Source organism: Paenibacillus sp. FJAT-27812, from assembly GCF_001273905.1.
Lineage (GTDB): Bacteria > Bacillota > Bacilli > Paenibacillales > Paenibacillaceae > Pristimantibacillus.
The window spans coordinates 4,365,376-4,480,718 of record NZ_LIGH01000001.1 but is presented as its reverse complement, the minus strand read 5'-3'; the positions used below and the strand labels follow the sequence as shown (position 1 = coordinate 4,480,718).

The 115,343-nt window shown below is 49.5% G+C and carries 55 protein-coding genes (1 of these 55 running past the window's edge); 5 read left to right on the top strand and 50 right to left on the bottom strand.

What is annotated here, in order from left to right:
* The 7 genes from ADU23_RS18590 to ectB form a co-directional block, all read right to left on the bottom strand.
* Positions 1-409: the 5' end (the start) of an alkaline phosphatase family protein gene (locus ADU23_RS18590; RefSeq protein ID WP_053375094.1), read on the bottom strand. Its footprint begins 410 nt before the window's first position; 409 of the gene's 819 nt are visible here — the first part of the coding sequence; the start codon lies at positions 407-409; the stop codon falls past the left edge of the window.
* Positions 410-435: 26 nt separating this feature from the next.
* Positions 436-1,101 (bottom strand): DMT family transporter, encoded by a 666-nt coding sequence (locus ADU23_RS18585; protein ID WP_231637484.1) that lies wholly within the window; start codon positions 1,099-1,101, stop codon positions 436-438.
* Between the two features lie 417 nt (positions 1,102-1,518).
* Positions 1,519-4,689, bottom strand: a complete 3,171-nt coding sequence (locus ADU23_RS18580) for an ATP-binding cassette domain-containing protein (RefSeq protein WP_053375092.1) — start codon at positions 4,687-4,689, stop codon at positions 1,519-1,521.
* A 163-nt stretch (positions 4,690-4,852) separates the two neighbouring features.
* The gene (locus ADU23_RS18575; protein ID WP_053375091.1) at positions 4,853-5,269 is read right to left on the bottom strand and encodes an SRPBCC family protein; all 417 of its coding nucleotides are present in this window, start codon (positions 5,267-5,269) and stop codon (positions 4,853-4,855) included.
* Entirely contained in the window at positions 5,266-5,592 is a 327-nt protein-coding gene (locus ADU23_RS18570; RefSeq protein WP_053375090.1) for an ArsR/SmtB family transcription factor, read from the bottom strand. Before ADU23_RS18570 ends, ADU23_RS18575 begins: the two co-directional genes overlap by 4 nt.
* A gap of 161 nt (positions 5,593-5,753) precedes the next feature.
* Entirely contained in the window at positions 5,754-6,536 is a 783-nt protein-coding gene (locus ADU23_RS18565; protein ID WP_053375089.1) for an alpha/beta fold hydrolase, read from the bottom strand.
* Between the two features lie 163 nt (positions 6,537-6,699).
* Positions 6,700-7,983: a diaminobutyrate--2-oxoglutarate transaminase gene (ectB, locus tag ADU23_RS18560; protein WP_053375088.1), complete on the bottom strand. Its 1,284-nt coding sequence runs from the start codon at positions 7,981-7,983 to the stop codon at positions 6,700-6,702.
* A 236-nt stretch (positions 7,984-8,219) separates the two neighbouring features.
* Between ectB and ADU23_RS18555 the strand changes: the two genes are divergently transcribed.
* A complete protein-coding gene (locus ADU23_RS18555) occupies positions 8,220-9,698 on the top strand; it encodes an alpha/beta hydrolase family protein (RefSeq protein ID WP_053375087.1) in 1,479 nt (492 codons plus the stop codon).
* Between the two features lie 57 nt (positions 9,699-9,755).
* Here ADU23_RS18555 and ADU23_RS18550 read toward each other — a convergent pair whose 3' ends face one another.
* The 29 genes from ADU23_RS18550 to ADU23_RS18415 form a co-directional block, all read right to left on the bottom strand.
* Positions 9,756-11,537 (bottom strand): ABC transporter ATP-binding protein, encoded by a 1,782-nt coding sequence (locus ADU23_RS18550; RefSeq protein ID WP_063846053.1) that lies wholly within the window; start codon positions 11,535-11,537, stop codon positions 9,756-9,758.
* Entirely contained in the window at positions 11,534-13,327 is a 1,794-nt protein-coding gene (locus ADU23_RS18545; protein ID WP_053375086.1) for an ABC transporter ATP-binding protein, read from the bottom strand. Before ADU23_RS18545 ends, ADU23_RS18550 begins: the two co-directional genes overlap by 4 nt.
* Positions 13,328-13,346: 19 nt before the next feature.
* Complete coding sequence (locus tag ADU23_RS18540) at positions 13,347-26,042, bottom strand: non-ribosomal peptide synthetase (RefSeq protein ID WP_053375085.1); 12,696 nt, start codon at positions 26,040-26,042, stop codon at positions 13,347-13,349.
* 21 nt (positions 26,043-26,063) lie between these two features.
* Entirely contained in the window at positions 26,064-33,752 is a 7,689-nt protein-coding gene (locus ADU23_RS18535; protein ID WP_053375084.1) for a non-ribosomal peptide synthetase, read from the bottom strand.
* 50 nt (positions 33,753-33,802) lie between these two features.
* On the bottom strand, positions 33,803-41,509 hold the full coding sequence (locus tag ADU23_RS18530) for a non-ribosomal peptide synthetase (RefSeq protein WP_063846051.1): 7,707 nt from the start codon (positions 41,507-41,509) through the stop codon (positions 33,803-33,805).
* Between the two features lie 119 nt (positions 41,510-41,628).
* Positions 41,629-61,884, bottom strand: coding sequence for a non-ribosomal peptide synthase/polyketide synthase (locus tag ADU23_RS18525; protein ID WP_053375082.1), 20,256 nt, complete (start codon positions 61,882-61,884; stop codon positions 41,629-41,631).
* Between the two features lie 22 nt (positions 61,885-61,906).
* Positions 61,907-62,683 (bottom strand): thioesterase II family protein, encoded by a 777-nt coding sequence (locus tag ADU23_RS18520; protein WP_053375081.1) that lies wholly within the window; start codon positions 62,681-62,683, stop codon positions 61,907-61,909.
* 254 nt (positions 62,684-62,937) lie between these two features.
* The gene (locus tag ADU23_RS18515) at positions 62,938-63,624 is read right to left on the bottom strand and encodes a 4'-phosphopantetheinyl transferase family protein (RefSeq protein ID WP_053375080.1); all 687 of its coding nucleotides are present in this window, start codon (positions 63,622-63,624) and stop codon (positions 62,938-62,940) included.
* Between the two features lie 4 nt (positions 63,625-63,628).
* Positions 63,629-64,210, bottom strand: coding sequence for an RNA polymerase sigma factor (locus ADU23_RS18510; protein ID WP_053375079.1), 582 nt, complete (start codon positions 64,208-64,210; stop codon positions 63,629-63,631).
* Between the two features lie 46 nt (positions 64,211-64,256).
* Positions 64,257-65,444 (bottom strand): ABC transporter permease, encoded by a 1,188-nt coding sequence (locus ADU23_RS18505; protein WP_053375078.1) that lies wholly within the window; start codon positions 65,442-65,444, stop codon positions 64,257-64,259.
* Entirely contained in the window at positions 65,441-66,130 is a 690-nt protein-coding gene (locus ADU23_RS18500; RefSeq protein WP_053375077.1) for an ABC transporter ATP-binding protein, read from the bottom strand. Before ADU23_RS18500 ends, ADU23_RS18505 begins: the two co-directional genes overlap by 4 nt.
* Positions 66,127-67,182 (bottom strand): efflux RND transporter periplasmic adaptor subunit, encoded by a 1,056-nt coding sequence (locus ADU23_RS18495; RefSeq protein WP_053375076.1) that lies wholly within the window; start codon positions 67,180-67,182, stop codon positions 66,127-66,129. Before ADU23_RS18495 ends, ADU23_RS18500 begins: the two co-directional genes overlap by 4 nt.
* Before the next feature lie 626 nt (positions 67,183-67,808).
* A complete protein-coding gene (locus ADU23_RS32850; protein WP_157265854.1) occupies positions 67,809-67,964 on the bottom strand; it encodes a hypothetical protein in 156 nt (51 codons plus the stop codon).
* Positions 67,927-68,622, bottom strand: coding sequence for an acyltransferase domain-containing protein (locus tag ADU23_RS18490; protein ID WP_053375075.1), 696 nt, complete (start codon positions 68,620-68,622; stop codon positions 67,927-67,929). Before ADU23_RS18490 ends, ADU23_RS32850 begins: the two co-directional genes overlap by 38 nt.
* Positions 68,623-68,785: 163 nt before the next feature.
* Positions 68,786-70,195, bottom strand: coding sequence for an alpha-L-fucosidase (locus tag ADU23_RS18485; RefSeq protein WP_053375074.1), 1,410 nt, complete (start codon positions 70,193-70,195; stop codon positions 68,786-68,788).
* A gap of 84 nt (positions 70,196-70,279) precedes the next feature.
* Complete coding sequence (locus tag ADU23_RS18480; RefSeq protein ID WP_053375073.1) at positions 70,280-71,986, bottom strand: ABC transporter substrate-binding protein; 1,707 nt, start codon at positions 71,984-71,986, stop codon at positions 70,280-70,282.
* Positions 71,987-72,102: 116 nt separating this feature from the next.
* The gene (locus ADU23_RS18475) at positions 72,103-73,002 is read right to left on the bottom strand and encodes a carbohydrate ABC transporter permease (protein WP_053375072.1); all 900 of its coding nucleotides are present in this window, start codon (positions 73,000-73,002) and stop codon (positions 72,103-72,105) included.
* 56 nt (positions 73,003-73,058) lie between these two features.
* Complete coding sequence (locus ADU23_RS18470) at positions 73,059-73,943, bottom strand: ABC transporter permease (protein ID WP_082311307.1); 885 nt, start codon at positions 73,941-73,943, stop codon at positions 73,059-73,061.
* A gap of 273 nt (positions 73,944-74,216) precedes the next feature.
* Positions 74,217-76,484, bottom strand: a complete 2,268-nt coding sequence (locus tag ADU23_RS18465) for a helix-turn-helix domain-containing protein (RefSeq protein WP_231637483.1) — start codon at positions 76,482-76,484, stop codon at positions 74,217-74,219.
* 360 nt (positions 76,485-76,844) lie between these two features.
* Positions 76,845-77,759, bottom strand: coding sequence for a metallophosphoesterase family protein (locus ADU23_RS18460; RefSeq protein WP_053377710.1), 915 nt, complete (start codon positions 77,757-77,759; stop codon positions 76,845-76,847).
* Complete coding sequence (locus tag ADU23_RS18455) at positions 77,752-79,017, bottom strand: alpha-L-fucosidase (RefSeq protein WP_053375069.1); 1,266 nt, start codon at positions 79,015-79,017, stop codon at positions 77,752-77,754. Before ADU23_RS18455 ends, ADU23_RS18460 begins: the two co-directional genes overlap by 8 nt.
* Before the next feature lie 54 nt (positions 79,018-79,071).
* Positions 79,072-80,661 carry a response regulator gene (locus ADU23_RS18450; protein WP_053375068.1) on the bottom strand — a complete coding sequence of 530 codons (1,590 nt, stop codon included), beginning with the start codon at positions 80,659-80,661 and terminating at the stop codon, positions 79,072-79,074.
* Between the two features lie 20 nt (positions 80,662-80,681).
* A complete protein-coding gene (locus ADU23_RS18445; RefSeq protein WP_053375067.1) occupies positions 80,682-82,451 on the bottom strand; it encodes a cache domain-containing sensor histidine kinase in 1,770 nt (589 codons plus the stop codon).
* Positions 82,452-82,533: 82 nt separating this feature from the next.
* The gene (locus tag ADU23_RS18440) at positions 82,534-84,609 is read right to left on the bottom strand and encodes a hypothetical protein (protein ID WP_053375066.1); all 2,076 of its coding nucleotides are present in this window, start codon (positions 84,607-84,609) and stop codon (positions 82,534-82,536) included.
* Positions 84,610-84,639: 30 nt separating this feature from the next.
* Positions 84,640-86,295: an extracellular solute-binding protein gene (locus ADU23_RS18435; RefSeq protein WP_053375065.1), complete on the bottom strand. Its 1,656-nt coding sequence runs from the start codon at positions 86,293-86,295 to the stop codon at positions 84,640-84,642.
* A gap of 61 nt (positions 86,296-86,356) precedes the next feature.
* Positions 86,357-87,241: a carbohydrate ABC transporter permease gene (locus ADU23_RS18430; protein ID WP_231637482.1), complete on the bottom strand. Its 885-nt coding sequence runs from the start codon at positions 87,239-87,241 to the stop codon at positions 86,357-86,359.
* 11 nt (positions 87,242-87,252) lie between these two features.
* Positions 87,253-88,218 carry an ABC transporter permease gene (locus ADU23_RS18425; protein ID WP_231637478.1) on the bottom strand — a complete coding sequence of 322 codons (966 nt, stop codon included), beginning with the start codon at positions 88,216-88,218 and terminating at the stop codon, positions 87,253-87,255.
* 203 nt (positions 88,219-88,421) lie between these two features.
* Positions 88,422-90,083 carry a DUF4091 domain-containing protein gene (locus tag ADU23_RS18420; protein ID WP_053375063.1) on the bottom strand — a complete coding sequence of 554 codons (1,662 nt, stop codon included), beginning with the start codon at positions 90,081-90,083 and terminating at the stop codon, positions 88,422-88,424.
* Between the two features lie 185 nt (positions 90,084-90,268).
* Positions 90,269-90,991, bottom strand: coding sequence for a ThuA domain-containing protein (locus tag ADU23_RS18415; protein ID WP_053375062.1), 723 nt, complete (start codon positions 90,989-90,991; stop codon positions 90,269-90,271).
* 206 nt (positions 90,992-91,197) lie between these two features.
* On the opposite strand from ADU23_RS18415, the gene ADU23_RS18410 reads away from it, so the two are divergent.
* The gene (locus ADU23_RS18410; protein WP_053377708.1) at positions 91,198-92,136 is read left to right on the top strand and encodes a helix-turn-helix domain-containing protein; all 939 of its coding nucleotides are present in this window, start codon (positions 91,198-91,200) and stop codon (positions 92,134-92,136) included.
* Between the two features lie 97 nt (positions 92,137-92,233).
* Here ADU23_RS18410 and ADU23_RS18405 read toward each other — a convergent pair whose 3' ends face one another.
* On the bottom strand, positions 92,234-93,079 hold the full coding sequence (locus ADU23_RS18405; protein WP_053375061.1) for an SDR family NAD(P)-dependent oxidoreductase: 846 nt from the start codon (positions 93,077-93,079) through the stop codon (positions 92,234-92,236).
* 210 nt (positions 93,080-93,289) lie between these two features.
* On the opposite strand from ADU23_RS18405, the gene ADU23_RS18400 reads away from it, so the two are divergent.
* Entirely contained in the window at positions 93,290-93,946 is a 657-nt protein-coding gene (locus ADU23_RS18400) for a TetR/AcrR family transcriptional regulator (RefSeq protein ID WP_053375060.1), read from the top strand.
* A gap of 58 nt (positions 93,947-94,004) precedes the next feature.
* Here the strand turns inward: ADU23_RS18400 and ADU23_RS18395 are convergent, their stop codons facing one another.
* Complete coding sequence (locus tag ADU23_RS18395; RefSeq protein ID WP_053375059.1) at positions 94,005-94,841, bottom strand: phytanoyl-CoA dioxygenase family protein; 837 nt, start codon at positions 94,839-94,841, stop codon at positions 94,005-94,007.
* A gap of 128 nt (positions 94,842-94,969) precedes the next feature.
* Between ADU23_RS18395 and ADU23_RS18390 the strand changes: the two genes are divergently transcribed.
* Entirely contained in the window at positions 94,970-95,902 is a 933-nt protein-coding gene (locus tag ADU23_RS18390) for a helix-turn-helix domain-containing protein (RefSeq protein WP_053375058.1), read from the top strand.
* A 55-nt stretch (positions 95,903-95,957) separates the two neighbouring features.
* Here the strand turns inward: ADU23_RS18390 and ADU23_RS18385 are convergent, their stop codons facing one another.
* From ADU23_RS18385 to ADU23_RS18350, 8 genes are all read right to left on the bottom strand, one after another.
* Positions 95,958-96,836 (bottom strand): carbohydrate ABC transporter permease, encoded by an 879-nt coding sequence (locus ADU23_RS18385; RefSeq protein WP_053375057.1) that lies wholly within the window; start codon positions 96,834-96,836, stop codon positions 95,958-95,960.
* Between the two features lie 13 nt (positions 96,837-96,849).
* Complete coding sequence (locus tag ADU23_RS18380) at positions 96,850-97,800, bottom strand: ABC transporter permease (RefSeq protein WP_053375056.1); 951 nt, start codon at positions 97,798-97,800, stop codon at positions 96,850-96,852.
* A gap of 77 nt (positions 97,801-97,877) precedes the next feature.
* Positions 97,878-99,503: an extracellular solute-binding protein gene (locus ADU23_RS18375; protein ID WP_053375055.1), complete on the bottom strand. Its 1,626-nt coding sequence runs from the start codon at positions 99,501-99,503 to the stop codon at positions 97,878-97,880.
* A gap of 205 nt (positions 99,504-99,708) precedes the next feature.
* Positions 99,709-102,006 (bottom strand): helix-turn-helix domain-containing protein, encoded by a 2,298-nt coding sequence (locus tag ADU23_RS18370; protein ID WP_053375054.1) that lies wholly within the window; start codon positions 102,004-102,006, stop codon positions 99,709-99,711.
* Between the two features lie 468 nt (positions 102,007-102,474).
* Positions 102,475-103,584 carry an alginate lyase family protein gene (locus ADU23_RS18365; RefSeq protein ID WP_157266153.1) on the bottom strand — a complete coding sequence of 370 codons (1,110 nt, stop codon included), beginning with the start codon at positions 103,582-103,584 and terminating at the stop codon, positions 102,475-102,477.
* Between the two features lie 36 nt (positions 103,585-103,620).
* Positions 103,621-105,900: a glycosyl hydrolase family 95 catalytic domain-containing protein gene (locus ADU23_RS18360; protein WP_053375052.1), complete on the bottom strand. Its 2,280-nt coding sequence runs from the start codon at positions 105,898-105,900 to the stop codon at positions 103,621-103,623.
* Positions 105,901-105,945: 45 nt separating this feature from the next.
* A complete protein-coding gene (locus tag ADU23_RS18355; RefSeq protein ID WP_053375051.1) occupies positions 105,946-108,333 on the bottom strand; it encodes a glycoside hydrolase family 2 TIM barrel-domain containing protein in 2,388 nt (795 codons plus the stop codon).
* A gap of 37 nt (positions 108,334-108,370) precedes the next feature.
* Positions 108,371-109,516, bottom strand: coding sequence for a glycoside hydrolase family 88 protein (locus ADU23_RS18350; RefSeq protein ID WP_053375050.1), 1,146 nt, complete (start codon positions 109,514-109,516; stop codon positions 108,371-108,373).
* 184 nt (positions 109,517-109,700) lie between these two features.
* On the opposite strand from ADU23_RS18350, the gene ADU23_RS18345 reads away from it, so the two are divergent.
* Positions 109,701-110,564 (top strand): AraC family transcriptional regulator, encoded by an 864-nt coding sequence (locus ADU23_RS18345; RefSeq protein WP_053375049.1) that lies wholly within the window; start codon positions 109,701-109,703, stop codon positions 110,562-110,564.
* A gap of 25 nt (positions 110,565-110,589) precedes the next feature.
* Here ADU23_RS18345 and ADU23_RS18340 read toward each other — a convergent pair whose 3' ends face one another.
* The 4 genes from ADU23_RS18340 to ADU23_RS18325 form a co-directional block, all read right to left on the bottom strand.
* A complete protein-coding gene (locus ADU23_RS18340; RefSeq protein WP_053375048.1) occupies positions 110,590-111,405 on the bottom strand; it encodes an ABC transporter permease in 816 nt (271 codons plus the stop codon).
* Positions 111,402-112,433 (bottom strand): ATP-binding cassette domain-containing protein, encoded by a 1,032-nt coding sequence (locus ADU23_RS18335; RefSeq protein ID WP_053375047.1) that lies wholly within the window; start codon positions 112,431-112,433, stop codon positions 111,402-111,404. Before ADU23_RS18335 ends, ADU23_RS18340 begins: the two co-directional genes overlap by 4 nt.
* Before the next feature lie 222 nt (positions 112,434-112,655).
* Positions 112,656-114,356 (bottom strand): S-layer homology domain-containing protein, encoded by a 1,701-nt coding sequence (locus ADU23_RS18330; protein WP_053375046.1) that lies wholly within the window; start codon positions 114,354-114,356, stop codon positions 112,656-112,658.
* Positions 114,357-114,431: 75 nt separating this feature from the next.
* On the bottom strand, positions 114,432-115,343 hold a 912-nt coding region (locus ADU23_RS18325; RefSeq protein WP_331459265.1), incomplete at its 5' end, for an immunoglobulin-like domain-containing protein.

Below are 115,343 nucleotides of genomic sequence, written 5' to 3'. Positions count from 1 at the left end.
GAATGTAAGCCGCTGCCGCCAGCGGAAGCTCGCGGTCGTTCATGGCTACCTTATGCACCCCGATAGACGATTCAATAATGCCATGATTAATCGGATTCCAAACGCTAAACGCTGCCATTTTGGCATCAGGAATGCCATTGTGGACGATTCTGAAGATAGAAGGATACATGGAATCGTCAGGGTACGTAAATTCACTTGCTCTTTCATTCGTTAAACCATGTTTATCCGGACCTACACCGTGCAGAAGCGCTCCCCAGCACTGTGCGCTAATCGTTGGCGATACGGTTTGCGCATTGAAAGCGAAAGTCCCGCTGCTTATTAATCGATCCAAATTTGGCGTATGGGCAGCACGAACAAAGTTTCCCGCGCCGTCCCAGCCAATAATAAACACTCTTTCTATTTTCCCCATTATCCATCTCTCCTCTTATGCAAGCTTTAAGGGCTTCCCCACATTCCAATCATAATGACGCCCATCGTAATGACCGCTGACAGCAAAATCCGTTTCAAGCCATTCGACTCCTTCAGCAGAAAAATGCCGAGCATCGTTCCGAACACCGTGCCAATCTCGCGAATGGGAGCCAGATGTGACAACGGCGCAAGATTCATCGCATAGAGAAACAGCAAGTAGGAACCGGGCGATAGGATCGTCCCCCATAAAATGGCTTGTTTATTAACCTGCCATTCCTGTTTAATCTGCTTGGAGCGAAGCACGGCAGGACTTAACACGATGACATAGGCGATGTTGCTAAGCTCAATGATAGACAGCGGAGACAATGATTGAAGCACCATTTTATCTGTCATGACGTAACCCGTAATACATAAACCGACCATGAGTGCGGGAAAAATATTTCGCAAACTTATCGCTGACCCATGCTGCTTCTTCAAAAATCCGCTTATAGCAAACAATCCTAGCACGATGCAGCCTACGCCGATCCATCCGAGAGCCGATAACGATTCGTTATAGATCCATACGCTGAAAAGTGGGACAAGCAGAGCTCCCGTGCCGCGCATAATCGGGTACATTTGCGACATCTCGCCTTTGCGGTAAACGATCGGCAGCAGAAAAAAGTAACCCATTTGAAATCCCATTGTCAGAAGCATGAATAAATTACTGCTTAACGAAATAGAGCTGCTCGTGACATCAACAATGAAATAAGGAAGAAGCAAAACAAAAGCTGTAATATGAATTAACCACAGAAAAACACTTTTATTTCTGCTCGTCTTCGTAAATAAATTCCAAATGGCGTGTGTAAGCCCCGAGCATAAAACAAGTATGATAGCAAAGGAAATAGCGTATCCCTCCTCCTGACGGAATCATTATTTTCATTATTCATCTTACTTAGCCGCCTTTACAATGTCAACACAAAAACAATTAAAAACAACAAAACACACAAACTTGAGATAAGCATCTCAGAATAGCAAAAAAACTCATCTGCAATTCATTATTGCAAATGAGTTTTCTTCACTGACTGATAGCTAGCTTTGTATTCAAATATGGCTTGTATTTGTCATTCTAAATTAATTATTATGCTCGAGGAATTGGTAAACCGCCATCATATCTCGTTTATTCAACTCGCGAAGACGATTGAAAATTGGAATATCGGCAACAGCCTCAAGCTTAAAGCTATCAGCAACAACATCGCTTACTTTGCCAGTTAGCCATCTTTGCACGTCTATGCCATCGACGATTTCCTTGCGCCCTTCATCATTGATGCCGCTTGCATAGCAGCTAACGCATGGCACCGATAATTTATACACCCCATCATGGAGCCCGTCCTCCGAAATGACTTTCTTCCCTTTACAGAACGGACAGGGATGACTTGCTTTGATCTTATTGATTAAAGTAACAATTTTTTTGTAGCCAAAAGCTTCATAGACATAGGTCAGCTTTTTGTACTTACCATTGGTGAAATACTTATCAATGATCGTTTCTCTCGTTTCGGTGATATTGGCAAAATCACAGACGGTGATCCGATTGTTAATGCTGATGGCTTCGATACTGCTGCTAATACTTCCCCAGAATGGCTGTACGTTTTGTAAAACCATTTCATAGTTCGCAAAGCTCGCCAGCTCTAGTTCGAGCATTTTCAGTGCGGCTTGCGTTTCCCTTGGCAATAGAGAGACATCTTCCGCCAATACCATATCGCCGCCGACAATGGCTTTCATTTTTTCTAGCACCAGTAAATTTCCGACATTGTTCATGGCTTGATCAACAGACTGCCCAATAATCTCACGAATATCCGTGTCGCCAAATTTAAGCTTTTTACGATGGTTTAGTACGGTTCCATGACAGATTGGGCAGGTAATCATTACTTTGGATTGTTTGATATGCTCTTTAATAATCGATTTCGATATGACCATATAGTTCCCAATGATGTAATTGAAGCCTTCCCAAGTTCTCGAGGCTTTGGCTGCTTTATCGTAGAATGACTTTTCCCAATACCCGTATAAAAAGGTATGCTTCTCTGCTTCTGTCATCTCGTTATAACTTTTGCTTATATCCTGACCGAGCTCATTCTTAATCTCATCAAAGATGAACTTTATTTTTGAAAATTGATAAAACTTTAAAATATCCATCGCATCAGGATGCAATAAGCCATCCCAGAATGGCACGGTTTTGTCCTGAACAACGATATCAAAATCAAATTTTTCAATTACCCGGCGGCCCGAGCAGCATGGACAATGGTTTTCTTGATTGTAGAAATCGAAGCTATTCGTATCTTTATTGGTCGGATGCGCCGCCACGATATGGTTGATCAAGCCACCGATTTCATAGAGAAAACTATATTGACTATACAGATGCCGTTCCAGATCAATGGCGATGACCGGTGCAATGGTTTCCGATTCGTATTCACCATAAATCAGACGGGCCATGGATGATAAGCTTTTTAAGATGCCGCCCTTATAGACGTTTTCCGCATTTTTAAAATAGGCAATATGATTCTCTTTTAAGTAGTTGATTCCATTTTGTTGATTGATTTTTGAAGAAATTCGCAAGGGAGCCGCACGGTCTGCAATGTCGTTTTTTTGATAATAATCTTCATGGCTGACTACATCAAGATGCTCCACGGGCGCAAGCTGTCTTTTGCCAAAATCAACGATATAATCAGAGTTTTCCAGCATGTAAGCATTATGTTCAATCAAAATCATGGATACGGATTCATCCTCTAGAATGACCCTAACGCTATCAATGAATTGATTTAAAATATTTTGTGATAAACCTTTGGAAGGCTCGTCAAAAATAAAAAGCGTTCGTGGGTTTCTTGAGCCCGCAAACAGCTCGGAAACTAAATGGACGCATTGAAATTCACCTGTTGATAAGGACTGTGTTTTCCTTTCCAGCGTCAAATAGCCAAGACCAAGTTTGATCAATAAGCTGAGGCGTTTATGAGCGATGTCTTCATTTGGCAGTTCTTCAATAATATCTTCAATCGAGCGCTGAAAAATATCATCGATATCCTCACTATATTTTGTGAGCTTCTTTTTGATATCAAGAAAAGTCGCAACGGTTGAGCGGCTGGTAATCGATTGGTTTCGGTCTTGCCCAACCATTACCAGCTTATCTTTGGGATATCGCTTCAAAAAATCTTTGGACATGCACTCATTGACAAGCGTAGATTTGCCGCATCCAGACTCGCCCGTAAACGTTACAAGTCTATTTTTTGGAATCTGAATTTCAGCCATTTGAATATTGCGGCAGTAAAGGTCATGAAATGCGTAATATTCTGTTGGTGTTTCCTGATTTCGTTCCCAAAGGATTGGCTTAGGGCGTGGTGATTCCTCAACGATTTTCCCGCCGTATTTGCCGCTGCCTGGCCCAAAGAACAATTGCTCGTCCGTTGTGCCCAGCACCGTGTCCGAATGGTCAATGAGCCAAATTTGATTCTTATACCCTAATTGCTTGATCTGCTCTAAAATTTTCAACAGTGTTTGGTGATCAAGGCCGACGGAGATTTCATCGATGATAATAACCGTATTTTCACTTGTTGCCATAAATTCCGCCAAGTAAAGCCGCGTTAATTCTCCGCCTGACAATGTGCCCATAATGCGATTTAATGTTAAGTAACCAATATTCATATGGATTATATTTTTTAGAATATTTTGTTTGCCTTCACTAATCTTTAAAACTTCTGCTAATGAAAAAATAGTTTCAATGCTTAAGTCGTTGATGTCGGAAATATGGTGTGCTCGATCAAATAATTCAATTTTATATTGCTCAACCTCTTCATTATAGCGCTTCCCGTTACACTTTTTGCATTCGACATTTTTAGTCGTTCCGCGACCTTTGCAATCGGGACACCAGCCTAATTCATTATTAAATGAAAAAACTTCCGGAGAAAGATTGTATTTTTCGGCAAGCGCAACACGAATCTCCGTGAACACGCCAGTATGTGTGCCAATTGTTGAACGCGGATTGGAAGAAATAGATGATCTGCCTAGAAAAAGGACAAGCGGCATTTCTTCCATATGGATGGCACTGAAGTTGGTTTCCATAATATTAGGAAATAAATACTGATATTCAGCCTTTGGCAATAAGGAAACGAGACGCTTCTTGGATTCTTCGCCGATGGTTTGACTAAACGTTGTTTTACCGGAGCCAGACAAGCCAGCTATTCCTAACGATTTATCTACTGGCAGTACTGCGTCTAATTTGTTAATATTGTTCGCAATCAATTGATTCACTTTCATCGCGGTATCCTCTCCATTCCATCGTCGATTCTATTAAAAATGACGCTTTCCGTTTTCAGAGAAGCGCCCTTATCATAAAGAAAGAGCACAATTCGTGCTACGGAATTGCGCCCTATTGTTGAAGAATGGTTTATTTGTATAAAATCATTACGACTACTATTTTTTACAGCTCCGCCAACACTTTTTCGAGCTGGCCGCCCATTTTGATCCAAGCATGTTTAGCTCCCTCAATGGCTCCCTGGCGGGCTTTTGTTTCTTCGCTAAATCCGGTTTGATCGAAATGCAGATGGACAGTTCCATCTGAATCTTTTTTCAAATTCCATGTAATAGTCGTGCTTTCTCCGGCGCTTGCCCAAGTGTAAGATAATGTATGAGGCTCATCCACTACAAGCACCTCACAATCTACAATTCCGTTCCACCACTCGGAAGGCTCTGTCCGGAATTGAAATTTATGTCCAACGACTGGTTTAAAATCATTATCCCAAATCCATTTCGCTAGAGTATCCGAATCCGTTAAAGCGTTCCATACCTGCTCGATCGAGCTTGTAAATTGATAATCTAATGATACATCCGATTTCATTCGTTTTCCTCCAATAATAGATTTAATTTATGAATTCTATCTTTCCAAAATCCTTCGTAAAAGGATACCCAATTTTGAATTTCTTTCAACGGAGCGGCATTCAACCGGTACCTCGTTTCTCTACCAACCTTTCGGGTCGTTACGAGACCTGCATCTTTAAGAATAGCCAAATGCTTGGAAACTGCCGTACGACCCATTTGAAAATGAACCGTTATCTCATGCAGGGGTAATTCTTCAACATCCGCCAGCATTTGAAGTAATTTTCGCCTTGTCGGATCGGCAACAGCGTCATAAACATCCCTAACTTGACCGTTATCGTTCAAAATCACCCCCACCTTCTCATTATTATTTCCTGTTCTGTCATTGATTAAACTACAAAACAAGCTAATAGGACACCTTTTATTGTCCTTTTGATTATAGGACACCAAAAAGTGACGTGTCAAGTTCCTTTGCCATTCATTATCTTGCCTTTTAAATGTGCCGCTTACTCCCCGCTTACTTCCATAACATCATCGGGAAGACTGCCATTTTCGAGCCATGTTTCAAGCAGCTTGTTAAAATATTCAGGTCTCGCCATCGAAACGCCATGCCCTATATTAGGAATGATGATGCCTTTGCCATTCGAATGGCTTTTAACGATATCCTGCAATGATTTTTTCATGACGCTTTTTTCTTTTTCGCCAACGGTGACTAATATTTTTGTTCCCGCTTGTTTAAAACCGTTCGGTATTTCAAATGACATATTTTCAGCCATGATTCTCATGAAGCTCTCTTTATTTAACAGGCAGCTTTCTTGATAATAGGTGTCAAAATGGCTTTCATCTACATACATAGACTTTGCTTGAATTTTTGAGAATGTTTTATTTTTTACGAGGGGGTATGTAATCGACAATAACGGAATCATCATATTCGATAAGGAAATGGGTCTAACTAATGCACTATTAATAATAGCGTAGTCTATTAAATGAGGCTTTTTACTAAGTATTGAAATTAAAACCTGGGCGCCTAACGAGAAACCAACCGCAATTATCGGTTTATCTTTTCCTTTTTGCTCCAGTAATTCAATGATTTTCTCAGCGCTGAGGCCTATCGCAAACAAATGCCCGCTGCCGCTTTTGCCATGCCCGGGCAGATCCGGAACTAAACAATGATAGCTGGAAAAATAGTTTACTTGTTTATCCCACATCCACCCGCTAACGCCTCCTCCATGTATAAAAACAATAAGCGGAGCGTTCACATCGCCGTACTCTTTGTAATGTAGATTCAACCGTTTCACCCCCACCTATAAGATTACCATAGTTGAAATATGTTGAGAAACCGCTCCTCCTTGGCACACAAATAAACGATGCCCCATGAGGGCGCTCAATTAAGAGTCCATCATTCAGGCATCGTTCATTCCACATCTTCGCAACCGATTTATTTAACCGCCGTTATGCCAAAAGATATTCAGAAGCTTTGTACTTTTCATAGCATTCCTCTACCGCTTGCTTCACGATCGCACAGCCCTCTTCCAGCTCTTCCATAGAGATCGTTAGCGGCGGCATGAGCTTGATGACCTTGTCGTCACGTCCTACCCGTTCAAGGATGAGACCCAGCTCGTAGCAGCGCGACGCAATTTCCTTCGACAGACTGTCATGCTTGCTCGCTGAAACGTCTATTCCCCATATCAATCCCATGCCCCGGATCACGATGGAATGATGGATTGGCGCAATAACCTCGTTCAAAAACTGACGGACATTCTCCCCTTTGCGGTACACATCTGCTTCGAGGCTAATAGACGCACTATATTCTAATGCAGCAGTCGCTCCAACAAAAGCAAGCTGGTTGCCGCGGAATGTGCCCGTATGCTCGCCCGGATTCCAAATATCCAGCTCCGGCTTCATAAGAACGATGGACATCGGGAGGCCATAACCGCTGATTGATTTCGATAAGACAACGATATCCGGAACGATATCTGCTCTCTCAAACGAGAAAAACGGGCCTGTACGGCCGCAGCCGACTTGGACTTCATCGCAAATGAGCAGGATGCCATGACGGTCGCAAAGCTCCCGCAGCTTTTTCATCCATTCGATCGGCGCTTCATTAATTCCGCCTTCCGCCTGCAGCGTTTCAAAAATAATCGCGGCAGGCTTTTCGATGCCCGAGTGCCCATCCGTAAGGACCTCTTCCAAATATTGAATCGTGTCGAAGGAATTCATAAAGCCTTGCGGAAACGGCATAAAATGGACGCGATCCAAATCCGTGCCTGCTGCGCCGCGATGATACAAATTGCTGGTTGCGGCTAAGCTTCCAAGCGACATGCCGTGAAAGGCTCCCATAAACGAGAAAATGCCGGTTCTTCCTTTGACCCTGCGTGCAAGCTTCAAAGCCGCTTCAACCGCATTCGTGCCTGTCGGTCCGCAAAATTGAACTTTATAGGACAAATTTCTAGGCTGCAAAATAAGCTCCGAAAACCGGCTCAGAAAGACTTCCTTCGCCGATGTATGCATATCAAGGCCGTGCGACATGCCGTCCGATTCCAAATAGGCTACGATTTTCGCCTTAATGAAGTCGTTATTGTGACCGTAATTCAAAGCTCCGGCGCCTGCAAAAAAATCCAGGAACGATTTTCCGGTTTCCGCGTATATTCTAGAGCCCTTTGCTTTTACGAATACATCAGGGAAAGACCTGCAATAAGACCGTACATTCGATTCCATCGTTTCAAAAACGTTCATTATTCCCACTCTCCTAATATGTTTTCAATAAAATACCATACAATATTTAACATAATATCATCATTTGATTAATTAATTATGAATTACTCGCTGCATCAATTTGTTAATAAAATGTTAATTTATTTCATTAAAACAAAAACTTGTAACTCTATCAGCGCGAGTATACAATATGGTTGGGCTTCTGCAACAAACGCAAGAAGACTGAAAAAGGTATGTCCCTATTAAGGAGGTTTGAAGTGAAAATCTTTGAAGTTCTGGTCTTGCTTATTAGCATCTTTCTGATCATTCGAACACGATTCGGCAAAAGCATGTCACGCGGAGCGATTATCGCTTTGACATTACTTGCGCTCTTATCGGCTGCTCTTCACCTGTCGATAAACGGGTACCGCTGGCAAATGATTCCTGCATACGGCTTGACCCTTTACGGCATCTTCCGCATGCTGCGGCAAAGAAGGCAAGCTGGCCCATCATTTGGAAGCACGAAGCCTCGGCCAGTAAAGCGGGCTATCATGACCGCCCTGCTTGCCGTACTTGTCATTGTCGCAGCCGCACTACCTACGCTGCTTCCGGTATTCGGCTTTGATCCTCCAACCGGTCCTTACGCTGTCGGAACTGTAGAATATGCGATGGTTGATCCAAATCGGCAAGAAACCTACACGGAAGATCCTAACGACCATCGGGAAGTGCTGGTCCAGATTTGGTATCCCGCCGATCCTGCGAAGCCGCTTCCAGGCAAAGCCCCCTATGTCAAAAATGTTCCCGTCATAGCAACAGAAGTGAAAACCAAGCTTCAAATCCCTAAGTTTCTGTTCCAATACCTAGAGCTCGTCAAGACCAATGCCTATCCGAATGTTGCCTTAGCAAGTAAACAGCCATCATACCCGCTCATCCTGTTCTCACATGGACTTCCCGGAGCAAGATTCTCCAATACGTTCCAATTTGAAGAGCTGGCCAGTCAAGGATTTATCGTAGCCAGCATCGAGCATACGTATAACGCCCTTGCTACCGTTTTGCCTGACGGGAAATTCGTTACGATTGCGAGCCTGCCGGGCATGACCGATATTGACGCATGGGATAACCTTATTTCTGACATATGGGTCAAGGATTCTACCTTCGTGCTTGATAAGCTGGAGGAGCTGAACGGCAAAGACTCTAATAATCTCTTCAGCGGCAAAATCGATTTGGACCATGTCGGGATGTTCGGCCATTCCTTCGGAGGCGCAAACGCTGCTCAAGTGTTGTACACGGACCCCAGATTCAAGGCGGCAATCAATATGGACGGCACCATGTTTGGCAATACGCACAAAGCCGAAGGTACGGGCAAGCCGTTTATGCTGATGGACACCAAACCCTTCGTCATGGAGACCGATCCAGTCGCGCCTACCGAATCGCAATTGCAAGAATTGAGCATGACTCGCAAGCAATTCGACCGTATGTCCATTGAGCTCCCTATGCGTATGAAGGAGGCCCTTTCGCCCGGTGCCTATGAATTGACTTTGCAGCGTACGCGTCACATGAGCTTCAGCGATTACTATTTTTGGTCACCGGCTCTTCCCATTATGGAGAAGATGCCGCTTTCTCCAAGGCGGGCACATAAAGTAATCAATGCTTATACGGTCGCCTTTTTCCAAAAATATTTGCAAGGCATAGACTCGCCTTTGCTGAACGAAAACCAATCAGCAGACTATCCGGAAGCAGCTTTGAAACGTTATTAAGGCGTTGGGAGCCAGAGCATACCTTGTTCTGGCTCCCTTCCCTATCCCACCGCTTGCTCACACTGCTGCGTACTCCGTTTCTTTGTCGTATTGATGCTTATACAGACCCGCGTACAAGCCGCGTTGGTTGATGAGCTCCTCATGGGTTCCTTTCTCGAACACCTCCCCCTGCTCCATCACATAGATGACGCTCGCCTCTTGTATCGTGGACAATCGGTGTGCAATGACAAGCACTGTGCGGTTTTTCATAAGCTTCTCTAAAGCCTGCTGCACCCAATATTCGGACTCGTTATCGAGAGCCGAGGTCGCTTCGTCCAGCAGCAGAATCGGCGAATCCCTCAGCAATGCCCTTGCAATGGCAATTCGCTGGCGCTGACCGCCGGATAGCTTGGCTCCCCGCTCGCCAACCATCGTTGCATAACCTTCCTGCTGCGCTTCGATAAACTCATGGGCATAAGCTGCCTGTGCGGCGGCAATCATTTGTTCACGTGAAGCTTCCGGCCTGCCGAGCATAATATTTTGTTCAATCGTGCCCTCGAACAAGTAAGCGTCCTGAGGCACATAGGCGATCATTCCTCGTATTTCGGCTAAGGTATACGCTGAGAAAGGCTTGCCCCCAAGGCCGATCGCGCCGTGATCAAGGGGATAAAAGCCGAGCAGCAGCTTGAATAAGGTGCTTTTTCCGCTGCCGCTCGCCCCTACGATCGCCGCGACTTGCCCTTGCCGGACTGTCAATTGAAACCCGGACAGCACCCGGACTCCCGGCTCATAGCTGAAGCTTACATCCTTAAACTCGAGCAGCGGCTCCGTGCTTAGCGATATTTCCTCAGAGCGAGCCGCAAAGCGATCATGCTCCGGCGCATGGTCGATGACCTCAAACACGCGTGCCGCTCCTGCAAGCGAGCTTTGCATCATCGAAATGACGCTGCCCAGCTGCAGGAAAATCATCGTAACGCCCATCTCCAGCTGTACGATAGCAGCCATCGTGCCGAGCGCCAGGATACCATTGGCGAACATATATATGCCAACCACCAAAATGCCGCCGAAGCTTATGAAATTGATTAAGAAGTTAACGGCTTCAAGCAAGCCATTACGGTGCCCCTGCTCCATGGAAGAAGCCGTTACGCGCTCATTTGCTTCCTTGTATTTGCCGGTCATGATATCCTGCAGCCTAAACATCTTCATCATGTGGAGGCCAGCCAGTATGTCGGTTAATCGTTCCGTCAATTTGCCGAGACGCTCCTGCAGCCGGTTGCCCGTACCGCGGAGCGGACTTGCAAAGGCCAGGTTAACGGCGATGCCTGCTGCTCCAAATACCGTTAAGGCGAGCGCAAATCGCCAATCGAGTATGTACATGGAAATAATCGAGCCGAGCAGCGTAAACGCATCCGTCAAAATCGATTTCAGATGCTCGACATAAATATTTTCCATCGTCTGGACATCGCTGGTCGAGCGGGAGATGAGATCTCCCGAATGCCTTGTCTCAAAGTAGCTGGGAGGCAGCTCCCCGAGATGATCATAGAGCCGTCTCCGCGTGCTCACCATCGTCCGCTTAACAACCTTCATATAAAGAAAGGAGAACACGGGCGACAATAGCGCAATAGCCAGAAAAGCGGCGCTTACGAAAATGATCGAATTGTAGAAGAGCTGCCGATCGCCCTGCACCGAGAAGTCGAGCAAATTTTTAAAAACGAATGCCATCATGATCGTAATGCTGCCGTTAACCATGCTGTCGCCAATTAAGCCGGCAAAATACAGCCTTCGGCCGGAACCAAGCAATTCGATCATTCGGCTGAGCTCTGCCATGCTATTTTTCAACAGCAGCTTTTTTCCAATCATCCCCGCACTCCCTCCCCATACGCTATTGACTTCGCTTCATGGCTTTCGAGAGCGGCGAATTGCTTGTAATACAGCTTCATATAAAGTCCTCTTTGTTCCAGCAGGGAAGCATGAGTCCCCTGTTCAACGATTCGGCCCTGGTCAAGCACCAGAACGAGATCCGCTTCGATGATCGTCGACAAGCTATGCGCGACTACCAGCACCGTTCTATCGTTCATGATGCGCTCCAGCGCCTCTTGCACGATGGACTCCGACTGCGTATCCAGCGCAGAGGTCGCCTCATCAAGCAGCAGTATGGGCGCATCCTTCAGCATTGCGCGCGCAATGGCAAGCCGCTGCCGCTCTCCGCCGGAGAGCCTCGCTCCGCGCTCCCCCAGCACCGTCTCATAACCTTCCGGAAGCAAATCGATAAATGCATGGGCCCCCGCTTCTTTGGCCGCTTCGATAATGGCCTCACGGCTTGCTCCCGGCCTGCCGTAGCCGATATTTTCCGCGACGCTGACCGGGAATAGGTAAGGGTCTTGGGAAACGAGCGCAAGCTGATCGCGCAGGTCAACAGGATTCCAAGATTGAAGCGGATGGCCCATAATTCGAATCCCTCCGGATAACCGCACGCCGCTTTTATTCGCGTCCACGTCCTCCTCCATGCCATAAAAACCGCATATCAGCTTTAAAATCGTGCTTTTCCCGCTGCCGCTAGGACCCACTAACGCTACGACTTGCTTCTTATTCGCCTTAAACGTAATGTCTGCAAGCACCACCGGCTTGCCTTCATAAGCAAACGATAGGCTGTCAAACGCAATCGGCAAGGCAGTCTCTTCAATGGAATGCTTGTCCCGGTTAGTTGGCTCAAGCGGCAGCTCCAGCAGCTCGAACAAACGGTTCGAGGCTCCCTTCACCTCTTGGATTTGAGCGGATAACACCGGAGCCATCGAGAGCGGCTGCATCAGGAAATTAAGCATGTAGAGAAAAAGAACCATGCTGCCTGCGGATAATTCCCCCTCCCCGATCAAATAACCGCCGTACGAGACGCTAAATATAATCGGGCTAGACATTAACAGCAGGCTGATTGGCGCGATGAGCGCCCGTCTTTTCTCGACCTGCAAGCTTTTCGCCAGTACAAGCTCCATTGCGTCTTTATATTTGACCGACATCGCCTTGAACATATTGAACGCCTTCAGCATCGGGATGCCGCCGATTGTATCTTGGGCAATGGCATTGGCTGAACCCAAGTGATGCTGCAGCTGCTCCGACATTTTGTTCATGGGAAAGATAAGCACACTCGTAATTAATATAGCAACGGGCACAAACAAGAGACTAAACAAAACGAGCTTCCAGCTTGTTAGGAGCAGCACCGTCAGCGCACCGACAAAGACGACCGGCATATAGAACAAATTGGCAAAATGCAGCATAAAAAATTGTTGGATCACCGCTGTGTCATTCGTAAGCCGCGATACCAAGTCCCCCGAATGCCTGCTCTCCAGCGAAGCAACCGTCGAGCGCTCCAAGTGGCTGACAAGCTCAGCCCGTATATCGCGCAAGGCGTATGAGCTGAACCGCGTCAGTGCGTACTTGATCGCATAGCTGGCGGCAGCGCCCACTGCCGTTAGCGCCGCCAGCAAAGCGAGAGTCGAGCCAAAGCTGCTCGTTAAGCTTCCTTTCTTGTCCTCAACAAGCCTTTCGATAAATAGCCCCAGCCATATATCGATAGACGCAACCGTAAGCGATGCCGCAATGCATAGAACAATCCAGAAGCTGTAAGGCTTCATGTATTTGAATAGCTTAAGCAAGGTGCAGCTCCTTTCCCGATCAGCAGAGCAGCTGTCTGATCAATTCCGCGTTAGCCTTTATATGTGCTGGCTCTAGCATATCCTCGTGCGTTCCGGCTCCCTTATATTTGAGATGCCTGCCTCGCGTATGCTTGCTCCAGTTAAGCTGGCGCTGAAGCAGGCTCTGCTCCTTGCCTTCGGACTCGATGAAATGGATATCGGCGGCGAGCTTGCCCTTATTGTCAAGCTTGTTCAAAAAGGACATATAAGCCACGATATGACTGTAAATCGTATCGCGGATCATATCGTTTTGCAGATAAGCGCCGTATTGCGAGCCTCCGGCTTCCTGCTCGATCATTTTCCAGACCTCTTCTTCCGTTTGCCGTGAAGACTGCTTGATCGCCTTCTTTTTAGGTTCGGCATCGAGCATAATCAGATCAGATACGACGCTTCCTTCGGCTTCGAGCTTCTGGGCTACGTTAAACGCTAGGTTTCCTCCGGCCGAGTAGCCAAGTAACAGATACGGACCTTCCGGCTGTACGCCTCGAATGTATTTGACGTACTGCTCGATTCGGTCATCCTCATGAATGAAATCGAAGCCGTAAACGGCAATTCCAGCCTCCTCCAGCAATCCGCCAAGCTCCTGATAGACGAAGCCGTAGCCGGCTATCGGCGGGAAGCAAAATAAATGGCGATCTGCAGGGCTGTTAAGCGGCGTAATCGGCTGTCCACCGCTTCGCTCGATGCGTATGCGGGCTATAAAGCCCGATAGCTCCGCTATCGTCGGGTGCTGGAAGACGGCGATAAACGGAAGCTCGATGCGCAATCGTTCATACACGTTTGCCGTCAGCATAGCCGCCTTTAGGGAATTCCCGCCAACCTCAAAGAAGTTATCATGTATGCCAGCTTGTACGACCCCGAGCAGCTCCTTCCAGATTTGCGCCAGCTTCTGCTCTTCTTCATTCCTTGGCGCCGTATACGGCTCCCTCGAAGCATTGACGTCCGGCAGCGGCAATGCCTTCAAATCGAGCTTGCCGTTTGGCGTGAGCGGAAGCTGCTCCAGCAAAACGAAATGGGAAGGCACCATATATGCTGGAAGTTCTCTAATTGCGGCAGCTTTGGCTTCGTGCACCGTTTCTTCGTTTTCTGTGACTAGATAAGCACATAAATACTTCTGCCCGCTTGCGTCATTAAACGCTTGAACCGAAGCTTCGCGTACAGCGGGCTGCTTGAGCAGCACGGCATCAATCTCCGCCAGCTCAATGCGATAGCCGCGTACTTTTACCTGCTGATCGATGCGTCCGGCAAACTCGATCATGCCATTAGGCAGCCAGCGTGCCGCATCCCCCGTTCGGTACATGCGCTCGCCCGGCTCGAACGGACATGGGACAAATTTCTCTTCCGTAAGCCCCGGTTGATTCCAATAACCGCGCGCGAGGCCGGCGCCTGCGATGCATAATTCTCCTCTGACGCCAATAGGCTGCTGCTGCATCCGATCATTTACGATATAAATTTTTGTATTGGCAATCGGCTTGCCAATCGTTATGCTGCTGCCTGGATCAAGTCCGCGCATGAAGGTGGACATGACGCTGCTTTCGGTAGGCCCGTATTCGTTCACGAGCTCTGCCTTCGCATTTTTCCGTTTCGCTTGCTCCACCAAGCCGCTGCTGACAGGCTCGCCGCCAAGCAAAATTTGACGAAGCGACGCTGCCTCATCCGGCTCAAGCAAATGGATGATTGCACCGAATAAGCTTGGGACGCCGTTTAGATGCGTAATTTGATAGGTGGATACATACTTCTTCAAAGCTACCGGGTCCTTCGCTTCATCCAATGAAACAAGATAGCTGACGGCACCTGATGAGAGCGGCGTGAACAAGCTGATGACTGACGCGTCGAAGGAAAATGACATCATTTGAAGCGCTCTGTCTTCCTGTCCGAATCCGAACTCGTCACGCCTCCACTTCACCGTATTCGCAATGCTTTGATGCTCGATCATCACTCCCTTTGGTTTGCCCGTCGTCCCCGAGGTGTAGATGACATAAGCCAAATGCTGCGGCAAAACGGTCCATTCCGGGTTCGATTCATCCGCATCGTAGTTATCCTCTGCTTCAAGATCCAGCATACTTCCGCTAAATTCGAATTTCGTATCCTTTATGACGCTTGCTCTTGCGAGCAAGAGCGGCGTACGGCTGTCCTCAAGCAAATAACCGATACGCTCAGCAGGATAATCGGGGTCAATCGGCAGGTATGCAGCGCCAGCCTTCATGATGGCAATTAAACCTGTAACCATTTCAATCGTTCGGTCGGCAACAACCGCGATGATATCGCCGTTTTTTATGCCGCGGCCACGGATGGTGCGGGCTAGCCGGTTCGCCCTCGCATTCAGCTGCGAGTAGGACAAGGAAAACTCCCCTTGTACGACGGCAGCTTGAGACGGAAGCCTTCTTGCCTGCTCCTCGAACAGCCCATGCAGCAGGCTCGAGCCTGCGTATTCCCGTTCAGTCGCATTCCAGTCCGACAAAAATTGCTTTTCCTCGGAAGTCATCAGATCCATCTGCCCAATCGTTGAATCTGGCGAATACGCCGCCGTTTCAAGAATACGCAGGAAATGGCCTGCCATTCGATGAATGGTTTCTTCCCGGAACAGATCCGTGCCATATTCAAAGCTTAATCGCAATGTCCCTTCACCCGGCGCCGCTATCAAGGATAGATCAAATTTGGAAATGTGATGCTCTTGCCCGAACGGCACGATACGCAGCTCGTTTTGCCCAAGCGGCGATTCAGCTATTTCGCTGCGTTCTGAGCGTTCAGACTCGCCGTTTTGCCAAACGACCACGGTGTCGAACAGCGGATTGCGGCTTAGGTCACGCGGCAGCTGCAGCTTCTCAACCAGCATTTCAAACGGATAATCCTGATGCTCGAAAGCATTCAGCGTATTTTGCAACACGTCTGACAGGAGCTCCCGGAAGGTCTGCTGCCCATGGAGCGAGCTGCGAATAGCCAATGAATTGACGAACAGGCCAAGCATGCCTGCCGTGTCGGCGTGCGAGCGTCCTGCAATCGGAGCGCCGACGACGATATCCGGCTGTCCCGAATAACGGGACAGCAGTACTTTGTAAGCTGCAAGCAGTACCATGTACAGCGTTGCACCCGCATTTTGCGCCAGCGTTTCCAGTCTTGCCGTCAATTCGGAATCGGCCTCGAAAGCAACGACAGCGCCGGAGTAGCTCTTTACCGCTGGTCGGGCAAAGTCAGTCGGAAGCTCAAGCACCGGCGCCCCTCCACCCTTAAAGGCGTGCAGCCAGAATTGCTCCTGTTTGGCAAAAGCTTCGCTTTCCAGCCATTCGTTTTGCCATATCGCGAAGTCCTTGTAATGCAGCACAGGCGCGGGAAGCTCTTCTCCTTCATACAAACGGATAAGCTCCTGCAAGAAGATCGCGCCGGATTCGCCGTCCGAGACGATATGGTGCTTATCGTAGGCAAACACATGCTTATGTTTGGAAATTTGGAACAATGCCGCCCGCAGCAGTGGAGCCTTCGCCAGGTCAAATGGACGGAACCATTCCGCAATCTGCTGGCTTGCCTCTTCCTCAGAGCTTGCCTGATAGCGTTCCAGCTGCAGATCAACCATATCGTGAACACGTTGTAGCGGCTGGCCGTTCACTTGATGAAAGGAGGTGCGCAGCAGCTCATGGCGGGCAACGAGCTTTTGCAGCGCCTGTTCGAATCTCGCCGCATCCATCCTTCCTTCCAACCCAACGACAGCCGGCATATTGTAGGCTAGGCTTGTCCCTTTCCCTTCCATCAAGTCAAGAATATACATCCGCTTCTGCGCCGACGACACGGCATATAGCTCCTGCTTAGCCGCAGCTTTGATCGGGCTAAAGGTTTGCAAGCCATTCCCGTCAATATAACGCGCAATCGCTTCGATCGTAGGCGATTCGAATAAATAGCGAAGCGGAACCTCAACGCCGGATGCTTTGTGCATCTTGGCGAGCAATGCCATCGCTTTGAGCGAGTGTCCGCCGAGAGCGAAGAAGCTGTCCCGTACGCCAATGCGTTCAATGCCAAGCGCCTCCCGCCATAAGCCGGCAAGCAGCTCCTCCATTGGCGTACGAGGTTCGACATACGCTACTCCGATGTCCAGCAGCCCTTCCGGCTCAGGCAAAGCTTTCCGGTTTATTTTGCCATTGGAGGAAAGCGGCAAGCATTCCAGCTGCACGAACTGAGCAGGAATCATATAGGCCGGGAGCCCGCTGCCTAGATGCTCGCGAAGACCGCTTACGTTCAGCTCGCGATCGGCAGTAAAGTACGCGCACAGGAAGCTTTGCTTCTCCTTATCCTGCAAGGCGACAACGACGGTCTCGCGTATAGCCTCATGTGCAAGCATCATCGTCTCGATCTCGCCAAGCTCAATGCGGTAACCGCGAATTTTGACCTGAAAATCCAGCCTGCCCAAATATTCAATATTTCCATCCGGCAGCCAGCGCGCCAAGTCGCCGGTACGGTACATTGTTGTGCCTGGTGTGAACGGATTGCCGACAAACTTCTCTGCGGTCAGCTCCGGCTTGTTCACATACCCCCGTGCCAAGCCGATTCCTGCGATGCACAGCTCCCCCGGAATGCCAATCGGCTGCAGATGAAAATCCTCGTTCACTACATACAATTGTATGTTGTCAATGGGTTTGCCTATTGGTACGGCCGCCGTCACATCAGTTGTGGAGCAATCAAAGTGCGAGACATCGATGGCTGCCTCCGTCGGGCCATACAAATTAATTAGCTTGGTGCCATGCCTGCCGTAAAGCTCCTCTTGAAATCGCCTCACATGACCCGGCTGCAGCGCCTCGCCGCTGGCAAATACATAACGCAGGCTGGGCAGCCGCGCCGCATGTGCGCCGCTTGCTGCATATTCCAGAAATAGACTAAGCATCGACGGTACAAAATGCAGCGTCGTCACCCGGCTTCGCTCAATCGCCTGAACGATTTCCTCAGGGTCCTTCTCCCCTCCCGGCTTCAGGAAGCAAACTTTTGCCCCCGCCAAGCTCCACCAGAACATTTCCCAGACGGAGACGTCGAAGGTATAAGGTGTTTTCTGCAAAATAACGTCGTTTTCGTTTAGCGGATACGCCTTTTGCATCCAGTGAATCCGATTAACCGCCGCACGGTGCTCGATCATGACCCCTTTTGGCTTGCCTGTGGAGCCAGAGGTATAAATCACATATGCAAGATGCTGCGGCAGCGCAACCGGCATTAAATTACTTTCTTCGCCGTCCTCAAATGCGGCTTGGTCATTAAGATCAATCACCTCGCCAGCGGTTAATGAGCGTGCTTTAGCAGCAAACCTCGTCTGCGTCAGCAGCCAATCAGCCCCGGAATCCTCCAGCATGTACTGGATTCTATCCTCCGGGAAATCCGGATCTATCGGCAGATAAGCTCCGCCCGCTTTCTGAATAGCGAGAATGCCGATGATCATCTCGGCAGCGCGTTCCAGCATCAGCGGTACGATACGGTCAGGGCATACACCGCTTCTTCGCAGCTTATGCGCAAGTCGGTTAGCTTGCATATTCAGCTCGCGGTACGTAAGCGTTCGCTTGCCATCCTCCACAGCGACAGCGTCGGGCGTTTTGTCCGCTTGTGCCTCAAAGCATTCATATAACGTCGTTTCACCTGGGAATGCCGCTTCCGTACCATTAAACTGCTCCGTCAATTGCGCTTTTTCCTGAGCGGTCATCATATCAAGCTCACCGAGCAGCACCTCAGGGTTGCCGGCGATCACTTGCAAAATATGAATAAAATGATCACCCATCCGCTCGATCGTCTCACGCTTGAAGAGGGCTGTTCCATACTCGAAGCCGATGATTATTTCATCCTCCGATTCCGTTGCCTCCAGCGATAGATCAAACTTGGCTGCTCCGCCTTCAAAAGGGTACGGCTCAATGCTCAGCCCCGTCAGCTCGCGTGTGTCCATATTAATATTTTGCAGGCTGAACATCGTATCAAAGAGCGGATTCCGGCTTAAATCACGCGGCAGATCCAGCTTCTCTACCAGTGTGTTAAACGGATAATGTTGATTGTCGAGCGCCGCAAGCGTTGCTTGCTTGATCTCCTCTAGCAGCTGTCCGAAGCTTTTGGTAGATTCGGGATAGCTGCGCAATGCTAGTGTATTTACAAACATCCCGATAACCGGCTCTACGTCCGCATGCGGGCGTCCCGCCACCGGCGTGCCTACGACGATGTCGGTCTGGCCGCTGTATTTGTGGAGAAGCACATTATATGCGGCAAGCAGCACCATGTATAAGGTCGTTCCCGTGCGCGCTGCCGTTTCATTCAGTCCATCCTTCAGCGCGCTTCCGGCTCGAACGGCATGATTTGCTCCTTTGAAGCTTTGCACTGCGGGACGCGGATAATCAGTAGGCAATGCCAGAAGCGGCACTTCCTCGGCAAAAGCCTCCAGCCAATATTGCTCCTGCCGCTTCAAGGCGGACTTCCCGTCTTCGCTGCCCAGCCATACGGCATAATCCTTGTAGCTAACGCGCAGCGGCGGCAGCTCCGCTCCGTCATAGAGCTCGGCAAATTCCTTCATAAATAGGCTCATTGACACGCCGTCGGCAATAATATGGTGCATATCGCAGAGCAGCACATGTTTCTCTGCCGCGAGCTGAATCAGCTCTACCCGAAGCAGCGGTGCTTTCTCCAAATCAAACGTTCGAATAAATCGATCAATATAAGGCAATAACTCTTCTTCCTTCGCCTCACGCCTAATCACACGGAATGCGATATCATCGTCCAAAAGAATACGCTGGACAGGTTCGCCGTCTGCTAAGCTGAACGCAGTGCGAAACGCTTCGTGACGGGAGACGAGCTTGCGGAAAACCTTCTGTACATGCTCCCATTCAAGCGGGCCTTCAATCGTCATCACCCGCGGAAGATTGTAGCTGATGCCTGCTCCTTCGAACCGGCTTAGCACAAACAATCGTTCCTGAGCCGGCGTAAGCGGATAATGCGGCTGTTCAGGCGCCTTGCTTATAGCAGACTGCGCTGCTTTGTCCGCATGATCAATGTAGATGGCCACTGCTTCCACTGTCGCCGCTTCAAATAGCTTCCGCAGCGGAACGTCAACGCCAAAATGCCGTTTCATCCGCGCAATCAGTGTCATTGCCTTCAAGGAATGACCGCCGAGTGCGAAGAAATCATCCTTCACGCCAACCGGCGAACTGCCAAGCACTTCTTCCCATAATGCAGCCAGCTGTGATTCCGTCTCATTGCGGGGTGACACATAGCCGTCGCTTAGAGCTGCGGCTGCGGCAAAATCCGGCAGCGGCAATGCGCGGCGATTGATTTTTCCGTTGGCGGTTAACGGGAAACGCTCCACCCTGATGAAGCATACCGGAATCATATACGCGGGAAGCTGTTCCGCCAGCGCTGCACGAAGCTCCGAAGCACTAAGCTCAGCTTCGCTGACATAATAGGCGCATAATGCCTTCTGACCATTAGCATCTTCGCAGGCAACGACGCATGCTTCCTTCAATCCCGGCTGCTTCAACAAAGCTGCATCGATCTCCGAGAGCTCGATCCGGTACCCGCGAATCTTCACCTGCTGGTCAATCCGGCCCAAATATTCAATCAAGCCATCCGCTCGCCAGCGGGCCAGATCCCCGGTTTTATACATCCGCTCGCCATGCTCATAAGGGTTGGGAACAAACTTTTCCGCTGACATTTCAGGCAAATTCGCATATCCGCGGCCGACGCCATCTCCGCCTACGACAAGCTCGCCCGGTACGCCTATCGGCTGCAAATGACCCGCTTCATTCACAATATAAGCACTCGAATTGCTAATCGGCCGGCCGATCGGAATGGAGTCCTCATAGTCGGAATCGATGGCGAAAGTCGTCGAAAACGTCGTATTTTCCGTTGGTCCGTACCCGTTTATTATGGCAAGGCCTGGCGTGCTGCGCCGCACGCGGTTAATATGCCGAGGCGAGAGCACATCTCCCCCGACAATTAATTGCCGGACGCCTGCGAACATATCCGCCTTCTCTTCCGAAAGCTGATTGAACAGCGGAGCTGTCAGCCACATCAACGTAATTTGATGCTCGCGAATATAAGCTGCCAATTGCTCCGTGTGAAGCAGGACGTCCTTGTCCACGATATGCAGCGTCATTCCGTTTAGCAGCGCGCCAAAAATCTCAAACGTAATCGCGTCAAAGCCGACGGAGCCTGTAAGCAGCAGCCTACCGTCTGGATCAAATGAAGCGTACTCTGTCCCTTTTACCAAGCGAACCACGTTGCGCTGCTCAACCATAACGCCTTTCGGATTGCCCGTAGAGCCAGACGTATACATCAAGTAGGCAAGATCAACAGGCGAAATGGCTGCATTCAAATCCTCGTCTTTGGCAGACTCTTCCGACAGAAATGGAGCGAGATCCGTCCATCCGATGCTTAAGCCGTGCAGCGGCTCCGTTTTGAATGTTAAACACGCCTCTGCCGCGCTATCCTCCAGCATGAAGCGAATCCGTTCCTCCGGTAATGATGAATCAAGCGTGACGAATGCTGCCCCTGACTTCAAAATCCCAAAAATGCCAATGATCAGCTCGGGTGATCGGTCTGCATATACACCAACGGTTTGCCCGTGCCCGATGCCGTCCTGCCGAAGCTTATGCGCTACTCGATTAGCGTATCCATTAAGCATGCTGTAGCTTAACGATCGTCCGTGATAAGCGATGGCAGTATGCCCCGGCGTAAGCTTTGCTTGCTCTTGAAATAGCTCTGCAAGGGAGGCATCGCGCGGATACGCGGTGCGGGTGTCATTGAAAACCCGCAAAATAACCTGCTTCTCGCCGCCGGTAATCATTTCGACGTCTCGGATCGAGCAGCTAGGCTGTTCGGCTATGCCCTTCAATATTTCAATAAAGTGACCCAGCATCCGCTGGACGGTTTCCTCCCGATACAAAGCTGAGCTGTATTCCGCGCTTAGCAGCAGCCCTTCTTCTGCTTCTCTTGCTTGCAGTGACAAATCAAACTTCGAGACCCGCGCCTCAGCGTCCAGCGGGGTGAAGCTCAGACCTGCAAGGCCGGACGCTTCGAGATCCATATTTTGCAAAATAAACATCGTGTCAAACAGCGGATTGCGGCTAATATCCCGCATCAGCCCAAGCTTCTCGATCAATGACTCGAAGGGATACCCTTGATGGTCGAACGCCTCGAGCGTAGATTCCTTTACCTCTTGCAGGAACGCAACAAAGGATTTGTCCGCTTCCGGCCTGTTCCGCATGACAAGAGTCCCGACGAACATGCCGATCATCGGCTGCGTATCCGCATGCTGGCGTCCAGCGGTCGGTGACCCGATAAGGATGTCTTCTTTGCCCGAATATTTTGCCAGCAGGATGTTATAGGCTGCAAGCAGCACCATATAAAGCGTCGTATCCGTCTGCTTCGCAAGTGCCTGAAGCCGATCTAACAGGGATCGGTCAGCTTGCTGCGTGACCACGCCGCCTTGGAAGCTCTGCACCGGCGGACGCGGGAAATCGGTCGGAAGATCCAGCACGGGCAGCTCGCCCGAAAACCGATTCAGCCAGTATTGCTCCTGTCTCTGCAATTGCGCTGAACCAAGCCGCTCCTGCTGCCATACCGAGTAATCCTTATACTGCACCCGCAGCGGCTCCAAATCGATGCCTTGATAAAGCGCTGCAAACTCCTTGACCACAATGCCGGCCGATACCCCGTCTGAAATAATGTGGTGCATATCGTATAGCAGCAGATGCTTATTTTCCTTCAATTTAATTAGCTCCGCCCGGAACAACGGTGCGGCATTCAGCTCGAACGGGCGTACGAACGCATCCGTCAGCCGCTCCGTTTCGGATTCATCCGCTTCCGAATAAGGAACGTTAAACGCGACCTGCTCCTCAACAATTTGAACGGGCTCTCCGTCCACCACTTCAAAACGAGTCCGAAGCGTTTCGTGGCGCTGCACGAACTGATGAAAAGCCGATTGCAGCCTCGCCGCATCAAGCTCTCCTTCTATGAGAAGGAAGCCCGGCAAATTGTAGCTTGTCCCTGAGCCCTCAAGCGAGCTGACGACAAACATCCGCTTCTGAGCCGAAGATACCGGATAGTAGCTTCTTTCTTTCACCGCCTCAATATCCGAATAGGAATGACCGAGCCCCGACTCCTTTTGAAGGTTAATATAAGCTGAGATTGCTTGAATAACTGGCGATTCGAAAATAAGCCGAAGCGGAACCTCAACGCCAAACGCTTGGTTAATTTGCGAGATCATCGTCATCGCTTTGAGGGAATGCCCTCCTCTTTTGAAAAAATGATCCCTTGTTCCGATGACTGGAACCGCAAGCAGCTCCTGCCACATGGCACATAGCCGTACTTCCGTTTCGTTCGCAGGCGGAACGTAAGCCTCCTCGTCGCGGGTAATCGCCGCTGTGTAATCCGGCTCCGGCAGTGCCTTCCGATCCAGCTTGCCATTTGGCAGCCGCGGCATTTGATCGAGCTGTACGAAATGCGTTGGCACCATATAGGAGGGAAGCTCGGAGGAAAGGGTCTCTTTAAGGTCTAGTAGGGCAAGCTCGTCCACCGCTGTTAAATAGGCGCATAAGCTTTTTTGTCCATGCGCGTCATCACGGGCTATGACAACCGCTTCCTCGACAGACGGATGGTTAAGCATTGCCGCTTCTATCTCGCCAAGCTCGATGCGATAGCCGCGTATTTTGATCTGATAGTCGATCCGGTCGATATATTCAATCCGCCCATCCGGCAGCCAGCGTGCCAGATCGCCGGTACGGTACATGCGCTGCCCCGGCAAAAACGGACACTCCGCAAATTTCTCCGCGGTCAGCTCCGCCCGCATCCAATAACCGCGGGCAAGGCCAACCCCCGCTATGCACAGCTCGCCTGGAACGCCTATCGGCATAAGCTGGCCGTGCTCATTGACGATATAGATGCTCGTGTTCGCAATCGGACGACCAATTGTGATTGCTTCATAAGCGTTTAACTGACGGCAAATCGTTGCCACAACGCTGGTTTCTGTCGGACCATATTCATTGACAAGCTCCGCTTGCGGCGCAAGCCTCCTGCTCCGTTCTAGAAGACCCTCTGGAATCCGTTCCCCAGCCAGCGTCACAATACGCAGTGAGCGGGCAGCCTCCGGCTTCATGCCGTCAATGATCACGGCATACAGACTAGGAACGCTAATGAAATGCGTTACCCGCGCTTCCGCAATGTATCTTCTGATTGCAAGCGGGTCCTTCGCTTCCTCTTCGGAAACTAGCAGCACCGAAGCGCCAGCGATGATCGGGGTGAAGAAGCTTGTCACAAAACCATCGAACGAGAAGGAAAACAATTGCAGCACAACGTCCTTCTCCGTCAAACCATACTCAGCAGCACGCCACTGAATCGAGTTGGCAGCTCCGCGATGCTCGACCATGACTCCCTTCGGTTGTCCGGTTGTGCCTGACGTATAGATCAGATAAGCCAGATGCTCAGGTCCAGCCAAAGCGTTTAAATCGGAGCCATCCGTTTCATACGAAGCCTCATCGCCCAAATCAAGCGACTGCACCGAGCCGCTTTCAGCAAGCAAATGGGATTGCGCCAAGACGAGCTTAGCGCGGCTGTCTTGGATCAAATATTCCCGTCTCTCCTGCGGGTAGGCCGGATCGATCGGCAAGTAAGCCGCCCCTGCCTTCATAACAGCGAGTATGGCTATAATCATCTCGTTTGATCGCTCCGACATGACGGCAACAACGGTATCCGCACCTGCTCCAAGGGAGCGAAGCGTACGCGCAAGCTGATTCGCGCGCGCATTCAGCTCTCCGTATGTAAGTCGCTCCATACCGAATTGAATAGCTGTACGGTCCGGCGATTTGCGAGCCTGCTCCTCAAACAGCCCGTGCAGCGTTCGTCCTTGGGGGAGATCAAGCGATGTAGCATTAAAAGTCTCGAGCAGAAGCTTTCGTTCCCCCGCAGTCAACAAATCCAGCTGGGACAAAGGCTCATTTGGCGTTTCAATCGCACTAAGGATATGATTAAGATGAGCGGCTAACGATAAGGCAGCTTGCTCGTTATATCGCTGCAAGTCGTACTCAATCGCCAGCTCCAACCGATCCGCTTCCTTGCGGAACACAAAGGTAATGGAAGCGCACAATTTTGAAGCATAACTTCTGTCATGAACGCCTTCCAGCATCACAAGTATAGGCAATTCAGCCGTTCCATCGTCCGACAGCTCGATTTGCGCATACTCGGCCAAAGCATGGAAAGGAATGTTTTGATGCTCATTCGCTTCCGTCACCGCTTCCCTAACATGGCCTGCCCAATCACGGAAAGTATACGGACTCTTATATTCGGTATGTATGACTAGCAGATGATTGATAGACTCTTTCAGATCCTTATGCTGCTTGAATACCGGCACCCCAATCCGAGCTTCCGCCTCAGAAGTATAGCGGTGCACCAAGTAGCTGACGCCGGATAACAGCAGCATAAACAAGCCGTATTCCGTGCTTGCGGCAGCTATCAGCCTATTTGCCGCTGCCTCGTCTATAACATGCCGATGAATGCCGATCCCATGCGGGCTGCTGCCGTTTGCCTTTGCGGGAGAGGCTAAGCCTCCGCGAGCAATCATTCGCGGAAGCTCGCTCATGCCGATATCATCCCGAAGCTTCTCAGCCCAGTACTTCTGCTCTTTATCATATCGGCCGCCTGTCAGCAGCATTTGTTGCGCGTATTTATCGAACATTGCGAGTCTCCTCCAACCGAATCAGAATTGAAACTGTACGTCTTCTCCGAGTAAATTATCCATTTGTTCGGCTTCGATCAGCTCAATGTCGCCGATGCGTTTATTTGGATCACTCGCCACAGTCTCCAGCACCTTAATGAAATGCTGCGCCAGCCGATTAACCGTATCCCGCTTGAACAACGAAGTTGCATATTCGAAAGAGAATCTAAAGCCTTCCTCTTCATCGACCGCCGACAGCGTCAAATCGTACTTCGCAATCGAGCTGCCATGCTCATACGGCACAAATCGCAAGCCTGAGATCTCTGCTGCCTCGCCCGCAATATTTTGCAGGCTGAACACCGTATCAAACAGCGGATTGCGGCTTAAGTCGCGCTGCTTGCCAAGCTTCGCTATGAGCTGCTCAAGCGGAAAGTCCTGATGCTCGAAGGCTTCGAGCGTGAGCGTTTTTACTTGAAGCACAAACTCTGCAAAGGTCAAATCCGCTTCGTGAATATTCCGCAGCGCCAGCGTATTAACGAACATGCCCATCACTTGCTCAAGCTCGGCAAGCGGCCTGCCGGCAGCCGGCGCCCCGATAACGATGTCACTCTGGCCCGAATACTTGGAGAGGAGCACATGATAAGCTGCAAGCAGCACCATAAATACGGTTGAGCCCGTATCTTCAGTTAGAAGCAGCAGCTTGTTCTTTAATCCAGGCGGCATGCCAAACGTGATCGAATCGCCTGAAAAATCCCGTTTCTCCGGCCTCTGGAAATCGGTCGGGAGCGATAATTGAGGGATGCCGCCCGCAAATTGCGCCTCCCAAAATGCTTCCATGCGTTCATACGCCGAGGAAGCAAACAGCTTATTCTGCCAAGCAGCAAAATCTTTGTATTGCAGCGTTAGAGGCGGCAGCTCCCGTCCTGCATAAAGCTCGGCAAACTCGCCGACCAGGATAGCCATCGAGACACCGTCCGAAATAATATGATGCATATCAAACAGGAGCAGATGCCTATTGTGCTCAACCATGACGAGCAAGACACGAAGCAGAGGCGCCTGCTCCAAATCGAAAGGCTGGACAAAACCGTTCAGTACGCCTCCAAGCTCCGCCTCGCTCGCTTGGCGGTAAGAAATCTCGAATGCAGCCTCATCATGAATGATCTGCACCGGCTCTCCCCCAATCGCGTGAAACGTCGTCCGGAAAGCCTCATGACGCTGAATGATGCTGCGGAAAGTGTCCTGTAATAGGTCAGGGTTCAGTTCGCCCTCAATGAACATAGCGCCAGGCATATTATAGCCCGTGCCTTCGCTATCGAACTGATGCATGATGTACATCCGCCGCTGCGCCGAGGATACTTCGTAATGGGAGCTCTTCGGCAGCGGAATAATCGCTGTCGCCTCAACCCGCTCCTTGCGATCGATCACCGATGCCAATGCACCGATTGTCGCGTTCTCAAACAGGGAGCTTAATTGCAGCTTTACGCCGAAGGCTTGAAAAACCTTGGAGACTAAACTCATCGCTTTCAGTGAATGGCCGCCAAGCTTGAAGAAATCGTCATGGATGCCGATACGCTCTGCACCGAGCAACTCAGACCATAGGCTGGCGAGCTTCACTTCCGTCTTCGTTCGAGGCATGACATACTTCGAGTCGTCGTCCTCAAACAAGGTTGACGCAATCTCCTGCAGCGCTGCGCGATCGATTTTTCCGTTGGCAGTGAGCGGCATAATCGCTACCGGGATGAGGCGCGTCGGCAGCATAAAGCCCGGCAGCCTCGCTGCCAAATGCTCATGCACCTCTGAAGTTTCAAGTCCGCTTGGAGCCGTATAAAACGCGCACAGATAAGCATCCCCCCGCTCGTCATGAAGAGCGAGCGTCACCGCTTCCTCCAAACGATCCATTTGAAGCATAGCCGCTTCAATTTCGCCAAGCTCAATGCGGTAGCCGCGTATTTTCACCTGATGATCGATTCGGCCCAAATATTCAATGCTGCCATCAGGCAGCCATCGTGCCAAATCTCCGGTTCGGTACATCCTCTCTCCTTGCAGGAAAGGATTTGAAACAAATTTCGCTTCAGTCAGCTCCTGCCGGTTAAGATATCCTCTTGCGAGGCCCGCGCCTCCGATGCATAATTCCCCCGGCACGCCGATCGGCTGCAGCTGGTTATCCGGGCTGACCATATATATTTGCGTATTCGCGATCGGTTTGCCGATCGATACGGACGAAGTAGATTCAAACAGCTTCTCATCTATTTCGGAGGCGGTCGCGCATATCGTCGTTTCCGTTGGGCCATATGCATTGACGTAGCTTACGCGGTCGAACCAGCGGCTGACCAGCTCCCTCGAAGCTGCAGACCCAGCGGTAATCAGGCGGCGTAAATAGGGCAGGCGCAAGGGATCCAAATGAACAGCGAACGTTGGCGGCAACGTGATGAGCGTAATTTTCTCCTCGCCCATAAAAGCTTCAAAGCTTGCATAATCGTTTAACGCTTCCTTCGGAACGATATGCAGGCTTGCCCCGGTTAGAAGCGCCATGCTTATTTCCCACACCGAGGCATCGAACGAGCTGCTCGCAAACTGTGCGATTCGATCCCCTTCGCCGATGCCGTATTGATTTTGAAAATAACGCTGCAAATTGACAAGGCCTCTATGCTCCAGCAAAGTTCCTTTGGGTTGCCCTGTTGTCCCGGACGTATAAATAACGTACGCCAAGCTGTCCAGCGAACATGGTTGATGCTCTCCCTCATCGCCAATGGCCAGAAGCGGTTCATCGGCAGATTGCCCATCGATCTCCTCTTTGACGAGCAGATTGCTCTCTTCTTCAACGGCTGCCCGAGCCTTCTCTTCGTCTTGCCGCCTGGTTATGAGCAGCTTAGCGCCGCTGTCCATGACCATGAACCGAATCCGTTCCGCGGGATAGTCGATATCGATTGGCAAATAAGCGCCGCCGGCTTTAATAATAGCGAGCATCGACACGACCAGCTCGGCGGATCGCTCTATCATGACGCCAACAATCGCTTCCGCTCCAATGCCTGATCGGCGAAGCTTCGCTGCCATTTTGTCCGCCTTCTCATTAAGCTCAGCATAGGACAATGCAGTGTCACCAAACTTCAGGGCAAGCGCATCCGGAATACGGCTCGCTTGCTGCTCGAATAGGGAGTGCACCGTACCGCCAGCCGGGATTTCAATCGCAGTCTCGTTAAAATCCTCCAGCAGCACGCGGCTGTCTTCCTCTGTCAGCATGTTTATTTCTGCTAGAGTCAGCTCAGGCTGGCGAACGACCGCTGTTAAAAATTGCGTATAACAGCTCAGAAACCGCTGCATCGTATCTTTGCCGAACAAGGCGGTGCTGAATTCAACGCCAAGCGTTAACCCAAGGCTTGACGGCTCAGCCATAAGGGTCAAATCAAATTTGGACCATTTATTTTCAAATTCGCAGGACGTTACGTTTAACCCATTCGGATCAGCTGCGGCCTCTGGTAGATTCTGTACCATAAACACGGCATCAAACAGCGGATTCCGGCTCAAATCTCGGGGCATATCCAGCTTCTCCAGCAGCGTTTCATACGGGTAATCCTGATGCTCGAACGCGAGCAGCGAAGTTTCCTTCACCTCTTGCAGCAATACACGGAACGTCTTGGCTCCTTCCGGCTTTGCACGCAGCGCCAACGTATTCACGAACATTCCGACAACTTGATTCATATCGTCATGCGTTCGTCCCGCAACCGGCGATCCGACGATAATATCCGATTGTCCGGTATATTTGTACAGCAGGCCGAAGTATGCAGCGAGCAGCAGCATGTAGAGCGTAACGCCTTCCTTCGCTGCATACTCGTCAAGCGAAGCGGCAAGCCCCGGTTCGAGGCGTTTCGATATATGCTCTCCTTCAAAGCTTCTAATGGCTGGCCGCGGGTAATCGGTCGGCAGATCGAGCAAGGGCAAATCGCCAGAAAATTGCTCAAGCCAATATGCTTCCTTCCTGCCGAAAACCTCTGTTCCGATGAGGCTATTTTGCCAGACGGCAATGTCCTTATATTGGATTCGCAGCTCAGGCAGCGCTTCTCCCTGGTATAGGGCTATGAATTCCTGAATAACGATGCCGAGTGAAACACCGTCTGCAATAATATGATGCAGGTCAAAAAGCAGCAAATGACGATCCGCAGCCAGCTTAGCCAGCTCTACACGAAATAATGGCGCGTTGCTCAGCTCAAAGGGACGGACAAATCGTTCCATCAGCATTTCCGGCTCGCGCCCCGCATCCGGCAGCTCGGAGACATCAATCCTATTCACATGAAAAAGGATGCTGTCATGCACGTGCTGCATCGGCTCGCCATCGGTTAGCCTAAAGGAAGTCCGCAGCGATTCATGCCGCTCCACCAGCTTCTGCATCGCCCCCTCGAAGCGAGCGTAATCGATCTCTCCCTCAAGCAGGAAAATGCCCGGAATGTTATAGCCCGTATGAGCGCCGCCCAATTGGCTAAGTACAAACATTCTTTTTTGCGCGGACGACACCGGGTACTTCTCCTGCTTCTTCGCCTGCGGAACGGCTGATGGGTAATCGGCAGCTGCTGGTTTTTTATCGTCCGCAAGATATGTCTCCAGCGCTTCAATGGTTGGTCGCTCGAACAACAATTTAAGCGGAACGTCGACTCCGCATTGCTTGCTGATGCTGGACACAAGCGTCATTGCTTTGAGGGAATGGCCCCCTAATGCGAAGAAGCTCTCACGTATGCCAACATCGGCAGCTCCCAGCACCTCCGCCCATATCGCAGCCAGCTTTCGCTGCAGCTCTGTTGTCGGAGCCACATAGGCAGCGCCTCTTTTCATGCCTCCTTCCGGCATGGGCAGTGATCGGCGATCGGTCTTCCCGTTGGCTGTAATGGGCAGCTTCTCCAGTTGCATGAAGAAAGACGGCACCATATAATCAGGCAGCGCTTCAAGCACATACTCTCTCAGCGCCGTTGTCGACAACGTTTCAGATGCTGCAAAATACGCGCATAGATATTTGCTTTTTTGATCATCTTCATAGGCGATTGCCGCCGCTTCCGCAATAGCTGGATGATTAAGCAGCCGCGATTCAATCTCGCCAAGCTCGATGCGGTGACCGCGAATTTTTACTTGATGGTCAATGCGGCCCAGCAATTCGATGTCACCGTTTGGCAGCCAGCTCGCAAGATCTCCCGTTCGATACAAACGTTCTCCGCTGCGGTAGGGGCTTTGCAAAAATTTCTCCGCTGTAAGCTCAGCGTTTCCGATATAACCGCGCCCCACATTGTCTCCGGCGATATACAGTTCGCCGGGTATGCCGACGGGTTGAAGCTGCATGCCGTTATTTAAAATATAGATGCCCGTATTTTGGATCGGCCTTCCGATCGTCGGCAATTCGGCTATCGCATCCCGTGCCCCTAGCGACAACGTCGTAACGACATGTGTTTCCGATGGACCGTAATGGTTATGGAGGATAACCCCGCGATCTTGCAAGTAGGCTCGAAGCCCGTCTGAGACGACAAGCTGCTCGCCTGCGGTTATGATATGCTTTACGCAAGGCGGGAACAAGGCGACGTAATCCACGTCATTAAATATAAATTTGAGAAAAGGCACCGGCAAAAACAAGACCGGTATCGATTGCTCGCTGATCCAAGCCGCAAGCTTCTCTACGCTGCGCTTCGTATCATTATCGATTAGACAAAGCGTGCCTCCTGCCAGAAGGGTCGAAAAGATTTCCTGATAGCAGACGTCGAAGCTAATTGTCGTATATTGCAGCACCTTCGTATGATAAGGAACCGTTGTTTTCGTTCCTGTATAAGAAAGCAGGTTAACCATATTTTTATGCTCCAGCATGACGCCTTTGGGCTGACCCGTCGTGCCGGACGTATAGATGATGTAAAATAAATCGTTCGCGCTTGATGTTGGCGGCAAATTGCCCGGCGGCAATTCAGCATACAGCTCATCCTGCAGCAGCTGCAGCTTGATTCTACTTTGAACAAAGGCTGCTGCCTTGCTTGCCATATCGGGCGCGATCAGCAGCATCTCCGCTCCGCTATTCTCCAGCATGTATGCAGCTCGCTCTGCCGGAAGATCCGGATCAATCGGCACGAATGCGCCGCCAGCCTTTAATATGGCAAGCACGCCCGTTACATAGGCAATCGAACGATCCGCCATGATGCCCACCGGTTTGTCGGGGCCGACCCCCTGCTGCCTCAAGCTGCTCGCGATCCGGTTCGCTGCTGCGTTAAGCTCGCGGTAGGTGATTTGCTCGGAGCCGAACACGATCGCCGCCGCATCCGCCGTACGGGCAGCCTGCTCTTCAAACAAACGATGAATCGTGTACTCCGATGGGTAATCGCATGTCTCGCCTTGGAACGATTCGAGCAGCTGCTGCTCCTCGTTGGCAACGATTCGCATGCTGCGAACAGGCATGTCCTTATTGGCCACAGCTTGCTCAGCCAAAGTGATGAGATGGCCTTCAATAGCCTGAAGCTGCTTCGGATCATATACAGCAGCATTATAATTAAGCTTCACGGTCAGGTCTTCGCTCGGAAGCACCATAATATTCAGATCATAGCTCGTCTGCTCGTACATGCTTACGTCGCCAACATCAAAGCCGAGCGTATCCTCTGAGCCGCTCCCTGATACTTCCTCTTCAATCGGATAATTTTCAAACACGATAATATGCTGAATAAGATTGTTTTTTAGTTCCGTCCTATTTTGAATATCGTACAGCGGCATGTAGTCATAGCTTTCTGATTCAATCGCATCCCGTTGTACGATGGCAGCAAGCTCGGCAAACGTCTCATCTCCCAAACGCCGTACGCGAACAGGAATCGTGTTTATAAACAGTCCGACCATCGTTTCAATACCGGGCAGCTCCGATGGACGGCCGGATACGACGGAGCCAAACACAACATCATCCAGATGGTTGTACCGTTGAAGCAGCACGCCCCATAAAGTTTGGAACAAGCTGTTCAACGTTATCTGACAGCTGCTTGCCAGCTCCTGAAGCTTATGGGAGAGTGCCAAGCCAAAGCTGAAGCGTATTTCGGCTTGCTCATAGCGGGTCGTTTGAATGGCTGGCTGATTTTTCCGTTTCGGAAGCGATACTCCCTGCTCATAACCGCCAAGCAGCTCCTGCCAGTAGGCTAACGCTTTTTCCTTGTCCTGTTTTTCCAGCCATTTGATATATTCGCTATACGGCTGGGTAGGCGCAAGTGCAGGAATCTCCTTGCGTTTTAAACATCCGTACACGCTGAACCATTCATTGATAATAATTCCAAGGCACCAGCCGTCCATCAAAATATGATGATGGCTCCAAATCATTTCGTATTCGCCCGCGGCAAGCCGGAACACGATCATTCGCATCGGGATATCATGAGACAAGTCAAAGCCAGCCTCACGATCGTTCCTCCTTGCTGACTCCAAGCTAGCCTCCTGAGCTTCCTTCGTTAATCCCGACAAATCCTCAATCTGAATGGTTAGCGAGCGCTCCTTCAGCACGACTTGAACCGGCCGCTTAACCTTGTCATACAAAAAAGTGGTCCGAAACACATCGTAACGCGCAATGATCCGGTTCATGCTCTCCTCGAACAAGGCAATATCCAGCTCTCCGCGAATACGGACGGTCATTTGCTCAAAATAAGAGGCATCCCGGCTCATCATGGTATGAAACAGCATGCCTTCCTGCATCGGAGACAAATAGTAAATATCCTTTACTTGCTCTTTCTTAAAAGTGGACATTTCGCACCTCTCTGATAACCATATTCGCTCGTTTTCTCATTTGAGCTTTCTCATTTCAGCTTTTCTTCCAGCAGCTCAAAAATGTCTTCCAAGTCGTCTACCGACATCCCCTTCGAGCTAATATCGCTTGGCGTCAGCTCGGCATCCTCTTGCAGGGTACAATGAACGGTTACGCGGCTTAGCTGCGCACGATAACCAGCCATAAAGCGGTTCATCGTCTCCTCCGAAAATTCTAGGCTGTTGTAGTGGCATTTCATCGATAGCCGGCCATCCTCAACAATGCCGCCGAAGCTCCATGCGAAGCTGTTTTCCGCTTTTGCGCTGACAGGGGACCCATTATCATAATCCGACATCCTGAATATGTCGTTTGTCACATCGCCATCAATCTGGCCCAAATAGTTAAAACAAATTTCCGGCTCAAGATTGAAGCGCAGCGCTGGCTTCAATGGCTCAGGGGTCAAATATTTCAATAGGTCATAGCCGATGCCTTTGCTTGGAACAGCTCGCAGCTGCTCCTTGGTCAGCTTGATCTGGCGTGCTAAATCACCCGCTGCGCGCATATCCAGCACAACCGGATATTGCGATGTGAACCAGCCCACCGTGCGCGAAATGTCCAGCGCTTCGGCGATAGGCTCACGCCCGTGTGACTCTAAGTTGATGCCTACCTGCTCTATGCCCGACCATTCCTTAACCGCAAGGCCTAAAGCTGTCATCAGCAAATCGTTGATTTCCGTGTTATACGCACGTCCCGCCCGTTTCAGCAAATGATCCGTTTGCTGCTCATCCAGCTCGAACGAAGCCGTCCGCAGCACCGAGAAATCACCTCGTCCCGCGTATTGATCGCGAGGAAGCGGAATGATTCCTCTCTCCTCCAGCTCTCTCCAGTAGTCTGCTTCCCTAAGCAAAAGCGGACTTTCCGCATACTTGTGAAGCTGCTCCGACCAATAGAGGAAGGAGTCGGATTTGAGCGGGAGCCGAATCGCTTCCCCGCTCCGCGCCTGACTGTACGCTTGCTCCAGATCCTCGAACAAAATGCGCCAGGATACGCCGTCGATAACCAGATGATGGGCGATCAGCAGCAAATGGTCGCCGTTTGTAGTCCGGTAGTGAGCGGTGAGGAACAATGGACCCTCCGATAGATTAATAGAGCTTTGAAGCTTCTCGGCATGTCGTGCAAGCGCCTCGCGATCATCGGTCTCGTCGGTTAAATCAACGTACTCGTAAGCAAACGTATTTTCTTCTTGCCCTAAATTGAAGGCCGTAATAGAGCCTTCCTCATTTGGACGGAATACGAAGCGAAGGGCATCATGGTGCCGCATGATCGCATCCATTGCGGACCTTATCGCTTTTTCTTCAAATCGTTCCGGCGTGTACAGCATGACCGATTGATTCCAATGATGGGCATCGGTAAACCGCTGCCGGAAAAACCACTGCTGAATAGCCGTTAGCGCGGCCTCACCCGAGACAGGGCCTTGATCGATGCTTCGGGTAGCAGCCTTTAGCCGCGGAGCAAGCTCTTGAATAGTGGGATACTGGAATAAATCTTTTATTTCCAGCTTAAGGCCGGACGCCCCGAGCCTAGCAGCTACTTGAATGGCTTTAATAGAGTCGCCGCCAAGGGCAAAGAAATTTTCCGACAGTCCGATCAAATGACCGCCAAGCACGCTTCGCCAAATGTCCGCAAGCAGCTGCTCCCGAATCGACTCAGGAGCCATATAGCTGCTGCCAAGCGCGATGCTCATATCCGGCTCAGGAAGCGCCGGCCTGTCTATTTTGCCATTTGAGGTCAGCGGGATTTTGTCCAGCTGGACAAAGTAGGCGGGTATCATATAATCGGGCAGCCATTCCTTAGCAAACTCGCGCAGCTCGGTAACGGTCAGCTGCTCCTCGGCAACGATATAGGCGCACAGCGCTTTACTTCCGTTCCCTTGGTCACGCGCGGTGACGGTCGTTTCTTTTACCTTCTTATGCTTGAGAAGCACAGTCTCGATTTCACCTAGCTCGATCCGGTGGCCGCGAATTTTCACCTGATGGTCGATCCGCCCGAGATACTCCATCTCTCCGTTTGCCATTCTGCGAACCAGATCGCCGGTCCTGTACAGCCTCTCGTCAGGCTTATAAGGATTCGGCACGAAACGTTCCTCCGTGAGCTCCTCCCGGTTCAAGTACCCTCTAGCCACGCCTTCCCCGCCGACATAAAGCTCGCCGTTAACGCCAATCGGAACCAGCCGCTGCCTGGCATCGAAAATATAGCAGGTAAGCGTTGGAATCGGCACCCCGATATTGCTTACATTGGTAGCAATCTCGTGATCGGTTATTTCTTTATAAGTAACATGCACTGTCGTTTCCGTGATGCCATACATATTGATCAGCTTTGTGCCCGGGTACAGCTCGCGGTAAGGACGGAGCATGACCGGGTTCAAAGCCTCTCCGCCAAAAATCACATACCGAATGGCTAAACCCTGCTCCTGCCTGCGCAATTCTTCTTGAATCAACGCATAAAAAGCAGTCGGCGTCTGGTTCAGCACCGTAACCTTCTCTTGTCTCAGCAGCTCGGCGAACGCCTGCGGATTTTGCGCCGTAGAGCGCGGCACGACGACAACTTGCCCGCCATGCAGCAAAGCGCCATACATTTCCCATACCGAGAAATCAAAGCAATAAGAGTGAAACATCGTCCATACGTCATGCTCATTAAAATCAAAGGCTAGCCGATCGTTCGTTATGAGCCTTACGACATTCCGATGCGTAATCATAACGCCCTTCGGCTGGCCGGTAGTGCCTGACGTGTAGATGATATAGGCTAAGTCCTGCGGTTCATTAACCGAAACAAGGCCGCTGTCATCACCTGTGAATAATACACGTTCATGGAGATCAAATACCTTCCCCACGCCGTTATTAGCCAGATGGAGACAGGAGGTTTGTGTCAGCAGCGCTTTCGGCTGGCTATCGCGGAGTATGTACTGGATTCGTTCCTCCGGGTATGCCGGATCAATCGGTACATATGCGCCACCCGACTTTAATACTGCGAGCATTGCCACGATCATATCCGTAGAGCGATCCATAAGGATCGCGACAAGGCTGTCGCGCCTTACCTCCGCTTCGTTGCGAAGACGCCTTGCGAGCATGTTCGCCCGGGCGTTCAGCTCATGATAGGTGTGCTGCCGCTCATCATCCGATGCGGCAATTCGCTCCCCATGACGGAAAACCTGCTGCTCAAATAAGGAAGCGATCGTAGCCGTATGCGGATAACTCGCGGTTGTATCGTTAAATTCGTTAAGCAGCCGCTCCTTTTCGCCGCCGTTTAACACATCCAGGTCGGCTAACCTTTTCTCTGGATGTGCTGCGATTCCGCGCAGCAGCTCTATGTAATGATCTCCTAACCGTTTCGCAGTATCCGGGCGATACAAGGCCGCTGCATATTCGATGCTGAAATGAAGCGACTCATCCTGCTCTATCGCGCCAAAGGTCAAGTCAAACTTGGCAATATTATTGGATTGCGGATAGGATGTCAGCCTTAAGCCTTCAAGCTGCAAATCGGCTGAGTCCATATTTTGCATAAGAAACATCGTATCGAACAGAGGATGGCGGCTCATGCTGCGCGGAATGCCCAGCTTTTGCAGCAGCTGCTCAAGGGGATAATCCTGATGCTCGAACGCCTTAACGCAATGCTGCTTAACCTCGGCAAGATATTGCTCGAAAGCAAGCTCCTGCTTCGGCCTCGTTCGAAGCGCAAGCGTGCCTACGAACAACCCTGTCATAGCCCGCAGCTCATCATGAGCCCGGCCGGCTGTCGGCGTTCCGACAACAAAATCCTCCTGACCGGTATATTTGCCGAGCAGCGCGTTATAAGCTGCGAACAGCACCATAAACAGCGTTGCGCCTTGAGCCGACGCTAATTTGCGAAGCGCTGCCGTCAACTGCTCATCAGCTGCGAATTCATATCGCTTGCCGGCAAAATCACGCACAAGCGGGCGTGGGAAATCGGCAGGGAAATCAAACGCGGGCACCTCTTCCGAGAATTGTTCCACCCAGAAAGTTTCCTGCTTCTTCATACGTTCCGCATATCCATCTCCCTGCTGCCACACGGCATAATCCTTATACTGAATGTCTAGCTGCGGCAGCTGTTCACCGCGATACAAGGCCGCTAGATCATGTATGAATTGTCCAATCGTAATGCCGTCGGCAACAATATGATGCACATCCAGCAAGAGCAGATGACGCGTCTCCTCCAAACGGATAAGGCCAGCTCGCATTAGCGGGGCGGTCAATAAGTCAAACGGACGAACAAACCCGCTCATCCTTATTTCAGCCTGCTCCGCGTTAGTCGCTTCAAATAATTCAAGCTCAAGGGAAGCCGCTTCATGTATGCGCTGAACGGGCTCATCCTCCTGCCATTCGAACGAGGTCCGCAGCGGCTCATGCCGCTCGATCAGTTTTTGCAAGGCATCTGCAAGCCTCGCCTTGTCAAGTCGACCCTCCATGAGCAAAGCATCGGGCATATTGTAAGCCGTCCCGACGTTCTCGAATTGATTGATGACAAACATTCTTCGCTGCGCCGAGGTTAACGGGTACACTTCCCTTGGCTCTGCTTGCGCTATCGCGACAAACGAGCCTTCCGCTTCGATTTCTCCTTCTATGAAACAGGCAATGCCGCGGATCGTCGGATGCTCGAACAGCGCTTTTAACGGAATATCGGTTTGCAGCTCCTTCTGAACCCTCGCTGCTAACAGCATCGCTTTGAGCGAATGCCCTCCCAGCTGAAAAAAATCTTCCGTCACGCCGATTTTCTCCACCTGCAAAATTTGCTCCCAAATCGGCTGAAGCTGCGCCTCAAGCAGTGTTTCGGGTGCTGTATATGCCCGGCCTCCTAAGCTCGCTTCCGGAAGCGGCAGCGCCTTGCGGTCCAGCTTCCCATTTGGCGTATAAGGCAAACGCTCTAGCCTCATGACATATGCCGGATTCATGTAAGAAGGCAGCTCCGTTCCGAGTGCTTTTCTTAATGATGCTTCCTCCCACTCCGCTCCTTCTTCTACCGATACATATGCACACAGCTGCTTTGATCCGGCGCCATCCTGTACAGCAAGCACTGCAGCATCCTTAATCGCAGGCTGCTTGCGAAGCACCGCTTCGATCTCGCCTAATTCGATTCGATAGCCGCGAATCTTCACCTGATGATCGATCCGCTCTACAAATTCGATCTGGCCATCCTCTGACCACCGGGCTAGATCGCCTGTAAGGTAAAGCAATCCAGCGCCTTCAGCGAAAGGATTCGGCACAAAATGCTGCTGCATCAGCTCTGGCTGATTCAAATATCCCCGGGCAATTCCTTCGCCAGAAATGCAGAGCTCGCCAGCCGCGCCGACTGGCTGAAGCTGCCTATCCGAACCAAGTATCCATACCTGCGTATTGGCAATCGGTGTGCCTATCGTAATTCGTCTTCCGTCCTCGGCATGACGCAAGCAAGTCGTGATAACGCTGTTTTCTGTCGGCCCGTATTCATTAATGAGCTCAAGGTTTCGGCTTATGCTTCTTGCACGGTTAACGACATCCTCCGTTACTTTCTCGCCGCCGAGAGTTACCGCTTTGAGAGACATAGCTTCCTCGCGATCGATGACATCCAGAATGGCTAGGAACATCGCAGGCACTGCGCTAAAATGCGTAATTCGGTTCGTTGCAATCAGCCTCTTAAGCGCGGACGGGTCCTTAGCCTCCGCGGCCTTCGCTAACAAAACGGACGAGCCTGCAAGGAGCGGTGTGAAAAATGTGCTGACGAAAGCATCGAACGCAAATGACAAGAAGACTAGCGTTCGGTCCTCAGGACTGAAAAGGTACGCTGCTTTGCGCCAAAGCAGCGTATTCGCAATGCTGCGATGCTCAATCATGACCCCTTTAGGCTTGCCCGTCGTGCCTGATGTGTAAATGATATAGGCGAGATCATTCGGCTGTACCTGAATAGCCAGATTGGAGGAATCCTCCGCATAGCCGCTTATATCGCTAATATCAATAACCTTATCTCCGTAGCTTTCCGCAAGCTGCGCGAAGTGGGGATCAGATAGCACGCAGCAGGCTTTGCTGTCCTCGAGCATGTAGCGGATACGATCCGCTGGAAGCGCGGGATCGATCGGCAAATATGCCGCACCCGCTTTGAGCACAGCGAGCAGCGCAACCGCCAGATCGGGAGTAGGCTCCGTCATAACCGCCACGATGCGTCCAGCGGCGCCATGCTCTAACAACGTCCGCGCCAGCCGGTTAGCCTCCGTGTTTAATTCCCGGTAAGTCAGCTCAACGCCGGCTCCAATCACAGCGATATGCTCCGGCGTATGACGCACCTGCTTCTCGAACAAGGCATGAACGAGCTTCGGCTCCTCAAAGTGCCGTTTTGTCGCATTAAACGCTGCCGTCAATTTCCGCTTCTCATCTGCTGTTACAACGACAAGGTCACTCAGCGCTATAGCGGGGTTATTTAAAATTTGATTAATGATGCCGCGCAGATGTCCTTCCACTCGCTGAATGAAGGCACAATCGAACCTATTCTTGTTATAGCTAAATTTGATAGACAGCTCGTCAGCAGGAGCTACAACGACGTTCAAATCGTAATTGGTTTGTTCAAACACGCGGTCGACCTGTGTTTGAAAGCCAATGATGTCCTCAGCCTGCTCGCCATCCACATCCTTGCCGAGCGGATAATTTTCAAAAATTAAAATATGATCGAGCAGCGCCTGCTTCAGTTCAGACTGGTTTTGCACCTCGTAAAGCGGCAAATAGCTGTGGGCCTCCATTTCAACCGCATCGGCTTGTATGTTCGTTAACAGCTGTGCGAAAGTAAGACCATCCGTACGGCGAACGCGCACCGGCACCGTATTGATGAACAATCCGACCATCTGCTCGATTCCAGGTACGTCCGAAGGCCGCCCTGACACGACTGAGCCAAAAACGACGTCATTCGTCCGATTGTATTTGCTGAGCAGCACAGCCCAAATGGCTTGAAACACGCTGTTCAATGTTGCTCCGCAGCCACCAGCCATTCGAGTCAGGAGCAGCGTTGAAGCTGCGTCAATCGCAAACTCATGCTGGCCCTGCTCAAATGGTTCTGATGGACCGCTAAGCGGGCGATGCGGCAATGACGTTTGCCCTTCAAAGCCTGCAAGCGTGTTTTTCCAATAAATAAGCGATTCTTCTTTGCTTCTATTTTCCAGCCACTTTATGTAATCGCCGTATGGGTAGACGATACCCGGCGGAATCGCGCCGCCTGTACGTTTTGCGGCATACATTTGAAGCAGCCGCTGAATGACGACGCCAAAGCCCCAGCCATCCATCAAAATATGATGATGGCTCCACATTAAACGATAGGTATGCTCAGCTGTCTGAAACAAAGCGACTCGAAGCAGCACATCCTTCGAAAGTTGAAAACCGCGTAATCGGTTTGCCTCGTTATAACACTCGATATACTTATTTTGTTCAGCCGCCGTCAAATGGCGGAGATCCTCGTCATGCAGCTTCGTGCTGCGCTCATGAAGGACAACCTGCCTTGGCCGCGGCAAATTTTGATGGACAAACACGGTACGCAAGATGTCGAATTCGATTATGATGCCGTTTAAACACTGCTCGAACAGCTCGGGGTCCACGCTTCCGGTTAAAGTTGCTTCCATTAACGTAAAATACGCGCTGGACTCGCTGTTCATAATGGAGTGAAACAACATCCCCTCCTGCATCGGAGTAAGGGGATAAACCTTCTGAATCGCATTTGCTTTACTCATTATTCACCTCGCGTGAAGTTTGCTTATTCGCCTTTTCCATCCTCTTGCTTCGGGAAACAGCCATCCGTCCTCCGGCAAACCGATTGGTTTGCCAGAGGATAGACCGCATTAACTGCAAATTACAACTCAATCGATTCCAAAATGCTATCAAGGTCCTCCAGCGTTAGCTCGCCATCGCCTAGGTCGCTAGGCGTGAGCTCCTGCGTTTCCCTAAGGACGCAATGCTCGATAATTTCGAGCAAACGATTCAACAGCAGGTCGATCAATCCTTCAGCTGTTGCAGCTTCGTATTCCTGTTCGCTGTAATGAAGCTCCAGCTTCAGCTTGCCTTCATACACAAGACCCGTCACGTCGAGCGAGACCGTGCGCTCTGATTCCCTGCTGAACGGCAACCCGGAATCATAAGAAGACATGCTCATGCTGCTTCCGTTTTCGGAATCGCCGCCGAATTGCCCCAAATAATTGAACGAAATTTCCGGTTCCAGCTCAAATCGTTGGCGCATATCTGACATAAACTTCAAAATGCCGTAACCAAGCCCCTTGTTCGGCACTTTACGAAGCATTTCTTTGGTCAGCTTAATCAGATAACCAAGGTCGCCTGCTTGCTTCGTTTCGAGAATGACTGGGAACTGTGACGTGAACCAGCCTACGGTGCGCGTAATGTCCAGCTTTTCCGTAAACGCTTCGCGTCCATGCCCTTCCAAATTAACCGCAAACGTATCGCCATTGCTCCAATCCTTCAATGCGAGAGCAAGTGCTGCCATCAGCAGATCGTTCATTTCCGTTCGGTAAGCTTCATGGGCGCCCTTCAAAAGCTTGCCGGTAGCCTCCTCGCTCAGCTCTCTGCCAATGCTGCGCATATGCTTCACGCGATTATCGGACGAATGCCTATCCTTAGGCAGCTCAACAATTTCCGTTTGCCCAAGCTTTTCCCAATAGGCAGCTTCGCTTCGCAGCTGCTCGCTGCCAGCATAGCTGGAAAGCTGTTCAGCCCAATACCGGTAAGAATCCGTTTTGTCAGGGAGTACGATAGTCTGGCCTAGCTCTGCCTGCCGGTACGCTTCCTCCAAATCCTCGAATAAGATACGCCATGATACGCCGTCTACCACCAAATGATGGATCGTGATCAATAAATGGTCACCGTCATCCGTAACGAACAGGCCAAGCTTGACAAGCGGCCCATCTGCCAGATTCATGCTGCTCTGAATTTTTGCTGCCGCATGCAATAAGGCTAGTTGAATCTGCTCGTTGGTCTGCCCCCGAAGATCAAATTGCTCCAGCGAGAAATGCTCGCCGCCCGCAGCTTCGTTGCGCTGCTTCACCTTGCCGCTGCTGTCAGCATCAAATCGGAGCCGCAGGGCATCGTGGTGCTGTGTCAGCTTGTGGAATACCAGGTGAAGCATGTCAGCGTCAAAGCCTTCTTGCCTGTATATCAGCTCCGTTTGGTTCCAGTAATGCTGATCGGTAAAGCTGTTTTCAAAAAACCAATGCTGAATCGGCGTTAGCGGCACCTCGCCTTCCACTGCAGCCTGTGAAATCGTTCGCTCTATGAGCTTCAAACGTGGACTCAGCTCCGCAATAGTCGGATACCGGAACAAGTCGCGCACTTCAAAGCGCAATCCGTGCTTGTTTAGCCTTGCCGCAGCTTGTATCGCTTTAATCGAATCTCCGCCTAGCTGGAAGAAGTGATCCCTCGTACCGACCCGTTCAACGCCAAGCAGCTCCTGCCAGATCAAGGCTAGAATCTGTTCTTTGTCACCGACAGGCGCCTGATAATGATCTGATCCGCTGCTTGTACGGTCTGGAGCAGGCAACGCTCGGCGGTCTACCTTGCCGTTAGCCGTCACCGGAAGGCGATCCAGCAGTACGATGAAAGCTGGCAGCATGTAATCTGGAAGCAGCTGCGAGAGTTCATCTCGCAGGGCAGCTGGCTCCGATTCATCTTCCGCAGTGACATATGCGCATAAATACTTACCGCTTCCATCGTCGTCCCTAGCCACGACTACCGTTTCCTTCACACGGGCCAACTGCAGCAGTGCTCCCTCGATTTCCCCAAGCTCGATTCGGTAGCCTCGGACCTTAACCTGGTCATCTATTCTTCCGATGTAATCAATTCTGCCGTCAGGGAGAAAACGGGCTGCGTCTCCCGTTCGGTATAAGCGAGCACCAGCCTGATACGCATCCGCCACAAAATTCTCGTCCGTCATTTCCGGCAGGCGGAGGTAACCGCGCGCTAACCCTGCTCCGGCAATACACAACTCGCCAACCGCGCCAATCGGCATCATTTGACCGTCCGCGCCAAGGATACGAATGCTGGTGCCAGAGATCGGACGGCCAATTGTAACTTGGCATCCCGGCTGCAAATCACGTTCGATGGTCGCGACCACGCTGCTTTCCGTAGGGCCGTATTCATTGATCAGCTCGATGCTGTCATTAACGGATTTGCTAAGCGCAATCACCTTATCCGTTACCCGCTCGCCCGCTAGAGTGACCATGCGAAGCGTTGCCGCCTCTTCTGCGCTTAAGCATTCCAGCACACCGGCGTACAAGCTCGGAACGCTGATGAAATGGGTTACGCCATGTTCGACTATGTTATTTTTGATCGCCACAGGATCCTTCGCTTCATCCTCCTCCAGCAGAATGACCGTTGAACCGGAAACGATCGGCGTATAAAAACTCGTAACAAAACCGTCAAAAGCAAAGGAGAACAGCTGCAATACGCGATCGGATGCCGATAAGCCGTACGCTTCCTTCCGCCACCATATATTTCCGGCAATGCTCCGATGCTCGATCATGACACCCTTCGGCTTGCCTGTCGTTCCTGACGTATAGATGATATAAGCAAGATCGCTTGATCGATTGCCTACGCTTAGATTCGATCCGTCAATCGCGTAAAGCGAAGCATCGCACAAATCCAGCCAAACGGCTGACGTTCCATGAGCGGCTGCCTTCATCCATTCAGCTTGCGACAACACGAACTCGGCTTCGCTGTTCTCCAGCATGAAAGCAATGCGCTCTGCCGGATAGGCAGGATCGATAGGCATATAGGCGCCGCCTGCTTTTAATACCGCAAGCATGCCGACGATCATTTCGAATGAACGATTAGCCATTATGCCGACTACCGATTCCGCCTCGACGCCGCGTTCTCTCAGCGTCCGAGCCAATCGGTTGGCTCGTTTGTTCAGCTCCTCGTAGGTCATATGCTCCGACCCAAGCGACAGCGCAATTTGCTTTGGAATTAGTCCCGCTTGAAGCTCGAATAATCCGTGAAGCGTCTCGGCAGGCGCTTGAATCGATGGCGCCGCATTAAATGCGACTAACATTTGCTCCTTCTCGGCGCTATCCAGCATATCGATCTGCGCAAGCGCAATGCCCGGATTCCGCGTAATTTCGCGCAGCGTCTGAATGAAATGTTTGGACATCCGCTCCATCGTTTCACTGCGGAACAATGAAGTGCCATATTCCCAGCTAAGCGATAATCCGTCTTCTTCCTCAACGGCTGCAAGCGTCAAATCAAACTTCGAAATCTTGTTCTCATAAGCAAACGGCTCAATCGTCATTTGCTCCATTTCCAACACTTCTTGATCCATATTTTGCAAAATAAAGACGGTGTCAAAGAGCGGGTTGCGGCTTAGATCGCGATAAGGCTGCAGCTTCTCAACCATCGATTCAAACGGGTAATCCTGGTTGTCATATGCTTCATAAGCATGCTGCTTCACTTCGTTTAGGAAATGAAGGAACGTCTTGCCGCTTTCCGGCCGATTGCGCATCGGCAGCGTGCTGACGAACATGCCGATCAACCCTTCGGTATCACCATGCGTTCTGCCGGCAATCGGCGTGCCTACGACGATGTCGTTTTGGTTCGTATACTTGGCGAGCAGCACGTTATAGGCAGCTAAGAGAACCATAAATAGCGTCGTACCCGTATCTGAGGCTAGCTCTTTCAATTCGCGAAGCAGCTGCCCATCTGCCTCGAAATCGTAATAGTCGCCCTCCAAGCTTCGTACGGCAGGTCTCGGGAAGTCGGTTGCCAGCTCGAGCGCCGGTATCTCACCTGCGAACCGCTCCGTCCAATAGGCCTCCTGCTTGCTCATCACCCCTGCTTCGAACAAGCCATGCTGCCATAGCGCAAAATCTTTATATTGGATCTTCAGCTCCGCCGGCTCCTCGCCGCGATAAAGCTGTGTAAACTCTTGAATGAGCACATTCATGGAAATGCCGTCCGAAACAATATGGTGCATATCAAAGAGCAGCAAATGCTCTTCATCGGAAAGCTTTAAAAGCCCAACGCGCAGCAGCGGCGCTTCGCTTAAATCAAACGGCCTGACAAAAGACTCGATGGACGCAATCGCTTCTGCTTCCTCGCCTACCATCCATTCCATCTGCAGCGCAGCTGCCTTGTGCACGATCTGTACCAGCTCAGACTCGATTGTTTGGAAAGATGTGCGCAGCGATTCATGACGGTTCACAAGCTGCTGGAACGAGTCTTCAAGCTTGCTGCGGTTAAGGGCGCCTTTCAGGCGCAGCACTCCCGGCATGTTATAGCCAGTCCCCGGCCCCTCTAATTGATCCAGCACATACAATCGTTTTTGTGCGGACGATAGCGGGTAGTTTTCTCTTGGCTGTACAGGCTGAAGCGCCAGATCCGCTGACGAAGCGGACTTCCTTACAAAATCGGCTATATCCCTAATCGCGACGCTCTCAAAAATAACGCGCAGCGGCACCTCCGCATTAAACGCCCGGTAAAGCTGGGCAACGAGCTGCATCGCTTTGAGCGATTGTCCGCCAATCATGAAGAAATGATCAGCCATGCCAACCCGCTCTAGCTGCAGCAGGTCTTGAACGATTGCCGCCACCTTCTCTTCCAGCTCATCCGACGGAGCCGCATAATCCAGCCTGCCTAACAGCTCAAGATCAGGTGCGGGAAGCGCCCTCGGATCAAGCTTGCCATTTGGCGTAAGCGGCAGCTGTGATAGCTGAATAAAGTAAGCTGGAACCATGTACCCCGGTAATTCCTGCGCCATGCTTGCCCTGACGTCTAGAACGGCAAGCTCGTCATCCGATACGATATACGCGCATAAATATTTCTGCCCGCTATCGTCGTCCCGTGCGATTACGGCTGCTTCTTTGATCATATCCAGCTTCATTAAATGGGCTTCAATCTCGCCAAGCTCGATCCGATATCCGCGGATTTTAACTTGGTTGTCCAATCTTCCGGCAAAATCAATCGTTCCGTCCTCAAGCCAGCGCGCCAAGTCTCCCGTTCGGTATATTCTTTCGCCCGATGCAAATGGACCCGCAACAAACTTGGCGGCCGTCATTTCCGGCTGATTAAAGTAGCCTCTTGCGAGCCCGGCGCCGGCGATACAAAGCTCGCCATAAACGCCAACCGGCTGCAGCTTCATATGCTCATCCACGATATATACGCGAGTGTTCGCGATAGGACGGCCAATCGTGACCTTTTTGCCTGGAAGAAGCCCCTTCTCTGCCGTCGTGATTACGCTGCTCTCCGTTGGACCATATTCGTTAAACAGCGTGAGCTGATCATTGAGCGCTATACTCTTCTCAATCATGCTAACGGGGACATGCTCTCCTCCCAGCGTGACCGCTTTGAGCGATGCGGCTTCCTTCTCGCTTAACATCTCGAGCAGCGCCGCGTATAGACTTGGCACGGTGCTGAAATGCGTAATCTGCTGGCTCGTCATGCAGCCTTTCAAAGCAAGCGGGTCCTTTGCTTCCTCGTCCATTGCGATAACGGAGGCGCCTCCAGCCGCCATAGGAGCAAAGAAGCTGGCTGCGAACGCGTCAAAAGCATAGGAAAGGATTTGCAATACACGGTCGCCGGCACTAAACCGATACTCTTCCGCACGCCAAGCAATCGTATTCACGATGCTGCGATGCTCGATCATTACCCCTTTTGGACGACCGGTCGTTCCGGAAGTATAAATGACGTATGCCAAATGCTCCGGGCTGTTCACTTTCTTAAGATCGGCGTCATCCTCGCTGTAGCAGCTGGAGTCAAGCAAATCGATCGTTTGTCCCCCGTAGAAAATGTCGCTGGCAATCTCGCCTTGCGTCAGCAGCAGCTCGGAGCCGCTATCCTCCAGCATGTAGCGAATGCGATCCTGCGGGTAGTCCGGGTCAATCGGCACATACGCCGATCCCGATTTTAGAACCGCGAGTATGGCTACGGTCATCTCTATGGAACGATTGGCCAAAATGGCTACGGTTCGATCAGGCCCTGCTCCTTTGGCACGGAGCGTCCGAGCGAGCCGATTCGCTTGGCCGTTCCATTCCTTGTAGGTCAAGCTTGCTTGGCCCGCAATGATTGCAGGAAGCTCGGGCGTCCTCCTTGCCTGCGATTCTACTAATTCATGCAAAAGCTTCGCATCCGTATCATAGACAGTCGCCGTATCGTTGAAAGCATGGATTAAACGATGCTCCTCCTCCCTCGACAGCAGCCTAAGCTCGCTGAGCTTAACATCCGGCTGCTGTACGGCTGAGCGGATCAGCTCTATCAAATGCTTCGACATCCGCTGTGCCGTGCTCGGGCTAAACAGCTTCGAGCTGTATTCGAGCACAAAAGCCAGATCGTCCTGCGTTTCCGTTGCCTCCAGCGTCAGGTCGAACTTCGTCATCGTTTCTTTTGCTTCGAACGGCGAAAGCTTTACATTCTCCAATTGAAATGGCTGCTCATCCGTGTTCTGCAAAATAAACATCGTATTGAACACCGGATTGCGGCTCAAATCTTGTTTAACCTGAAGCTTCTCCACCAGCTGGTCGAACGGATAATGCTGATGCTCATACGCTTGCACCATACGGGCTTTCACGCTTGCCAGTAAATCTCGGAAGGTAAACCCAGCGTTTACCTCTGTTCGCAGCGCCAACGTACCGACAAACATGCCGACGATGCCCTCCAGATCCGCGTGCGAGCGGCCAGCGGTCGCCGTGCCCACGATCAAGTCGGATTGTCCGCTGTATTTGGCAAGAAGCACATTAAATGCCGCGAATAAAACCATGTACAGCGTAGTTCCCGTTTCCGCTGCGAGCCGGTTCAGCTCGTCCCGAAGCGGTATGCCTGAGCCAAAAGCGACGCGCGCCCCTTCGAAGCTCTGCCTTGCTGGGCGCGGGTAGTCCGTCGGCAGCTCCAATACCGGCAGCTCGCCAGATAAGCACTCCAGCCAATAGGCCTCCTGCTCCTTCAAAAATGCTGCGGTAAATTGCCGGTTCTGCCAAGCGGCAAAATCCTTATAATGAAGCTTCAGCTCCGGCAGCGCTTCCCCGCCGTACAACGCTGCAAACTCGCTCAAAATAATGCCCATCGACACGCCGTCGGACACGATATGATGCACGTCAAAGAGGAATAAATAACGATCCTCTGACAGCTTTACTAGAGCCGCGCGCATGAGCGGCGCTTGTCCCAGATCAAACGGGCGAACGAAATCAGCCGTTAATTGTTCCAGCTCTTCATCCGGTGCATGCAGCGCCTCCGACAATTCGACGTGGAATTCGGCAGCATGATGCACTTGCTGAATCGCTTTGCCATCTTGCATATGGAAGGATGTTCGCAGCGATTCATGGCGTTGAATGAGGGTGCGCAGCGCAGCCTCTACTCTTGCCGGATCGATATGGCCCTCCATGATCATCGCATCCGGCATATTGTAGCTGGTGCCCGTACCTTCGAATTGGTTCAAGATGTACAAACGTTTCTGTACGGACGAGAGCTCGTACGTTTCCTGCCATTCAATCGGCTGGATGGCCATGAACTTGGATGCGGAGCTCTCTTCCGCAGCATCGATGTGCCTGCCCATCATCGCGATTGTCGGCGCCTCGAATATCATTCGCAGGGGCACCGCAATGCCGAATGCTTTATGAATATGCGACACGAGGGTCATGGCTTTAAGCGAATGTCCGCCAATCTGGAAAAAATCATCATTCACGCCGATTCCCGTCGTTCCAAGAACAAGCTCCATCACCTCAGCAAGCCGCTTCTCGGCCGGTGTGGACGGCGCAGCGTATTCTGCCGATTTAAGCTGGCTTCCGGCTAGCTCCGGCAACGCCTTTCGGTCGATTTTCCCGTTTGGAGTCAGCGGCATTTGCTCAAGCAGCACAACTTGAGAAGGCACCATATATACCGGCAGCTCCCCGATTAAATGGGCCTGAATCTCATTAAGCTTTGGCTCGCTCGTACTTACGATATAAGCGCATAAATACTTTTGCTTATAAGCATCCTCATGAGCCATTACGATAGCCTCGCGAATGTCCGGATGCTTAAGCAAGCAAGCTTCGATCTCGCCGAGTTCGATTCTGTATCCGCGTACTTTCACCTGGTGGTCATCGCGGCCAAGGAACATGAGGTTGCCGCCTTGCATCCAAGTCGCTAGGTCGCCTGTCCGGTACAGCCGATCTCCAGATATGAACGGATTTGCAACAAACTTCTCTGCCGTCAGATCCTCTCGTCCAAAATAACCGCGCGCCACACCGGCGCCGCCGATATAAAGCTCGCCCGCTACGCCTACCGGCAGAAGCTTCATTGCAGAATCAAGCACGTAATAGGACATGTTCGGCAGCGGCTTGCCAATAGGGGTATTGCCTGCTGCCGGCAGCTCGCTTATCGACGCCTCGTAGTAGCTTGAATCGATACTAGCTTCCGTTACGCCGTAGCTGTTAATGATACGCATCTGAGTGCCGAAACGGCTTAGCAGCTTATGGAATTCGACAATAGGACAGCTGTCTGCCCCCAAAATCAGCAGCTTGAGAAAGCTCACGTCTAAGCCATTCTCGTAAATATGCTGCATCAGCGGTGCGATCAAAGACGGCGTCGATTCAAAAATATTGATCTTATGCTTAAGCATCAGCTCATATAAAGATGCTGGGTCTAGCTTCACATCGTTTGGACAAATGATAAGCTCGCCGCCACTCAGCAAAGCGCGTGCCATATCTCCCGCGAATACATCAAATGAGAAGCTTGCCATTTGCAGAAGCTTTACCGGGAACTGTTCCAGCTCATATTTTTCCTTCCAAGCCAAAGCGACGTTCATATATTGACGATGCTCGATCATTACGCCCTTTGGCTTGCCTGTTGTTCCGGACGTATAAATGATATAAGCCAAGTGATGCGGAGCCGACCAGCTGATCGGTTCCGAACCGTCTCCTCCCGCTTCCTCGATTTCCTCCATGACGAGGATATTGCCCGTCAATTCGGCTGATTCCAGCTGGCCACGCTGCGTAATCACAACCGACGCTTGGCTGTCCTGAAGCAGATAGGCAATCCGCTCCTTTGGATATTCCGAATCGATCGGTAGGTAAGCTGCCCCGGCCTTCATCACACCCAGCGCCGCGACGATCATATCGACAGATCGGTCGACCATAACGCCAACGATGCTCTCCGGTGCCACACCTTTGCCGCGAAGCGCATGTGCAACTCGATTCGCTCGCGTATCCAGCTCTAGATACGTAAGCGAAATCCCGCCTGCCGTAACGGCTGGATGCTCTGGCGTTTGCTCTGCTTGCAGCGCAAACAGCTCATGAAAGGTTAATTGAGTCTGATAATCCCGCTGCGTATCATTAAATTCCGCAAGCAATTGCCGTTTCTCTTCGGCTGATAAGTAATCAATCTCCTCAATCCGAAGCTGCGGATCTGCAGCTGCAGCCTTCACGATCGCCATATAATGCAAGGCGGCACGCTCGATTGTTTCCCGCTTGAACAGCTTGGTGCTGTATTCCCATTCCAAGTGAAGCGCGTTTGACATCTCAACCGCATCCAGCGATAAATCGAACTTGGAGGTTGGATTATCCATTCCATAAGGAACGAAGGTCAGCTCATTCACGACGAGCGCTTCTGTATCGCTCATTTGGTGGCTGAACATCGTGTCAAACAGCGGGTTGCGGCTGAAATCACGCTGCAGCTGCAGCTTATCGACAAGCTCCTCGAATGGATATTCCTGATTCTCGAACGCTTCGAGGGTTGCGCCTTTCACTTGGTCAAGCAGCTCCAAAAATGACATGCCCGGTGCAAGTTTGCTGCGGATTGCCAACGTATTAACGAACATGCCTGCCAAATTCAGCACTTCAACATGTGTCCTGCCTGCAACCGGCGTGCCGATAACGATATCCTGTTGGCCGGAATATTTGCTTAACAGGACATAATATGCCGTAAGCAATAGCATGTACATCGTCGTACCCGTGTCCTGCGCAAAGCTTCGGAGCTCTTCTAAAAGCTCTTCCCCGGCTTCAAAAACGAATCGATCGCCCTCGAAGCTTTGGACTGGCGGCCTTGCATAATCTGTTGGAAGCTGCAAGACAGGTAGCTCGCCATCCGCAAACTGGTTTAACCAGTAATCTTCCTGCCGCTCCATCACATCCGAACAATGCCTCTCCTGCTGCCAAACGGCGAAATCCTTATACTGCACCTTCAGCTCTGGAAGCTGAGCGCCGCTGTAGAGCTTCATGAATTCATCGACCAAGAGGCGAATGGACTCTCCGTCAGAGACGATATGATGCATGTCAATAAGCAAGATATGCTGCAATTCCGACAGCTTCAGCAGCTCTACACGCAAGAGCGGCGGCTCGTCTAGATGAAAGGGCCGCACAAATTGCTGAACGATTTCATTCACTTCATGCTCCTCCACTGCTCTTACAGGCATCTCCAGCTCAATATGGCCGTGAACCTTCTGGAACGGTTCGCCATCCACCGAATGGAAGGAGGTTCGCAAAATTTCATGCCTGCGAACGATGCTGCGGAATGCCTCCAGCCATTTGGCATGGTCAAGCGGGCCTTCGATCCGCAGAGCGTCGGACATATGATAGCTGGTGCTGCCGCCTTCCTCGAATTGACTAAGAATGTATAGACGCTTCTGTTCAGAAGACAACGGATATAAGGACATGTGCCGCGCAATCGGAATGGCGCGGTCTTGCGCACTCCTTGCTGCGCCACGTGCTTTCAAAGCTTGGGCAAGCCCCTCAATCGTCGGTGAAGCAAACAGCTCCCGAAGCGGAATATCCGTGCCGAATTTGCTAGATACATGCGAGAGTATAACCATCGCCTTCAGCGAATGACCTCCAAGCTCGAAGAAATGATCCATTACGCCGATCCGGTCGACGCCAAGCACATCCTCCCAAATCTCGGCAAGCATCCGCTCATCCTCATTGCTCGGTGCTTTATATTCAGCCAAGAGCAAGTCGCCGCTAGGCGCAGGCAGCGCTTTGCGGTCTACTTTCCCGTTCGGCGTAAGCGGAAATACATCCATTTGGACAAAATAAGACGGAACCATATAGCTAGGCAATGCCGACGCTATAAGCTCTTTAAGCTCAGCCTGCTCCAGAATTCGATCTGCGGTAAAATAAGCGCATAGGTATTTCTGGTTGCGAGAATCGCTGCGGTCCATCACGAGAACCTGCTTGATTGCTTCATGCTCCAGCAGCTGTACCTCGATTTCGCCGCATTCAATCCTATGTCCGCGTATTTTCACCTGATGGTCAATCCGTCCTCTATATTCCAAGCTTCCGTCCGGAAGCCATCTAGCCAAGTCGCCTGTTCGATACAGCCGCGCAGCGAACTCTGTATGGAATGGATCTTTCATAAATGCCTTATCCGTTCTGGCTGGATCATTCAAATAACCGCGTCCAACTCCGATACCTGAGACGCATAGCTCTCCCACCACGCCAATTGGCAGCAGATTCATATGCGGATCCGTAATGTATACCCGCATATTGCGTACAGGCTTGCCGATTGGCATAACGTCTGATTCAGGCGCCCTATCCAAAATATGCAGCGTAACATCATCAGCCGCTTCAGTTGGACCATAAGCGTTGACCAGCTTAATATGCGGATACCGCTCAAACCATTGTCTGGCTGTTTGCGCTTTGGCCGCTTCACCCGTAATGATCAAATGCTCCAACGCGGGCAGCTTTTCATCCAAATCCATCTCAAGCAGTGCCGACATAAAGGAGACGACAACTTCCAGCACCGTTACGCCGTCTTTCGCAACCGCTGAGATGAACGATTTAGGCGTAGAAATTAATTCATCCGGATAGATGACCGTTTTTCCGCCAATAGTGAGCGCCGTAACGAACTGCCACACGGAGATATCGAAGCAATGCGGTGCATTTTGCGCCATGACGCAGCTTTCCTTCATTTTCAGCTCTTCGATCATCGCTTCAATGTGGTTAAGCATGCCCGCGTGCTCCAGCATGGCTCCTTTGGGCTTGCCCGTTGAGCCGGAGGTGTATAACACATATGCCAGCTGCTCGGGTTTAACTTCAAGCGCTACGTTGCTGCTTGGAAACGAATCAAGCGAGTCCATGATTACATCTAGGCTAATTAACTCAGCTCCCGGCAAAACAGACTTAACCTCATCGCTGCAAAATAACGACTCGGTTAAAACAATTTCAGCTTGCGAGCCGAGAATCATATCTGCAATCCGCTGCAGCGGATATGCAGGATCTACCGGCACATAAGCCCCGCCTGCTTTCCAAATTGCCAATATACATTCGACCATTCTTGGCTTGCGGTCCATAAAGATAGCAACGCGGTCGTCACGGCCTATGCCCTTCTCCATCAGAAGCCGTGCGAGCTGGTTCGCTCGCAGATTCAGCTCGGAGTAGGTCAGCCTTTCCTCGCCGAAACTGACAGCAATACGGTCTGGAACACGCTGCGCCTGCTCCTCGAACAAGGATATAGCCGTTGCGCCTTGACGAGAGGGCATCGCCGTAAAATTGAATAGGTGAATGATTTGCTCTTTCTCTCCATCCGTCAATAAAGGCACTAGAGCAAGCTGAATATCAGGCTGCATAGCTACTGCTTCAAGGATTTGAGAAAAATGGCCAGCAAATCGTCTTGCCGTTGCTTCCCTGAACAGCCTCGTGCAATATTCAACCGTAAAAGCGATTTTGCCATCCTTTTCGAGGGCTTCCACCGAAATGTCGAATTTGGATATTTTCTCTTCGACGGTCAAGGTTTGGAACGCCACGCCGTCCATCGCAAGCTCCACCGTTTCCACATTATTAAGGCTGAACATCGTATCAAAGATCGGATTCCGGCTTAAATCCCTCCGTATAGCAAGCTTGTCGAGCAGCTCCTCGAACGGATAATTTTGATGCTCGAAAGCCGCTAGCGCGCTATCCTTCACTTGCTGCAAATATCGATTGAAGGTCTGTTCCGCGCTTGGATAGCTGCGGATGGCAAGCGTATTGACGAACATGCCAATCATATCGTTCACATCTGCATGCGTCCGGTTCGCAACAGGCGTCCCGACGATAACGTCTTCCGACCCGCTGTATTTGAACAAAAGCACCTTGTAGGCGGCAAGCAGCAGCATGTACATGGTCGTTCCGCTTGCTGCGGCCAATTGCGTCAGTCTTTCAGTTAGGGCAGCATCAATCTCGAAGGAAAAGCTTTCCCCTTCAAAGCTTTGCACCGGAGGGCGCGTGTAATCGCATGACAATTCCAATACAGGCAGCTCCCCGGAAAGCGCGTGAAGCCAGTACTGCTCCTGGCTGCGGTAGTCTTCGGAATCGATCCAGCTTTGCTGCCATACCGCATAATCTTTATATTGCAGGCGAGGAGCCGGGAGCTCTTCCGCGGCGTATCCCCGAATCAGCTCGTCAATGATGACGGCAACCGAAACGCCATCGGAAATAATGTGGTGCATATCAACTAGCAGCAAATGCTGATCCTCGGATAGCGCCGCCAGGCACACTCGCAGAAGTGTAGGCTCGCTTAAATCGAAAGGACGAATGAATTGCTGGACGGTTTGCGGGATGTCTGCTTCATCCGCGCTGATATAATGAATGGCGAAATGGGCGTCCTCATGGATACGCTGCACGGGATTTCCGTTTTCAAGCCGGAATGAAGTACGCAGCGATTCATGCCTCCGAACGGTTTGGGCAAAAGCTTGCTCCAGCCGCACATGATTCAGCTGTCCCGTAATCCGTATAGCGGCAGGCAAATTATAGGCTGTTCCTGCTTGAGCGCCTTCCAGCCGGTCCAATACGAACAGCCTTTTCTGGGCGGATGAGAGCGGATATTCATCCTGAACAGGAGCCGTCTCTACTCGGCTATGAACGGTCAGCCTGTGTGCTCCTGACGGCTTTTCAATTTGTACCGCCTCATCAATGAGGGCTGAAATTTCAGCAATCGTTGGCTGCTTAAAGATCATGCGCAGCGGAATCTTCACATGAAAGGCTGCCAAAATACGTGCCGCCAGCATAGCGGCGCTGAGCGAATGACCGCCGCTGTGGAAGAAATCGTCCTGAACGCCAATGGTTTCTGCTCCAAGAAGCTCCTTCCAAATCTCGACCATCGCCGCTTCCGTCGGCGTGCGCGGTTCCAATTGAACGGCTGCAGCAATCGACCTCTGCGGCGCAGGCAGCGCTCCGCGATCCAGCTTGCCATTGCTCGTCAACGGCATCCGCTCAAGCTCAACGAAAAACGACGGAATCATATAGGACGGCAAATGCTCGGACAGATACTTGCGTATTTCTTGATCATTAATCCGGTACTCCGTTATATAGTAAGCGACTAATATTTTCTGGTTGTGCGCATCGGTTGAGACGACCACTGCGGCTTCCCTAACATTAGGCACCTGCAAGATTGCCGATTCAATTTCGCCAAGCTCGATGCGGTAACCGCGTATTTTCACCTGATGGTCGATACGGCCAAGGTATTCCATTTCCCCGTTTGGCATCATCCGGGCTAGATCACCGGAACGGTAAATTCTCTCGCCGGGCACATGCGGGTTCATAATAAAACGCTCAGCCGTCAGCTCCTCTCGGTTCAAATATCCAAGCGCTACGCCATCGCCGCCGATGTACAGCTCACCGACTACGCCGACCGGGGCCAGTTGCTTGTTCTTATCCAAAATATAAGCGGTAAGCGTAGCAATCGGCTTCCCGATATTGCTTATATTAGCGGCTATTTCCGCATCTCCGATTTCCTTGAACGTCACATGCACGGTCGTTTCTGTAATGCCGTACATGTTAATCAGCCGCGTATTCGGATATTTCTCGCGCCATGGCTGCAGCATCGCGGGGCTTAACGCCTCGCCGCCGAAGATAACATACCGGATACAAAGCTCTTGGTCCGCCCGCTTCAGCTCATCGTGAATGAGCGCATAAAAAGCCGTTGGCGTCTGATTCAAAACGGTTACCCGCTCCTTGCGAAGCAGTTCGGCGAACTCCGCCGAATTTTGCGCCACATGCTTAGGCACGATTACGGTCTTGCCTCCGAATAAAAGCGCACCGTACATTTCCCATACCGAGAAGTCAAAGCAGTACGAATGGAACAACGTCCATACATCCGACTCGCCAAATTCGAACTGAAGCCGATCATGCGCAAGCAAACGTACGACGTTGCGGTGCGTGATCATTACGCCTTTAGGCAGACCCGTCGTACCCGACGTATAAATAATATATAGAAGGTCATCCGGCTCGTTTATAAGCGGGAGGTTGCTCGTCTCTTCCCCGTAGCACGCTTCATCCTGCATATCAATAGCAATTCCGTTATAAGCTTCTATCTTCTTTAAGTGAGCGGATTCCGTCAGTAGCACCAATGCTCCGCTATCCTTAAGCGTAAAGGCTATCCGGTCGGCAGGATATGCCGGATCAATCGGCACATAGGCGCCGCCCGCTTTGATTATCGCGAGCAAACCAATTATCATCTTCTCTGACCGTTCAACTAAGATCGCCACTAAGCTGTTCCGCGACACTCCCCTTTCGCGCAGCGTGCGCGCAAGCCTATTAGCCTGCGCATTCAGCTCGCGATAGGTCAGCGCTTGTCCGTCGTATGCAACCGCAATATGGTCAGGCGTTTTTGCAGCTTGTTCCTCAAACAATGCGACGATAGTAGCCGTTTGCGGATAATCTGCTTTTGCCGAATGAAGGCCATAAAGCAATAAGTGCTTCTCCTCGCTGCTGATGATGGATGTGCTGCCCAGAGTGGTTTCAGGTGCAGAGGTTACGGCGGCAAGCAAATTCAGATAGTGGACTGACAGTCTGTCCATCGTTTCCTGCTTAAACAAATCACGGCAGTATTGCAGCTTAAAGCGAATATGGTCAGCCTGCTCGGAAGCCTCCAGCAGCAAGTCGAATTTGGCAATATCCTCATCCAGCTCGTTCACCTTTAGCTGCAGTCCGCCGATTTCCATCTCGACGATATCGTTATTCATATGTACGAACATCGCATCAAACAGCGGGTTGCGGCTGCTGTCGCGCCCTAGCGCAAGCTTCTCCACAATAGCGTCAAACGGATAGTTCTGATGCTCGTAAGCCTCGAACAGCGTCCCCTTCAACTCCTGTAAAAATTGCAGAAACGTTTTATTCTCCTCCGGAAACGAACGGATGCTAAGCGTGTTTACGAACATGCCGAATACTTGTTCAACCTCTGCCACCGATCGTCCCGCAATCGGGGTGCCTACAATTAGATCCTCTTGCCACGTATACTTGAACAACAGCGCTTGATATGCGGCGAACATCACCATAAAAGGAGTCGTTCCCGTGTCCGCTGCTAGCTTGCGAATCGCATCAGTCAGCACTGCATCGGCGTGAAACCAATTTCGGGCACCGGCAAAGCTTTGTACCGATGGCCTTGGATAATCAGTTGGCATTGCAAGCACCGGCAGCTCGCCTGACAGCTGCTGCAGCCAGTAGTGCTCGTCGCTCTGCGTTGCTTCGCTGCGCAGCTTACGATTTTGCCAAGCCGAGAAATCTTTATACTGGATTTCTAGCGCCGGCAGGCGAGCTCCGCTATAATAAGCTCCAAATTGCTGCAGGAACAGCTGAACGGATACGCCATCCGAAATAATGTGATGCATATCCACAAATAAAGCATGCAGCTTCTCGCCAAGCCTCACCAATAGGACACGCAGCAGCGGCGCATCGTATAAATCAAAGGGGCGAATGAACTCACGCGCAACCAGAGGCAATTGCTCTACGGAAGCGTCTAACATCGGCACTTCCAAATCGAGCTGCGCCAATACCCTCTGGAGCGGAACCCCATCCATCACGACAAAGGAGGTGCGCAGCGCTTCATGCCTCTGAACGAGCATGTTAAGCGAATGCCTAACGCGGTCGGCATCCAAAGGCCCCTCGATGGTGAGCATGCCGGGCAAGTTATAGGCTGTGCTTTCTTCCTCCATCAATTGGAGCAAAAACATGCGCTTCTGCGCAGAGGATACCTCGTAGTACTCTTGTTCCTGGATAGGCACAATCGTCTGTGGCCGAGCCCCTTGCTGCTGCAAATAACGGGATAGCCTGAGCGCTAGACCCTCAATCGTCGGTGCCTCAAACAATTCGCGCAAAGGCAGCTCCACATGGCGCTGCTTATAAAGATTAGCCATGATGACCATAGCCTTCAAAGAATCGCCGCCAAGCTCAAAAAAATTGTCGCGTATGCCGATTCGTTCAATGCCAAGCACCGATTGCCAAATATTCGCAAGCTGCAGCTCGGCGTCGCTCCTCGGAGCGGCATATTCAGCAGCGGTACCGCCAAGCTCTGCGGCTGGCTCCGGCAATGCCCGGCGATCTATTTTGCCATTGGCTGTAAGCGGGAAAGCTTCCAACTGCACGAAGTAAGAAGGAACCATATAACTAGGCAGCAATGACGAAATAAATGCTCTTAGCTCCGCAGATGCAAGCTCCCACATTCCTGTAAAATACGCACATAAATATTTGCTGCCGTTCGAATCGCTGCGATCCAGCACCAGCACTTCTTTGATCGCTTCATGCTGCTGGAGGCGAGCCTCGATGTCGCCGCATTCGATCCGGTGGCCGCGGATTTTTACTTGGTGGTCGATCCGCCCCATATACGCCAGGCTTCCATCAGGGAGCCATCTTGCCAGATCACCCGTACGATACAGCCTCACGCTAGAACCGCTGCGAAACGGATCGTTAAGAAACACCTTCGCCGTTCTCTCCGCATCGTTCAAATAACCGCGTCCAACGCCAATTCCTGAGACACATAGCTCGCCGATTACGCCGATTGGCAGCAGGTTCATTTGCCCGTCAACGACATAGACCTTAAGATTGCGGACAGGCTTGCCGATTGGCATAACATCCCCTTCCGGCGCTTGCTCCATAATATGAAGGGTAATATCGTCACAAGCCTCAGTAGGCCCATAGGCATTAATCAGCTTCACATGAGGATAGCGCTCGAACCAAAGCCGGGCGAGGTCTGCCTTCGCCGCTTCACCGGTAACGAGCAAATTGCCTAGAGCAGCCAAGGAAACGTCCAGCTCCATTTCAAGCAAAGCAGACAGGAAGGATACAACAACTTCAAGCACCGTAACGCCATCCTGCTCGATCTCCGCAATGAACGCTCTCGGGTTCAAAATCAGCTCATTCGGATATATGACCGTAGTCCCTCCGAGCGTAAGCGCCGCTGCGAACTGCCATACGGAGATATCGAAGCAATGCGGAGCGTTCTGAGCCATTATGCAAGCCTCATCCATCTTTAGCTCTTCCACCATCGCTTCTATATGGTTGAGCATGCCGGCGTGCTCAAGCATCGCCCCTTTTGGTTTCCCGGTTGAACCGGACGTATAGATCACGTATGCCAGCTGCTCCGGGATGATCGCTATATCCAAATTCGAGCTGTCCCGTGCCAAAAGCTCCGACGAGCGTTCATCCAGCAATAAAAAATCGGTATCGGGAAGCTGCTTTTGCAGCTCATGGCTAACAAAAAACGATTCTGTCAAAACGCAGCTTGCTCCCGAATCCGAGATCATGTCCCTAATTCGTTGATTCGGATAGTCGGGGTCGACGGGGACATACGCGCCGCCGGCTTTCCATATCGCCAAAATGCATTCCAGCATGAGAGGCTTGCGATCCATCAAAATGGCTACCCGCCCGTCGCGGCTGACGCCTTTGTCGACAAGCAGCCGAGCAAGCCGGTTAGCTCGTTCATTCAATTCATGATAAGTGAGCGTGTTGTCTCCGAACTTGACTGCCGTCTTTGCCGGAAGCCGCTTGGCTTGCATCTCAAATAACGCGATCGCTGTTAAACCCGGAGCTGATAAAGCATCGGTATCGTTAAATTGCTCTAAAATTAGCTGTCTATCTTCAGGCGGGCAAATATCCAATTCACACAGTGATTTACTTGGATTTAACACCGCATCACGGAGCAAACAAACCATATGCCTGCTAATATTTTGGATTTCTTCATGCGTGAACATTTCTGTACGATAATCAAATACCATTTGCAGCTCGCCGGTGTCCCATCGATCCTTGACCGATACGAACATGTCATTCAGCTCATGCCCGCAAAAGAGCTGCTCGGCTACGTAGCTGATCCCGTCCTTTTCCTGCCAGCCCATTACGATATATTCAAGCGTTAGGCCAAATAACGAGCTTACATCGGGTTTGCGAGCTTTTATATCGCTCAAGATCATGTTATACGGATATTTCTGATGCCGAAGCACGCCAGTTTGTTCCTTTAGAACGAAACGCGCGAAGGTGAGAAAATCCATCTCAAGCGTCATTTGGACCCGAACCGGCGTCGTGCTGACGAACATTCCCGGAAGCGCTTTTTCCTTTGCACTCGTACGATTAGCGAAGAAAGTGCCCAGAACCAAATCCTCGTGTCCCGTGATGCGGTAGCAGTATGTATACAGTACAGATAAAAACAAGGTTAATATACTCAAGTTATTCGCCTGGCAAAACGCTCGAATTTGCCGTTCAAGCACCTGTGGTATAACGATGATTTCCCGCTCAGCCTCCGTGCGAATGCTATAGCTGTCCGCTGGCTTCAAAGATATAAATTCCGGCAGCGTAGAAAATTTGTTATCCCAAAATTGCTTGTCCTTCAACCAGCGATCCGATTGCTTATATTCCGTATCGCTTGGAATATATGCCAGATAGGAAGGACGAGATTCCTCGCAAATTGCCCTTCCCTTAACGAGATTAAGATAAATATCGATAATTTCGCTTATCGTAATGACCATGCCGTTGCCGTCAGACAAAATATGATTCATTTTGATGAGAAAGCTGCCTTCATACTCGCCCGTCTTGGTAATGGCAAAGAAATAAAGATTCGCGTCAAAAAAGGGCATAGGCAATCGCATTAGATCACTGGCCCATTGCTCCAGCTCTTCTTTTTCCCGATTGGAAAAATCAATGATCTCCACTTCAAAAGGCTTATATTCAGACACATACTGAGCCGGCTCGCTGCCGGGATCGTTGATCATGCGCAGTCTCATCGTGTCATGAAGCCGGACATAGTGGTTGAGCGCCTGTTTCATGAGTTCAGCATCATACGGCTGCTCCGTTTTGAAGCTAATATTTCCTCCAATGTTTGAGATGCTTGTACCCGGGTAGAACCTCTCTGTGTACCAAATTCTTTTTTGAGCCTCTGTTAACGGATATGCTGATTCCGTATACATCTTATTCCCCTCCATATCATGCCTATCTCACTGATACGCTCTGTAAGGCTTTGGCAGTCTGAAGCATGCTGCCGACATCTTGTGCCAGCTTTTGCTGCTCGTTATGCAGAAAAAAATGATCCCCTTCGAACATCTTCAAATCAGCATGGTAGCTTGTATGTTCCTTCCAAGCGGCAAGCGATTCCATGCTGACAGCGTGATCGTCCAACCCGCCATATGCGGTAATCGGGCAGTGGATGGGCATATCCACCGAATACGTATACGTTTCACAAACCTCAAAATCTGCTCTAAGCCGCGGCAGCAGCAGGTCCATTAACTCATTATTTTGCAGCACGGCATCCGGAGTGCCATTTAATTGTCTTAATTCATTTTTAAGTTCGTCATCTGGGAGCAGGTGAAGCTTCCTATATCGATGTGTGAGATGCGGAGCGGATCGGCCTGAAACGAATAGGTGGTCGGGGATTCTCTTATATTTTCTAGTTAATTGGCGAGCGGTTTCGAAAGCGATCAACGCCCCCATGCTGTGGCCAAAAAAAGCAAACGGCATCGCAAGCAAAGGCTGAATCTCTTCAGCTATCGCATTTACAATCTGATCTAGTGAATGGATCGGAGACTCTAGCCCTCTGCTCTCTCTTCCGGGCAGCTGAACGGCGCAAACCTCGATATTTTTCGGAAAATGCTTTTGCCATTCGCGGTATATACTTGCGCCGCCACCTGCATAAGGGAAACAAAATAATCGCAAATTGGCGTGTGAGTTGATATTTGCAGGAACAAACCAAGAATGAAGCTTGCTTGTCATTATTCCACCTCTTATTCGTTTATTATTAGGATAATAATGATTGAAAAAAATCATTTAGAGGTCGAATCGCCATTATCAACCGCTTTTAATTAACAGTTATTCCATCACCATCCTTATTTTAATAATCAACCACGAACATTATATTTCTAATTTACATGAAATATGTCATCCTAATATTAGCGTCAAGATAATTTTTTAATAAGATAAAACCCATAATAAAGAAAATAATTACAATAATTATACATTTAGTATTACTATCCGATTTGTAGCATGGAGTTGAGCTCCACCATCATAACTTGCTTGGGGAAATAGCCTCTCTTACTGCAAACGGCCAGCTTATAAGCAGCATCGATAACATACTGTTTGAGCTGAAAGTCACTTAATTTGTCTTCCATGATGAGCTGAGAGGATGATCCGTTCTTTCTTACCGTAAACGAGTGTAATGGGATCGAAAGCCCCCTGCCATCAGCTTTAATGAAGCTTTCCTTCATCGTCCATAATTCATAAAAATGGGCAAGCCGCTGCTCCAACGGGTTAGACATAAGCTCCGCGCGCTCCTGTTTCGAAAAATAGGGCAGAGCGATTTGAATATCGATTGGTTTAATCCTCTCCAGGTCAATCCCGACCGGCAATACGTCAATGGCGCATACGATCCAATCCCCTGAATGTGAAACATTAAAGCAGATCAGTTCTTTCCTATCCACCAGATGAGGTTTTCCGTAAGGGTCAACTTCAAAGCGAATGTCATTAACGGACTGTCCGATACGGTTTGCAATAACCTCTCTTGCCAGCCTATCGCCAACTAAGCTTCGAGCAGCATCTTCATATTTTAGAAATCGCTGCACCTTTGTTTGCCTTTCTATGGATGATTCCGTCAACAAGCGATGAAACGCTGTCCTGCTCAATCTCTCTTTCATGTGGAGAGCAAAAATTTGAAGCATTCATTCAAGCCTCCATTTGCGTATTTTTAACCGGCTCATCGTTCATGATGGCCTGTGTCCAGCAGTCGATACGATAGTCCGGCATCATCTTGCGATTAAACCGGTCGCTGTATGGAATTTGGGTAATTCGCAGCGATAATTTGGATCGATGCAGCGCCATTCTGACAGATGCGACCGAGCATTGCAGTTCGTCGGCGATATTTTGATACGAATAATGAAACACCTCGGACAGCAGCAGCATCGCAACCTCTCGCTCCGCCAAATGCTCGGATACCCATTCTACGAGCCCTCTTACCGCCGCGTAATTCAGATCGGTATACGTCAGCTCGGCAGCCGCTTCTATGGAAACCATCGTTTTGCTGCGCCTGCGCAGTTGATCGATCCAAAGATTGCGTGCAATCTTGTTCAGCAGCGTCAGCGGGTGCTGAAAGGCACCGACCTTCCGGTAATATTGGTAAGCCTTCATCCATACATCCTGCGCCAGGTCATCCGCATCCCATTTGCAGCTAGCCAGATAAAGACAATGATTATGAACCTTCTTCATATGCGGTTCAATAAATCGTGCAAATTCATCCGAATGATCCATTCGGCATTCCTCCTACGGCCTATCAACGGTCGATTGTTCAAGTCGATTATTCGTATCTTAACGCTTCAATTGGCTGCAGCTTAGCAGCTTTGTTGGCCGGATAATAACCAAAGAAAATACCGACGGTTGCAGAAAATCCGAATGCAAGCACAATCGCCCAAGCCGATATTACGCTTGGCAAAGCCATGAAAAAAGAAACACCCGCTCCAACCAGCAGCCCTAGCAATGTGCCTGTCATTCCTCCTAGAAAGGATAGGATGACCGACTCGATTAGAAACTGGAGCTTAATGGCGCTAGGCGTAGCCCCGATCGCTTTGCGTATTCCGATCTCGCGCGTTCGCTCCGTAACCGATACGAGCATAATATTCATGATTCCAATTCCGCCTACCAGAAGCGAGATCGCGGCGATTGAGCCAATGACGACTTGCAGAATTCCGAAAATGTTGGACACCATATCCTGTGCATCTTTGCCCGATTGAGACGTAAATTGCTCCGGCTCGGCATTGTGCCTCATGGCGAGCCATCCCTTCATTTCCTTCATCAGCTCTTCCATTTGCTCGGGTTTTTCCGATACGACATCAAGTGAACTAATATATCGTCCTGCACTTGAGTTTGGCATCGACTCAAGCGGCGCATACGCGTTATACTGCGTGCCTCCCGTATCGCCCAAAATACTTTTTTGCGGCTTATAGACGCCTATGATTTGAAAGATTCCTCCCGATAGCCTCAACTTTCGATTCAAGGCTCGCTCGGATGATCCGTAAACTTTCTCGGCGTATTTTTTTTCTACGACGACCACCTTCTGCTTCGTGCGCTGCTCTTGGGCATTAAAGAAACGGCCTGCCAGCAGATCAACCTTTTGCATCTTCGTCATATCCGAGGTTGTGCCGAGCAGATTGAGCAGCAGCTTCTCCGTTCCGCGCATCTCAGACATTTGAAAGCTGCTGCTCGTTGAAACAAATTTCACGCCATCGAGTTTTCGAGCCTCGTTCAAATCTCTTAATGTAATGCTGGCATTGGAATTCCCTTCGCCTGCCGTTTTAAAGACGACGAAGTATCCGTCCGAATAATTGGATAATTCATTCAAGACAGAAGTTTGCCCCGCCTGCCCGATCGATACGACCGTTACAACCGCCATAACGCCGAAGACAATTCCGATCATCGTAAGCAGCGAACGCATTTTATTGACTCTTAGGTTGTCCAGCGCCACCATAATGCTTTCCCACATACTCATGTAACGGCACTTCCTCTGCGCGTTTCTCTAAGCAGCTTGCCATCTCCGAACCAAAGGACACGCTCCGCATGCTCAGCAATTTCCGGCTCATGCGTGACAAGAATGATCGTCGTGCCTTCTTGATGGATATTTTTGAACAGCCCCATCACTTCCTCTGACGATTTGGAATCGAGATTGCCCGTAGGCTCATCCGCCAGCAGGATCGGCGCATTCATGGTCAGTGCCCTTGCAATGGCAACCCGCTGCCGCTGCCCGCCAGACAGCTCAGTCGGCTTATGCTTCACGCGGCCGCCGAGTCCTACCTTCTCAAGCAGCTCCAGTGCCCGTTCCGTACGTTTGGTCCGATTCAGTCCCCCATACATCATCGGAAGCTCCACATTATGCAGCACCGATTGTCTGCCGAGCAGATTAAAGCTTTGAAAAACAAATCCGATTTTGCGATTGCGAACGGAGGAGAGCCGAACCTCATCGAGCGCCTGAACCTCTTCGCCGTCCAAAATGTATTTGCCTGACGTAGGCACATCCAGGCATCCGATAATATTCATCAACGTTGATTTTCCCGAGCCGGACGAGCCCATAATGGCGACAAACTCGCCGCGCTCAATGGTCAGATTAACAGATCCTAGCGCCTCAACCTCAAGCGGCCCGTTGCGATACACCTTTCGTATGTCCTGGAGGGTAATCATTGGACGGTCACCTTGCTGCCGTTCGCAAGCAATTCCACGTCCTTGATAATGATTTTGTCCCCAGGCGCGGCGCCGGAAACGACCTCATAGTATTCATCATTTTCTTTCCCCGTCTGGATTTGTACCTTTACCGCTTTATCCTGTTCAACCTTGTAGAGGTAAGCCTTTCCTTCGCTCTGAACGACTGCTTCCATAGGAACAACGATTCTTTGCTTATCGGGAATTTTCAATTCCACGTTGACATTGTAGCCGGGCCGCAGCTCGCTGCTTATATGCTGCAGCGTTATGGTAGTGGCCACGTAAGCATCCTTGTAGGCAGGATCTGTTACGACGGCGGTAGACGCCATCTTGGATACCTTGCCCTCATAAACGTCGGCAAACGATTCGCCGCTGATCGATACAGGCATGCCGAGCTTTACTTTGCCCGCTTCGATCTCGTTGATATTAGCAACGACCTTATAGGCTGAAAAATCCGAGGTTTTCAAAATAAGCAGGCCCTCGCTAATTAATTGCCCGCTGTTTACAGCAAGCTCCGTTACCGTTCCGTCTGCATTAGCCTTGATTTCATCCTTAACCAGCTTTTTTTCCATCGCTTTGATTTTAATGTTATGGGTTTTGATTCGAAGGTCGAATTGCTCTAATTTCAGGGGTTCAATTGCTGCGTCTTGGTTTTCGATCTGCTGCTGCCTAAACTGCTTAAAATGCTCCTGCTTCGCAGCCAGACGCTCCGCTTGCGTGATTTCGAGGTTTACGCGTTCTTCTTCCAATGCTTGCTTAACGCTGTCCATATTGAGCGTAATTAACACTTGGCCTTTCTTGATCTTATCCCCTTCCTTCACCTTCAGCTCTTTGATTAGCCCGTTCGTGTCCGAATACAGGGAAGTCGTCTCTTTTGTTTCCAGCTTGCCGCTTACATATATTTCTTCCGCCATGGATTGCTCAGTAACATCTCCTAGCACAACCGTAATCGGCTGATTCATTGCGATAATAGAGAAGCTGCTTATAGCGCCAATAACGAGTACGATAACGATGACCCAAATCCACTTTCTCATGGCATCCACCTTTTCTTTGTGTAAGTAAACCCGATCTTAATTGGTGTCCTTCCCTCCGATTTTATCCAGTCGATTCCAGTTATGTATTCATTTATTCAAAATAATAACATAGAAACGGCATTGGTCAACTTATATTATTGTAAATTTTTCTATTTATGGAGTGCTAGTCCTAAGACCTATCTCCAAAGGCCTGCCTCCCATTTGAACGAATCGATTCAATAGAGGAATAAAGCCCTTTTATTTCTGATAGGACTTTTAGCGCTTTTTTTCGAACGCCAATTATTATTTCTGAAATACAAACAGCATGCCGGCAAGCCAAACGAGTCCCTAGGTTTGAGTTGAAAAACGTGCAAGCAGACTTGATTTTTCTTCCAAAGCCAGCGTTATTTGAAAGCGCTCACCTTCCGAAATCGCTCATAAACTTTTAAAATTAATTAAAAAACGGATATAATCCAAAAGAACTAAAAGATAAATTTCTATCTCGACTAAATTTTTACAAAAAGTAAAAACAAAAAAAGCTGACTTTGGCATTAAAACCAACGTCAGCTTATGGATTATGTTAACTTTTCAACATATGTCAGCCATTAACAAACCCGAACAGAACATAAAAAAAAGAACCTCATCACTTAGATCGATGAGGCCCCATCCAGCATAATTCCATAACCGCTTCCGAGCTTATGGCCGGCAAGCAGATAAGCTTTAGCACTGCGCTGCAAGCTTGTTTGCGCTTCATATTCGGCAGGATCAGCGCTTAAATATTCTTTGTTCGGCTTCCCTCGCATGTTCATCAACTTCATAAATGTAAAACTGTTTTTGAAACTGCAAAATATTCGAGTCCGCGCTCAAAACCTTGCTCAGCTCCGGGTAAAGCAGCCATGAGTGACAAACGTAAACCGGAGATACGCCTCTAAAAAAAGCTCTCGCAAGCTCAAACGACTTCTTCACGCCTTGAGGCGTTAACGGCTCTCCTGCCGGAATGTGGACATTAAGCACAATTTGATGCTTTGCTAGTTTCCGGCCATCTGCTTCTAAGTCACGGTCAAGTGCAATAGGCTGGAATTGCAGCCTTCCGAGCCGGAACAAACGAAGCTGAACATGCTCCTGCAGCCAGTTATATTCTTCGATGCCGTATTCACCAAAATCACGCTTACAAGTAGAGCTCCAAATTTCAATATCCGAGAAAGTAGCATAATAGATTTCATCGCTGATACCTCGGATTCGGTACTCCTCATAGGCATCTACCCCGAACCTGACAAATAAATAGAGTAACCGTTCTCGATAGCTTGTCGTTTGCTTTACACTTTCAAAGAAGGAGCCGCGGTCCGCATAAAAATATTGTTTATGCGCTTCATACGCCTCTTCATCCATACGATACGCATACAATTGCTGCGCAGCAGCAGGGTCAAGCTTAATGCCTTCGCAAAACGATTGGATATTCAATAAAAACACGCCCCATTTCCGGAAACCTTGCTTTCCTAACCATAAACCCCAGTTACCATATTATCAAGAAATTACTTCGATTTTTTCAAGCGGCTTGCCATAGCTAATCGCAAAAAGCTGGTTTTGGCTTCTCGCCCAAAACCAGCTTTAGTAGCTCGGCACACTATTTTCTCTGCATCCGGAACACATGCGCGATCGGCGCATTTTCCGATATCGCAGCCGCAGGCAGCTGAACCGTGATCCCATCAGCTTCGCGCGTCCAGCTCAGCTTTCCTTCCATACCTACAAGCTCTACCGATTCAAGCGAATCGTTAAACGGAATAAAAATCGTCTCGGAAACTTCCGAGTCCGCAGATGGATACAGGCAAGAGCAATAGACCGCATCGCCTTTTTGCGTGAAGGCTTGGCTGCCAGTGAAGTATGGCGCGCAAATGCGAGTGCCATAAATCGCTTCCCCGTTCACTTTCAGCCAAGCGCCAAGCTCCTTCATGCGCTTGATTGCGCCTGCCGGCAGCCTGCCATCCGGCTGCGGAGCAACGTTTAGCGCCAAGTTCCCTCCCTTGGCAACAACCTCTAGCAAAATCCTCACGATTTGGCGGGTCGGCTTATAGTTATCTTCATATCGGAACGAGAAGGAAGTGCCCATCGTAATGTTGCTCTCCCACGGAATATTCATCGCCTCGGACGGGATCGTCTGCTCTGGCGTGACGTAGTTTTCATATGGGCCTCCTACCGTCCGGTCTGCCGATAGCAGCCACGGCTGATGCTCCCTAGCCTTCTCCACGACTTCGCCAAGCCGAATATCCTGTCCGCTTCGGAGCGGCCTAACCCAGCCAGCATCGAGCCAAAGGACGTCAATTCTGCCGTACTCGGTCAATAATTCCGTAATCTGCTCATGCGTAAAGTTGACAAACTTATTCCAAAGCTCGGGATGCTGCTGCGGATCATAAGTCGGCCCGCGCCGCGTGTTGGTAAGGCTGCGCTCCATATCCGGCGCCCAGTAGTAAGGCGTATGCCAGTCCGCTTTGGAGAAATAAGCGGCGATAGCGAGCCCCTTCGCCCGGAAAGCGTCGAATACATGGCGGCAGACATCGGCGTATTTATGCGTGTGAAAAGGCGTTTGCTCGCCAGTGATGCGATACTCCGTCGTTTTTGTATCCCACATGCAGAAGCCGTCATGATGCTTCGTCGTAAAAATTAAATATTTAAATCCGTTTTCTTCAGCGAGTTCCGCCCATTCCTCCGGCTGAAAGCGAATCGGGTTAAACGTCTTGTTCAAATCAAAATATTGGCGCTTGAACGCTTCCCCATCCGTCTCCCAATCAATGCCTTCACGTGACCAATCCTGGTCTTCATCGCTAAGAGCCCAGGATTCGACTACTCCAATCTGGGAATAAGGTCCCCAGTGCATCATCAGCGCAAGCTTCTGATCCTTAAACCATTCCAGACGCTCCAGCGTAGTCGGATTGCTTGGGCGCACGTATTCGCGCTCGCTGCTAAAATTATGGACGCCTTCATGCAGCACTTGCTCTTCTGTCTCTTCTTGCAGATGATCCAGCGTTTGATCGCTCATCGTTGCAAAACCTCCTAGAGTCGGTTACGAATACGACCGCTCCGCAGACATATGGCCCGCGAAGCGGCCTTCTCTTCTTAATGGTTATGGAGTGCTTAACGCTTTCTGATAAATGTCGATGTATTGACCAAGCTGCAAACCGTCAAAGCCCTTCACATAAGCATCCCATTCCTTGCTTATATCTTTGGAGCCTGTAATAAACTGCGCCATATTCGACTTCGTATAATCAACGATCGTCGTTTTCAGCTGGGCTGCGATTTCGGCATCTTCCTGCGCAATGAATACGCCGTTAGGATACATTTCCTTGGAGTGGAAAGGCTCATATTTTTTCGATTCCGTGTTCAAGCGCGTTCCGTAGCCGCCTTCTGCAAGCGGGTCCTGAATAGCCATCCAAGAGGAACGGTATTCATACGTGCGAAGGGAAGGTCCGATCTGTTCCCATCCGTCGTTATGCGTCTGCTTTTTCTCTTGTTGAATGACGGAATATTTGGCCTGCTTCCCGTCGAGGTCGAGTTCGCCCTCCGCCGCTTTGCGCCAGCCCTTATTTTCAGGGCCGGACTCTTGCAGGACGATTGCTTCTTCCGTGTACAAGTAGTCAGCCAGACGTATCGCGGCAATCTGCTGCTCTTCTGTCGCCTTGTTCGTAATGGCAAATTGAGATTTGCTAATGCCGGCGAAGTTAAGCGTCTGCTGAACGCCATTAGGGCCTTTAAGCGGAGGCAGCGTCACATAATCTTTGTGCCTTGGCTGTGCATCCGTCATATTATAGGCATAGCTTATAAGTGCCGTCGTCGCAGCGCCCATAATGTTATCCGTTTCCCGGTTAGCCAGCTGCTGGATGGCGTCGGCATTTTGCGTAAAGGCTGCCGGATCGATTAATCCTTCCTTGTACAATTTGTTCAAGTACGCAAGCCCTTGCTTCCATTCCTCCTTATTCGCCGTGAAGTCAACCTTGCCATCCTTTACGGATAAGAAGGTGCCGGCGTTTTTCTCGGTATAATCATCCACAATGAAGGCGTTCATTAGAAATGCGGACACATTCCCTGCCCACATCTCATCCGAGCCCGTAAGCGGAAGCTCATCCTTTTTCCCGTTGCCATTTGGGTCCTGTTCCTTGAATGCCTTCAACACTTCGTAGAATTCATCCGTTGTCGTCGGCAGCTGAAGACCGAGCTTATCAAGCCAAGCCTTGTTGATCCAAAGCTTTAACCCGTTATCACAGTGGTAGCATTCATTGATTTGCGGCAGCGCGTAGATGTTGCCGTCTGGAGCCGTTATCGATGATTTCATATAAGGAATATCAGCAAGCGCCTTCTTGATCGTAGGAGCATACTTTTCGATCAAATCATTCAGAGGAATAAACACGCCCTGCTTCCCGTATTTCATCTGCTCTTCCCTAGTCAAGTTGCCGTGCAGAATCACTTCCGGATAATCGCCGCTCGCCAGCATCAACTGCTTGCGGTCTTCGATGGAATTGTTAGGGACAAGATCCCATGCGATTTTAATGTTCGTCTTCTCTTCCAAAAACTTCGTAAAAGCATTTGTCTCCATGTTCTCGATCGTCGGAAGCTGCGGGGCGAACATTTTCAGCGTCAGCTGCTTGTTCACTATCGGAAATGTGCCTACCTCAGTGAAGACATCCTCTTTTGCTTGATTCGTTGCCGTCTGTCCGCCTTCTGTCTGACCATTATTAGGCGTCCCCGAATTTTTGCTGCACGCAGCAAGGAAAACGGCACAGCTAAGTACGATACACAACAAGATTGCACTGGATTTTTTCCAACCTTTTCTCATCTAAACGACTCCTCCTTGTTATATCCGTAATACTCCCCGTAACCTGCAATGGCTTATTTGAATGACCGCCTCGGCCCCAAAGGCAACCCATCCCCCCTTCATAGAATGACAGCTGTTCAGCCCTTTAACGAACCGATCATGACACCCTTTACGAAATATTTCTGAACAAATGGATAAATAATGAGCACCGGACCGCTGGCAACGACGATTAATGAATATTTGAGCAGGTCCTTTAATCCCTGCTGGGCAAGCATCTGATTGGCATTGGCGATCATCGACGCGTCCACCGTATTAAGAATAAGCACGTTGCGCAGAACAATCTGCAAAGGGAACAGATCCGGCGAGCGCAGGAAAATAAGGGCGTCGAAATACGCATTCCAGTGTCCCACCGCATACATCAGCATCATAACGGCGAGTATCGGTTTGGAAAGCGGCAGCACGATACTGAATATAAAACGAATATCGCTGCAGCCGTCTAAATCGGCAGCCTCTGCCAGCTCATCCGGAATACTAGTCTGGAAAAAGGTTCTCGCTATAATGACTTGGAATACGGCTAGCGCTCCCGGTAAAATCATAGCCCAGCGGGTATCCAGCAGATGCAATTCCTTCACGACCAAATAATACGGGATCAGACCCCCCTCGAACATCATCGTAATGACGAGAAGAATCATGAAGAAATGGCGTCCGTAGAACGTTTTCCTTGCCAGCGGATAAGCAAGCATCACCGTCAGCACAACGTTGATTAACGTGCCAACAACCGTGTAGTACAACGAGTTCATAAAGCCGGTACCGATCTGAGGATTGTTGAATACTGCCTTATAACCGTCCAATGTGAATTGAACCGGGAACAGCCATACCTTGCCGGAGACTACAGCCTGCGGCGAACTGAATGATGAGCTTAAGATGTAGAGCAGCGGCAGCAGCACGACCAATAGAACCAAGGTCAGAAATGTGTAAATCAATACCATGAATAAGCGGTCACCGTTTGACTCGCGAATGGATACGTTTTTTGCCATAAGGTCTCCTCTCTACCCGAACCTGGGCGCTAGCAAACTTGCATGAAGCGCGGCAGCTACCACAAGCTATTATTCGATAGCTTTCTAGCGATATAGTTCACGACAATTAGCAAGGCTAAATTGATAACCGAGTTAAAGACGCCAATCGCCGCCGAGAAGCTGAAGCTTGAGCCAAGCAAGCCCACCTTGTACACATAAGTGGAAATGACCTCGGAAGTCGCAAGATTAAGCGGATTTTGCATCAAATAGATTTTCTCAAATCCCAGCTTCATTAGATTGCCTAGGTTAAGAATAAGAAGAATGACGGATACCGGGATCAGGCTTGGAATGTCGACATTAATTATTTTTTGAATTCTAGATGCGCCATCGACCTTCGCCGCTTCGTACAGTTCCGGATTGACACCCGCTAAAGCCGCTATATAGATAATGGCACCGTAGCCGGTATGCTGCCACACATCCGACCAAACATAAATGGATTTAAACAATGACGGGATGCCCATAAAATTTGTATTTTCGACGCCGAGCATCTGGAACAGCTTGCTGACTATTCCGACATTAGGCGTCAAATTTACGATTAATATAGATACCATAATAACCGTCGAAATAAAGTAAGGCGCATAAGAGACCAGCTGCACGCTTTTTTTAAACAACCCATTGCGCACTTCATTAAGCGCTAGCGCTAGCAGTATCGGCGCTGGGAACCCGACAAGCAAGCCATAAAGGCTAATGCCGAGCGTGTTTTTCATATACAACCAGAAGTTAGGAGAGTCAAAAAACTGATTAAAGTATTTCAATCCAACCCAATCGCTTCCAAAAATGCCTTTGATGACGTTGTAGTCCTTGAATGCGATCATGATGCCTGCCATCGGTACATACTTGAAAATAATGAGATAAGCGATCGGCAGCAGAATGACGAAATACAATTGCCAGTGGCGCGCCATCTTTCGTAAAGGCGCATAACGCCTCGCTGCCGGGGCAAGGGGGACTGAAACGGGTTGCCATTCATGATTAAGTTTGGACAAGGGCTTACCTCCTTTTCAACAGCCTCGTTTGTGGTTGCGCTTTCATGTGATCATTCTATAATCCGTTCTCTCCATGCCACAAGATACATTAATTGCCGGCCTAACCTTTTTCGCAATTATTGCTGCACGAGAAACGGCAGCACCTTATACAGCCGGTGCTGCCGTCCATTTGGGTAAACGATATTCTTATCCTTAACGTTTTTCACTTCCGTGCTCCGTCAGCCATTTTTCTGCTTTCCGCGTCTCTAAACGGTATTCGCCCGGCGATGATCCGACGACCTTCTTAAATATTCTAGTAAACGAGATCGCATTCGTGTAGCCTACCTCTTCGGCGATGCTTTGCACCGATTTCCGCGACTCCAGCAGAAGCCTCTTGGCTTCGTTCAAACGGATATGAATTAAAAAATCGATGAACTTCTCCCCTGTCGTCTCTTTGAACAGCTTGCTCACGTATTTTGCGTTCATATTAAATTTCTCGCTTAAATATTCAAGCGACATGTTCGGATTCACATATTCCTCTTCAATCATTTTGCGCATCTCCAAGATGATGCCCGCATGCTGCCCGCTGTACCGCATATCCGCAAGCGTATCCTCAAGCTCAACCATTTTGCCAATGATCGCTTCGCGCATATTTTCCAATGAGTGGCAATGATCTAATTTATCCGTCAGTATCGGCAATGCTTCGCTTTCCCAAATAGCCTGACATTCCTTGCCCTGTCCTGAAAGCTCGCGCCCCAAGCTGTACAGCAAGTAATTTATGACGTTCATGATCTCATCCTTGGTTAGCAAACCTTGCTTCATCTGGCTGAACAAATCATCCAATTGCTCCCTCCAGCTATTTTCCGATTTGCGGAAGGCATAGACGGCTGAACGGATGATGCCGAGATAAGAATATACCTCTACTTGTCCTTGGCTCATCATATCCTCACGCGTAATGAGGCGGTTTTCGCCAAGCACCATTTTATAATCAAGCGCTTCAAGCGCCTGCTGAAAAGATTTTGCGATGGCATGCTGATGCAAAGCCGGATCTCCGATTCCGATGCTTACCGTAAATTTCATGTTTTGCTCGATCCAAGACCGGATGCTGTCGCACAGCTGAACTAACATTTTGACGTCCGCAGCGCCTTCGTTTGCGAATAAAATAACGCTAAGCCTTGATGAAGCCGTCCATTCCGCCCAGCTTTCATAGCCGGAACGTGAAGACAGCTCGTAAGTAATGCTTCGCAAAGCAAACTTTAACAGATTTTGATCGTTTCTCGAATAATGGCTGCAAAATTCACCGTACTTATCTATTTCCAATACGATCAGCGCATGGCTCTCAGCGGGCACGGGAAGCTGCAGCCGTTCAGCTTCGCGCCGCCAATCCTCCAGCGTGAGCTCCGTTCCCTCTTCAATGAGCCGGTGAAACAGATTGCGCGTCCGCAAATGCAGATCCTCTTTGTATTGCTGCTGATATTGTTTGGCCTGTTCCGTCAAATTATCAAGCGCGGATTCAATAAATACGAATTCATCAATCCGTCCAGATCCCGCTTCATTTCTGCTGCCCGATAACGCCAGCTTATACCCGCTGAAGCGCGAAACAATTTGTTCCACCGGCCTCGCATTGCGCCTTGTCACATAAATCATCCAAATGAGGCCTGCGACGATCAATGCCAGCCCGATCATAAACCACGCATTGTACAGCAAAGATACCGTTTGAATGAATGTTCCTTGCACAAATCCGCTTATATAGGACCAATTCGAATAGCTTGACTTATAATTCGCATAGATGTGCATGGTTTTTACCGGTTCTGCCTGTCTAAGCAGTTCGTTGCCCGCTCCGTCTTCTATCCGAATGAAGCTGACTTTTGAATCGTACAGCTCATTCACTAATCGCTGCAAGGAATCAACCGCCACATTCACGACAATCATTCCTTTTTCACTCGTCATGAACGGAGCGCCTCTCACAAGACTAACGACCTTCTTGCCGTTCAAAATGGTAAATTGTTCAAACGTGCGCACATTCGTCCATTTTTGCGAAATCGTGTTGCGATATTGCTCGATAAAGGCTTTGTCCGGATACGTATCAATATGTCCGTTAGTCGCATTGCTGAGTACGACTTGATCTTCGTAACGAACCAAATAAATCGAATCGATAATCGGATAATAAGCAATCATATCGTTCATTTTCATGACGGCGCTAATGTTGATGTAAGGATCGCCGCCCTCTTTGCTGTTAAAAAAATGGATTAGCGATTGGTTATTAATCGATTCCTTCATCACCATATTATCGACTGCTCTTAGAGACGAGTCTATTAACCTCATCGCCTGCAAAGACAACATGCTATTCGCATTGATCGCCTCTTTGCGGCCCTGTTCACTAATCAATTGAAAAAAAACGAAAAAGGTAAAGGTGACCACGATAATAAATATCGGCATATAGGAAAGCAAAAGCCGATTAAACCACGATTTGCTCATCATTAGCCTCACTCGTTTCCCTAGTAATTGACGCCTATTGCGCCTGCTCGGCAGCCACCGCTACCTGAAATTCTAATGCCAGGAGACGAACTATACAATACTTTAGCTTCATAAAACGGATACTTATTTCCCGGGTGATTGTAAACCAAACAAACCCCGATACCGATTCCGTATCGAGGCATGGCGGCCCAGTAATTGGTGATGCACCTTTTTCGCATGAGAGTATTCGTTTCATTCATCTTAGGTGTACGAGGCCGCAAGAGCAATAAACCGTTTTCGACTTTTAGTATGATTTTCACCCGCGCATATAAAAAAAAGCGGCTGTCTCCTAATAGAAAGACAACCGCAAAATACAATAACCTGCTACAGCATAGCGCGCTGCAGCGTCGAACCGTCACTTAAACGCAACCAAGTATCAAACTCTCTAGCTCCCTGTTTCAATTCAATCACTCTTGCACCAATTGGAATATCCGTATCCCATACAACATAGCTTGAAGAGCGTCCGTAGCAAAGACGAATGCCATGAAGCTCGCCCCAATAATCATTTCCGTGATCATGCCCTGCAAAGGTGCCCATAACATCGCCCATCTCTACCATTGCGGCAAAGAGGCCGCTGTTGATACGAGGGCAGGAGACCTCATCTCGCTTTTCTCCATGGCAGTCCCCCTTATCCCATACCTCTTGGTACTCCGGCAGCGGAATATGGAAAAAAGCTAAGGAAGGAACAGGCTGTCCGCCATTCTGATCCTTGAGTGCCTTCGAGCATGCGGCATACCAATCAATTTGATCTCTGCGAATCCAATCGTATCCATGTACCGCGGGAAGAGCGGAATAGCTGCCGCTATCCATGAAATATAAAGCCGCTGCTGCTTGCTCATCACTGCCCTGTATGTTCAACACATAATTGCCTACGCCGCTTACATGCTCAGCCGTCCGCTCAGCAGCGCAATAGCTGTGGCTTAATTGAATATCCATCAGCTGTTCCCTCGTAATTCCGGCTTCCGAGTCGTGATTGCCAAAAATAGCGGCCCATGGCACTTGAAGCTCTTCAACAGTCGATACCGCATTTCGGAATGACTGCCCTGGATTGCTGCAGCGCAAGCTGCCGATGACGTCGCCTGCAAATACAACAAGATCGGGCTGCTCCGTCTCAATAACGGTTCGCATCATGTAAGCGGTTCGTCCATTAAGCTCAGCGACATCGTCCATATACTCGGTATCGGAAAATTGGACGATTTTGAATGTTCCGTCGGTACGAAACCTTAGCCCTTTATCCATTTCCTTGCTCCCCGACATAATAAAATGACAGCTCCTTAATAGAAGGCTCTCCTTGCGCATTTATCACCGTTAGAGAGACTCCCCGAACTTTAACCGGCGGAATGCGCACAATAGCTTTATGGCCGATGTTCTGCCCCTCGTACACGGTTAGTATTCGATGCGATTTCTCTGTCATGATATTGATTTGAAAATTCAGCACATGCTCTCCCTGCGATAAATCCTCTTGGATAACAATATGATCGATTAGATGCGGTTGAGCAGGCTTATAGATCCATTCATTCTGGTTATGCTCACATTGGTCCAAGGTCGCGATTGGGCTGCCAAATCTCCTTCTTATTTCAGCGCCCATTGCGTTAAGGCGGCTTACGTCTATCGATGGCAGCAAGCCTTGTCTGTCCGGGCCGATATTCAGGAGCAAATTCGTACCTCGCCCTACGGAATAATAGTATAAGCCCATGAGCTGATCCAGGCTTTTTACCGTATGCTCATCGCTGTCGCTATAAAACCAATTCGCTCGCATCTGCACATCACATTCCGCAGGCAGCCATAGTTGATAAGGCAACGCTTCCTTCTCCTCGGTCATGATCGAAAACTCAAGCGAATCCACAACATTCCAGCAAGGAATCGGCGCAATGCCATCCTCGTTCCCCACCCACCGGAAATTAGGGTCTCCCATATTAAAAATTAAAATATTCGGTTGAAGGCGGCGGATTTCTCCGATGATCCGTTTCCAATCATATTGATGGTCCTCCGAACCGCAGCCGTCAAACCATAGGATATCAATCTCTCCGTACTCGCCAAGCAGCTCTGTAATTTGATTTACGAAATAATCATCGTAAGCCTTTGCATCCTGGTTATAGAAATCCGCAGATCCGTCAAAAGGAGAATAATATAGCCCTGGCTTTACGTCGTATTTCCGACAAGCCTCGACAAATTCCCGGACAACATCGCCCTTCCCATCCTTCCAAGGGGATTGTTTGGTAGAAAACGAGCTATACTGCGAAGGCCAATTGGAGAATCCATCATGATGCTTGGCCGTTAGTACCGCATAATTCATTCCGGCTTCCTTCGCCGTACGTATCCATTGCTCGCAATCCAATTGCTGCGGGTTAAATAAAGCCGGGGACATGCCCCTTGGATCAAAATCCACGTACCCTTCATAAAACGTTCTTAAACCAAAATGCACAAACAATCCGAACTCCCAGGATTGATACTCATGCTGTTTCGGGCTTGGTTTGATGGTATGGTTTGCTGTCATTTTAAGCACCTCTTCTTCATGAATGGACTATTTTGATTCACACTTGAAAATAACCTACGAGCTCACTTTTGCCTTGTTGCGATATTCACTCGTGCTAACGCCGGTATATTCCTTGAATTTTTTATAAAACCAATCCAATTCCTGATACCCCACCTCTAGAGCAATTTCATATACCTTTTTATCGGAATAGAGCAATAGCTCCTTCGCCTTCTCCATGCGCACTTTCAGCAAATAATCATTAAAGGAGAGTCCTTCTTCGGCTTTAAACAGCTTGCCTAGATAAACAGGGTGAAGATGTATTTGTTCAGCAATAGCCTTCAAGCTTAAATTCGAGCTGAATTGCAGCTCGACCACTTTTTTTACGGAATGTACCATTTTCGCAGGCTGAGAAGGCTTCTGTTGCGCTAAAAACTCCAAAACGACCATACACTTCTCTTCTACATATTTAAACAACAGATCCAGCTCTTTATACTGCATAAAGCTCTTGTAATCACCTAAATCCAGCTCGAACAAATTATCGTAATGACCGCCAACCTCTTGGACCACACGCAGCAATTGCACCAATATTTCGACTACGGTAGACTGTACGAGCGGCTTTGGCGTTTCAGCATCAACGAATTGTTTCTTTTGCTTCTGAATGCAGGATTGAAGCGCCGCAGCGTTTTGTTCTTTGACTGCATGAATGATCGAGATAACCCCTTGCGTCTCAAAGGGCTTAAGCTTCTCGTGATCGTCCGGGAGCTGGTCTGCCGATAGGATCGTTTGTCCGCCAAGAAAAAATCTTCGATCCAGCATTTTCTCAGCCGCCGAATAGGATTGGAACGCGTTGTCTAACGTATTCCCTTTTGTGCCGATCCCGATTGTAATCGGAATTTTGACGCATTTTTCAATAAACAGCATAATTTCTTCCGCTTTTTTCTGGATGTTGATCCCATTCTCCGCTTCCATAGCATGAAATAGAACAACTCCAAACCGTTCCTCCGAAACTTCATACACATAACCTTGGTTCAAAATCAATTCCTCAATCACATTGCGAGCCGCATAACGTTTCATCTGAATTTCAAAATTCGTCTGGTTGAACGTCGTAGCCTCCATGAAGTCAAACTCGACAATAAGGCAGCAAATACGCTGACTATCCTTAATTTCGATGCCGAGCATGCCAAACTGATCTCTAACCTCCTCTTCCCTTAATAAGCCTTGGGTCCATTTTTTCAGCAATTGATCCTTTATGGCCGGAATGCCGAAATGCAGCTGCCTATTCAGCATATGCTCATGCGTAATTTCATTTTTGATATCGACTAAAAGCTTGGCCAAATCCTCTTCTTCCACAGGCTTTAACAAATAATCCTTCACGCTGTATTTCAAGCAGGTTTTGAGGTAATCCATTTCCTGATAGCCGCTCATAATAATAACCGGTATGTTCGTAAACTTCCTGATTTCCTGCAAAAGCTCAAGACCGCTAATGCCCGGCATGCGAATATCCGTAATCATAAGCGAATATTGGTTTTTCTTCAGCAGTTCGAGTGCCTGTCTCCCATTGGAGGCAACCCCTTTAATCGTAAATCCGTAGTGCTCCCAGTCTAACGCATACATGATTGCATCCAGGGCGCCTGGCTCATCATCAACGATTAATACCGGTTCCATCGACGCACCTCCTTAGCTGTCTATCCTTTTAGTGGAATCATCAGGGTTACGGCCGTGCCTATGCCTTCTTCACTTTGAATGGTTAATCCATATTCCGGCCCATACATTTGGGTTAATCGTTGATGAACATTCCGCAAGCCAATATTACGTTCCTGCTCCATGCTGGGATCATTTAATTGCTGCCGGATTTGTTCCAGTGCTGCAGGCGATATGCCAGAGCCGTTATCCCTCACCACGATATGATATTGCTCATTATCGATGACCTGGGATTCGATATAGATCAGCGTATCGTCTTCATTTTTCTCCAGCGCGTGGATGATCGCATTCTCTACCAGCGTCTGGAGAGAGAGCCGCGGCAGCTGATAGATATTGTGCTCCTTCGGAATGTTGATCTGATATTGCAGCCTCCCGCCAAATCGGTAAGATTGAATGCGCAAATACGTATCCACGATGCCAATCTCTTCCTCCAACCGTACGACAGAGCCGCTTTTGCCTAGCAGATTGCGAAAAGACTGTGCGAGCAATTTGATAATATTCGCATTTTCTTTGTCGCCTTTCTTAAGCAGGTTCCCTCGAATGGCATTCAGCGTATTAAATAAATAATGGGGATTAATTTGCGTTTGAAGCGCATACAGCTCTGATTCTTTCGCTCTTAATTCGAGCTCCTTCTTATTGAATTCAAATTCATAGACTTCCTTGATGAGCAAACTGTTGCGCAAAATCATTTGATTATAGATTAGCCCCAGTTGGCTGATCTCGTCGTTGCCGGTTAACGCAATTTGCGAGTAGGATTGCGTAATATTATCCGTCCTCATCTTGGCAGCCAAGAGCATCAGTCTTTTGGTCAGCTTGGTGGAAATGGTATACATCATAAGGACGGCAATAATGATCGAAGAAACCAACAGCATGATGGCAATTCGTTTCATCTCATTCACTTTGGCTGTTAGCTCGCCGGTCGGCGTTAACACAATCGCCTTTAATCCTCTTACGCTGGAACGGGAATCCAGGCTCTTGACCGTCAACAAATACCGTTCATTATTTTCTTTCACATAGACGACTTTACCTTCATTTGCCTGTTCGATCTGGTTATAAAAGCTATAATCCCGAACCAAAAGCGGCGCTTTGCTGTCCAAGAAGCTATCCAATACGACTTGCCCGTTCGGCAAACCAATAATAAACCGCTGCTTCTGGTTTTCTTTGGAAATCAGGTTTTGCAGCAGCTGTTCCTGCAGATCAATCGTCACATAGACTTGGGAATTGATAACCGGATTGTTCATCCTCTGAGTCAGGCGAATGACGCGAAAGCGATAATAAGGATCAATTCCGAGGTTCGTCCACGTTTTGACCAGTTTTTTGTCTGGCTGCTGCGTTGTCTTAAACCATTCAGACTGTTTTATCTCTTCATCGATCCATTTCACATCTGCAAATTGAAAAGTCGGATTGTTCGTATACACCATTAGCCGCAAAATATTTTTGGACCCGCGGACCCAATTGACAAAAGGCAAATAATAATCAAAATAAACGTCTTGCGCCTCGATGACCGAATCGTATTGGGTTAATAGTCTGCTCTGCAGCTCTGAATTTGTATAAAGGGAGTCGATCACTTGTTCATAAGACTGAAGCAGGGAATCAATGTTTTGCGAAAGCTGCGATGTGGAGAAGCCCACGTCCTGCTCCATTTTTGTCATCAAAATATGACTCGAGAAACGTGTCATAAAATAGGTTAATGAACCTAATAAAAAAATCACGACCAGCGCTGTTGTGAAAAATATTTTTGTTCTGATCTTCATAGGCCCTGATCCTCCATACCTAATGCAATAACCGAATCTCATAGGAGAGATTCGGCTATCCACTATACTGCCAATTAACTCATTAATGAATCAAAAACCAAGTTGCCGACCTTGGCGCGATCTCCACATGCAATTCAATATGACAGCTTCGATCAAGAGCATACGCCTCGGATGGCCCCTCTTGTTCTTGGACGGTTGCGGTGCCGGTTAAACCCGTATAATAGAGCGGCAATTTCAACGTCTGCGACACGGCATGGTCCATTGGATTGTAGACAACCGCCAGCCCTTTGTCGGGAAGCGCATGGTTGACGTGCAGAATACAATCGATATCCCTGCCGCTTGGCCTGCGGATATGGATAATATCGGATTCCAGTATGGCACGGTATTTTTGAAAAAATTGAACCTTGCTCTTAACCGCTTGTTTTGTTGCTTCGGAATCGAATAGGCGAAACCCGCGATAAATCGCTTGCACGCCAGCACTGAAGTTGTTGATCAAATGCGCTTCATAATCAGGCAGATGCTCGCTTAGCGGCTCCATCGTCGCATCCGCGCCACCGCCATGGTATTCCGTCAGCGGGACAAACATCCAGCCCATGCTCGGCGTTTTTTCCCATGTTCCATCGTAAATATTTTGTCTGCCAATGACAATTTGCCGCTCTCTCGGCAGTGACCAGTTCACTTCCCGGTATCCCATTCCCGTTTTATTCGAGCCGCTCAGGAAATACCAGTCCGGCACGTTCAAGTAAATGCCTTGGCTTCGGCACCATTTATAAAAATCGGTTATTCTTCTCCATTGCAGCCACTGGGAATCTTCTTTCCCATGATGTCCGGGGTGATCGTTGGACTCGCATATATCCCCAGGATAGGAGCCGTCATGCTCAAATACGCCCATCCCGCTTTGCTCTAAGAACGATTTCACCTTTTGGAAATATTGCTGTCCCCAGTGACTCTCAAGACATGGAGAGTGGATATAATAGGCCCCTTGGGGATTTACGATATCATCCTCCGGACTAACGCTCCGGCTCGCAAGCAGGGAGTAACCGCCGATTTCGATCCCTTTCCCATGCGCATAGTCCGACAGCTGCTTAATCTTTGCGATATAGTCCGGATCCTCTTCTTCCATATTAAGGCCGCTGCCAAAAGATAAAATCAACATCTCAAAGCCTACCTCGGCGCACTGGTCAATAGCTTCCTTAATGACATCCGGCTCCATGCTAAGTACATGCATGATAATCGGATTTTCGGTAACCCATGGGGAAAGCGTACGATACATCCGCCGCTGCGCAAGCCCCATTCGTTCTCGGTCCGTGCTATCGTGGATCAGTTCATACGTCCGAAAGGTTTCGAAGCTCTCGCCTGCCCCTATCCATACATCCGGCCCGATCGGCGGACGGCTCTCCAATAACGCCGGCGTTAAATACTCATAATTAATTTGGGTGGTATAATCCGGATCTGGCACCCAGTTCGTTGTGCGATTCGACTTCTTAAAGGTCATGCCTTGAAAGGCATAGTCGCTTTCAACATGGAGATTCGGGTACTCCCAGCGTTCAGGTGTTTCAACAGGGGATTCCCACTCCACGATGGCTAAAATCTCGCTTTTGAATGTTTTCAATTTCACCCGGTTTCCGCTGTTATTGGCAATCGTTAGCCATTTGGAAATCAGCGGAATTCCGTCGTACATTTCATAGTGAACAGTGAGACGGATGCCTGCTAACGAATCGCCCGGAGGGGCAAAATGCAATTGGAGGGACACCCCCGGCGGCGGCCATGCCGCTTGCTTGTCCGAGAAGCGATTGCGTCCCCAAGCAAATCTCTCCTCCGTTGCCCCAAGCTCATAACCTTGGAATTGAAAGGCGCTAGCATCCGATTTCATCTCATCGAGCCATTCATTGCGCAAATAGGCATAATCCGGTTGGCCCTTCAGCCCGCCGACCTCAAATACCTGCCCGTTCATTTCAATCATCGCCTCGGGCTTCACGCCACGAATTAACGTCTCGGCAGTCATTAGATTTTCAAACGCAACCGTTGCGGCATTAGGGGATATGCGCCAAGCTCGCTTAATTAACCCATTCGTCATCACGATTTCAGCATCATTTTGGCAAAATGACACCTCTGCTTTGAATTTCCCCGTTGTGATCAGCCAATCATTCGATAACATTGCATAGCCCCTCCATCCTCGTACGAATGATTAATTACTTGTCGCCTTGTTGTAGACTTCAACATATCGCTTCCACGTTTCCGACCACATTTCTTCAAGCTTCTTCTCCCCGGCTTTGTCTAATTGCTGGATATAGCTGTTCCATGCGGATTCGAAATCCTCATTTGTTTTGGATAAAATAATTTTCGGCGTTTCTTTCTGCCAAATTTGCTCCATTTTTTTCATAATGGCGGTAGAGTTCTCGGGAGCATTCAACTGCCAGAGGTAAGCAGGAATGTATTCTGGCTTCGGCAAGAAGTCAGCCCATATCGTCTTGTTGAATGTATTTAAAACTTCTTTTGTCGCATCATCATAGTTTCTCGCGATCATTTCTGCAGTGAGAGGTGTCGCATAATCGCCATCGTCCAGCTTCGCTCCATCACCAAAGCTGAACTGGCTGTTAGGACTTGCCAAACCCTCGTTGATGAAGTAATCCGGATCGGCCTTGCTCTTTTCATTGACTTCCGGTTTTCGAACGCGCTTGCCATCTACAACATCGTAGTGCTGTCCTTCAATTCCCCAACTAATCAATTTCTGTCCTTCATCTGTAAATAGGAAGTCAATATATTGAATTATACGTTCTGGATGTTTCGCATTTTTCGTAATCGCCCAGTTATTACCTGAGCTCGACGGCGTTACCGTATTCGAGTGGTCCTGTACGCTCTCATCCAAATAGACTGGGAATTTGGCAAACTGCCGGCTCGTATTACCCGCTGCAGCCAGCGATTTTTCCGGTCCTCCCAGCACCCATTGCGGGAAATAGCCAGCTAAAATACGGCCTTGCGCAATCTTCGTGCTTGCGGTCTCATAATTAAGGCTAAAAATCTCCTTATCGAGCATTCCTGCATTTTGCAGCTTATTCAAAAACGCAAAGTATTTCTTCGTGTAATCTGCCGTAAATGCGACATGGACATTATTTTCGCTGTCGATGGAGAAGCGTCCATGGTCCGGTAAACCGGCAGCGCTGATCGCAGGATTATTATAAGTCAGGTCCGCACCGGCGCCTGAAAAAGCAATTGTTTCTTTGCCATCAATCGTTGGATGCTTTGACACATACGCTTGCAGAACCTCGAACAGCTGGTCCAATGTTTTAATTTCCGGATAACCGGCATCCTTTAGAACGTCGTATTGCACGACAAACGATCCTTGGACATTGGCCGGCGTTTCTTCGGAAAGACTCACGTTGCTTAACGAATAAATATGCCCATCCGGGTCGCGCAGCAATTCATAAAACTTCCCGAATTTTTTCTTAATATTGGGCCCATACTGCTCAATCAGATCTTCAAGCGGCAGAAGCGCTCCGCCATCTCTATATTTCGATATGCTTCCAACGCCCATATTTACGATTTCAGGATAATCCTCGGACGCCAGCCATATTTCATATTTTTGCTGCGCCTGCTCCGCGCCGCCAATGACAGGCATATATTCCAGCTCAACACCCGTTTTTTCAGAAATCGCTTTTTGTACGGCTGTATCCGTTTTCAACTTTGGATCTGTAGTGCTTATCGTTACTTTGATCTTTTCTTGCTTGCCATCTGAGCCTGACTCCGCGTTTGAATCATTGGATGACTTTGAATCTGATGCGCAGCCTGCAAGCAAAGACATGGAAAGAGCAAGCGCAATACCAACCGTTACTATTCTTTTCAATTCGAACACCCTCTCATCTCATTTATCATATCATTAACAGGTCTATCCTGAGTGATATCCGCTATTCTTTCATTGCGCCAATCATCATGCCTTTAATAAAATACTTCTGGAGAAAAGGATAAATTAAAATGATAGGCATCGTAACGAGCACCGTCAACGTAGCTCTGATCGACTGCGGCGTCGTTTGGGCCAGCACATTTTTGTCCACGTACCCGGTCGCATTCCCCGAAACCTGATTCGTTGATTGGATCAAAATTTTCATGAGCTCGTACTGAAGCACGCTTAAGCTCTCTTTGCTGTTATACAAATAATTATCGAACCATGAGCTCCAATGGCCAACTGCGACAAACAAGGTAATCGTTGACAGCACGGGCATGCTTATCGGAAGAATGACCTGCATCAATATTTTGATATCCGATGCGCCTTCTACCTTCGCCGATTCTATCAATCCTTCCGGCAGCTGCTCGAAGTAGCTCCGCATAATGATCACATTAAATACGCTGATCAAGCCCGGAATGATATACACCCAAAAGGTATTCGTCATATCTAAATTTTTAATTAATAGATAGGTAGGAATAATTCCCCCGTTGACGTACATGCTGACGATGAGGATTGAATTTATTGTTTTGCGGTAAATATACTCCCTGCGAGATAAGGTGTAAGCCAGCATCGCCGTACAGAGAACCGATAGAAACGTGCCCAGCAAGGTTCTGGTCACCGAAAGAACGGTAGCATTCAGCAAGGTGTCCGTTCGGAACACCACTCGATAATTATCGAGCGTGAACTGATTGGGAAACACATAAACCGCACCGCGCAGCGAATCTAGAGAATCGTTAAACGAAATCGCCAATAAGTTTAAGAAAGGATACAAGGTGACAAGGCCAAGAACCGCTAAGAACGTATAGTTCACAACACTAAAGGAGATATCTCCAACCGATTTTCGCATCATTTTCCTCCTTAGAACACACCGGATTTGCCGGTTCTTCGCGCAATATAGTTAACGATGACTACAAGGATAATACTGACAATGCTTTTGAATATGCTCAGCGCGATACCGGCAGAGTACTGCTGTGAGCCAAATGATAGGTTAAGCGCATATAAATCCAACACTTCCGAATAATCAATAACGAGCGGGTTGCCTAATAGAAACTGCGATTCATAGCCGGTATTAATAATCGAACCGACGGATAGAATCAATAAAATGACCGCAGTCGGCATAATGCCGGGAATCGTAATATGCCAAATCTTTTTGAACCTGTTCGCGCCATCCACATCCGCCGCTTCATACACCTCTTGATTTAGTCCAGCGATGACCGCGAGATAGATAATCGTACTCCAGCCGATTTCCTTCCACACGCCGACCAAGGTATGGATGATCCAGAACCATTCTCCTTTTCCCATAAAATAGACCGGCTCTTTGATCAGCCCCATTTGCAGAAGCAGGTTATTGATAAACCCTCCATCCGGCGATAAAAAGGTAAGAACGATATTCGCAATGACGACCATCGATACAAAATGCGGAATGTACGTCAAGGTTTGAATCGTCCGTTTAAATACCGAAATCCGCACTTCATTAAGAAGCAATGCTAGAATAATCGCACCGAGAAAACCAGCGATCAGGCTCATGATGCTCATCACGAGCGTATTTCGAAGCACTCTTAAAAATTGATCATCGGCAAATAAAAATTTGAAATTTTCCAATCCGACAAATGAACTGCCCGTTATTCCTTTTGCTGGAGAGTAGTTCTGAAATGCCATGATCCAGCCCCATAGCGGAACATAATTGAATAAAATAAGAATGAGAACGAAAGGAATCGATAACAGTATAAGTTGGTATTGGGCACTCATTTTTTTGAAATGGCTCTTTTTCAGGAAAAGACCTTCGTTTATACCCGTTTTCTTCATGTTCGTTTTTGTTTGCATGTTGTATTCACTCGACCTTCTTTCCTATGCTCGTAACGATCTTCTTTTATTATCAAAGATAACCAAGACCCCAACAACCTGTGCATCGCAAGCTAAAGGCCCTTTAAAACAAACAAGTTGCCGATCGATTAGTGACGCAATAAAAAACACCATATCCACATGCCAATCAAATGGCGTGGATATGGTGCAGGCAGTCGATTCTATTAGGATTCAAACAGCGGCTTGATCGTCTGGTTCAAGCGTTCCCGGAACGATAGCAACCAATTCTGGTCTCTTGGATACACATCGAATGTAATCTCTTCAGCGAGCCCGTCTTCCAAAAATTTGAGAGTCTCCGCTCTTCCGATTAAGCTCTCAAGCAGCTCAAGCGCCCGTATATCCTGCAAAGCTTCATAGAATACTTTTAACCGAATAGACTCAATCGGCCCTTCGGGTCCCGGATAAACAAGGTAAGCGTCCCCAGATGGAAATGCGCAGCCCGCATCCGTCGTTTCGAAGGGTTGAATGGGCGCTACGGAAAATTGCGAGTACCAGAAATTATAACCCCAATGCAAGAACCCTGCTATATTGTATTTGTACATTTGCAAACCGATTATTCGGTTTCGTGCCGAAGGCATGCTAAAGAATCGGTTGGAAACCTGCTTGTATTGCGCGCAGCAATAATAAGTCCACAAATTTTGTACCCCGTTCGATAAAAACGGCTCTATATGGTCGTTTGCCGGAATCGGGTTGGACACCAGTCCCTGCTCATAAAAGGCATAGTCGGATAACGCATCGATCATCGGAAATTGGCCTAGAAACTCACGCATGATCTCGCTGGCGCTTGTATACCATGGCAAATGCTCCAAAGAAGGTTCATCGGAAATATGGAAATAGCTGCGCTGCTCCAGCTTGTTCGCCTCAATGAAATGGACAAGCTCCGGCAAAAACTGTCTCAGGAACGATTTGTAGCTCTCTCCGGTCGCATCGGTCTCCCAGCCAAAAATACGCGCAAGCTTTCCGTCCTCAGTCGCCATTATTTTCGGAGCATGCTTCGCCCCCCACTGCGTAAACAGATGCGAAAATTCAAAGAACGCTATCCCGCAACGGTTGCCTATCTCGATCCATTTCTTTAATTGATCAAATCCGAAGCTGTAGCGGTCACCCTGCTTCTCAACCTCAATAAGCTGAACCGTAGGCCGCTCTCCGCCTTCCATCGTATCAAGCGGAGGCGTAAACAGCGGTGTCAGCAGCATATTCATGCCGTGCTGAACAGCGGTGTCCACATACTTTTCAATCAAAGTCCAGTGCGCTTCGCTAAACATATCCACGCCATAATGTACGGCTAAGCAATCGGTGTGAAACCATTCGGTATGAATTAACTTCTGCTTCGGCAGCTCAGCGTTAATAATCTCAAGTTCAACGACTTCTTCGGCTAATAAGCCAGCTGATTCGTCTAGAAACAAGATACGGATAGGATACAAGCCTGCTTCTGCGGAACCATCTAATGCAACCGTTATCCAAAGCGAGCGCCACTGCTGAGGAACAGCATGCACGCCCCGATTTGAATCCATTGGAAATAAAGGATCGGGATATAATCCTGGCGTTGAACGGAGGATATGCTCATCCTGATCGGGATAGCAGGGCAATTCGGAAGGAGCAAGCGCTACCGATTTAACCGATATTCGACTAGCAAGCTCGCTTTCAATTTGAATGTTCAAATCTCTTATCGCTCTTGCAGTATGCTGCGCACGGTATGCGACTTGGAAAGAGAATACCTCGTTCTTTAAGGCAGAAGCTTTGGATCGTATATCGTCTAAAAGCTCCTCGTCTGGAAACACCTTAGCGAGCGAGCTTACGCATTTCGTTTCTAAAGCAGGTACCATGAATAATAACCCCCTTTTAAAGATAGATACCTTCAGTATGGGTGAATATTTCCAATTTGCCAACCCGCTGATTGTTATTTTTAACCCTATCATTTAAATATTTTGGCGTAACGTCTCGTAAAATAAAAAAATAACGCTCAGACACCCAAGCGTTATTTCACTATTCATATAGGCTGCTAACTTGATTATTTCGCCGAGATTGCTTCTAACGGCTGCGCGTTGCCATATACCGGACGTTTGCGATCGACAGGCGTTGCCCATTTCACCGCATTCACAATGACGCGTTGAATGTCTTTGTTGTGATAAGTCGGGTAAGTTTCATGCCCGGGGCGGAAATAAAACACTTTGCCGTTGCCGCGTGTAAAGGTGCAGCCGCTGCGGAACACTTCTCCGCCTTCAAACCAGCTTGTAAAAATAAGCTCGTCTGGCGCAGGGATATCAAAGTGCTCGCCATACATTTCTTCTTTTTCCAGCTCGATAAATTCGCCGATGCCTTCCGCGATCGGATGGCTTGGCGCTACAACCCACAGGCGTTCCTTCTCATCGGCTTCACGCCATTTCAAATCGCAGCTTGTACCCATTAAAGCTTTGAATATTTTCGAGAAATGGCCGGAGTGAAGAACGATCAAGCCCATTCCGTCCAGCACGCGCTGCTGCACTTTTTGGACAACCTCGTCCGTTACTTCGCCGTGCGCAAGATGCCCCCACCAAACCAGCACATCCGTGTTGTTCAATACTTCATCTGTTAAGCCGTGTTCCGGCTCATCCAAAGTTGCCGTTCCTGCCTCATAGCCTGCTTCTGTCAAAAAGCCTGCAATCGCACCATGGATGCCGTTTGGATATATTTCACCGACAAGCGGGTTCTTTTTCTCATGACGATTCTCGTTCCATACCGTTACTTTTGTCATTATTCGAGCACTCTCCTTCGTAATATCGCTACCACTAGTATAGAAAAATCAAGCATTTAAAAAAATGCAATATCATGCCCCTTTTATATTCAAAAATGTCCTCCTTCTATCACTTGTACAAAAAAACGAGGAATAGAGATGTATTTAATGAAGTTACATTTCCAAAAGTGGTATACTCCTAATAGGAGGTTATGCTCATGCCTTTTATGGAAACGACGATCGATACGCATACAGAAGCGATCAATGAAGAGGTCATTTATCAAAATCCGCTGCTCTTTCTAAAAATATGGGAAATCTCCTTAGAAGCTCACCAGTCCAGCGTGCTGGAGAAACATCCTTGGCACTATCATAAAGAAGTTGAGTTTCTAGCGATTATAGACGGCCACTTAGGCGTACAAAGCAAACACAATTACGTGGTCCTCGGACCCGGCGACGTTATGGTGCTAGGGGCATCCCAGCCGCACCGCTCTCACAAGCCGCTTGCAGACACGCTGCATTATGTCGTGTTTCAGATCGATTTGGGCAAACATTTTGACGAGAGCACCATACCGTATTTGTACTGCTTTTCGGAATTGACGGAGCCGCTGGAGAAGCTGAATTACATTTTTGACATAGACGAAGCGGCAAAGCGGGAAACACATGCTTTTATTATGGACATTTTTAATGAATCACAGTCGCGGGCGAAAGGTTACGAAATGGCGATAAGTGCTGCGATTAAGCGATTGATGCTGCTGCTGCTTAGAAGCGATAGCCGCAACATGCTGAACTACACGGAGGAAACGGAATTAAATCGATTAAGGCCGGTTCTTGATTATATAAACGCCCATTTGAAGGATAAGCTTTGCGTAGAAGACGCAAGTGCGCTGCTTAATTTAAGCTATCATTATTTTATAAAATATTTCAAAAAAACGATGGGCATCTCTTTCGTGGAATATGTCAACTACAAACGGATCAAGCGTTCTGAGCTATTATTGCTGACGAGCGAGCTTAGCATTATGGATGTGAGCTACGAGGTCGGCATCTCCAACATGGCGCAGTTTTACAAGCTTTTTAAGCGCCATAATCAGTGCTCGCCGAGGGAGTTCAAAGTACGCATGCGCAATGAATCCAAAGCTTCGATGGGGGCTGGCTCGCGGATACTTTGAACCAAATGCGCTTTAATGGCTTGAGCCTTCCTGCCCCTTTTGTGCTCGAAAGGGGCAGTTATGGCTCATCCTGATGCTCTATTTTCAATAGTTAGCTCTATCGAATCGTCGTCCTGCCTGCAAGATCGGATTGATTACCGCTCATATTATAAAGGCTTGATCCTCCACGCGGACGAAGCATGTTTCCAACTACCCGCAGCCCCTGCTTTCTTGTAATGAACCGCGATAGCTGCGCTCCGATATAATTTTGCACGCCTGGAACCACATATACCTTCCCATTCTTCAATGCGCTTAAAGCAACCTCAACCACTCTCTCCGGCGTATCTTTTTTCCCGACAGAAGCCGCCTCAGTCCCAACCACATTAAAGAAGCTCGTATCCGTCGAGCCCGGGCAAAGCGCGAAAAAGGTTACGCCGCGTTCACGGTTCTCCCAATATAACGCTTCAGTGAATGACAATACAAAAGCTTTCGTCGCCCCATAAACCGCCATATAGGGAAGTGGCTGAAATCCGGCGGTTGAAGCTACGTTTATGACTGTACCTGAGCCTCTTCGCAGCATGTCCGGCAAAAACAAGTGGGTCATATCGACGACAGCCGCTACATTGAGCATTACCTCTTCATGTTGGCGCTCGCCTGACACCTGATCAAACAAACCATGCGTAGCAAAACCCGCGTTGTTGATCAGCAGCTCGATCTCCACCTTCCTGAGCCGGCATTGCTGGTACAGCTCGCTTGGCGCTCCCTCTTTCGAGAGATCCACTCGAATCACCTCGGTTTTAATGGGATACGTTTTTTTTAGCTCAGCCGCCAGACTCTCCAGCTTGCTTTCCGATCTAGCCGCGAGTACCAAATGGCAGCCTTGTTTGGCTAGCTGCCTTGCGAATTGCTCTCCAATACCGGAGGAGGCTCCCGTGATTAACGCCCATTTTCCTTGAAAAGTCATATTAGTGCACCCCTTTGGTTACTTTGTTTTAGTTCGGAAACACTGTTACCGAATGATCACATTGTAACCAGAGCTCGTTATAAAGTCAATCTCGTTTTTTTCGTACATCACCGCCTCGTTGACAACTGCCTCTCAACTGTATAATATTCCTCATATAACATTCAGAAACGTTGTTTCCTAACAAAAACACGATAACCGAAGGTGATACGTATGAGCGGTCAAGATACCTCCTCATCCCATACAAACGCACGAACATTAAAAACCTACCAAGAAGCCCGCTTGCAAAATCATGAGAATCTGCGCAAGCTTGTTGTTGATGCCGCGGCAACGCTTTTACAAGAAGAGGGCCCGGAAGCCGTTACGGTGCGCCGAGTATCTCAGAAGATGGATTGCTCGACAAAAATCATTTACAGCTTGTTTGTCAATAAAGAGGGTCTTGCCCAGCAGCTCTATCTGGAGGGTTGCAAAATACTCGCCAGCGAATTCGAGAAGACGCAAAGAAGTGCCGATCCGTCCCAGTATTTTTACAATATAGGCGAAACTTACTGGCAATTCGGGCAGCGTTACCCGGGCTACTATAAGCTGATGTTCGGAGGCGCTTTCGCGGATTTCAAACCGGACGAGGAAAGCTTGCAGGGCACCGTAACCGCCATGCGGCAATTATTGATCCTCTTCAGCTCTGCTCAAGAACAAGGGCTCCTGCCTCGTCAATATGATACGGAAGCCGTAGTGAGTATCGCTTGGGCATCGCTTCATGGCGTAATCCATCTTTACTTTGGCGGGCATTTGGGAGATGTCCAATCGGCACATGCCGTGTACACGAAGACGCTCACGCTGCTTGTCAGTTCGTTGCTTCCGGAACACTGAGCGAGTGAGGCTTGGCATACGCAAGAAAGCTGCCGAAAAATTTTCGGCAGCCTTTTTGTTATCTTTTGAACAACACCGGAAAGTAGTCGTTCGCAAAAGCTTGCCCATGTACGGGGCGCGGCCCGAGCAAGCGAATATTGTCATGGCGCTGAACGCCGGCGCGGTAGCTAGTGCCGCCTTGCATCACATGCGCAACGACGGACAGCCGCGGATCATTCGTCCGGTTAGGCCCCGAGCCATGGAACGTAAGACCATGATGAAAGCTTGCTTGGCCTGCTTTTAAGATGCATGGCTCCTCCACCCAATCGCGGCCTCCCGAATACTTCTGCTGTAACTCCTCCATATTTTGATTAAAAAATGAGTCGCTGTCTGGAATTAGCCCCCACTTGTGCGATCCCAGAATCGTCATCATGCCGCCGTTCGTTAAGTCGGTGTCCTGAAGAGCGATCCAAACGGTAATCATATCGGGCGTATTCGAGCATTGCCAATAGCCATAGTCCTGATGCCATCCCACATTGCCGTCCCCGGAAATTTTATTGCCAATACCCGGTTTGTAAATAATCTGATCATGCCACAAACGAATTTCATCCGAACCGAGCAAATCGGCTGACAGCTCTCCGATCAACGGGTCCGTCACGACCTTGCGCACCTCATCGTTAATCCACCAGCCGTTATCCAGCTTGCGCAGCGCGTCCGGGTTATCGCTTAGCCGAAAATGATTCATCGGTTGCCCGTCGCCGTCATAATCGCCTGACCAGATCCGGCTATGCGCTTCGCGCAGCCGTTCGATTTGCGCATCGTCAATCAGCTTTGGACTGATCCAATACCCGTTCCTATTAAATAATTCCTTGTCCTGCTCCGTAATTTGATACTTGCGTTCCGCTTGTAAAGTCATTGATAAATCCTCCTTCTTTGTGCTTGCCCTCATCTTAACCTTTGCAGGCACCGTTTGACGTTCCCGTTATTACGAAGTAGGATGAGAAACATGGAACGCATATAGAAACATAAGAGGAGCTTATCATCATGCCAAAAGAGATTTCCGATACTGAACGATTGCTTTCATTAAGCGGCGGTCCAGACTCCTCTCCCCGCAGCGCTCGGTGGACATACGACGTAGAGAATAATGCGCGCATTCCCCTTGTACCGGAATTCGTTTTGTTTGGCAGCGACGAGCTGCGCAAAGCGCTGCCGCTCCACGAGCATGAGCATCCAGGCTGTTATGAATTCGTGCTCATTGAGCGCGGCAAAGCGAGCTGGGAGCTCGAAGGCGGCCTCTACGAAACACAGGCTGGTGATTTGTTCCATTCCCGTCCCGGCGAGAAGCACCGCGGAGGCTTCGACGTTATCGAGCCCTGCAAGTTTTGGTGGTTGATTATTAAGGCTCCACACGAGCATGGATGGCTTCGGATGGCGCCGGAAGAGAGCATCGTCTTTCATCAAGCCCTCTCGAGGCTGCAGCGCGTTTCACAAATTGGCTTGCCTCCCATTCAATCGTTCAAGAAGTTAAAAAAAGCGCTCACGATAGAAAGCCCGCTTAAAAGCACCGCTGTACGAAACGCTATAATCGATATACTGCTAGCCTTTATCCAGCCTCATGACGGCACTCATTCAATCGCGCCAGATCTTCTGCATCAATTTAATCGTCTCATCGCTAAAATGGGCCAACAACCGGATTGGCGTCCTACTGTTGATGAGCTCGCTGCCTCTGCTGGCGTCAGCGCATCCCATTTCTATCGCACCTTTCAGGAATATACCGGGGAGCCGCCGATCACTTTCGTCGAGCGGCTTCGCGTGAAGGCAGCTTGCCGCCAGCTAGCGGAATCCTTAGACTCCGTAACGGACATTTCGTATCGGCTTGGCTATCAATCAAGCCAGCATTTTGCGACTGTGTTCAAGCGGTTTGTAGGCGTGACGCCGACCGAGTGGCGCAATAGCCATAGGGTATCAACAAAATAACAAAGATCGCCACTCGACGGTCTCTATTTTATACGTTCAACAGCATTACCTTGCTTTACCCCTTTATTGCCCCGATAAGAGCGCCCTTCACGAAATACTTTTGCAAAAATGGATAAACGCACAAAATAGGTACGGTCGCTACAATAATCGTCGCATACTTCAATGTGGCGGACAGAGCGGCCGCATCCATATCGGAAGCGCCAGTAGCCATGCTGCTGGCTTCGCCCTGCAGCAAAATTTCACGCAATATTAATTGAAGCGGGAACAACGCTCTTTCCTGCAAAAAGATCAGCGCATAGAACCACGAATTCCAGTGGCTTACGCCGTAATAGAGCAGCATAACCGCAACAACCGGCAGCGACAGCGGCAAAATAATACGGAACAATATCGTAAAATCATTGGCGCCATCGATTTTGGCCGATTCCTCAAGCGCGTCGGGAATAGCTTCAAAGGCTGTTTTCATCAAAATCAAATTGAACGTGTTTACAGCTTGCGGAATAATCAAAGCCCATAAGGAGTCGGATAGCCCCACCCCTTTGACGGTTAAATAGAGAGGGATAAGCCCGCCGTTAAAGAACATCGTAAAGACAAGGCCCATCATAATAGGCTTGCGGTATTTAAGGCTTTTGCGCGACAAGGCGTAGGATCCGAAAGAAGTCAGCAAAATGTTAATCGTTAGGCCCGCCACTACGATAAAAAGGGTATTCGAGTAACCTTTTCCGATCATCGGATTTCGGAGCACATTCTCATAGGCCTCGATCGAAAAACCGGCTGGCTTCCATAGAAACCCGTTATGAGCCATAAGCTGACCCGCATCGCTTAAAGACGCGAACAATACATAAACGATCGGATATACGGTTGCCATCATCATGATTAACAGAAACAGTACGTTTCCGATATCGAAAATCTTCTCTCCAAACGTTGCTCGATTCATCTTGGTGTACCTCCTACCACAAACTCGTTTCATTCCATTTTCTGCTTATCCAGTTAGCCGTTATCAATAACGTAAAATTGACAAAGGAGTTAAACAGGCCTACGGCCGAGCTGAAGCTAAAGTTGAAATCCTGAAGGCCCACCCTGTAGACATAAGAGGAAACGACGTCCGCCGTAATATAGGTGGTCGGATTGTAGAGCAAAATGATTTTCTCAAACCCTACATTCATCATGCGGCCGATTTCCAAAATTAATAAAATAATGATGGTAGGCAAAATTCCCGGAACCGTCACATGGATGAGCTGCTTCCACCTTCCGGCTCCATCCATTCGCGCCGCTTCATATTGCTCGTTATCGATGCCTGTCAGCGCTGCCAAATAGATAATCGTCCCCCAGCCTATATTTTGCCAAATGCCGGATGACACATAGATCGAACGGAACATGTCCGGCTCAAGCAGGAAGGTGACGCGTTCTCCCCCTATCCACGCGATGAAGTCGTTAATGACCCCTTCGCTGGAAGTGAAGTCTTTAATGATGCCGCATATCACGACTAGAGAAATAAAATGAGGCATATAGGTAATGGTTTGCACAGCCCGCTTGAAAAGCGTATGTTTCACTTCATTGAGCAGCAAAGCCAAAATAATCGGTGCGGGGAAACCAAAAACCAATTCATAGAAGCTGATCATGATCGTATTCTTTATCGTTCGCCAAAAATAAGCGCCGGTAAAAAAAGTCCGGAAATGCTCAAACCCTGCCCAGTCGCTCCCTAAGATGCCAAGCCGCGGAGAGAAATCCTTAAATGCAATTAATGCTCCATACATGGGCCCGTAATGAAAGACCAAATAATAAAGGATAACCGGCAGGAGCATCATATAGAGCCATTTGTTTTTGCTTATATCAAGCAAGATGCCCGTTCTCTTCCTGGGTAAGTATGCAGGGGCGGTTTTTATGTTTGGCGCAGCCATTTCTGCTTCACTCCATTCTTGTTGGCCGGAAGGCATGAAGCGATTCGCCAGCTGCCTTCCGCATGAGATTTTGGCATTTAACGCTGTTTGTAACGATCGTACGCGTCCTGATAGATTTTTGTTATTTTTTCGATGCCCATGCTCTTGATCTGTTCTACGTACGCGTCAAATTTTTCGATCGGCTCTTGGCCCATAATAAACTTCAGCAGCATTTCCTCCTTATAGCTCGCAATAGCTGTAATCAGCTTCGCAACCTCTTTGGATTCATCCAGCGTCGGTGTAATGAATGCAGGCATAATATGGTTCGCTGCATCGGTATCGGACCAAATGACCAAAGTCTCGTCCTGCTCCTTGAACGAATTGAAGTTATTTTTGCGGGCATCGCCATTATACGGGCCGTTAGGCTTCGTATACTGGGAAATCATTTGCTGCAGCGTATATTGCGGATCTTTCGTAATTTTTTCCGTATACGCCAGCGTACCGTTGTTGTTCGTGTAGCTCACGCCTTCAATACCGAAGTTGAAGAGCATGGCGCCCTCTTCGCTGTATGCGTAATCAATCCATTTCACCGCAAGCTCGGGATTTTTGGAATCTGCCGAAATCGCCTTGCTCGCAATCGGATTATAATAGAAGTCCCTATGGCCGATAAATGCTTTTTCTCCCTTGTTCAGCGTAGGATAAGGGGCAGCGACCAACTGGAATTTCTCGTTTTGTTTTTTGCCCGTCTCCATCCATCGGCCCATGCCGCCGCTTAGCAAGCCAACCGTTGCGCCGGACGCGTTGCTCATCATTTTGCTGTCAAGGGATTTGGAGTCGTTGTTCAGCGCAAAATCCTTATCGATCAAACCTTCCGAGTACCATTTGCGAAGCAAGGCTATCGCGTCCTTAAATTGCGCGTCGATCGGACCGTACTTCACTTGGCCTTGATCATCGATGTAGAACCGGTTGGCCGTTTTATACGCGCCAATGAACGCATCTTGGATGTTGAATTCCACGCCGTATTGCAATGTAAACGGGGCGGTTGCTCCCTTCTGCTCCTTAAAGGCCTTCAACGCCGTGTACCATTCATCAATCGTAGTCGGCACAGGCAGGTTCAATTCATCCAGCCAGTCCTTCCGGATCATCGGACCGCGGAATACGGTACCGTTCTCGGGACGAATCATCGGGAAGACGTAATAGGTGCCGTCGTCCGTTTTCAGCATTTTGTCCAGCTCGGGATTCTCTTTCAAAATTTTCTTTAAATTAGGCGCGTATTGGTCGATCAGATCATTCAAAGGAAGAATGACCTTATCCGCAATCGCCTTGTCTGGCCCGCCCGGATAACCCGTATTCCAATCGTATTCAATGACATCCGGCAAGTTATTGGAAGCGATCAGCAGGTTGAATTGCTCCTTCGCCTGACCGTCCGCGGGATGCGAATATTTCACCTTTACGCCGGTTCGCTTCTCCAGCTCTTGGCCAAAAGGCGAATCAGCCAAGTTAGGATAAAAGGTAATTAGATTCGTATTGATCTGCTCCCAGGATGTTAGCGTGTCATTTGTTTCAATCGGATAAGTAACCGCTTTCAAATTATCAGTCTTTGGCGAAGCCGCCGGTTCAGCCTCGTTCTTCTCGTTCTTATTTCCGGAACAAGCCGCAAGCATGCTGGATACGAGACAAATCGTTACCGCCATTCCTATGAAGCCTCTAATCCGTTTCTTCATTTGAATCCCCCTACTCGTTAATGGTTGCCTTGCCCATTCATTGTGCAGCAAAATCAAGCGGTTAAGATATCTTCAAAACTAGAAATCGACCTTCAAAATCAGCAATAATGGATCTCTAATATGTAAACCGTTCATGCAATTCGCCAAATGACAAGTAAAAACGGCTTTGCCGCCTCTGTTCAAAGGGCGAAGCCGTTTTTCAATTTTACAATATATCCTTATATTTGCCCGGGGTAATGCCTTCATATTTTTTAAATATTCGATTGAAGGTATTAATGTCGGAGTATCCCACCGCTCTGGCTATTTCCGTTACGGATAGGGAGGTCGTCCGTAGTAGCTGCTTGGCGCCTCCGATGCGCGTTTTGTTAATGAACTCAAGAAGCGCCTCTCCCGTCTGTGCTTTGAACTGCTTCGACAGATAGGAAGGGGTCAGATCGAAGGCTTCACCCAGTGCGGTAATATTCAAATCATCGGAGCTGTAGCGCTGCTCCACATAAGCGATGACCTGTTGACTGAGCCGGCTGTTTTCGCTGCTTTTCTCATCCTGAATGGAGTCGCATACTTGCTTTAGAACTTCACTGATTTGGACCTGCATTTCTTTTATCGTCTCGCAGGCGAACAATTGATCCACCGGATTAATCTGATCCATCAAGTCTCTTTTATCGCTTGATCCGATTTCGCTCAAGGTTTTGAGAATCGTGCTGATTAAATCAAATAGGAGGCATTTGGCAAGCGGAACCGATATCGCGGCGCCCGATATATTGATTTCTACAATCTCGTCGAGCATCGCCTTCGCTTTATCATAATCGCCTGTTTTGATTAGATTGATCAATTGCTGCTCAATATGCAGCGGATAATAGTAGCTCCTAGATTCCCGGGTTGCTTCCGACAGGTCGCCGTACCGAATAATTTCTCCGCTTCCCATGACTAGGCGGTACTCAAGCGCAGTCATTGCCTCTTGATAGGCCAAAGCGATCCCTTCCAGCTGCTCATGGACATTGCTGACCGCAACCGTCAGATGAACACCGAATTGATCGCGCATAAACACTTTAACCCGCTCCGCTATAGCCATTAATTCGTCGTCATCGCGGTATTGCTTGAAATTGATAATGCAGGCTTGCAGGTTGTCGATCTCGGTCGTGTAGGCCTGATGACTGCCTTCCACCACTTCTTCGGCCACGTTCATCACAAGAAAGTGCACCAGCTTTGCCTTCGGAAGATCGATGAGGCCTGACACTTCAAATTTACCGTAATGATCGACGGAGAACAGCAAGGCAGCAAATCGGTTAGAAGCGAGCGTAATCGCATGAACCTCAAGCGACTCCTGCATTGGCATATGCCCATCAAGCTGCCCCTTCAACAGCCCTTGAAGAAAATGGGAGCGAATCGAATTTCGATGCCGCTCAAATCGTTCCCCATTCTTTTCTTTCTCTGCAAAAGTATCATCGAGCAGCGTTTTTAAATAACCGAACTCATTCGAGCCTGCCTCAAAGGAAATGCCCGAACGCGTAACTAGACTTCGAATCAGAGTATTCATCGGGTTGTAGTTCCGTTTTAAGAATAAATAAGTAACAATTCCACCTAAGAGAAGGCTGAGAATGAGGCTGATATAGATTAAATTTTTTACGAGCTTCATTTTCTCGTCAAATAGGTTAGCCGGAATGAGCGATATATATTTCCAGCCCGTTTTTCCGGAAACCGTATAGGAAACGGCTATTTTTTGTTTTCCTGTGCCTTGATAGAACATCCCGCTTGTGCCCTTTAATTTCTCATTCGTAAAATCAGCGGAGCCGTATGCATTGCCGGTCGAAGCGATCAAACGGTTTTCCTTATCGAGTATAACGATGGAAGCTTTGTTGCTGGATGATATATTCGCGAGCAAACTGGAATCCTTAATAATAAACAATAAGACGGCGCCCTCCTGCTCCGAATTATCGAGGGTAAGCGAGCGGGCGTACATGACGGCCTTCGATGCTTGTCCATCTTCCCTATAAGTGATCGGCACATATTCATTCGTATACCGTTTGCCGAAAATCGCTGTCCATCTGTTTTTGTCCATCCCATCGGTATGCATCATTTCGAACAGCCTTTGACTGTCCAGATGCTCCCGCGAGGAAATGACCGTATCGCTGTTTTTATAATAGACATAGATCTCTTCTATGTAGTCGTTAGCCATTTTATAGATGCGCAAGTCCTTTGCAATTCCGGTCAGCGTGTAATAATCAGGATCTTGGATAGGGGCTTCAACGTCAAGAAAACCGGCAAGCCGATTGCTTAACGTCATTTCCGTGCTTAGCCGCTCAATATCCAGAAGATTGCTGTCAATCGCTTGCTCCATCTGATTAAGAAGAGATTCATTGGCCCGGTTAACCTCCGACGCTACTACATGCCAGGTCGCCGCATATATAATTCCGCTAATAATAATCGGGACTAACAGGACAGATATGTATGAAATTAGCCAAGTAATGATGATGCTGTGCGTACGGAATTTGATCATAGCCATAACTCACCTTGAACCCCCCGACCCATGCTGAAGCTACTGTAACATTTTTTGTATTCGACACCCTTCTTGTTTTCACCTGCCGTATGCAGCGCCTAGTCTTGTACCAGCCCAATTGTGATTTTTTTATCCCCCGTTTAGATTTAAATTTTGCATATAAAAAAAGGACCTCTTCCCCACCTAACAGTGAGTTATGAGGTCCCCTCGTTTGCTCCTCCACAATCTGCGATTGGAACTAATCAGGCATGGGTCGATGGTGTAAATGAGATCTTCGGCGGACAGAGAATCCTTTATTTTTTCTATATCAACGATTATTGTGCAGTTCGCGGACTCAGGTTCCGTTAATCACTTCAGAAAAGCAATTAAACCCCGTTTAAATGGAAATAAAGGATCTCCTGTCCGCTTGTTACGCCTACATGGTCAAAACGCTAATATAACGGAACTACAGTCCTCTCTTTACAAATTCATCGATTACGTCTGCATTAACCAGAGCATAGGTTGACGGATTACCGTGTTCCGGCGGATTTCCGGAACTGTTGAATCAGGAGCCAAGGTTAGCCATAAATCCAAGTAACGCACATCTTGAAAGGCAAGTCCCGCATAAAGCATGAAGGACATCCGTACCGGCCAACTTTCGAAATGCTCGATGTCGGGCGGGAGCGGCCAACTCGGCTTATTCGCCAGATAAGGATACAAATAATCAAGACCGAGCCGAATTCCCCTCCCATCCGGAAGACGGAAACGCCATAAATCATCATCCGGCGTGGACAGCAATTGACAAAGCGTTGCCATATTGTCGAGCACAAATATCGAATAGCCGTATGGCTTCGTGCGTGCCAGCTCGAGCGGGAAGCTGCCGTCTGCCGCCATTTGCGAGGGCAGCAAAATACGTTTGTAACGCTCCCTGCACATGGCCATCACGGCAGCATTGCCCGTATACGATGCGAATGCGGCTGCTTGCACGGTCCAGCATACCGCATGGTTGTTCGATGCATCCCGTTCTTCCAGACCGTAAGGATGCGTCAGCATCCATTCAAGATAATCCGCAAACCACCTTCTCAGCAATAACCCTTCACGTTCTGAGAGCGCCCCTGCCGCTTCAATCACTTCCGCCGCAGCAGGGACATCGATTAGATGAAGCGTATCAATGATGCCAAAGCCACGTCCCGGGCAAACGCCAGGAATCGCCTGAGCATATCGGAGATGCGGGTTCATGCGGGTCGATGCATCCAGGAAAAAATAGCGAAGAAACGCCGCCGCTTTGTCCGCGTAAATACGACGGCCTGAAACCGCGTAACCCGCCGCAAGATTGGCCGTATGCGTCCGCATTTCGCGAAGCGCTTCGCGATGCGCGGTGAATGCCCCTGGGTACGATTCGCCATCCCTTCGGACGTATGGCAACCCGTTTGGCGTAACCGGATTAGGCCACCAATAATCGCCATTGGAGTAATAATCGTGCTTGCCGCCTGGGCTTAACGCCGATCGGCATTCCGTAATGCCGATCAATGGCGCTTCCAGCGAGCGGTCAGCCTTCGCCTTTACTTCTTCCAGATCCGTTCGCCATTCGCAAAGCGTATCCATCGTCAGCACCTTGTACAAGCTCCCCTCGCAACAAATTTACTCGGCAGTCCAGATTGGGATTCCGTACAGCCTCCACGGCTTGAAGCCTCCGAAGTACCCGCATAAATGCAGCTCTGCCGCTACAGGACGAACCTGCGGCAAACGGTCTCCGTTACCCAAAGCGGGATTGCCCGCTGCTTTCACTCCAGACAATACAATCTCTTCCCCTTTAGCCAGCATCAATTCAAATCGCCCGTCCCCTAGCGGAATCGCCTTCGCTCCACCGCTTGCCGTTACGCTTGCCCCGTCAGTCATATCAGTTATTAGACGACAAGGCATTCCGGCCAAGCTTTTGACCCGAATCCACGACGTCTTTCCGCTCGAGCGTAACGCGCTGACAAGGAAAGCCCCCTCTGCGCGCAGGTCATGGAAGGCTGCTTCCTTCCAAGTGCCAGGCAGCGCCGGAAACACGCGAATCCATTCCCCCCAGCTCTGCAGCAGCATATCATGTATGGCTTCCGCGCCCGCGAGCGGCGACTCGATAACCGGTCCGGCCTCCTTGTACATCGTGTTTGATTTCAATATATGGAGCAGCGATTTCAGGTAAGCGTGCGCTTCGTCTCCTAGACCGATTGTTGCCGCAATGGAAGACGCTCCCGTGAACGTAAAGCCGCGCAAGTCTCCTTCCCTCGAAAACCAGTGGCGAAGCGAGCGATTTATGAGTGCCCTCTCTTCCTCTGAGTCCATATTCGCAGTATGCAAAGGAAAAGCGGCCATCAAATGGCTGAAGTGCCGATGCCCGAACGCTAGAGGCTGTCCCCGGCCGATCATGTAACCGGTCTCGTCCACGGGAAGAGGAGCGAGACGCCCTAGCGTTTCCGTCCACTCCTGCCGCTCGGCACCTAGCCCCGTTGCTTCTGCAATCCCGTCACGCTCTGACGGTTCGCTTATGCGCAGCAGCGTGCGGATTCCCCATTCGAGCAGTGCGAGATCATAATGAGCGTCCGGCACCGTCAACTGCAGGAATGAGCCGTATTCCGGTGAAATAGTCGGCGGCAAATGAAACAGGCCGTCCTCACCTTCCGCCAGCAATCGCATATGGAAGCGTACAGCCCGACGCAGCAGCGGATACAACAATTCCTTCAGTAAATCCGCATCCATCGAATATCGGTATTGGCGCCACAGATTATGGCATACCCACAGCAGGTTCCCCTTCTCGTCATCGACGGGGCTAACCAGATCGTAGCTGCAGCTCCGTCCGAGACCCGCTGAATCCTGTCGGTACTCCTCGGGTACATTCAAGGCCAATTGATCAAATTGCTCCCGGAATGCTTTGACCAGCGACATGCCAAGCTCTAACCGATTAGACGCATAGACGGGAGAGTAAGACATCTGCACGTTCATGTTGAACCAAACGCCCGGCCAAGGCGATGAAGTAAGCCAAGGTCCTTGATTGTCGATCATCATGCCGTCTGACCGTGTCGCCGATGCGAGCTTATACATTTGAATCCAATAGAAGCCCTCCAGCTGCGTGTCGGGAATCGAAAGGAAGCTTTGCGGATAATAGGCATGCCACCAGCTGCGATGCTGCGAAACCCACGCATCCCATGGCTGCCGACGTGCAACGTTTACCGCTTCCATTGCTTGCTCCGCTGAGGTTTCATTCGCGCCGTTCATGACCGACAAATAAAGAATGCGCCGTCTATCAAATCCCGTTGAAACTCCATCCAGCTCTATCTCGGCCCAGGCAGTCGCGCAGCCGCCTGTCCCATCGGGCTTGAATGCGGTTAGGGCGATCTCGATGCCGTTCTTGACTGACCTTGTAACTTCCTCTTCCGGAATATATTGATTCAGATTGCGGCCGTCCGCATTGTGCAGAATCGGATCAACTTCCGAATAGGGATACCACCGGAAGGCTGCACTGCCTTCACCTTCCGACGTCTCCAGCTCCACCGCCATGACCATTTCACGGCTATGCGCGATGGCTCTTAGCTTGACGGCTCCAGCGGTCGTCGTAATTTCCGCCTTAAGCTCCGCATCCCATAAATGAAGCCGCATACTGGTCGGCTGATAAATCCACCCTGCCAGCTCCAAATGCAATTCGCCAATCGGCACACGGGGAGAAAACCCACCATCCGGACGTCTTGCCGTCACATCTGTTCGCCCTAGCACGAATCGAAGAACATTTCGTTTCAAACGGTGTTCCTCGCCGTAAACCATAGCGCCAAGCCAGCCGTTGCCGATAAAGGCGCCTTGATCCCAGGAAACAGGCTTTACCGACCAAGTCAGATCATGCCTGCCTAAGAAGGATGACCAATCCAGCCTCGTATCGATCATATATTCCACTCCTTTTCTACGTTCGGACGACGCTTACCCACCTTGTTACAATACTAAGCCCGCGCCTTTCAATCCTTCCGATATGACGCATACAGACGCAACGCCGCCTTCGGCATATTCCGCTTGAATCGACGCTCTCCCATTCGCCAGCTGGACATATCTGCTTCCGCGGGCTGTCCCGAGATTGTCGATCAGCCTGCCTTCGCCAGCGAGCGAGAACCGGATAAAGTTAGCAGCGTCGGGACAAAACCGATCTTTGCTATCGAATGCTTCGACCTCTAGGAGCACCGTTCCTTGCGGAAGCTTCTTTGCGGTCATCCGCAAGGAAGCCGGCTCCGTCCAACGCTCCGTTTGGTAATCGAATTGCAGTTCATCCGATACCGTAACGCCGTCCTTTTCCGCCACGACTCGCAGTGTGTTAACGCCACTCTGAAAAACAATATCCCAGCTTAGACCCGCGCAAGGAAAGCTTTGCGAATCACGATTTTTCCTGCCGCAGCTCTTACCGTTTATAAACAGCTCTGCTGTTTGGCAATTGGAGTAGATACGCACCTTCTTCCTCTCGCCAATTCCTCCCCACCTTGTCGACCATGAATGACCGTAAATACGAACCATCGGCTTATCGCTCCAGTAGGATTGGAAAACATAATACGCCTCTTTTTTCGTCAAATCACGCTCGACAACACCTTTTTGGTTGACGTATGGTACCGGATTATCCGGCCTGAGCGGCGTAGAGAAATCTTTGAATACCCATTGCGCCGTTCCTGTCAGCCAGTCCATTTTCTCCTGCGTCTTCAAATGCCAATCGATCAAATCGCAAAAGTAGGTCTCTGACCAATCGCCGTCTGCCGACACGCGCGGGTCTCCGCCAGTCATTAAGAAGTCGCCGTCACGCTCCTCCGCAGTCGCTTCCGCTGAAATCGTTTGAAATCCGGTGTATGGCTGCTCGGCATGCCTGCCCGCCATCGCGTCAGCCCCCCATTCCATATGGATGAAGCGGCTTGTATGCTCGAAACCGTGGCGGCTGTAGTCCTCGTATTTGGGATAAATGCCTCTGTACCAGCCGGCCCATATCGAAGGCGAATAAACATCGACGATGTCCTTGCAAAACTCGCAGCGCCTAATGCCCGTTACCCGATGCGGATCGCGCTCATGGGCAAGATCATGCAGCTCCTTCATGAAAACACGGATTTGCTCCTGATCGAAATAGTCAAAGTCGCCTTCCCAATCGTTCTCGTTGCCGAGTCCCCAAATGATTACCGACGGATGATTGTAATGCTGCTCGATCATCGCCCCAAGCATGTCACGGCATTGGCGCTTGTAATCATCATCGCCTAGACCGCCGCGGCACCAAGGGATTTCTTCCCATACTAGAATGCCAAGCTCGTCGCATAGGTCCAGCACCAATTTTGACTGCTGATAGTGGCCTAGCCGCAGAAAGTTAACCCCCATATCCTTGATCAGCGCAAGCTCTTCTCGGACCATGTCGTCTGTCATGGCAGCGGCTACTCCCGCATGATCGTCATGCCGATGCGTTCCCCGAATGAGCAGCCTTGTACCGTTCAGCAGGAAGGGGCCTTTTTCTACAAATTCATAGAACCGGACGCCAAACCTTTCAACAGCTTCGTCAATGCCATGAATACTCTCGAGTCTAATCTCGCAAGTGTATAGGGAGGGATGCTCGGGACTCCATAAGGAAGGCAAGCGAAGCTCGAGCGCCGCGCACTCCTGCATGCCTTCCCATGGCAATGCTTCAATGGCGAACCGCTTTACCTCATTTCCAGAAGGGTCGCGAACGACTCCGGCCAAGTGAAGCGGCGACTGCTTTTGCTGCGGATTGTAAAGCCTTGCTTGTATTTGGACCGTAGCTTTTTCCCGCGAATCCGTCTTAACCGATATATGCACGCGGTCCAGCGATACGCTCGGCACATATGCGAGATGCACGCCGCGATACAAGCCCCCGTACAGATTAAAATCGCTGATGTCCGATGGAATCGTCTGAAGATCGCGGCTGTTGTCGGTCATGACTGCGATCGGCACTTGCCCGTTAAAATAAGGAATGCTTTTGGCACGCAGCGCAGCATCGGTAATGTCGATCCTAAATTCATCATAGCCGCCAATATGCTTCCCTACTTCTTCTGTACCGACGTAGACGGCAGCTCTTTGCCCCGCACCTTCGAACCGCAGCAGCGTCCTCCCATCCGGGTAGGGGCTGCTCACATCAAGTCTTGTTCGATACCAGCCCTGCCCCTGATAATATTTGACATCCGGATCAACCGAATCATATTCGTTAAAGCAATGCGGAAGACTCACCATTTCCCAAGGAAGATGATAGATCGTCTGCTTTAGCTTATCTTCCCGCCATACTTCAAACACCCCGCCTAGGCAGCCTCGGTAATGTTCCCAGCAATTGGTTAGATTCAATGTTTTCATCGTTCACCTCTACGTTTGATCAATTGTGCTTCGTCTATTAAAAAATACGGCGCTTCCAACCCATCAGCTTGGCGACCGCTTCGATATAGTAATAGTCTCCATAAATAAGCGAGACGTTAATATTGGAGTTTGCCGGCTTATTCCCCGTTCCTTGCAGCAGGATGGCCTCATGCTCAGGGCGGTCCCAAGTGCCATAGCTAGTAGTAAGCGATTGCAAGATCCGCTCAGCCGCTTCGCGATATGGACGGGCCTGTATCTCGGGCAGCGCTTCCGCCAGCTCGATTAACCCCGAAGCCGCGCATGCAGCGGCCGAAGTATCACGCGGCTCTTCGCCGAGCGACTCTGCCGCGCGAAAATCCCAATGCGGGATGCTGTCGGCTGGAAGCATCGCCATAAAATAATGCGCGACCCGCTGCGACGCATATAGATATTTTTTATCGCCCGTATAGCGATATACATTTGCCAAGCCGTGCAGCGCCCAAGCGGCCCCGCGGCTCCAAGCGGAGTCCGGTCCCGCGCCTTGCCCGCCTAACGATTCAATGACTTCGCCTGACGATGGATCAAAGCTTACGATATGATTAACCGATCCGTCCTCGCGAATAAAGTGCTTAATTATCGTATCTGCATGCGTTCTGCCAATATGGGCAAAACGCGGATCGCCAATCTCCTCGGCCGCCCAGAATAAGACGGACAAGTTCATTGCCGAATCGATGATCGACCAGCCCGTCTTTTCTTGGTTCCATGCACGCAGGAAGCCCCCCGCCAGATTAAAACGGCCAGCTAGGAAATTCGCTGCGGCCAAGCCGCGGCGTTTGCCGTCTTGATCACCCGTCACCTTGTATTTCATAATCGCCGAAGGCAAAAACTGAAAACCGACGTCATGGTGGAAGTTGTTGTCCTCCATCATTTTACGTTCAAATCTGCCGTCCCACTCCCAAGCCGCTTCCTTGTAATGCTCCTTGCCCGTCATGTCATGCATGATCCAAAGAATGCCCGGCCAAAATCCTGCCGTCCACCAATCGAGGCGCATATCGTCATAGATGCCGGTATCTTGAGGCGCAACATGCGGCGACTTGTCCCCCAGCTGCCCAATCATCCGATCCACTTTTTGCTGCAGAGATTCCCAAAGCGATTGAAGCTCCTCCTGCTTTATTCGACTGTTCTGCGATAACAAAGTACCCATTTCCCATCTCCTCGCTTTATTCCCGAATTTTAATAAGGCAGAAACATTTTTTCATGAAAGTTAGGAAGCTTGTTGACTTATACTTCAATATTCTTTCTTTTATAGTAGCAAAAAAAGAACGACACTAGTTTTGTGCTCTTATGATAAAATGTTGCTATATTACGATTTAACGGGAGCGTATGAGATGAGAATTTTAAATTATATGAATTTGTACAGCCACCCTGTCCAGCTTTCTTTCCTAAAGGATCGAACCGATGAATTCGTTGAAGTCTACCATGCCCATCAAGGGATGGAGCTGTTATATGTACATGAGGGAAACAGCCAAGTTATCGTCAATCAGCAGATCGTCAAGCTGGCTCCGGGCTGCCTCTTCTTCTTCCGTCCCTTCCAGCTGCATCGCATACAATTGAAGCTCGGGCCGGGATCCCGCTATATCCGATCGTTATTCGTCTTCGAGCCTTCCAAGCTTGATGAGTATCTTGCTCCTTTCGCTTCACTGCGCTCGTTTTTCCACCGGCTATGGAAGGAGCCTCTGGAGCAAGCGCAAGTATTTGAAGGCTTGCCGCAAGAAGCTTTCCTCAGCTTGTTCGAAAGCTATCGCGAGCGCATCGCGAATACACAGGCGGAGCTTCAACTGGAGGAGGAAATGCTATTCCTCATTTCGCTGCTGCATCAGCTAAAGCCATTCGAAGCCCCGCAGCAGCGCAAAGACCCGCTGCAGATGCGGAGTTTCTCCATAGCTGAGCGGGTAATGGGCTGGGTTGAGCAGCATTATATGGATGAGTTTGATCTGAGACAGCTCGCCGATGACATCCATTTGACTCCCAATCATGTATCGGCAGCCTTCCGGCAAAAAGCGGGCACGAGCATTACCGAATATTTGACCGCCCGCCGCATCCGCCAAGCCTGCTGGCTCCTTAAGATGAGCGACCTATCCATTCAGGAAGTGGGACAAGCGATCGGACTGACGAACAGCTCCTACTTCTGTAATTTGTTCAAAAAGCATGTTGGCTTAAGTCCGAATCGCTACAGGCATTCGGTAGGCTGAAGATAGCTGTGAATCTTTAGCAACACTATGTCCGGCGCATATAGGCGCGCACCGTGATAGGTGCAAAGACCGCCACAATGACAGCAGCTCCGATGAGTGAGATGCCAAGATCCCAGCCTACAGTTCCTGTGTTGGCAAGTTCTCGGACGGCGGTGACGAGATGCGAGATCGGATTGACGTTAACAAACCATTGAAGCCAGTTCGGCATCGTATCAACCGGCACGAAGGCGTTGGACAGAAACGTAAGCGGAAACAGCACAAGCATCGAGATACCCTGCACGCTTGAGGCCGTACGCGCAATGACGCCAAAGAAAGCAAAAATCCAGCTTATCGACCAGGAGCAGATAATGACTAGAAGCGCAGCGATGGCGACGCTGCCGAGCCCTCCATCGGGCCGGTAGCCCATAATATACCCCATCGTAAAGGTAAGAACAGTCGCAATGGTATACCGGACGGTGTCTGCAAGCAAAGCTCCCGCGAGCGGAGCTATTCGCGCGATAGGCAGTGACTTGAATCGGTCGAACACCCCTTTATCCATATCCTCACGCAATTGGACGCCGGTGACGATTGAGGTTGTGATCACAGTCTGCACGAGAATGCCCGGAATGATGACAGGCAAATAGCTCACCACGTCGCCTGAGATGGCGCCGCCAAAAATATAAGTAAACATTAAGGTGAAGATGATCGGCTGAAGCGTTACATCGAACAATTGCTCAGGCGTACGCCGAATTTTAAGCAAACCCCGATAGGCCATTGTCAACGAGTTTCGTATCGTCTGGCCGAAGCTCGTGTAGTTTTTCAGCTTGCGATCGGCAACCGTTCTCACTGTAGGACTGCTCATACGCTAGCCACCTCTTTCTGATTCGATTCATCAGACGCCAGTATCGCATCCTCCTTAACACCAGTGCCTGTAATGTTTAGAAACACCTCATCGAGGGTCGGCTTCTGCACACTCATCTCGGTCAAGTGAATTCCCGCTTCGCGGAGGGCGTTAAGCAGATCTGTGACACGGTCAACGTTCGCTATTGGCGCAGTAAGCTTTCCTTCTTCGTCCAGCACATTAGCCTGAATTCGAAGCACCTGTTCAACTGTTTTACGGGCGGCCTCGATATCCTGTGGATTTTGGAGTCTCAAATGCAGCGACGAGGAACCGACTGACGCTTTTAGTTCATCCGAAGTGCCCTCGGCGACGACTCGCCCATGATCGATAACCGCAATCCGGTCTGCAAGTTGGTCAGCCTCTTCGAGATACTGCGTTGTTAGCAGTACAGTTGATCCCGTCTTCACCAACCGGCGGATCGTGTCCCACATCTGCGCGCGCGTTCGCGGATCCAGCCCCGTCGTTGGTTCATCCAGAAAAAGAAGCGGCGGCTGTGCAATAAGGCTTGCTGCCAGATCGAGCCTACGGCGCATGCCGCCGGAGAAATTTTTGAGCGGCCGTTTTGCCGCCTCCGTCAAACCAAATTCCTCAAGCAGCTCCCCTGCTTTTTTCCGCGCCTCTGCACGTCCCAGACCTAGCAGCCGTGAGAAAATGATCAGGTTCTCGGTAGCGCTAAGCGACTCGTCTACCGAAGCATACTGACCGGTCACCCCGATCAGTTGACGGACAATCTGCGCCTCCTTCAACACATCATGTCCAAAGATTCGCGCCGAACCCGCATCCGGCCTTAGCAAGGTTGCCAGCATTCTAATCGTAGTCGTCTTACCCGCTCCATTTGGACCAAGCACGCCGTAGATCGAGCCTGCGCGCACGTTCAAATCTACGCCATCCACCGCGCGAAAGCTGCCAAAAGCTTTAACGAGTCCGCGCGCTTCGATAGCCCAATCGCCATTGTTTGGCTCTTTTTTCTTGTTGTGAGCAAAATCCATTGCCATTCCTCCAATATCAGATGATATGGTCATTCTAACTCATGTTTTTAAACAGAATTTAAACGAGTGTTGCGATGTAATTACCCTCTTATAGGGAAAGGGCATACCCGTTCCCTTCCGTCCGTTCAGCAGCTGTTCAGACTGAACCCACGGGCTCGCCTCTAATAAAAAAGTCCACGAGCTTAATCGTGGACTTTCTTAGTTGGTGGAACCTTTTTGGCTTTAATTAATGAATTTAAGTGTTTGCATCATGCGATAAACAATGGTGGCGGATTGCGCTCGATCTGCTGATTTCAAAGGGGCAAATGCATTGCCCTCAAGCCCGTTGACGATTTTCTCTTGAATCGCGATGGCTGTCGCATCCTTCGCCCAAGCAGCAATAGAGGAGCGATCCACAAACGAATTCAATAACTGATCTTTGTCACTTGCCGCCATGCTGTTCACATATCCTGCATGCTTCATAGCGTTGTACATCATAACGACCATTTCCTGCCGCGTGATCTGTTGATCCGGACGGAATGTATTATCCTTATACCCGCTGACAAGCCCAGCTTTGACAGCTGTAGAGACAACGCCGGCATACCAGCTGCTCTTCGGCACATCTTTAAACGTTTGATTGCCCGGCGTTTCAGGCAGAGCACCCAAAGCACGAGAAATCATAGCCGTAAACTCTGCGCGAGTAACTTTTTGATTCGGACGGAATTTCCCGTCTGGAAAACCGGAGATAAAGAACTTGGAAGCCAGCGTCTCCACTGGTTTCTGTGCATAAGTGCCGAGCACATCGCTGAATGTTTTCACATTTTTAACAACGGAATAGAGCGAGTTGCCTTTACGAAGAATACTCGACAATACTTCACCGTTCGAGTTCGTTGTGAACAGCGTTGGCAGCGGATAGAATTGATTCGTCGAAGGATCGAAATAAACACCCGAATAATGACTGAAGTCATCCCCGGACGCTTGAGGAATCGTCAAAATATGCTCCGTATACGAGCTGAATTGGTTTAGCTCCACATCCTTTCCTTCCAAATCCGCCACAATTATAAAATCAACTGGAGCAGCTAACGATTGCGCGCCCGATTTGGCAAAAATATCATTGATGCCTTGCGTCGTTTTTTCATCTGGCGTAGAAATAATGATTTTAATCGTAAAATCACTCTTCAAATTGAGCTCAGCAGCCTTTTCTGTCAATGTTTGAACTGGAAAAGATATTTGGCCAACCTGTGTATTGAATTGAATGGAAGCGTTGCTCGCCTTATCCTTCAATGACTGAAACATTCCCAGCGTCAAACTTACTTCCACTTGCTGCCCGTTTCCGGCAACGTCCACTACGACGGTTTGCTTCTCAACTGGAGATGCTGCAACGTCTTTGTTGATAAAATCGGACAGCTTCTTCTTGTCCAGCTGCGCCTTCACAACCGTTTTGCCGTCTACCGTCACCTGCTCAATTTTTGCAACATCCGCAGGAGCATTGATTTTGTTTGGTGAAGACGTCGTTGGTGTTGGCACGACTACAATAGGACCCGGAACTGGACCAGGACCGCCAGGACCGCCAGGACCGCCGGGCGGCGTCGAAACGATTGTAACATCGAAGTTCTGATTAGCAACGTTTGAACCGATACCTACAACTACATGGTGTTTACCGGCGGAAGCATCGAACGAAAGTTTGAATTTGACGGAGTAGGTACCATTCGTTACCTGTACCGTATCGATAAATTCAACTACGTTCTTCGCATTGTCAATTACTTTTACGACGACTTCAGGATAAAGAGCAGTCCCGCTGATCACAATTTCTTGACCGGGTTTCACCGAAGCGATGCTGTCAACCGTCACTTGGGCAGTTGCGGCTTGTACGGAGTTCACCCCGGCTAAGTTGCCCCACAAAATTGCGGCAATGATAATCAGGGCAAGCCATTTCTTATTCACTGTTGTTTCACTCCTATGTGTTGCAGCCAAATTTGGTTATCCCGCAACTTGGCTGCATCTCAAAATGATTGTCTTTTACTTGCTTAGAACGATTTTGTCAGCCAGCGGTGTACCGACATTATCTGTAGCCGTGTTAATTTGATCCATAATCAGTACATTGACCTTATGATCTTTTGTAAATGCGGTATTGAATTGTGCGGTCAAGGTTGAAGCGGATTTGCCATCATACTCTAACGCTATGATGCTTACAGGAGTATCTCCATTCATAAGTTCGAAAATGACGTATTTGGAACCGGAATACGTTAGTCCTTCGGTTGGTGTTACAGTCACCTTGGCTTCAATACCATTTTTCGTATCCAGTCCAGTACCAGAAATAACGTACGGCTTGGCATTTTCTGCTGCAAATGCTGCAATGACCTTAGCGCTTTCCTCAAAGCCGGCGCGGGTTACTGTAATTTTCACAGTTCCAGCCGCAGCGCCAAGCTGCGTAATCTGCAAGCTGGCCGATGTTGCGCCGCTTGCTACAGTAGCCGTTTTGAGCAAGTTACCCGTAGAGCTGTAAACTTTCACGATATCCCCAGCTTGGAGATTGCTCACGAGTATTAAGTCATCTTGACCCGTGACGTTGTTTGTAACCATGATGTCCGATCCGATTGGAGCCGATGTTAGAACGTTCTTCAGTACGGTTAAATTAAATGTTCTCTGTTCCGTAGTGCCGTTCTTCGTAATGGTAGCCGTTAAAGTAACGGAAGCGTCACCGAAAGCATTAGCCGGACGATTCACGGTTCCGTTTGCTGCAATAACGGCTGTGTTGCCAGACGACCAAGTGATGGTTGTACCATTCGTTCCCGTTAATGGGAGCGTCAATTTTTGCGTCACGGTAGTTGCCGTATCAACGCCTGAATATACAATGCCAAGCGCTGCTTTGTCAGCCGCTACGGATTCCGCATCGTTAAACGACGTTTCTTTAATAACCGTCACATCAAA

Coding starts and splice junctions, on each gene's coding strand:
- ADU23_RS18550 (WP_063846053.1), bottom strand. CDS start 11,537: ATGATTGGAAAAAAGCTGCTGTTGAAAAATAGCATGGCAGAGCTCAGC.
- ADU23_RS18520 (WP_053375081.1), bottom strand. CDS start 62,683: ATGACAAGCAAGCTTCATTCTTGGTTTGTTCCTGCAAATATCAACTCA.
- ADU23_RS18445 (WP_053375067.1), bottom strand. CDS start 82,451: ATGAAGATCAGAACAAAAATATTTTTCACAACAGCGCTGGTCGTGATT.
- ADU23_RS18485 (WP_053375074.1), bottom strand. CDS start 70,195: ATGAGCGATCAAACGCTGGATCATCTGCAAGAAGAGACAGAAGAGCAA.
- ADU23_RS18370 (WP_053375054.1), bottom strand. CDS start 102,006: ATGGCTATGATCAAATTCCGTACGCACAGCATCATCATTACTTGGCTA.
- ADU23_RS18430 (WP_231637482.1), bottom strand. CDS start 87,241: ATGCGAAAATCGGTTGGAGATATCTCCTTTAGTGTTGTGAACTATACG.
- ADU23_RS18440 (WP_053375066.1), bottom strand. CDS start 84,609: ATGTTATCGAATGATTGGCTGATCACAACGGGGAAATTCAAAGCAGAG.
- ADU23_RS18585 (WP_231637484.1), bottom strand. CDS start 1,101: ATGCTTCTGACAATGGGATTTCAAATGGGTTACTTTTTTCTGCTGCCG.
- ADU23_RS18505 (WP_053375078.1), bottom strand. CDS start 65,444: ATGAGTATGTGGGAAAGCATTATGGTGGCGCTGGACAACCTAAGAGTC.
- ADU23_RS18360 (WP_053375052.1), bottom strand. CDS start 105,900: ATGATCGATACGAGGCTGGATTGGTCATCCTTCTTAGGCAGGCATGAT.
- ADU23_RS18465 (WP_231637483.1), bottom strand. CDS start 76,484: ATGATGAGCAAATCGTGGTTTAATCGGCTTTTGCTTTCCTATATGCCG.
- ADU23_RS18510 (WP_053375079.1), bottom strand. CDS start 64,210: ATGGATCATTCGGATGAATTTGCACGATTTATTGAACCGCATATGAAG.
- ADU23_RS18500 (WP_053375077.1), bottom strand. CDS start 66,130: ATGATTACCCTCCAGGACATACGAAAGGTGTATCGCAACGGGCCGCTT.
- ADU23_RS18365 (WP_157266153.1), bottom strand. CDS start 103,584: ATGGATACGCTTTGCGAATGGCGAACGGATCTGGAAGAAGTAAAGGCG.
- ADU23_RS18385 (WP_053375057.1), bottom strand. CDS start 96,836: ATGAATCGAGCAACGTTTGGAGAGAAGATTTTCGATATCGGAAACGTA.
- ADU23_RS18530 (WP_063846051.1), bottom strand. CDS start 41,509: ATGAGTAAAGCAAATGCGATTCAGAAGGTTTATCCCCTTACTCCGATG.
- ADU23_RS32850 (WP_157265854.1), bottom strand. CDS start 67,964: ATGCGAGGGAAGCCGAACAAAGAATATTTAAGCGCTGATCCTGCCGAA.
- ADU23_RS18405 (WP_053375061.1), bottom strand. CDS start 93,079: ATGACTTTTCAAGGAAAATGGGCGTTAATCACGGGAGCCTCCTCCGGT.
- ADU23_RS18390 (WP_053375058.1), top strand. CDS start 94,970: ATGCCAAAAGAGATTTCCGATACTGAACGATTGCTTTCATTAAGCGGC.
- ADU23_RS18355 (WP_053375051.1), bottom strand. CDS start 108,333: ATGAAAACATTGAATCTAACCAATTGCTGGGAACATTACCGAGGCTGC.
- ADU23_RS18525 (WP_053375082.1), bottom strand. CDS start 61,884: ATGTATACGGAATCAGCATATCCGTTAACAGAGGCTCAAAAAAGAATT.
- ADU23_RS18375 (WP_053375055.1), bottom strand. CDS start 99,503: ATGAAGAAACGGATTAGAGGCTTCATAGGAATGGCGGTAACGATTTGT.
- ADU23_RS18495 (WP_053375076.1), bottom strand. CDS start 67,182: ATGAGAAAGTGGATTTGGGTCATCGTTATCGTACTCGTTATTGGCGCT.
- ADU23_RS18400 (WP_053375060.1), top strand. CDS start 93,290: ATGAGCGGTCAAGATACCTCCTCATCCCATACAAACGCACGAACATTA.
- ADU23_RS18450 (WP_053375068.1), bottom strand. CDS start 80,661: ATGGAACCGGTATTAATCGTTGATGATGAGCCAGGCGCCCTGGATGCA.
- ADU23_RS18575 (WP_053375091.1), bottom strand. CDS start 5,269: ATGAAATCGGATGTATCATTAGATTATCAATTTACAAGCTCGATCGAG.
- ADU23_RS18420 (WP_053375063.1), bottom strand. CDS start 90,083: ATGGTACCTGCTTTAGAAACGAAATGCGTAAGCTCGCTCGCTAAGGTG.
- ADU23_RS18515 (WP_053375080.1), bottom strand. CDS start 63,624: ATGCTTCAAATTTTTGCTCTCCACATGAAAGAGAGATTGAGCAGGACA.
- ADU23_RS18340 (WP_053375048.1), bottom strand. CDS start 111,405: ATGAGCAGTCCTACAGTGAGAACGGTTGCCGATCGCAAGCTGAAAAAC.
- ADU23_RS18380 (WP_053375056.1), bottom strand. CDS start 97,800: ATGGCTGCGCCAAACATAAAAACCGCCCCTGCATACTTACCCAGGAAG.
- ADU23_RS18480 (WP_053375073.1), bottom strand. CDS start 71,986: ATGAGAAAAGGTTGGAAAAAATCCAGTGCAATCTTGTTGTGTATCGTA.
- ADU23_RS18535 (WP_053375084.1), bottom strand. CDS start 33,752: ATGTCCACTTTTAAGAAAGAGCAAGTAAAGGATATTTACTATTTGTCT.
- ADU23_RS18540 (WP_053375085.1), bottom strand. CDS start 26,042: ATGTTCGATAAATACGCGCAACAAATGCTGCTGACAGGCGGCCGATAT.
- ADU23_RS18395 (WP_053375059.1), bottom strand. CDS start 94,841: ATGACTTTACAAGCGGAACGCAAGTATCAAATTACGGAGCAGGACAAG.
- ADU23_RS18455 (WP_053375069.1), bottom strand. CDS start 79,017: ATGACAGCAAACCATACCATCAAACCAAGCCCGAAACAGCATGAGTAT.
- ADU23_RS18470 (WP_082311307.1), bottom strand. CDS start 73,943: ATGGCGCGCCACTGGCAATTGTATTTCGTCATTCTGCTGCCGATCGCT.
- ADU23_RS18425 (WP_231637478.1), bottom strand. CDS start 88,218: ATGCAAACAAAAACGAACATGAAGAAAACGGGTATAAACGAAGGTCTT.
- ADU23_RS18580 (WP_053375092.1), bottom strand. CDS start 4,689: ATGAAAGTGAATCAATTGATTGCGAACAATATTAACAAATTAGACGCA.
- ADU23_RS18475 (WP_053375072.1), bottom strand. CDS start 73,002: ATGGCAAAAAACGTATCCATTCGCGAGTCAAACGGTGACCGCTTATTC.
- ADU23_RS18350 (WP_053375050.1), bottom strand. CDS start 109,516: ATGGGTACTTTGTTATCGCAGAACAGTCGAATAAAGCAGGAGGAGCTT.
- ADU23_RS18410 (WP_053377708.1), top strand. CDS start 91,198: ATGGAAACGACGATCGATACGCATACAGAAGCGATCAATGAAGAGGTC.
- ADU23_RS18460 (WP_053377710.1), bottom strand. CDS start 77,759: ATGGATAAAGGGCTAAGGTTTCGTACCGACGGAACATTCAAAATCGTC.
- ADU23_RS18335 (WP_053375047.1), bottom strand. CDS start 112,433: ATGGATTTTGCTCACAACAAGAAAAAAGAGCCAAACAATGGCGATTGG.
- ectB (WP_053375088.1), bottom strand. CDS start 7,983: ATGAACGTTTTTGAAACGATGGAATCGAATGTACGGTCTTATTGCAGG.
- ADU23_RS18345 (WP_053375049.1), top strand. CDS start 109,701: ATGAGAATTTTAAATTATATGAATTTGTACAGCCACCCTGTCCAGCTT.
- ADU23_RS18415 (WP_053375062.1), bottom strand. CDS start 90,991: ATGACAAAAGTAACGGTATGGAACGAGAATCGTCATGAGAAAAAGAAC.